Here is a 115,343-nt window from a genome sequence, read left to right on the forward strand (position 1 = left end):
TCCGCTTCCTGCGGTGGTCGCAGGGGCAAAATCTGGCCATCGGCGCCTTCGGGCTTCACCAGCCCTCCCCCGACGCCCCAGAATGCGTGCCCGACATCATCCTGACGCCGCTGGTCGGCTTCGACCGGCGCGGCAATCGGCTGGGACAGGGTGCCGGGCATTATGACCGCGCCTTCGCGGCCCATCCCGACGCCTGGCGGGTCGGCATCGCCTGGAGCGTGCAGGAGGTCGAGGGACTGACGCCCGACAGCTGGGACGTGCCGCTCCACGCCATCGCCACCGAATCGGAATGGATCGTCCCATGACTCCCAGTTGGCGCAAACCCGCCGGAATGCTGCTGATCGTCGCGATCATCATCGTCTGGGCGATGCTGGTCGCCAGCCTGTCTGGCGTGGTCGGGGGGTGGCACTGGGTGTTGCAGCTGCTTTTCTATGTCGTCGCGGGGATCGTGTGGATCACGCCGATGAAGCCGCTGCTGCGCTGGATGGAGGGGGGACGGGGCTGAGGGGGCGCCAGGGAGCCAGCCCAGCCTACTGCACCTGCCACCGCATCCTCGCTCCCCCGACCCCGCTCGCTCGGGCTGAACGAAGGGGTGGGCGCAGGAGGCGGTTTTCCGGGAAGCCATCGGCCACGAAGACCAACGCCCGTTCACGCTGAGCGAAGTCGAAGCGCATGCCCTGCGCTCACAACCAAACCGGCAATTTCTGTGCTGAAAACAAAAGCGCCATCCCGAAGGATGGCGCGAGTGACGGGGCTCGAACCCGCGACCTCCGGCGTGACAGGCCGGCGCTCTAACCAACTGAGCTACACCCGCTTGAAAGCCATGGGATGCCAACCGAAATCGGCATCGGCCCCTAGAGGGGATTTCGATATTTTCAGCCATTCTCCGAGGAGAGTGGCGCGAGTGACGGGGCTCGAACCCGCGACCTCCGGCGTGACAGGCCGGCGCTCTAACCAACTGAGCTACACCCGCTGAAAGCGTCGAGGCGCGCCAACTAGGCGAGCGTTCCCGACCTGTCAACGCATCATTTCATTTTTCTTGCGGAACGTCCGCCGGGTCGCTGTCGCGGTCGAGATGGGTGAGCGTTCCATGCTCAAACAGGAAGCCCGCAATGTCGGGCTTGCCCGCCGCCTTGAGCACGGTCTGGAGGATGATGAGCAGCGGCACCGCCAGCAACGCGCCCAGCGTCCCCCACACCCATCCCCAGAAGCTGAGCGAGACGAGGATCAGGATCGGACTGATGGTCAGGCGGTGCCCGACGATCAGCGGGGTGATCAAATTCGCCTCCACCAGATGCATGCCGTACATGATGGCAGGGGGCGCCAGCGCGACCCAGATGTCGCTGAACGTCATCAGCCCGCCCACCGCCAGCAGCAGCGCGCCGATCACCGGTCCGAAATAGGGGATATAGTTGAGCAGCGCGACGATACCGCCCCACATCAACGGATAGGGCATGCCGAACAGCGACAGCGCCCCCGCCACCGCGCCGCCCAGCGCCAGGTTGATGATGGTGATGGTGCCCAGATAGGCCGACACGTCGTCGACCACGTCCTGGATCACCCGCGCGGTGGCCATCGCGCCGTCGAAGCTCGTGCGCCCGCGAATCGTCTCGCGCCGCATCCGGGTCCAGCCCGACAGGACGAAGAAGACGACGAGGACGCCGAAGAGAAACTGGACGATCAGCCCCGGCGCGGAGGTCGCCGCCAGTTCCAGGATCGAGCTGGGCGGCGAGACGGCCGCCGTCTGCGCCTGGCGGATCGGGGTCGCGGCGACCTGCCGCAGCGCCTTGTTCACATAGCGTTCGAGGCTGGAATAGAGATCGAGCAGCGGCGCCAGATTGTCCTGGATCCGCCCGATCCGGCTGGGCAGCAGGCGGAAGAAATCCGTCGCGGGCACCACGATCGCCGCCAGCGCGATATTGGCGACCACCAGGAACAGCAGGACGCACAGCAGCGCGGCGAGTGGCGACGGCACGCGACGCCGCTCCAGCCACTCCAGGATCGGCACCAGCGCGATCGCGATGACCAGCGCGGTGGTCAGCGGCAGGAAGAACTCCGCCCCTTCCTTCAGCGCGAACGGCAGCGCGAGGATGAAGCCCGCCCCCGCCGTCAGGGTCAGCCCGGCGAGCAGCCGGTCGCGGCGCATCGCGATCCGCACCGCATCGCGCTGCCCCATGCCGACCGGCACCCCCAGGATCGAATCACCGACCGGCCGACCCGTGCCGACCCCGTCATCTTGCGCGTCACTCATCCGGTCACGTTAGCGGCTTTCCCCAAGCTGAAAAGCCGCTAACCGCGCCGTTTCATGACGTTTGTGTCACGCGACGCGCGTGGGTCCGCGCGCTGCCGCCAACCGAGGGCGGCGGCGCCGTCACCAGGCGCGGGGAATCCCGCCCGTCCGCTCCGCGACCGCATTCTCGATCGACTGGAGCTGGGTGCGGTTCAACACACCCGCATCCATCAGGTGCCGCATCAATTCGTCGGTCAACGCGGCCAGGAAGTGCAGCTCGGCACGCTCCGAGGCGCCATCTTCGTTCAAGACTTCCATCGCCATCTCCCGATCTTCTCGTCGACGCGAACTGTGTAGCGGGCACCCCAAGGGCGCGATAGTATCTTTTGCCCGCCGCTCCATTGACGTTTACGTTAGCGGAATCCATCAAGGACGGATGGACCATGCCAAGCCCTCCACCCCCTCGCCCGAAGCGCTTGCCAGGGGGCTGGTCGCCCTGCTCGACGTCGAGGAGATCGACACCGATCTGTATCGCGGCGCCCGCCGACCGGGCGGCGAAGGCCGGGTCTTTGGCGGACAGGTGATCGCGCAGGCGCTCCAGGCCGCGCAACGCTCGACCGACGCCCCGCGCGCGGCGCATTCGCTCCACGCCTATTTCATGCGCGCAGGGGACGAACGCTATCCGATCATCTACCGGGTCGAGCGGGATTTCGAGGGGCGCAGCTTCGCGACGCGGCGCGTGATCGCGATGCAGAAGGGCAAGCCGATCCTCAACCTCGCCTGCTCGTTCCAGACGCCCGAGGACGGGCTGCACCATCAGGACGCGATGCCCGATGTTCCGATGCCGGACAGTCTGGCATCTGAGCGCGACCTCCTGGCCTCGCTGGGCGACCGGGTGCCCGCACCGATCCGCGCCTTTCTCAGCCGACCGCGCCCGATCGAGCTGCGCCCGGTCGATCCGCGCCAGTTGCTCCAGCCCGAACCGCGCGAGCCCACCCAGGCGATCTGGTTCCGGCTGGTGGCGCCGATCGGCGACGATCCGACGCTGCACCGCGCGGTGCTGGCCTATGCCAGCGACTTCGCGCTGCTCGGCACCTCGACGCTGCCGCACGGGGTGAACTGGCTGATCGACAATATGCAGACCGCCAGCCTGGACCACGCGCTGTGGCTGCACGAGCCGTTCCGCGCCGACCAGTGGCTGCTCTACACCACCGACAGTCCCTGGGCGGGCCATGCGCGCGGGTTCAACCGGGGGCGCATCTTCACCGCCGAGGGCCGCCTGGTCGCCAGCGTCGCGCAGGAGGGGCTGATCCGGCTGCGCGACTGAAGGCCCGCCGGACATACCCGATCTTTGGAAACGCCGCCGTCCCTGCCCCACCTGCCCCGCTAAACGGCAAGAAGGGCGATGACCGGCGACACTTTTTCTTCTAATCGGCCATTACACGACCCCGTTACACGACCATGAGGAACTCGACGCGATGACCGCGATGCCCGTCGGCGAAGGGCTGAATACCGAACGCTATCGCCAGAAGCGCGACGCCATCCTGGCGGCGGCGGCGCAGGCGATCAACGAACAGTCGGCCAAGGGCATGACCTTCGCCGATGTCGCGCGCCGGGTCGGGCTGAACACCACCAGCGTCACCTATTATTTCCGCCGCAAGGAGGAACTGGCCGCTGCCGCGTTCGAGAACACGCTCGAGCGGCTGCTGGAGATGCTGGCGACCGCCGCCGAGGAGCCGACGCCGCAGGCGCGGGTCGCGCGCTATGTCTCGATCAACATGGCCCGGCTGGCGCGGATCGAGCGGGGCGAGGAAACGCCCTTCGCCGTGCTGTCGGACCTGCGCGCGATGGAGGAGCCCATTCGCGGCCGGCTGATGGCCGGATGGCAGAAGGTCTTCCGCGCCACGCGCAGCCTGTGGGGCACGCCCGCCAGCCGCGCGCATACCGATCTGTACGGCGCGCGGGCGCATGTCCTGCTGGAAAACACCTTCTGGCTGCCCGTATGGCTGGGCCGGTACGAACCCGACCAGTATGACCGGGTCGAGGCGCGGCTGCTCGACGTGCTGACCCATGGCGTCGCGGCACGGGGATCGGCCTGGTGCCCCACCCTGCTCGACCTGGAACAGCACCGGGCCAGCGCGTCCGAGCCGGGGCGCGAGGCTTTCCTGCTGGCGGCGACGCGGCTCATCAACCAGCTCGGCTACCGCGGCGCCAGCGTGCAGCGGATCGCGTCCGAGCTGAACGTGACCAAGGGCAGCTTCTACCATCATCTCGACGCCAAGGATGATCTGGTCGCCGCCTGTTATCGCCGCAGCTTCGACACGATCACCGGCGCGCAGCAACTGGCCGATGCGGCGGGGGGCAGCCATTGGCACCGGCTGTCGAGCGCGATCGCCACGCTGCTCGACATCCAGTTCGCCGAGCGCGGGCCGCTGCTGCGCACCTCGGCGCTGTCCAGCCTGGCGGGGGACGAGCGCGCCGCGATGGTCGAACGGTCCAACCGGATCGCCCGCCGCTATGCGGGGACGATCATGGACGGGGTGGCCGAGGGCTCGATGCGCCCGGTCGATGCGCTGATCGCCGCACAGGCGTTGATGGCGCTCCAGAACGCGGCCTTCGACATGCGCAAATGGGCCAGCACCATGGAGCGGCCGCATGCGATCGCGCTCTATGCCTCGACCATCCTCTACGGCCTGTTCGACGACCGGCTGCTGGACTGACGCCCCGCCCTCTCCGCACATTTTGCGACAATATGCCGGGCGGCGCGACATGATCCGGCGACAGGACGGCGCGACAAGGGGGCATGACCGGAGGGAATGGCCCTTCCGTCCAGAAGGAATGCTCCCGCCATGCGAAAGACCCTGATCGGCCTTTCCTTCGCCGCGCTGCTCGGCAGCACCGCCGCCTATGCGCAGGACGACATGCCGCCTCCATCGCCCGGCGGCATGATGGGGGTGCGTCCCGACGCGAACGGCAATATCACCCGCGCCGCCGCCATCGCCGACGCCGACCGGCGCTTCGCCGACATGGATGCCGATCATGACGGCACCGTCACGCCCGAGGAAATGCAGGCCTATCACGCCCGGCGTCGCGCCGAATGGCAGCAGCGCCGCCCCGAAGGGCCCCGCCCCCATGGTGAGCGCCCCGAGGGCGAGCGTCCCGGCCGGCCCGCACCGCGACCGATCACCGCCGATGCGTTCCGGGCGCGCGCGCTCGCCATGTTCGACCGGCTGGACACCAATCACGACGGCAGGATCGACGCGACGGAACGCGCCGCCGCGCCCCGTTTCGGCGGCCGCCGCTTCGGCCATGACCGTCCGGGCGACCTGCCCCCTCCCCCTCAGCCTGCGCCGCAGGACCACTGAGCCGTCAGGCGGGGCGACCGATTCTCCCAACGGTCGCCCCGCTTGCGAGCCGCGCCCGCCATGCTAGACCCAGAGATCATGTCCGATACGCCGCATTTGCTGCTCGTCGACGACGAGCGTTCGATCCGCGAGCCGCTGGCCGTTTATCTGACCAAACAGGGTTTCCGCGTGACCCAGGCGGGCGATGCCGCCTCGGCCCGGACGCGACTGGCCGCCTATGCGATCGACCTCGTCATCCTCGACATCATGATGCCCGGCGAGGACGGCCTGTCGCTGTGCCGCCATATCGCCGCGACCAGCGAGGTGCCGGTCATCCTGCTGACCGCGCGCGCCGAGGAAACCGACCGCATCGTCGGGCTGGAAATGGGCGCGGACGATTATGTCGTGAAGCCCTTCTCCCCGCGCGAACTGGCGACGCGCGCCAAGGTCGTGCTGCGCCGGACCCAGTCCGGGGGGGCGCGGCTGCATGCGCCCGACAGCGGCTCCTATGCCTTTGCGGGCTGGGTGCTGAAATCGGGCGAGCGGTCGCTGGTCGATCGCGAGGGCGTGTCGGTGATGCTGTCGACCGGCGAATACAACCTCCTCCTCGCGCTGGTCAGCCGCCCGCGCCAGGTGCTGACCCGCGACCAGCTGCTCGACCTGACGCAAGGGCGCGAGGCCGCCGCCTTCGACCGCGCGATCGACAACCAGGTCAGCCGCCTGCGCCGCAAGATCGAGACCGATCCCAAATCCCCCGAGATCATCAAGACGGTCTGGGGCGGCGGCTATACGCTGGCCGCCGAAGTCACCCGCCTGTGACCGCCCGCCGATGACCGTCCGGCTCTGGCCACGTCGGCTGGCGGGGCAGATGGCGCTGCTGCTCGCCATCGCGCTGTTCGTGGCGCAGGCGATCAGCTTCACGCTGCTGCTGCGCGAGCGGCGCAGCCTCCAGCTCGAACAGACCTCCGGTCCCGCCATCGCGCGCCTGAACGACGCCATCGAGCGCGCCGCCAACGGCAAGCCGCTTCCCCCCGATCGCGGGCGGGTGCGGGCCTCGGCGAACAATCCGATCCGCCCCGACCTGCCGCGCGTAAAGGAGGTCGAGGCGCTGATCCGCGACGGGCTCGCCGAAACCGGCCATCCCGTCGTCCGGGTGGTGACCGGCGTGCGCCCCTTCAACCCGGAGGATTTCGACTGGCCCCGCCGCCGCGGCGACCGCCGGCGCATCCCCGCCGAGGAATTGCTGATCGCGGTCGAGCGCAAGGGCGGCGGCTGGCTGGTCACGCGATCCTTCTGGCCGCATGACGGCCTGTTCCTGGTCTGGCGGCTGATCGCGCAGACGCTGATCCTCTACGGCGTCATCCTGCTGCCCGTGCTGTGGATCGGGCGTCGCATCTCGCGCCCCTTGCGCGACCTGACCCGCGCCGCAGAGGGCTTCGATCCGCGCGAGAAGGGCGAGCCCATGCCCGAACAGGGCCCGCTGGACGTGTCGGCGCTGATCGCCGCGTTCAACGCCCTTCGCCTGCGGATCGGCGCGATGCTGGAGGAGAAGGACCGGATGCTCGGCGCGATCGGCCACGACCTGCGCACCCCGCTGGCCGCGCTGCGCGTGCGGATCGAGTCGGTCGAGGACGAACAGGACCGGCTGCGCATGGCCGATACCATCGCCGAGATGAACAAGACGCTGGAGGACATCCTCTCGCTCGCGCGCGTCGGGCGGCCCAGCGAGGCGGAAACCGATGTCGACCTGAACGCGCTGGTCGATGCGGTGGTCGCCGATTTCCATGACCTGGGGCAGGATGTCAGCTTCGAGGAGCGCGGGCGGCTTCGGTTGAAGCTGCGGCCCTCGCTGATGCGGCGCGCGGTGCGCAACCTGATCGAGAATGCGGTCAAATATGGCCTTTGCGCCGATGTCCGCATCGACGCGCTGCCCGACCGGATCGCGATCATCGTCGCCGATCGCGGCCCCGGCATCGCCGTCGACCAGCTGGAGACGGTGTTCGACCCCTTCATCCGGCTGGAGCATTCGCGCAATCGCGACACCGGCGGGATCGGGCTGGGGCTGGCGCTGGCGCGGTCGATCGTGCGCGAGGCGGGGGGCGATATCCGCCTGGCCAACCGGCCCGAAGGCGGGCTGGCGGCGACGATCACCCTGCCCCGCTGATCAGGCGTCGCGCGCTACACGCAGCATTGCCGCCGCCGCCAGCGCCATGACCCCCGCCGCGATCGCCATCGCCCAGACCAGGTTGCCGGGAAAGAAATGCCCGACCACAGCGCCCATCACCGACGATACGATAAGCTGTGGCAGCACGATAAAGATGTTGAACAACCCCATGTAGATACCCAGTTTTTCGGCCGGAAGCGCAGCCGATAGGATCGCATAGGGCATGGTCAGGATCGACGCCCAGGCGATCCCCACCAGCACCATCGCGCCGAGCAGCCACCAGGGATCGCGGATCACCAGGAACGACGCGAACCCCGCCGCACCGCACAGCAACCCCAGGACATGCGTGTTGCGCCGCCCGATCGCCCGCGCCAGCCGGGGCAGGACAAAGGCCCAGAGCGTCGCCACCCCGCTATAGACCGCGAAGAGCACCCCGACCCAGTTCGCGCCCTCATTGAACGCCGCGCTGCTCGGGTCGCTGGTATGGAACACCCGATCGGCGACGATCGGGGTGGTATAGATCCACATGATGAACAGCGCCGACCAGGTGAAGAACTGGACCAGCGCCAGCCGCTTCATCGTCGCGGGCATCGCGGCGAGATCGGCGAGGATCTGGCTGAGCGCATTGCCGCCGCGCCCGCTGCGCACCAGCGCGGCGCTGACGATCTTCGCCAGGCCGAAGGCGACCAGCCCACCGCCCAGCAGATAGACCGGCTTGTCGAGCCCCAGCCAGCCGACGCCTGCGACGATCGCCAACCCGGCCGCGATCCAGAGCGGCGCCGCCCCCATGGCGGGCGACGGCGGGGCATCGCCATGGCTGGCCTGTTGCGCATCGCCATCGGCAAAGGCGGCGATTTGTTCGGGCGAATATTCGCGCGTGGTCAGGACCGTCCACATCACCGCGACGAACAGCGCCGCCGCGCCGATATAAAAGCCATAGCGCACCGAGGGGGGCAGCTCGCCCGGTCCGGCGATATTGGCGACATGGAAGACATCGGTCAGCACCATCGGCGCCAGCGATCCCAGCACCGCGCCCGCGCCGATGAACCCGGTCTGGAAGGCATAGCCCGCCGTGCGCTGCCGACCGGGCAGCATGTCGCCGACAAAGGCGCGGAACGGCTCCATCGAGACGTTGAGCGACGCGTCGAGCAGCCATAGCAGCATCGCCGCCGCGACCAGCCCACCGGCATTGGGCATGCCCACCAGCGCCAGCGTCGCCAGCACCGCCCCCGCCAGGAAATAGGGCCGCCGCCGCCCGAAACGCCCCCAGGTCCGATCGCTATAATGGCCGATCACCGGTTGGACGAGCAGCCCGGTCAGCGGGGCCGCGATCCACAGAAACGCCAAATCCTTCTCGGCGGTGCCCAGCGACTGGAAGATGCGGCTGACATTGGCATTTTGCAGGGCAAAGCCGATCTGGATGCCGAAAAAGCCGAACGAGGTGTTCCACAAGCCCCAAAAGCCCTGACGCGGCTTCTCCATATCCTGTCCCAATCATCTGTTTTGTTTGTTTTTATGGCCGGATGCTCGATCCGCGTACGACCAGCGTCGCGGGCAGCAGCGCGGTGACACGCGGCTTGCCCGCAATCTCCGCCAGCAGCGCGCGGACCAGCAATCGCCCGGCGGCGGAGGCGTCCTGCAACACGGTGGTCAGCGGCGGGTGGGCGAAGCTGGCGGCGGGAATATCGTCGAAGCCGACCACCGACACATCGGCGGGCACCCGCATCCCCGCCTCCGCCAGCACGCGCATCGCGGCGAGCGCGATCAGGTCGCTGGCCGCCATGATCCCGTCAAACGCCCGCCCCCGCGCCAGCAGCGCCCGCGCCGCGCGCTCGCCCTCCTCCTCGCTGGAGATCGCGCCGACCTGAAGCGCGGGGTCGCAAGGCAGGTCCGCCTCGGCCAGCGCGTCGCGATAGCCGCGATAGCGGTCGTGGAATTCGGGATAATGGTCGGTCGCGTCGCCGAGAAAGGCGATACGCCGTCGGCCTTGGGCGATCAGATGCCGGGTCGCGGCCAGCGCGCCCGCATGATTGTCGCATCCGATGGTCAGCCCCGGCTGGTCCGGCGTCACCGATCCCCAGCGCACGAAATGGGTGCCGCGTGCCACCAGCTGGTCCAGCTGCTCGCGATAATCGGCATAGTCGCCATAACCCAGCAGGATCAGCCCATCGGCGCGGTGGCTGTCCTCATAATCGGCCTGCCAGTTGTTCTCGACATTCTGGAACGAGACCAGCAGGTCGTAACCGACCTCGGCACAGCTCTCCATGATCGAGCCCAACATGCCGAGAAAAAAGGGATTGATCAGCGTACGGCCCGGCGAAGGATCGCGGAACAGCAACAGCGCCAGCGTCCGCGTCTGCCCGCTGCGCAAATTGGAGGCGGCCCGGTCGACGGTATAGTTCAGCGTCTTGGCGATCGCCTCGATCCGGGCGCGCGTGGCCGCGCTCACCGAAGGACTGCCGCGCAGGGCCCGGCTGACGGTCGGCTGCGACACCCCCGCCAGCTGCGCGATGTCAAACGATGTGGGCTTTCTCTGGCCGACCAAGACGCGCGGTTCCTCCTCTCCCTGCTGCATACCGGCATTGCGCACATCGGTTAAGCAGCAACCCTGTCGTAATAATGCAACAGGCCGATCTGGCCGCATTGAATACGTATGCGGCTTTGTTGGCATTTTGCGCCATCGATTTCATGGAAGCTGTAACAACCATACCCGTTCGTCGAACAGAGACGGGGTTTCCTGGAGGGGATTTTCATGACGGTTCGCCCTGTGGCGCCGGCCGATGCCGCGCGCTCGTTCCTGAAGCTCGGCGTCAGCACTTTGGCCATGGTCATCGCCGCACCGGTGTTCGCGCAGGTCGCGACCACGCCCGCCGATCCGGCCGCCAGCACCACCGCCGCCACCCCCAATGACGGGGCCGCCGCCGATCCCCAGACGCAAACGCAGGATGGTGTGGGTTCGGGCGATATCGTCGTCACCGGCTTCCGCGCCGCGCTGGAAAATGCCGTCGCCGAGAAGAAGAACCGCGACCTCGTCGTCGAGTCCGTCTCGGCGGAAGATATCGGCAAGCTGCCCGACGCCTCAATCGCGGAGTCGATCGCCCGCCTGCCCGGCGTCACGTCGCAGCGGGTCAACGGCCGCTCCAACGCCATCTCGATCCGCGGCTTCGCGCCCGATTTCTCGACCACCCTGCTCAACGGTCGCGAGCAGACCTCGACCGGTGACAACCGCGCGGTCGAATATGACCAGTACCCCGCCGAGGTCGTCAACCAGGTCCTGATCTACAAGACCGCCAATGCCGGGCTGATCGGCCAGGGCCTGTCGGGCACGGTCGACCTGAAGACCATCCGCCCGCTCGACTATGGCAAGCGTGTCTTCTCGGTCGGCGCGCGCGGCACCTATGCCGATATCGGCAAGCTGAATGCCGGATCGAAGGACTTCGGCTATCGCGCCTCGGCCACCTATGTCGACCAGTTCGCCAACGACACGATCGGCGTGGCGCTGTCCGCCAGCTATCTGAACGAGCCGTACCAGATTCAGGAAGGCAATGCCTGGGGCTATGCTCCGGTCACGGTGAACGGCGCTTCGGCCAATGTCATCGGCGGCTCCAAATCCTATGTCACCTCGACGACGCTGAAGCGGCTGGGCCTTTCGGGCACGCTTCAGTGGAAAATGAGCGACACCTTCACCAGCACGCTCGACGGCTTTTATTCCGACTTCAACGACGATCAGATCAAGCGCGGTATCGAGCTGCCGCTGGCCTGGGGCAGCGGTACGACGCTGACCAATGCGACCGTCAGCAACGGCCTCGTCACCTCGGGCACGTTCAACAATGTCGAGGGCGTCGTCCGCAACGACTCGTTCCAGCGCAAGGCCAAGCTCTATTCGTTCGGCTATAACGGCAAGTATAAGGGTGATGACGGTTGGAGCGCGTTTATCGACCTCAGCTATTCGCGCACCGATCGCGACGAGGTGACGCTGGAAACCTATAGCGGCACCGGATACGGCCAGGGTAATGGCGCAACCGATACGATCGGCTTCACCACGGGGCGCACCGGCACGGTGTTCAAGCCGACGCTGAACTATTCCGACCCCAATCTGATCCAGCTGACCGATCCGCTGGGCTGGGGCGGCACGACGCGGCAGGCGGGCTATTTCAACGACCGCAAGATCACCGACCAGATCAAACAATATCGCGTCGAGATCGAGCGCGAGGTCGAGACGCCGATCGTCCACGCCATCCGCTTCGGCCTGAACTATACCGACCACAGCAAATCGCTGGCGCCCAACGAATCCTTCGTCACGCTGCCGAACGGGGCGACCATCGCGCCGCTGCCCCAGCAATATCGCCAGACGCCGACCGACCTGACCTATCTGGGTCTGGGGCCGATGCTCAGCTATGATCCGCGTGCGCTGCTGGCGGGCGGGGTCTATACGCTGACCCCCAATACCAGCCCGGACGTGCCCGCCAAGGCGTACACCACGACCGAGCATCTGATGACCGCTTACCTCCAGACCGACCTGCGCGCGCAGATCGGCGCGGCGGAGCTGACCGGCAATATCGGCGTGCAGGCGGTGGGCACCGAGCAGAAGTCGCGCGGGCTGATCTATAACGGATCGGGCTATACCAGCATCGTCCAGGGCGACGATTACTGGGACATCCTGCCCAGCGCCAACCTGTCGCTACGCCTGCCCAGCGACTGGGTGTTCCGCGTCGCCGCCGCGCGCCAGATGATGCGACCGCGCTTCGACGACATGCGCGTCGCCCTGTCCTATGGCTTCGACACGGCGCAGGGGATCATCTCCGGCAATGGCGGCAATCCCTATCTCCGCCCGATCCGCGCCAATTCGTTCGACGTCACGGTCGAGAAGTATTTCGGCACGCGCGGCTATCTGGCGGCGCAGGGCTTTTACAAGGATCTCAAGAGCTTTGTTTACAATCTTGAGCAGCCTTATGATTATGCGGGCCTACCCCTGCCCGCCGCCGTGCCGGTCGGCACGCCGACGCTGGGCCGCATCACCCGGCCGATCAACGGCTCGGGCGGGACCATCTATGGCGTCGAGCTGGCGGGCACGCTCCCGCTCGGCCAGGTGGCGAGCTTCCTCGACGGTTTCGGCCTGACGGGTGGCGGGTCGTACACCAAGACCGAGATCGTGCCGACGCCCGGCGGCGAGCCCGAAGATATTCCCGGCTATTCGCGCTGGGTGGCGAACGGCACCGCCTTCTTCGAGAAATGGGGCCTGAACATCCGCGGGTCGGTACGCTACCGCTCGACCTTCGTGGGTGAACTGTCGGGCTTCGGCGCCAACCGCGTCCGCCGCCGTGCCATCGACGAGACGATCGTCGACGGGCAGATCGGCTATGACTTCCAGGAGGGGACGTTCAAGGGACTGTCGCTGTTCCTGCAGGGCCAGAACCTGACCGACACGCCGTTCGTCACCACCAATGGCGGACAGCGCGATCAGGTGATCGACTATCAGAGCTATGGCCGCCGGTTCCTGGCCGGGTTTACCTATCGCTTCTGATGCCCCTCGCCCCGCGCCGCTGTTCGGCTGGCGCGGGGTATCGTGAGACGCCGCATGGACGCCGCCCCCTCGACAGCCCCCATCGCGCCCGCCCCCGTCACGCAGCGGGTGGTGATCGTCGGCGGCGGTACCGCCGGATGGATGGCGGCGGCGGCGCTGGCGCGGTTCCTGCCCGCCTCCACCCGCATCTCCCTGATCGAGTCCGAGGCGATCGGCACGGTCGGGGTCGGCGAAGCGACCATTCCCGGCATCCGCCTGTTCAACCAGATGCTGGGCCTGGACGAAGCCCAATTCCTTCGCGCCACCCAAGGCAGCTTCAAGCTGGGCATCCGGTTCGAGGGCTGGTCGGGTGCGGACAGCGGCTATCTCCATGCGTTCGGCAGCATCGGACGCGCGCTGGGGCTGGTGCCCTTTCACCATTACTGGCTGCGTGGCGGCGGCGGGGCCAATCCGGCCTCGCTCTGGGGGCATATGGCCAGTGCCCAAGCCGCGATGGCGGGCCGCTTCGCCCCCGATCCCGGCCGCCCCGACCTGCCGAGCGGCCTGGCCTGGGCCTATCATTTCGACGCCAGCCTCTATGCCGCGCTGCTCCGCCGTCATGCCGAGGCGGCGGGGGTAGTGCGGATCGAGGGCAGGATCGCCTCGGTCGCGTGCGATACCGGCGGGCGGATCGATCATGTCGTGCTGGAGGACGGCCGGCGCCAGGCGGGCGATCTGTTCATCGACTGTACCGGCTTTCGCGCGCTGCTGATCGGCGAGACGCTGGCCGAGCCCTTTGATGACTGGTCCGATCTGCTTCCCTGTAACCGCGCGCTGGCGGTGGCGGGGGAGCGGACCAGCCCCCTACCCCCTTATACCCGCGCCATCGCGCATGGCGCGGGCTGGCGCTGGCGCATTCCGCTTCAGCATCGGACCGGCAACGGGCTGGTCTATGACAGCCGCCATCTCTCGGACGACGAGGCGGCCGCCCAGTTGGTCTCCGCGCTTGGCGGCGAAGCAGCGGGCGAGCCGCGCATGCTGGCCTTCACCACCGGACGGCGGCGGCGCGCCTGGGTGGGCAATTGCGTCGCGCTCGGACTGGCGGCGGGGTTTCTGGAGCCGCTGGAATCGACCAGCATCCACCTGATCCAATCGGGCATCGCCCGGCTGCTGGAGTTCTGGCCGGGGCCGACGCTCCAGCCGGTCGAGATCGACGCCTATAATCGCCTGACCGAAGTCGAATGGCGGGGTATTCGCGACTTCCTGGTCCTCCATTACCACGCCAATGCCCGGCCCGAGCCCTTCTGGACCGAGCGGCGCGCGGTGCCCTTGCCCGACGGCCTTGCCGCGCGCATCGCCCTGTTCCGCGCCAGCGGCCGCGTGCTGCGCGACGGCGAGGAGCTGTTTGCCGAACCCGCCTGGATCCAGGTCCTGATCGGTCAGGGCATCCTGCCCTCCGGCCATCATGCGCTGGCGGATATGCTGTCGGCGGACGAGCTGGACGATCTCCTCACCCTCACCCGGCGTCATGCCGCGCAGGTGGCCGCCCGGCTGCCGACGCACGACGCCTTCCTTACCGCGCATTGCGCCGCGCCCGTTCCAAAGGTCTGCCCATGAAGACGCTGCTGCTCGCCTTGCTCGCCACCGCCACGCCGCTGGCCGCACAAGATTATCGCCAGCGCCTGCCCCAGGACGAGGTGATCTATTTCGTCCTGCCCGATCGGTTCGAAAATGGCGACACCGCCAATGATCGTGGCGGGCTGAAGGGCGGGCCGCTGACCACCGGCTTCGATCCGACGCACAAGGGATTCTACCATGGCGGCGACCTGAAGGGGCTGACCCGGCGGCTCGACTATATCCAGGGGCTGGGCGCGACCGCGATCTGGCTGGGGCCGATCTTCAAGAACAAGGCCGTGCAGGGTGCCAGGGGCCAGGAGAGCGCGGGCTATCACGGATATTGGATCACCGACTTCACGACCGTCGACCCGCATCTGGGCAGCGAGGCGGACCTGCGCGCCTTCATCGCCGCCGCGCATGGCCGGGGGATGAAGGTCTATATGGACATCATCGTCAACCACACCGCCGACGTGATCCAGTATCGCGAATGCGCAGAAGGCTCGCCCTGCCCCTATCGCGACCGCGCGACCTGGCCCTATCAGCGGCGGGGCGGGGTGAACGGCCAGCCGATCAATCCGGGCTTTCTGGGCGACGACGTGCAGACCGCGGCGAACTTCGCGCATCTGACCGACCCCGCTTACGCCTATACGCCCTATGTCCCGGCAGGCGAGAAGAACGCCAAGACCCCCGCCTGGCTGAACGATCCAATCTATTATCACAATCGCGGCAATACGAGCTTCGAGGACGAGAGTTCGACGACGGGCGACTTCTCGGGGCTGGACGATCTCTACACCGAGAATCCGCGCGTCATTGCGGGGATGATCGACATTTACGGGGGCTGGATCGACCGGTTCGGGATCGACGGCTTCCGCATCGACACCGCCAAGCATGTGAACCCCGAATTCTGGCGCCGCTTCGTCCCCGCCATGCTGGCGCGCGCCAAGGCCAAGGGCATCCCGAACTTCCACATCTTCGGCGAGGTCACGGCGGGGATGGAGCCGGGCACGCTCGCGCGCTGGACCAGGATCGCCGACTATCCGGCGGTCCTCGACTTCGCCTTCATGAACGCGGTCATCCAGACGGTCGCGGAGAACAAGCCGACCCGCATATTGTCCAATCTGTTTGAGGGCGACGTCCTCTATGCCAGGGGCGAGGCGACGGCGGACATATTGCCGACCTTCCTCGGCAATCACGATCATGGCCGCTTCGCGCGCGACGTCCGGCAGGCGAACCCCGACGCCTCGGACGAGGAAGTCCTGAAACGCGTCGAACTGGGCCATGCCATGCTGCTGACGCTTCGCGGGGTGCCGACCATCTATTCGGGCGACGAACAGGGTTTCGCGGGCGACGGCAACGACCAGGGTGCGCGCGAGGACATGTTCGCCAGCAAGGTCGCCAGCTACAACGACAACCGGCTGGTCGGCACGACGAAGACGACCGCGACCGACAGCTTCGTCCCCTCCCACCCGCTCTATCGGGAGATCGCGACGCTCGCCCGGCTGCGCGTCGCCAACCCCGCCCTCACGCGCGGGCGGCAGGTGGTCCGCGCGCGCGGCGATGCGCCGGGGCTGTTCGCGGTCTCGCGCTTCGACCCCGATACGGGGCGCGAATTTGTGATCGCCTTCAACACCTCGGCCAAGCCCATCGCCCAGGCCGTGCAGGTCGAAACGGCATCGCAACGTTTCACTGCCATGGCTGGCCCCTGCGCCCCCAAGGCCGCCGCGCCCGGCAGCCTGATGTTCGACTTGCCCGCCTTCGGCTATGCCGTCTGCGCGGCGGAGACCCGTTGATGACCGAGAATGCCCGCATCGCTCCGCGCCCCTGGTGGAAGGGCGCGGTGATCTATCAGATCTACCCCCGCAGCTTTGCCGACAGCAATGGCGACGGCATCGGCGACCTGCCCGGCATCACCGCCCGGCTGGACCATGTCGCCAGCCTGGGCGTCGATGCGATCTGGCTGTCGCCCTTCTTCACCTCGCCGATGAAGGATTTCGGCTATGACGTCGCCGATTATCGCGACGTCGATCCGATCTTCGGGACGCTTCGCGATTTCGACGCGCTGGTCGCCCGCGCGCACGAACTGGGGCTGAAGGTCGTCATCGACCAGGTGTACAGCCACACCTCGGACGAGCATCCCTGGTTCACCGAAAGCCGGTCCAGCCGCACCAATCCCCGCGCCGACTGGTATGTCTGGGCCGATGCCAAGCCCGACGGCTCACCGCCGTCCAACTGGCAGTCGGTGTTCGGCGGCCCCGCCTGGACCTGGGACGCGCGGCGCGGGCAATATTATCTGCACAATTTCCTGAAGGAACAGCCGCAGCTCCACGTCCACCATCCGGACGTGCAGGCCGAATTGCTGGCGACCGCGCGTTTCTGGCTGGATCGGGGCGTGGACGGCTTCCGGCTGGATGCGATCAACTTCATGATGCATGAGCCGACCCTGCGCGATAACCCGCCCGCGCCCGACACGGGCAAGACGCGGACCCGGCCGTTCGACTTCCAGCTGAAGCTCTACAATCAGAGCCATGCCGATATCGTGCCCTTCCTGGAGCGGATCCGCGCCACGCTGGACGGCTATGGCGACCGCTTCACCGTGGCCGAGGTCGGCGGCGACGAGGCCGATCGCGAGATGAAGCTGTTCACCGCCGGGGATCACCGGCTGAACACCGCTTACGGCTTCGACTTCCTCTATGCCGACCGACTGACCCCGCGCATTGTCGCGGAAGCGGTGGCGAAATGGCCCGCCGAGCCAGGCATGGGCTGGCCGAGCTGGGCGTTCGAGAATCATGACGCGCCGCGCGCCGTGTCGCGCTGGACCACGCCGGAGCATCGCGACGCGTTCGCGCGGATGAAGATGCTGTTGCTGCTGTCCCTGCGCGGCAATGCCTTTGTCTATCAGGGCGAGGAACTGGGGCTGACCCAGGTGGATGTCCCCTTCGAGCGGCTGGTCGACCCGGAAGCCATCGCCAACTGGCCGCTGACCCTGTCGCGCGACGGGGTGCGCACGCCGATGCCGTGGAGCAGCAATGCGGCAAATGGCGGCTTCTCGGATGCCGAGCCATGGCTGCCGGTCGGGCCGGATCACGCCGCGCTGGCGGTCAACCGACAGGATGGCGATCCGGACTCGCTGCTGAACCTCACCCGCCGCCTCGTTCGCTTGCGCGCCGATACGCCTGCGCTGGCGGTCGGCGACCTGACGCTGTTGCACGCCGACGACCAGCTGCTCGCCTTCCAGCGGCGCGAGGGCGACCAGCGCCTGCTCTGTCTGTTCAATCTGGGCGATACGCCTGTCCAGCTTCCCGCCGCCCTGCCACGGGGCGCGGGCGGGTGCTGGTCCAGATCAATAACGCCACCGATGAACGCCTGGGCGCGTTCGGGGCGGCGATCCGGGAGATGACTGCATGAAGACGACTATCGCCATCGGGCTGGGCCTTATGGCCTCTGTCGCCCAGGCCCAGAACGGCCCCGCCGATCCGGCGGTCAACGAGACGTTCAAATTCGCCAAACCCGCCGGACAGCCCGACGCGATCGAAACCTCGCCCGACGGCCGGATCACCGTGCAGGTCTCGACCGACAATGACGGCCGCGCGGTCTATATGATCGCCAGGGGCGGCAAGACGATCGTCGCGCCCTCGCGCCTGGGCATGATGTTCACCGACGCGCCCAAGATCGAGCGCGGCATGAAGATCGAGTCGGTCGCCCACGCAAAGTCCGACACCAGCTGGACCCAGCCCTGGGGCGAATGGCGCACCATCCACGACAATCACCGCGAGATGCGCGTCCGCCTGATGGAATCGAGTGCGCTGCATCGCCGCTATGACGTGGTGTTCCGGGTGCAGGACGACGGTGTCGGCTTCCGCTACGAATTTCCCGAGCAACAGGCTTTGCCCAAGGCGAACATCGCCGAGGAACTGACCGAGTTCAACATCGCGCAGGGCGGCACCGCCTGGTGGAAGCCTGCTTTCCTGTGGAACCGCGAGGAATATCTCTACAACCGCACGGCCATCGGCGCGGTCGGCACGGCGGCGACGCCGATCACCATGAAGCTGGACGACGGTACCCATATCGCCATCCATGAGGCGGCGCTGGTCGACTATGCCAGCATGGGCGTCATGAAGACCGAGGGGAACGGCTTCAAGGCGGTCCTGACCCCCGGCTCGGGCGCGCCCAAGGTGGTGAAGACGGGCGCGTGGACGACGCCGTGGCGGACCTTCCTGATCGCACCCGATGCGGGCGGCCTCTATATGAGCCACCTGATGCTCAACCTGAACGAGCCCAACAGGCTGGGCGACGTATCCTGGGTGAAGCCGGGCAAGTTCGTCGGCGTCTGGTGGAAGATGATCAAGGGCGAATGGAGCTGGGCACGCGGGCCCCGCCACGGCGCGACGACTGCTAATGTGAAGACCTATATCGACTTCGCATCCAAATACGGCATCCCCGGCGTGCTGGTCGAGGGGTGGAATATCGGCTGGGACGGCGACTGGGCGGGCAATGGCTCGGCGATGCAGTTCGCGACCCCGGCGGAGGATTTCGACGCGGACGCGCTGGCGAAATATGCGAAATCCAAGGGCGTCTCGCTGATCGGCCATCACGAGACCGGCGGCGCGGTCAGCCATTATGAGAGCCAGTTCGACCCCGCCTTCAAATTCGCCGCCGATCATGGCGAGCATGTCGTCAAGACCGGCTATGTCGCCGATGCCGGGCAGATCGAGCGCATGAACCCGGACGGCTCGGTCAGCCGCGAATGGCATGAGGGCCAGTGGATGGTGAACCACCATCTCCGCGTGCTTCAGGCCGCCGCCAAGTATAAGGTGTCGATCGACAGCCACGAACCGGTCAAGGACACGGGTCTGCGCCGCACCTATCCCAACTGGCTGGCGCGCGAGGGCTCGCGGGGCATGGAATATAACGCCTGGCCCGGCAAGAACCCGCCCGAGCATGAGGCGAACCTGGCCTTCACCCGGATGCTGGAAGGGCCGATGGACTTCACGCCCGGCGTGCTGAGCCTGACGGGCAGCGACAACAGCCCGATCCAGTCGACCATCGCCAAGCAGCTGGCGCTCTATGTCGTGCTCTACTCGCCGGTGCAGATGGCGGCCGACACGCCGGAGAATTATGCGAAATACCCGGAAGCCTTCCGCTTCATCGCGGATGTGCCGGTGGACTGGGAGGATAGCCGCGTGCTGAACGGCGAGGTCGGCGATTACGTCACCTTCGCACGGCGCGACCGGAAGAGCCGCGACTGGTATATCGGGTCGATCACCGACGAGAATTCGCGGGAGCTGACCGTGACGCTCGACTTCCTCGATCCGGGCAAGTCCTATGAGGCACAGGTCTATAAGGACGGCCCCGGCGCGACCTATGCGACCGAGGCGCGGCACGCGATCGCATTCGAGACGAAGCGGGTGAAGAAGGGCGACACGCTGACGCTCTCCCTCGCCCCCGGCGGCGGCCAGGCGATCCGGTTGAAGGCGCTGTAAGCCCAATCCTCCCCAAGCTCGCTTGGGGAGGGGGACCATCGCGTCAGCGATGGTGGAGGGGCGGACGGACCGGCCATGCCCCTCCACCACGCCCTTCGGGCGCGGTCCCCCTCCCCATCTGACGATGGGGAGGATTAGGTCGTTACTTCGTCGGGAAACCCCGCTGCTTGAGCAGCGCGTTTACATCCGGGTCGCGGCCCCGGAACGCGCGATAGGCCTCCGCACGATCCGTCTCGTTCCCCGTCGACAACAGCACTCGCGCGAAGCGGTCCGCCGTAGCCTTGTCCCACGGACTCCCCGCTTCCTCGAACGCCGCGAAGGTGTCGGCGTCCATCGTCTCCGACCACAGATAGCTGTAATAGCCCGCCGAATAGCTGTCCGACGAGAACAGGTGATTGAACTGCGGCAGGCGGTGCCGCATCACCAGCTCCCGGGGCATCCCGATCTCGCGCAGCGTCGTCGCCTCGAACGCCGCCGGGTCGACCACGCCGTCGGGCACGGTGTGCAGCTTCATGTCGACGATCGCCGAGGACAGATATTCGGTCGTCGCAAAGCCCTGGTTGAAGGTCTCCGACGCCTTGATCTTGTCGAGCAACGCCTGCGGCATGGGCTGGCCGGTCTTGTAGTGGCGGGCATATTTGTCGAGCACGTCGCGGGTCAGCAGCCAATGCTCGTTCACCTGGCTGGGATATTCCACGAAGTCGCGCGGCGTGCCCGCCAGCCCCGGATAGGTGACGTTCTGGAGCATCGCATGGATCGCGTGGCCGAATTCGTGGAACAGCGTCTCGGCATCGTCCAGGCTGATGAGGACCGGCTCGCCGGGCGCGCCCTTGGCGAAGTTGTTGTTGTTGGACGACAGGACATTCTGCACCGGCGGCAGGTTGCGCTGTCCGCGATAGGTGTTCGCCCAGGCGCCCGAACGCTTGCCGGTCCGCGCGAAATCATCGCGGTAGAACAGGCCGACCTCCTTGCCGTTGCGCGTCACATGCCAGACGCGCATGTTCGGCTCGAAGACGGGCACCGTGCCGGTGATCTCCTTGAACTCCAGCCCATAGAGCCGGTTCGCGGCATAGAGCGAACCCTGGATGATGTTGTTCAGCTCGAAATAGGGCTTCAGCTCGGCCTGATCGAGATCGTAGCGGCTCTTGCGGACCTTCTCCTGATAGAAGCGATAATCCCAGGGCTCGATGGTGATCTTCGCGCCATCCTTATCCGCGATCGCCTGCATGTCGCGGACCTCTTCCGCCACGCGCGCCTTGGCGGCGGGCCAGACGCGCATCATCAGGTCCATCGCGGCGGCCGGAGTCTTGGCCATGGTGTCCTGCATCCGCCAGTCGGCATGCGTCTTGAAGCCCAGCAGGTGCGCCCGGTTCGCGCGCAGCCGGACGATACGCGCGATCGTCGCCTTGGTATCGTTGATGTCGCCATTGTCGCCGCGCTTGGTGAAGGCGCGCCACACCTGCTCACGCAGCGCCCGGTCGGTGGCGAAGGTCAGCACCGGATCGACCGCCGAGCGGGTGTTGACGATCGCCCAGCCCTGCTGCCCGCGCTCGGCCGCCGCCGCCTTGGCGACCGCCTTCACGCTGTCGGGCAGGCCCGCAAGGCGCGCCTCGTCGGTGACGATGATCGCGGTGCCTTCGTCCGCCAGCAGCCGCTGCGAGAACTCGCTGAAATTGATCGCCAGATTCTGGTTGAAGGCGGACAGCTCGGCCTTCTGCGCCGGGGTCAGCTTGGCCCCCTGCCGCACGAAGCTGTCATAGGTGCGCGTGACCAGCCGCTTCTGCTGCGCGTCGAGGCCGCTCGTGTCGCGTGCCTTATAGATCGCCTCGATCCGCGCGAACAGCTTGGGATTGAAGGTGATCTCGTCCGATGCCTTGGACAATTTGGGCGACCATTCGCGGTCCAGCGCCTGATAGGCCGGATTGTTCATATTGCCCGTCATCACCCCGAACAGCGTCATCACGCGGTTCAGCGTCTGTCCGGCATTCTGCATCGGCACGAAGGTATTGGCGAAGCTCGGCTTGGCCGGATCGTTGGCGATCCGGTCATACTCCTGCCTGCGCTCGGCCAGCGCCGCTTCGAACGCGGCGGGGAACAGCTCGGGCTTCACCTTGTCCCAGGGCGGCACGCCGCCATAGGGGCCGGTCCAAGGGGAAAGCAGCGGATTGGTGGCGGGCGCCTGCGCCGCCTGCGGGGGAGCAGCCATGGCGGTTTGGCTCATCAGCGTGGACAGGACAAGGGCAAGGGACAGGTGACGCAATGGGAACTCCCGGACATGACACGGAAGTCATCACCATAAGCGCCTGAACAGAGGGGTAAAGTCCCGATCCCTCCGCGCGGGATCACCCTTGCCGCCGATTCTGCTCCTCCGCCACCCCGGCAGCGGCGATCAACGCCTCGCCCGTCCGGCGCGCGGCTCCGGCCGTCATCGTGACCGCGACACCATCGGGGCCGTCGAGCATGACCAGCCCCTCCTCCGCGGTCGCCCGTCCGGCATCGGATCGGATTCCGGAATGGCCGGGGGACGCGCTCATATATCCTTACCCATCATGTTAGGGCCGCCGCCATAGAGATAGCCGGGATCGAAATCGGCAAGCGCCGCCAGCGCATCGATGTTGAGCATCCGCACCTCCCCGCTGCGAAAGGTCATCAGCCCGCGCTCGCGCAGCGACCGCAGCACGCGGTTCAGATGCACCGGCGTGACCCCCGCCGCCTCGGCCAGATCGATCTGCGTCACCGGAAAGCGGAACGTGCCGTCGCGCACCAGATCGACCATGGCGAGCCGCGCATGAAGTTCGCAGAACAGATGCGCGACGCGCCCGTCCGCCTCCAGCCGGCCTAGCCGGAACACCCATTCGCGGTGCATCGCCGCGTCGAGCAGCGTCGAGAACCACAGGAGCCGCGTCAGGCGTGGTCGATGCGTGACGATCTCGTCCAGCCGGTCATGGCCCGCCAGCGCCACCTTGGCGCGGGTCAGCGTCGCCACCTCATGGTCGAGATAGCGCATCGCGAAGCCATGGAGGTCGACGAAATCGCCCGGCACGTGAAAGGCGACGATCTGCCGGTTGCCGTGCCGGTCGTCCATATACCGGCACATCACCCCTTCGAGCAGCAGGCTGCTGTGCCGGACCCGTTCGTCCCGGCGGATGACGATCCGGCGCGCGGGCAGGTCGACCACCTCGTCGATCGTGGACTCCAGCGCGGCGACGTCGTCCGCCGTCATCACGTCGCGCCCGCGCTCCTTCAGGAACAGGCCGGTCAGGGGCGGACGGTCGGCCGTGGCCTTGTCCAGATGCAGGGCATCGATCGCAGTTGCCGCCATGCCGTGATCCCTCGCTCCAACCGTTCACAAAGGAAATCCTTCGCGGTGCGAAACGGTTCCCCTGCGCGACGACGGCGCGCGATCAGTGGCCGGGCGAGCGTCCGGTGCCCTTGACCGGATCGGCGGAGGCCAATGCCTGTTCGGGATGCTTGCGGTTGCTGCGCACCGACGCCCAGAAGGACAGGCCGATGACCGTCGCGCCGATCAGGCCGGTGATCGTCTCCGGGATATGGAACCGCACCGACAACAGCATGATCGCCGCCAGCGCCAGGATCGCATAGAAGGCGCCATGCTCCAGATAGCGATACTGGGTCAGCGTGCCGTGATCGACCAGCATGATCGTCATCGACCGGACGAACATCGCCCCGATCCCCAGCCCCAGTGCGATGATGAACAGATTGTTCGACAGGGCGAAGGCGCCGATCACCCCGTCGAACGAGAAGCTGGCGTCCAGCACCTCCAGATACAGGAAGGCGGCAAAGCCCGACTTGGCCGCCGCGCCCGTCGCCGCATCGCCATCGCCCTCCAGCAGCACGCCGACCGCATGGACCGCGATATAGGTCAGCAGGCCGAAGATCCCGGCGGTCAGGAAGGTCATCGCCTCCTCGGCCGGAATGAACCGGCCGATGACATAGAGCGCGAGCAGCACGATCCCCATCGCCAGCCCCGAAATGTCGCGCAGCGCCGCCAGCGGCCGTTCGATCGCGGGGAGCCAATGGTCCTCCTTCTCGTCATCGAGGAAGAAGTTCAGCCCGACCATCGCCAGGAAGCTGCCGCCGAACCCCGAAATCCCGACATGGGCCGAGGTGATGATCTGTTCGTAGCGGACCGGATCGCCCGCGGCGAGCTTCACCGCCTCGATCGGCCCCATATGCGCGGCGATCGCGACGATGGCGAGCGGGAAGACGATCCGCATCCCGAACACCGCAATCAGGATACCCCAGGTCAGGAAGCGCCGCCGCCATTTGTCGTCCATGTCGCGCAGCACCGTGGCATTGACCACCGCATTGTCGAACGACAGCGACACCTCCAGCACGCCGAGCACGAGCACGATCCACAATATGCCCAGCGTTCCCGCCAGCGTGCCCGTGCTCTCAAAGCCCAGCCAGGCCGCGATCGCCAGACAGATCGCGGTGAAGAGGAACGATCCCTTATAATATTTCAGCAGCACCTATTCCCCCTGTACGCGGCCGACCGACAAGCTCCGCAGCCCGGTAAAGCCCGGCTCCATGCTTTTGTTCAATCGGGCACCGGCTCTATCGCCGCCGGGCCCGGTCGCGACAAGCGGCTTTGCACGCCAAGATACGCGGGAGGGGACCCAGGCGCGGGTCAGATGCGCGCGTCGTTGCCGATCAGCTGATTCGTGATGCGGTCGGCGGTCGCGCGCAGATGATGCAGCGCGGCGGCCTCGTCGACGGGCGCGTCGGTGATGCGGATGAACGGGACCGCCAGGACCGCCATGGCCTGATCGCCGCGCATGATCGGGGCCGCCAGTTCGACCATGCCGACCAGATCTGGGCTGTCGACCCGGACGAAACCCTGTTCGCGCACCGCATCCGCCTGCGCCACCAGCCGGGCGCGTGCCTCTTCCGACAGCGGCGGGTCGAACAGCGCCTCCCATTCGCGTCGGGTCTGTTCGGGCTGCATGGCATAGAGGAGGACGCCCGACGGGGTGTCGTAGAGCGGCCGGCGATAGCCGACGCGGACCGAGAAGCCGACCGCCGTACACGCCTCCATCCGCGCGATGACCGAGGATGCCGCGCCCGACGGGACGGAGAGATAGCAGGACTGGCCGATCGTGTCGGCCAGCAGCCGCATTTCGGGAAGCGACTGTTCCATCAGGCTGCGCACCGGCGGACGCTTCAACCCCAGATGGAACAGCCGCGAGGTCATGACATAGCCGTCCGGCCCCTGCGACACATAACCGCGATGCTCCAGCACCTGGATCATCCGGAACAGCTCGCCCGTCGACCGGCCCAGCCGATTGACGATCCCGCTCATGGTCAGCGGATGTTCCTCGGCCGCCAGCAGCTCCAGAATGTCGAGCCCCTTTTCGAGCGCGGGGGCGCGGTAGAGCCGCTTATCGTCCAAGCTGCCCTCTGTTAACGTAACCAAGCACACTCTCCACCGCAACCCGACCGAAAGATCCGACAGATTCGCCATGACATCAGAGTGTTCGCATCTACATCCTTTGGTCAGGCCGCAGCAATATCATTAACGTTCAATTCACCTGCCGGTCAGTCGACTAGAAGGTGAACGACATTCCCCTCGACATGGGCGATGGCCCGCACCGGCGCGACCGGGGCCGAGGCGACGAGCGTCGGATCGGCCAGTTCGACACGCCACCGTCCCGCATGATGGCTGGCGGCACGGACATTGCCCGCCCCGCCCAGCAGGCCGAGCAGCGCGTCGGGCAGGCTCGCCACAGGGGCCGCCGCCGGGGCGGCGGGGCTCGGCGCGACGGCAACCGGCGCAACCGCGACCGGTGCGGCGACCGGCTGGCCATGGCCCGCCTGGATGGCAGCGCGCATCTCCATCGCGACCGTGTCCGCGACCGGCCCCAGCACCACCTGAACGCCATTGGCGGAGGGGCGCAGGATGCCGCGCGCACCCAGCCGCTTCAGCGCGGGCTCGTCGACCCGTGCGGGGTCGTTGACGACCAGCCGGAGCCGGGTGGTGCAGGCCGCGACCTCGCTGAGATTGGCGCCGCCGCCCATCGCTGCGACGAAGGACGCGCCGCGTCCGCCCTCGACCACCGGCTGATCGGCCGCCGCCTCACCGCTCTCGACCATCGGCTCGGCCTCGCGGCCCGGCGTCTGGAGGTTCCAGCGGCGGATCGCGAAGCGGAAGACCGCGTAATAGAGCAGCGCATAGACCGCGCCGACCGGGATCAGCATCAGCGGCTTGGTCGCCTTGCCGAAATTGATGACATAGTCGAACAGGCCCGCCGAGAAAGTATAGCCCAGCCGCACGCCCAGCGCGTTCATCAGCGCCTCCGACACGCCGGTCAGGATCGCGTGGAAGGCATAGAGGACCGGCGCCAGGAACATGAAGCTGAACTCGATCGGCTCGGTCACGCCGGTCAGGAACGACATCAGCGCCAGGCTGAACAACATGCCGCCGACCGCCTTCTTCCGCTCGGGCAGCGCCTCGTGATACATGGCGAGGCAGGCGGCGGGCAGGCCGAACATCATCACCGGGAAGAACCCGCTCATGAACGCGCCCGCAGTCGGATCACCCGCGAAGAAGCGGGTCAGGTCGCCGGTCTTGCCCTGATAGTCGCCGACCACGAAATAGGCGACGGTGTTCAGGATATGGTGCAGCCCGGTGACGACGAGCAGCCGGTTCAGCACGCCGAACGCGAACAGCCCCAGCCCGCCCGCCTGGACGATGCCCTGGCTCATCGCATCGATGCCCGTATTGACCGGCCCGAACGCCACGCCCAGAAGCGCCGCCAGCCCCAGGCCGACAATGCCCGAAATGATCGGCACGAACCGGCGGCCACCGAAAAAGGCCAGATATTCCGGCATCTTGATCGTCGCAAAACGGTTGTAGAAGCTGCCGCCGATCAACCCAGCGACGATCCCCACCGGCACATCGAAGCGATGGACCGACTTGGTCCGCCAGGCCGCCTCGACGGTGGCCGCGATGTCCTTGGCCAGCCCCGCGCCGGTCCCGGCGGGCGGGACGATCAGCGTCTCGGCCCCCTTGATCGTCACGAGATAGCAGGTGATCCCCGCCAGCGCCGCCGCGCCATTGCCGTCGCGGGCAAAGGCGGTGGCGACGCCGACCGCGAAGAGCAGCCCCAGATTGTCGAAGATCGCATTGCCCGCGTTCGCCATGAAGGCGATGTTCAGCATGTCCGGCTGGCCCAGGCGGAGCAGCAGCCCCGCCACCGGCAGGACCGCGATGGGCAACATCAGCGCCCGCCCGAGCGACTGAAGCGAGGCCATGGGCGAGCTCATGCGCCGATCTCCTGAAGCATGGTGGTGATATGCGCGCGAACCGCCGCGGCCGAGGGCAAGGCGGTCGCCTGAAGCGCGGCGGCGCGGCAGCGGACCATGTCCAGCTTGCCGACCAGCGCCTTGATCGCGGCGACCCGCGCGGGGGGCACCGACAATTCGGTGACGCCCAGCCCCAGCAGGATCGGCACGGCCAGACGATCGGCGGCCAGCGAGCCGCAGACGCCGACCGGCGTGTCGTGCTTGGCCGCGCCTTCGCAGGTGGTGCCGATCAGCCGCAGCACGGCCGGATGAAGCCCGTCGACCCCCGCCGCCACCGCCGCGTTGCCGCGATCCATCGCCAGGGTATATTGGGTCAGGTCGTTGGTGCCGATCGAGAAGAAATCGGCCTTGCGCGCGAGGATATCGGCGGAAATGGCGGCGGCGGGCGTCTCGATCATGACGCCGACCTCGGCCTTCCCCCCCTGGCGTTCGACGACGGCGCGGACCGCCTCCAGCTCGGCCAGGCTGGCGACCATCGGCGCCATGATCCGGCAGGGCTGGCGCACCGCCAAGATCGCGCCGACCTGATCCTCCAGAAGCTGCGGATCGGCGAGCGACACGCGAATGCCGCGCAGGCCCAGCGCCGGATTCTCCTCGACGGGCAGGTCCATATAGGGTGCGGGCTTGTCGCCGCCGACATCGAGCAGCCGGACGATCATCGGCCGGTCGCCCAGCGCATCGGCGATCGCCTGGTAATCGCGGGCCTGTTCGTCGCGGGTCGGCGCGGTCGCGCGTTCCAGGAACAGGAATTCGGTGCGGAGCAGGCCGCAGCCCTCCGCCCCTTCGGCCACCGCCGCCTCGGCATCGGCGACCGAGCCCAGATTGGCGAACATCTCGATCCGGGTGCCGTCCGCCATGCGGCACGGCCCCTGTGCGGCGCGTGCCGCCTCCATCTCGGCCTTGCGGCGCGCGATGGTGTCGCGGGCCTGGCCCTGCGCGTCGGCATCGGGTTCGGGATCGATCAGCCCGCGATCGGCGTCGAGCACGATCACCCGGCCATCCCCCAGCGCGGCGAGCGGATCGCCGAACGCCACCGCCATGGGCAGGCCCATGCCCGCCGCCAGGATCGCGGCGTGCGAGGTCGGACCGCCCTTGACCAGCGCGATCCCCGCGACGACGCCCGCATCCAGCGCGGCGACCTGGCTGGGCAACAAATCCTCGGCGACCAGGATCGCCCCGGCGGGAACGCTCGGCCCCTCGATCGGCAGCCCGGCCAGCGCCGCCAGGACATGACGTTCCAGATCGCGCAGATCGTCGGCGCGCTCGGCGATGCGGCGGTCGCCGCTCGACACCAGCACCTTGACCTGCTCGGCGATCGCCTCCTGCCAGGCGACGCCCGCGCTCAGGCCGCGAGCGACCCCGGCCAGCGCAGCCTCGGTCAGCGTGGGATCGGCCAGCATCGCGCCATGCGCCGCCATCACGCCGCCGCGCGCGCCGCCCGCCGCAGCCGCCAGCACCAGCCCTTCGCGGACCCGGGCCAGCGCATCGGTCAGCCTGGCGCGCTCTTCCTCGGCGCTTGCCGCGACGGTCTCGACCGGAATCGCCGCGCGGGTCAGCCGGTGGATCGGCCCGACCGCCAGGCCGGGCGCGGCGGGCACGCCGCCCAGGCCCGGTCCTTCGCCGCGTGCGGGCTCGGGCGCCTCGACCGGGGTTTCCTCGGGCGTCGCGTCGCCCAGAAAGGCGACGACCTCGGCCAGAGCGGCGGCGGCCTGCGGGCCGTTCGCCTCGATCCGTACCGTCGTGCCATGCCCCAGCCCCAGCCCCAGCAGGCCGACCGCGCTCAGCGCCGAGGCGCTGCGCTCGCCATGCGACAAGGTGACGCGCGCCTCATGCCGCCGGACCGCCTCGACCAGCCTGGCGGCGGGACGGGCATGGAGGCCGTGCGACAGCGCGACCGTCATCTCCTCGACCAGCGTCTCCCCGCTCTCCTCGGCGACCAGGGCCTCGGCGGCGAGCGGCACGACACGCAGCAGCGGATCGCCGACCGCGACCAGCCCCGTGGCGATCGGCTCGACTCCGTAGCGGGTGGCGTCCGCGACGATGACCGGCGTCACCACGGCGGGTGCGTGGCGGACGAGATAATCGAGGTCGAAGCGGATCAGCGGCTGCCCCGCCAGCACCTTGGCGCCCGCCTGCACCTGCGGGGTCAGACCCTGGCCGCCCAGCGACACGGTGTCGATGCCGATATGGCAGATCAGCTCGAAGCCCTCGGTGCTGCGCAGCGTCACCGCATGCCCGGCGTCGTGCACGGTCAGCACCGTGGCGTCGCACGGGGCGCAGAGCGCGTCGTTCACCGGATCGATGGCGATGCCGTCGCCCAGCATCTTCTCGGCGAAAACCGGATCGGGCACCTGCGCCAGCGGCATCACCCAACCCGCCAGCGGGGCAAAAATGGTCAGGTCACTCATCGCACGTCACTCTTTGCCAAACTGCATTCCTTCCCCCGCGACGATCGCCCGCCCCCCGCATCAGCGTGGACGGATCGTCACCCGGCCCAGCAGACCGCTTTCGATATTGCCCAGTCCCGCGACGATCAGCGCGATCGTCCGCTTGCCCGACCCGGCCGGCAGCGCGGCGGTCAGCGGGCCCGGCCGGGGATCGCGCTTCTCGGCGACCAGCCGTCCGTCGACCCACAGGCTGGCCATGCCGCCCACCGAGGCGAAGCTCAACGTGCCGCCGCGCGCCGCGACGGCCCGGCGGGGCGTGAGGACGGTGCGATAGACGCGCCACCCCGCCCCCTCCGCCGGGGTCGGCGTTCCCGCCCGGACAAAGGCCCAGCCATTATTGTCGCTGGCGGCGGGCGCGAGGTCGGGCGAAGGCCTGGCGTCCAGCCGGGGCGAACGCCGCCAGTCGCGCACGTCCATGTCCCCCGCCAGCACCGGCACCTGCGCGCGCGGCGTCACGCCCAGCCGGTCGAGCCGCAGGGTGGCGGGCCTCAGCCCGTCCGCCGTGGCGCGGATGGTGATCCGCCCGCGCCCGGTGTCGGGCCGCACGATCATCTGGGCCAGCCCGTTGAACAGCGAGCGCCGATCGCCCTTTTCGGGCTCATGGCTGTTGGGATCGCCATTGCCCAGGCCGATGATCGCCCCGCCCTCAATGGTGAAGCGGGCCATCAGATTGGCGGTCGGGACATGGCGTCCATGCGCGTCGATCGCATCGATGGTGATCGCCTGCGCATCCTCGGTATCGCCCGCCATCACGGTGCGCGCGGGCGTCAGGCGCAGCGCCACCGGCACGCCGACCGTCTCATGCGCGGCCCGCGCGACCTCGCGCCCGCCGCGATAGGCGATCGCCTCGATCCGGCCCGGCGCATAGGGGATGGTCCATTCATTGCCCATCAGCCGGTCGACCGCGCCCTCGCCCACCGTCTTGCCGTTCAGGCGAAGGACGACGCGCTCGGCGTTCGACAGGACCATGACCTTGGTCGGCTTGCCCTCGCGTCCCGGCCAGCTCCAGTGCGGCGCGATCGCCACGACGGGCGCGTCATCGACCCAGGCGGCGCGGTGGATGTCGAACGCGGTCTTGGGAAAGCCGCAGAGGTCCAGGATGCCGAAGAAGCTGGCGATGGTCGGCCATTCATAGGGCGTCGGCTCGCCATGATAGTCGAAGCCGGTCCACACGAAGCCGCCCGCGACGAAGGGGCGATCGGCGATCTTCTTCCAGGCGCCGCGATGGGTGTCGCCCCAGCTCGCCGCCTCGATATCGTAGCTCGACGCGATGTGGCGCGCCGGGTCGCTCTCGAACGCGCCGCGCGTCATGAACGCGCTGGTATCCTCCGAGCTGGTCATCGGCTTGGCCGGGTTCAGCTGGTGATAGCGGTCGTAATCGCCCTGATAATAGTTGAAGCCGGTCACATCGACGACCTGCGCGACGTTGACGGGATCGAAAAAGGCCCCGTTCATCGCCGCCGTCACCGGGCGGCTGTCGTCCAGCGCGCGCACCCAATGCGCCATGCGCTTGACCATCTCGACCCCCGCCGGGGTGCCCTGCATCGGTTCCTCGTTGAAGACCGACCACAGGATGACCGAGGGATGGTTGCGGTCGCGCCGGACCAGCCATTCCAGCTGCGCGCGATATTCGGGCGCCGGATTGAACTGCCGGTTCTCGTTCATGACCAGCAGGCCCAGCCGGTCGCACCAGTCGAGCAGCTCGGGCGTGGGCGCATTGTGGCTGGAACGCACCGCGTTGCACCCCATCGCCTTCAGCCGCTCGAGCCGCCAGCCGATCAGCGCGTCGGGAAGTGCCGTACCCACGCCCGCATGATCCTGATGCAGGCAGACGCCCTTCAGCTTGACGGGCCGGTCGTTGAGGAAGAAACCCCGGTTCGCGTCGAAGCGGATCGTGCGGAACCCGATCGGCACGCGGCGTTCGTCCGCCACCTGTCCGTCGCGCAGCAGCCGCACCTCGACCGTGTACAGCGTCGGCCGTTCGACCGACCAGAGCACCGGATCGGCCACCGACAGGTCGAGCGCGGCGCGCCCTTCGTCCAGCGACGGCACGGTCGCCTGGGCCTGGCCCTGCGCCACCACCTTGCCCTGCGGATCGAGCAGCCGTGCCTCGACCGTCACGGGACTGTCGGTTTCGACAATGCTGGCCAGCGTCACCGCGACGGGGACATGCCAGCCGCCGTCGCGCTTGCGCGGGTCGCAATGGACGCCGTCGGTCGCGATCGAGACGGGCGCATAGTCGCCCAGCCAGACATGGCGATAAAGGCCCGCGCCTTCATACCACCAGCCCTCCATCGCATCGGCGTCGACGCGGACGGCCACGACATTGGCCTCGTCGCCGAACCGCGCGAACGGGGTCAGGTCGATGCGGACGGCGTTATAGCCGGAGAAATTGTGCGAGACGACGCTGCCATTGACCCAGATGGTCGCAAAGGTCGCGATCCCGCCGAATTCCAGCTCGATCCGCCGCCCGCGCAGGGCCGGGTCCAGCCGGAAGCTGCGCCGATACCAGCCGATCCCGCGCGGGCGATAGCCTTGCGCGACATTGGCGGTTTCCACGAAGGGCTGGAACGAGGCCCAGTCGTGCGGCAGGTCGACCGCCTGCCAGTCGCTGTCGTCATAATCGACCGCCGCCGCGCCGCGCGCATTGCCCGCCTTGACCGACAGATAGGTCGCATTGTGCGTATCGAGCCGCGCGGGCTCGACATCGCCCTCGTGGAACAGCCAGCCGCGATCCATCAGGACCCGGCCAGCATCCTGCACCGGCAGCGCGGGCGGCAGCCGGTCCACCGGGGCGGGCATGGGAAGCGCGCCCGCGCCGTCCGCCGGGCGGCGATCGGCGGCGAAGAGCGGGGCGGACGGAATGCCGCCCGCCAGCCCCACCACCGCGCTGCCCAGCAGAAGGTCGCGGCGCGCAACCGTCATGCGGCGATCCGCGTATCGACGGGCTTGAGCGCGGCGTCGAGCACCACCCAGTCGGCGCGCAGGCCGACGCCGAGCGCGCCCCGCTCGTCCGACAGGCCCAGGAACGCCGCCGGGTTGGTCGCCGCCATCGCGGCGGCCTGGTCGACGGTGATCCGCAGCTGCTCGACGGCATTGGCGACCGCCGAGCCCATGTCGAGATCCGATCCCGCCAGCGTGCCGTCGGTATAGGTGCACTTGCCGCCTGACACGTCGATATGACGGCCGTGCAGGACGAAGTCCTTCTCCACCGCGCCGACCGACGACATGGCGTCCGTGACCAGCATCAGTCTGTCGAACGGCCGCGCCTTCAGCGCCAGCCGCAGCATCGGCGCGGAGACGTGGAAGCCGTCGATGATCAGCCCCGAATAGGGGCGCGGATCGTCGAGCGTCGCGCCCGCCAGCCCCGGCACGCGCTGCTGCATGGCGGGCATGGCGTTGTAGAGGTGGGTGATGCCGGACAGCCCGACATCGAACGCCGCCATCGCCTGCTCATAGCTGGCCTCGGTATGCCCGGCGCTGACCAGCACGCCCGCTTCGACCAGACGGCGGATCGTGTCGACCGGCACCCGCTCGGGCGCGATGGTCAGCATGACCTTGCCACGGCGCGGGCGGGTAAGGACGGCGATCATCTCCTCGTCCAGATCGCGGAACCGCGTCGGATCGTGGATGCCCTTGCGCGCCGGGTTGAGCACCGGCCCCTCGACATGGATGCCGATGACGCCCGGCACCTTCGCCTCGATCGCCTCGTCGATCGCGTCGAGCGCGCGGGCGATCTTGTCGGGGGTTTCGCTGACCAAGGTCGGCAGCATCGCGGTGGTGCCATAGACGGCATGCGCCGCCGCCATGGTCGCGATGCCGTCCACGTCCAGCCGGTCGTTGAACAGCACGCCGCCGCCGCCATTGACCTGGGTGTCGATATAGCCGGGGACGACCCAGCCGCCGTTCAGGTCGATCGTGTCGTCCGAACCCTCGACCGCGCCGATCGACGCAATGCGATCGCCGTCCACGACGATCTCCGCACCCGGCAGGACGCCGCCGGAGGTCGCGACATGGCCGTTGACGAAACGGAAGCGGGTCATAGCGTGCGGGTCACTTTCTGCAGATGCGGCGGCGAGTCGGGGTCCATGCCACGGGCGAGCGCCAGCGCCTCGACCATGCGGTAGAAGCTGGCGAGCATCGAAATCGGCTCCAGCGCGGGGTGGCCAGCGACCATGGGCAGCGCACCGCCCTGCCCCGCGACGAACGGCTTTGCGCCGCGCGCCTGGAACTGGTCGGCGACCGCCTTCACATCCTCGCCCGCCACGTCCGAGGTGGCGAAGCCCAGCACCGAATAGCCGGGCTCGACGATGCGCATCGGACCGTGGCGAACCTCGGCGGCGCTGAACGGCTCGGCCTGGATCGAGCAGGTTTCCTTGAGCTTCAGCGCGGCTTCCTGCGCCACGCCGTAGCCATAGCCGCGACCCAGCACGAACATCTGGCTGAGTTCGCGCAGACCCTCGACCGCCGGAGACCAGTCGAGGCCCAGCGCCTGCTCGACCTGACCGGGCAGATCGGCGAGCGCCGCTTCCAGCGTCTCGTCGCCCGCCCAGGCGGCGGCCAACTGCGCCAGACCGGCCAGCGCGGTCAGGCAGGACTTGGTGGCGGCGACGGCCTTTTCGGGACCCGCCGACAGCGGCAGGAAGGTGTCGGCGCCGGTCGCCAGCGGCGATTCCTCGTCATTGACCAGCGCGACGATATGCGCGCCGCCCGCGCGATACGCCTCGACCGTCGCCAGCAAGTCCGGGCTGCGCCCCGACTGCGAGATGGCGATGACCAGCGCGCCCTGCACCTTCATCGGCGTCTCGAAGATCGACGCGACCGAGGGCGCCGCCGACGACACCGGCACGCCGGTCTTGGTTTCCAGGATATATTTGCCGTAGGTCGCGGCGTGATCCGACGATCCACGGGCGATCGTGACGATCACCGGCGGCGGGGCGGCACGCAGCCGTTCGGCCAGCGCCTTGACGGTCGGCGCATTGCGCGCGAGCAGCCGGGCGATCGCCTGCGGCGCCTCCCCCGCTTCCGCTCCCATCAGGGTGCTGGTCCCCGCACTACCGGCGGTCATCACATCAGACATCGGTTAACTCCGCGACGAAATCATAGGCATCGCCGCGATAGAAGGACTGGGTATATTCCACCGCCCGTCCATCGCGTAGAAATCCGCGGCGCTCGATCAACAGGCCCGCATGGCCCGGATCGACATCCAGCATCTTGGCATGGTCCGCCCCGAACGGCACCGCGCGCAGCCGCTGGAGCGCGCGGATCGGCCGGTTGCCGGTCCGCTCCAGCGCCGCATAGAGCGACCGGTCGACCGCCTCGACCGAGGGGAGCGCGAAACCGGCGATGGTCGAAACCTCGATCGCCATCGGCACCTCGTCGGCAAAGCGGACCCGCTGGAACCGATAGACCGGCGCGCCCGGCGACAGGCCCAGCGACAGCGCCTCCTCGGGCGTCACCGTGCCCGGTGCGCGGCTGACCCACTGACTGCTCGGCGTGCGGCCGCGCGCGATCATATCCTCGGAGAAGGAGGACAGCTTGGAGAAGCTCTTCTCCACCCGGCCCGCGACGAAGGTCCCGGCGCCGCGCCTGCGGGTCAGCAACCCCTCTTCGACTAGGCCGCCGATCGCCTTGCGCACGGTGATCCGCGACACGTCATATTCGATCGCCAGATCGCGCTCGGCGGGGATCGCGTCGTCCTCGGCTAGGACGTTGCTGGTGATGGCGTCGCGCAGCAGCTGCTGGAGCTGAAGGTATAACGGCGCGGGGTTCCCCTTTCGGAAGGAGCCGACCTGCGCCGAGAATGTCATGGCCGCGCCATCCCCCTTTGCCCGGACGTCGCTCATGCCGCGCCCCGCTTCGCACAAAGGCTTATCGCAGCAGGACCATGTGGGCAATAGGTATTATATTTGGCATACATTGGATGTTATTTCCCTCCGATAGCCTGCCGCAACGCCGCGATCTTTTCGGGGCTGGTCCGGCGCCGGTCGCCGCCCCCGAAACCCATGGCGGCGATCCGCGGGTCCCCCCAATCCTGCCGGACGCTGGCCGAGGCATGGACCGCGTCGACGCCGGTCCGCGCGATCAGGGCGGCGGCATTGTCGGACGAAACACCCGATCCGGCGATGATCGCCAACCGCCCATCCGCCGCCGCGACCATCGCCGCGATCGTCTCGGCCCCGGCCTGGGCGGTCGCTTCGCCGCCCGAGGTCAGGATATGGTCATAGCCGATGGCCGCGACGGCATGGACCGCCGCGACCGGATCGGCGACGAGATCGACGGCGCGGTGCAGCACGATGGCCACGCCATCCGCCGCGTCCCGCCAGGCCGCCAGCACGTCCAGGTCGAGCGACCGGTCGTCGGCCATCGCCCCGACCACGACACCCGCAACCCCCATGGCGATCATCCGCCGGATTTCGTCGGTCGCCATCGCGACCTCGTCGGCGTCGTAACGGAAATCGCCTTCGCGCGGTCGGACCATCGCATGGACCGGCACCCCCGACCGCACCGCCTGCGCGACCAGCGCCGCCGAGGGGGTCAGCCCGCCCAGCCCCAGCGCGCCGCACAATTCGATCCGATCCGCGCCCCCCACCACGGCCGCCGCGACGCCGTCGGCATCATCGACACAGATTTCCAGAAGCGGTCGCGGCATCGCCGTCATGGGCATCCCCTCGTCATGATAGCCATAGCCAGTCCTCCTCCCCAGGAACGACCGGAACCCTGCCATTTAAGCAGCATGTCCCACGATGTGCCAGCCCAATGGTCCCATGACGGGATCAGCCTGATTTTTTCCGTTTACGGACCAATGTCAGTTTGGTTACACGTTGGTCGTCAAGCATATAGTATAAAAAATGCTTTCGAGGGAGGACGCCATTCATCTCCCTGCGACGGTAACAGGCACAATTCGCGGGATGGCGCGAGGGAATTTGGGGGGATTTGAACATGTTGAGCTTTCGCAGCATGATCCTGACGGCGACCGCGCTCGCCGGACTTCAGGGTACCGCATTCGCACAGACCACGAATCAGGCACCGACTCAGACCGCAGTCGGAAGTGACCAGTCGTATACCGATGGCGACGTCGTGGTCACCGGCATCCGCCAGAGCCTTCGCAACGCCATCAACGTCAAGCGCGAGGCCAACGCCGTCGTCGACGTGATCACCGCCGAGGACGTGGGCAAGTTCCCCGACCGCAACGTCGCGGAATCGCTGTCGCACATTCCGGGCGTCAGCATCGACCGCCGCTTCGGCGAGGGTGAGAAGGTCGCCATCCTCGGCACCGATCCCGCGCTCAACCGCATGCTGCTCGACGGCCATGCGCTCGCCTCGGCCGACTGGGGCGGCAACGACAACGACCCGTCCAGCCGCACCTTCAACTATTCGCTGCTCGCCCCCGAACTGGTCGACCGGCTCGAAGTCTACAAGTCGCCCGAACCCCGTATCGAAGAGGGCAGCCTGGGCGGCACCGTGATCGTGCGCACCCGCCGTCCGCTCGACCTGGCGGCCAATTCGGTCTTCGCCTCGGGCGGCTACACCTATAACGACCGTTCCGAAAAGGGTAATATCCGCGGATCGGGCCTCTATAGCTGGCACAACGAAGCCAATAATTTCGGCTTCCTGGTCGCCGCCACCTATGACAAGCAGAACCTGACCCGCGCGGGCGTAGAGTTCTTCGGCTATCAGAGCGGCGCGGACTTCTTCCAGAAGAACAGCGACGGCAGCGTGCGTCGCGACGCGAGCGGCCAGGGCATCCTGCTGAACCCGAACGCCACCGTCACCGGCGGGTCGAAGGAAGACCTGATCAAGGCGGTCGCCCCCTTCGGCATCAACTATGCCTATTTCCAGCAGACCCGCGAGCGCGCCAGCGTGTCGGGCACCGTGCAGTATCGCCCGGCCGACAATCTGACGCTGACCCTGAACGGGCTGCACATCGACGGCAACTACAACAATTACAGCCAGTCGATGTACACCATCCCGGTCGCCTGGACCGGCAGCGTGCTACAGACCGCCAATGTCAGCAACGGCGTCGTCAACTCGGCCAGCTTCGCCGCTGCGCCGAACCAGTCGGCCCAGCTCGACACGCTGGTCCGCAAGACCAAGCTGAAGACCGACAACCTCAACTTCTTCGCCGACTGGGAAGGCGATGACGGCACGAAGATCAACTTCGCGGGCGGCTGGTCGAAGGCGACCGGCGGCCGCAACCCCGAATATCTGTTCAACGTGCAGACCAAGCTGCCGTTCAACTATGCCTTCACGCCCACCTCGGCGACGGTGAACTTCACGGGAGACCTGACCAACCCGGCGAATTACTTCACCAACCCGAACAACAATCCGGCCCAGATTGAGGGCCGCCCGGTCGTCATCAACGGCCAGCAGCTGAACGGCGCGCAGATCGGCGGCCTGGATTACAGCGTCACGACCGACCGCGACATCTTCGGCGGCTATGACGCGACCATCCCGGTCAGCTTCGGCCCGTTCACCCAGATCCTGCTGGGCAGCCGCGTGACCGATCACGTCAACCGCGTCGATGCGCGCGGCATCAACACCTACAAGACCAGCTCGCAGACCGTGGACCAGCTGGGCGTCACCACCCTCGTCACGCCCGATGGCGTGTTCGACGGCAGCGGCGGCATGGGCAATGCCACCAAATATCTGAACCTGCCCGACCAGGCCGTGATCGACATCCTCGCAAAGTCGATCAACAGCCCGCTGGTCAACAAGGTCGGCGCCTCGACCAAGGTGCGCGAGACGGTCATCGCCTCCTATGTCCAGGCCAATTTCGAACAGGGCGGCCTGCGCGGCAATATCGGTGGTCGTCTGGTCTATACCCGCGACAAGTCCAACTATGCGCTGACGCTGTCCAACACGGTCAATCCGGTGCCGGTGCCCACCAGCACGACCACCGATTACCTGAAGTTCCTGCCCAGCGTGAACGTCGCCTATTCGATCACGCCCGAATTCCTGGTTCGCGGTTCGGTCGCGCAGGTGATCTCGCGTCCGCGCTATCAGGATCTGGCGGCGGCGACCTCGCTCAACGACGTCACCCTCGATGGCGGCGGCGGCAATCCGAACCTGAAGCCGTATGAGTCGACCAATTACGAACTGACCGCGGAATGGTATCCGCGCGCCGGCTCGCTGATCGCGGTCGAACTCTTCCGTCGCGACATCTCGAACTACATCATCAACACGCGCACCAATGCGGTGTTCTTCAACTCGTTGCAGAACCGGTTGACGACCTATAGCGTCAACCAGCCGATCAACGGCGGCAAGGCGAAGGTCAACGGCGCGCTGGTGTCGGGTCAGACCGAGATCTGGGGCGGCTTCGGCATCCAGGCGAACTATTCGTACCAGGACAGCTCGACCTCGTCGGTCGACTCGACCGGCGCGTCGCTCAACCTGCCCTATCTGTCGCGTCACACCGTCAATGTGATCCCCTATTTCGAGAGCGGGATCTTCCAGGCGCGGCTCAGCTACAATTATCGCTCGAGCTATTTCCGCACGATCGGCCGCCTGAACTCGCGCGAAATGGTGGCGCCGTACAGCCAGCTCGACTTCTCGGCGGGTGTGAACCTGACCAAGGAGATCACGCTGACCGTCAATGCGCAGAACCTGCTCGACGAGACCTATTACCAGTATAACGCGACCCGCGACCGCCCGACCGCCTTCTACAAGAACGGCCGGACCTATGCGGCGTCGGTGGCGGTGCGCTTCTAAAAGCCGCCTCCGTCTTTACGATACGAAAAGGCCCGTCGATCCAGGATCGGCGGGCTTTTTCGCGATCGGTGACTTTAACGAGTCATCAAAATGCTGCGCGCCTGTCACCGATCTGCGACGCGCACGTCACAGATGACGGGCATGACATTCCCAACGCCTAGCGTGGGGGAACGCCGATGCCGATGACCAGCATTCCGATCGATGGCTCGCTGCACGAAGACGCCGCCATTCTCGACTTCATCCCCCGCGCGCCGGCGCCCCCCGAACCCGAAGGCCAGGCGCGCCGCCGCTATCGCACGATCTGGATTTCGGACGTCCATCTCGGCACGCGCGGCTGCAATGCGGAAATGCTGATCGACTTTCTGGACCATGTCGACAGCGAGACCATGTATCTGGTCGGCGACATGATCGACGGCTGGCGGCTGAAGAAGAAATTCTACTGGCCCGCCGCGCACAATGACGTGGTGTGGCGGCTGCTGAAGCGCGCCAAGCGCGGCACCCGGGTCGTCTATATCCCCGGCAATCACGACGAGATCTTCCGCCAGTTCACCGGCATGGATTTCGGCGGCATCGCCATCTGCCGCAAGGCGATCCACGAGACGGCGGACGGCCGCCGCCTGCTGGTGCTGCACGGCGACGAGTTCGACGCGATCACGCTGGCGCATCGCTGGCTCGCCCATGTCGGCGACTTCGCCTATACCGCGCTGATGGAGGTCAATCGCTGGGTGAACATCGTCCGGCGGTGGATGAAGCGTCCCTATTGGTCGCTGTCCAAGCACGCCAAGGCCAAGGTGAAGAACGCCGTCGCCTTCATCTCGCATTTCGAGGAAGTCGTCGCCCATGCGGCGGGTGCGCGCGGCGTCGATGGCGTGGTTTGCGGCCATATCCACACCGCCGAAATCCGAGACATCAACGGCGTCACCTATTATAATGACGGTGATTGGGTGGAGGGCTGCACCGCGCTGGTCGAGCATTTCGACGGCACGATGGAGATCCTGCACTGGGGCGACGAGATGGAGGCACGGCGCAACCAGCCGCTCGCCGCCGCCATCGCCGCCTGACCGGGGAAGGACACACCGAATGCGCATCGCGATCGTCACCGACGCCTGGAGCCCGCAGGTCAATGGTGTGGTCCGCACCCTGCAATCGGTCGCGGCCGAGCTGCGCGCGATGGGGCATGAGCTGTGCATCGTCTCGCCCGATCGCTATGTCTCGGTCCCCTGCCCGACCTATCCCGAAATCCGGCTGGCGCTGCCGGGCCCCGGCGTGGTCGGGCGGACGCTGGGCGAGTTCCTGCCCGATGCCATCCATATCGCGACCGAGGGGCCACTGGGCCTGCTGGCGCGGCGCTGGGCGCTGGCGCAGGGGCTGCCCTTCACCACCGCCTATCACACCCAGTTCCCTGAGTATGTCGCCGCGCGAATCCGCGCGATCGATCCCGAATTCGTCTGGCGCTATGTCCGCTGGTTCCACGCGCCCTCGACCGCGATCCTAGCCTCGACGCCCAGCGTGGCCGCAACGCTGACCGCGCATGACCTGCCCCAGAGCCGCCATTGGGGGCGGGGAGTCGATACCGCCTTGTTCCGGCCGGACGGCCCGCGCGATGCCTTTGTCGCAGGTCTGCCCGGCCCGGTGCAGCTCTATGCCGGGCGGGTCGCGGTCGAGAAGAATATCGCCGCCTTCCTCGCGACCGACGTGCCGGGAACCAGGGTCGTGGTCGGCGACGGCCCGGCGCGCACCGCACTGACCGCCCAATATCCCGATGTCCATTTCCTGGGCGCGAAGTTCGGCGAGGACCTGGCGGCGATCTACCGCGCGGCGGATGTGTTCGTCTTCCCCAGCCGCACCGATACCTTCGGGCTGGTCATGATCGAGGCGCTGGCCTGCGGCACGCCGGTCGCCGCCCTGCCGGTGCAGGGACCGCTCGACGTATTGAGCCCCGAGGTCGGGGTGATGGACGAGGCGCTGGAGCGGGCGATCACGCGGGCGCTGACGCTCGACCGGACGAGCTGTGCGGCATTCGGCCAGGAATTTTCCTGGCGGCGCAGCGCCGAGCAGTTCCTCGCGGCGCTGGCACGGATCGACCGCACGATGCGCAAGGCGGCCTGATCGTCCGACTTCTCCGGACGGGTCTCGCACATGGATCAGGCCGACGTCCCCGTTTAACGGGTTGAACCGGCCTTGCCCGCCATGTCATGGTCGCCACTCGCGCGATTCGGCATGGCCATCGGCCGCCGATCGCTGATCCTTCGGTCGGTCCGTCATTCGGCGCGCATCGGCCGCTCCAACCGCTGCACCCGAAAGGTCCCCGATTGGACGTCGTCACGCTCAGCCTGTTCCTTCTCCTCGCCGTCGTCATCAGCGGCGTCGTCTCGCGCATCCTGCCCTCCGCGCTGCCGCGCCCATTGGTCCAGATCGCGCTGGGCGCGGTGATCGGCGGGATCGCACAGATCCGGGTCGAGCTCGATCCCGAGATCTTCTTCCTGCTGTTCGTGCCGCCGCTGCTCTTCCTCGATGGCTGGCGCATTCCCAAGGATGAGCTGTTTCGCGATGCGGGCGCGGTGCTGGGGCTGGCCCTGGGGCTGGTGTTCCTGACGGTGCTGGGGATGGGGCTGTTCATCCACTGGATGATCCCGGCCGTGCCCTATGCGGTGGCCTTCGCGCTCGCCGCCGTCGTGTCGCCGACCGATCCGATCGCAGTGTCGGCAATCGCGCAGAAAGCGCCGATCCCCAAGCGGATGATGCACATATTGGAGGGGGAGTCGCTGCTCAACGACGCCTCGGGCCTGGTCTGCCTGCGCTTTGCGGTCGCCGCCGCGCTGACCGGCACCTTCTCGCTCGCCCATGCCGGGCTGACCTTTGCCTGGATGGCGGTGTCGGGCGTCGGGCTGGGCGTCGCCATCGCCTGGGGCACGGTCACCGCCAAGGGCGTCTTCGCGCGGCGGTTCGGCGACGATAGCGGCTCGAACATCCTGGTCAGCCTGCTGATCCCCTTCGCCGCCTATATGGTCGCCGAGCATGTCGAGAGTTCGGGCGTGCTGGCGGCGGCGGCGGCGGGCATCGCCATGTCGTTCACCAACGTCTCCTCGGGTGCCAAGGCCGCGACGCGCATCCGGCGGCAGGCGGTGTGGGACATGCTGCAATTCACGCTGAACGGCATCATCTTCGTGCTGCTCGGCGAGCAGTTGCCACAGGTCTTTGCGGGCGCGCGCGACACGGTGATGCTGACTGGCCATCTCAGCCCCTGGTGGCTGGGGCTGTACGTCGTCGCGATCGTCACCGGGCTGGCGGGGCTGCGCTTCCTGTGGACCTGGGTCGCGCTGCGCCTGACGCTGTTCCGCGAGCGGCATCTGCCCAACCGGACCAGCCCGCCGCGCCGGGTCATCACCGCCATGTCGGTCGCGGGCGCGCGCGGGGCGATCACCCTGGCGGGTGCGCTGACCCTGCCGCTGACGCTGAACGACGGCACGCCCTTTCCGGCGCGCGATCTGGTGATCTTCCTGGCATGCGGGGTCATCTTGTGTTCGCTGGTGATCGCCAGCCTGACCCTGCCGCTGCTGCTGCGCGGGCTGGCGCTGCCCAGCGAGGACGGGATCAGCGAACTCGACCGCACCCGCGTCGCCGCCGCCAAGGCCGCGATCGCCGAGCTGGAACGCTTCCAGCACGAAATGGCCGAGGGGCGCGAGGATGCCGACCAATATGTCGAGATCGCCTCGCGCCTGATGGACGGCTATCGCAGCCGGATCGACACGCTGGAGGGCGACGACGATCCCGACGCCCGCCGCCTGGAGGATGTCGAGCGGCGGATGCGGCTGGCGGCGATCCGTGCCGAGCGGCGAGTGGTGTTCGAGCTGCTCAACGCGCGCGCCATCGGGTCGGAAACGGCGCAGCGTCTGGGTCGCGAGCTGGACCTGATCGACACGCGCCTGTCGACACAGGGCTGAGGCCGCTCGGCCGGGCATCTTTGCCCTTGCGCGAGGCGGCGAATTATCGTGTCTCGTCGGCGGGGTCCGGCACCGACAGGGGGTGGAATGCACGCAGACGTCGCGAACAAGTGCCTGAATTGCGGGGCAAGCCTGGTCGGTCCTTACTGCCATGACTGCGGCCAGTCCGCGCATATCCACCGGACGCTGGGCGCCTGGTGGCATGACTTCAGCCACGGCGTCCTGCATATCGAGGGACAGGTGTGGCGCACCATGGCCAAGCTCGTCACCCGGCCCGGCGAGCTGACCCGCCGCTATATCGCGGGCGAGCGCCGTCGCTTCCTGTCGCCGCTGGCGCTGTATCTGTTCAGCGTCTTCCTGCTCTACATCGCCTATTCAGTGCTCGGCGGGTTCGCGACCTTCCACGCCCCCGGCACGCAGGAGGCCGCGACCGAGCTTCGCGCCGAGGTCGCCACGACCGAGCGTCGCATCGCGGCGATCGACCGGCAACGCGCCGGCGCCATCGCCGCGAAACGCGATACCGCGGCGCTCGACGGCGAGCGTGCGACCCTGGTCAAACGGCAGCATGATCTGGAATTCACCGCCATGGCGCTGGGCGGGGGCGGGGGCGGGGCCGCGTCGGGCCATGGCGCGCAGGAGGCCCAAGTCATCACCGGCTGGAAATCACTCGACGAAAAGATCGCCCATGCGGTTCGCGATCCCGAATTCCTCCTCTTCAAGATGGAGGCGAACGGCTATAAATTCTCCTGGGCGCTGATCCTGTTGTCGATGCCGTTCATGCGCCTGTTCTTCCTGTGGAAGCGCGGGCTGGCGATGTTCGACCATGCCGTCTTCGTCACCTATTCGCTCAGCTTCGTCAGTCTGCTGATGGTCGTCATGATCCTCTGGACGAAGCTGGCGCATCTGCCCGGCCTGGGCTTGCTGATGCTCGCCTTTCCCGTGCATCTCTTCCTCCAGATTCGCGGCGCCTATGGCCTGGGTCCGCTGGCGGGGCTGGTGATGACGCTGGTCGTCGGGGTGATGGCGGCGGCCGTTCTGCTGATCTGGATCGTCGCATTGCTGGCGCTCGGCATGGCGCATTGACCCGTCAATCGGTTGCATCACCGCCCGGTTCGCGATCCCCCCAGAAAATGGGTGGACGCCCCCTTCCCGCCTTGCCATGATACCAAAACATACCATGAGAATACCGGCACGCGACAAGCCGGTGGATTGCGGGGGTGACGGATGGCGAGAAAGAGCCTGATGCGAGCGGGGACCATGTCCGCCGCCGTCGCGCGTGCCCGCCGCCGGTCCGGCCGGGTCCGGCCTTTTGGTTCCATGTCCTTTGCCGTGCGAGGCTTCGTCCGCGCACCGATGCAGCTTCCGGGGAAATCGTCTTGAAACATCGTCTCGGCCTGATCCTGGCCGCGCTCGCCTTGCCCTTCCCCGCGCTCGCCGCGCCCAAGACGGTGGCGACGCTCGACCGCTGGCAGGTGCGGATCGATCCCAAAGACGCCGACGCCGCGCGCGCGCATCCGCAGGCGGCGAACTGGCTGGCCGCCACCGTGCCGGGCAGCGTGCAGCAGGACCTGATCGCCGCGAAGATCGTGCCCGATCCCTATAAGGGCGCGAACGAGGCCCCCATCCAGTGGGCGGGCCTGACCGGCTGGCAATATCGCACCACGCTGGACGTCACGCCCGAGATGCTGCGCCGCGATCATCTGGACCTGGTGTTCGACGGGCTCGACACCTTCGCGACCGTCACGGTCAACGGCCAGCCGCTCCTGTCCGCCGACAATGCGCATCGCCGCTGGCGGGCGGATGCCAAGCCGCTGCTGAAGGCGGGCGCGAACGAGGTGGTGGTCAGCTTCGCCTCGCCGATCAAGACGCTCCAGCCGATGGTGCTGGCCGAGAAGAACCCGCTACCCGGCGAATATGACTCCCCCTATGGCGACGAGCCCAAGGGCAAGCAGACCTCGCCCTATATCCGTAAACCCAAATACCAATATGGCTGGGACTGGGCGCCGCGCATCGTCGATGTGGGCATCTGGCGCTCGGTCCGGCTGGAGGCGTGGGACGCCGCGCGGATCGACAATCTGCGGATCGAGCAGGAGGCGCTAACCGACGCCGAGGCGCGAATCCTCGCCCGCGCCTCGGTGGTGGCCGACCGCGCGCAGACCGGCCGGATGGACGTGACCGTCACCGGCCCCGACGGCCGCCGCATCCGCGTCCGCCGCGACGTGGCGCTCCAGCCGGGCGAGAATGACGTGGTCGTCCCCGTCTCGATCGCCCGGCCGCAACGCTGGCAGCCGATCGGCTTCGGCGCGCATCCGCTCTATACCGTCAATGCCACGCTGACGGGGGCCGATGCGGTCGAGAAGCGCACCGGGCTGCGCACCGTCGAGCTGGTCCGGAAGGACGGCAGCTTCGGCCTGAAGATCAACGGCAACGTCATCTTCGCCAAGGGCAGCAACGTCATCCCCTTCGATGCCTTCCCCGCGCGCGTCGCCGCCGCGACCGAGCGCGCCATGCTGGAAAAGGCGGTCAAGGCGAACATGAACATGGTCCGCATCTGGGGCGGCGGCTATTATCCCGAGGACAGCTTCTACGACGCCGCCGACGCGCTGGGCCTGATGGTCTGGCAGGATTTCATGTTCGGCGGCAGCGTGACGCCCCCCGACGCCAAGTTCCGCGAAAATGTCCGCATCGAGGCCGAGGAACAGGTCGCCCGGCTCCAGTCGCACCCCTCGCTGGTCATCTGGGCGGGCAATAATGAGGTGCTGTCGGGCTGGGAAAACTGGTCGGATCGCAAGGCGTTCAAGAAGGCGGTCGGCCCGGACGAGCAGGAGCGGATCGGCACCGGCATGGCGGTGCTGTTCGACCGCGTGCTGCGCGATGCCGTCATCAAGAATTCGCCCGGCATCCCCTATTGGCCCGGCTCGCCCTCGACTGATTATGAGGGGCCGACCGACACCGACAAGGACGGTGACCGCCATTTCTGGGACGTCTGGTCGGGCTCCAAGCCGGTCGAGCGTTACACCGACAGCTGCCCGCGCTTCATGTCGGAATATGGCTTTCAGGCCTTCCCCGACCTGTCGACCATCGCGACCTTCGCCGACCCGGCGGACTTCCGCATCGACAGCCCGGTAATGAAGGCGCACCAGAAATTCCTGGCGGGCGAAGGCAATGACCGCATCACCTTCTACCTCAAGCAGAATCTGCGCGACCCGCGCGATTTCGCCGATCTGGTCTATCTGAGCCAGGCGATGCAGGCGCGCGCCATCGGCCTGGCGGCGCGGCATCACCGGGCGTGCCGTCCGGTGACGCTGGGTTCGCTCTACTGGCAGCTCAACGACAGCTGGCCCGCGATCAGCTGGTCCAGCATCGACTGGACCGGGCATGACAAGATGCTCCAGCACGAGGCGCGCCGCTTCTTCGCGCCCCAGACGATCGTGGCCGAGACCAAGCCCGGCGCGACCCGGATCGCGCTGGTGTCCGACGCCACGGCGCCCAAGCCGCTCGGCTGGCGCGTCACCGGCTATGGCATGGATGGCCGCAAGCTGGGCTCGCAATCGGGCAGCGTGACCATGGCCCCCGCCTCGGCCAGCGATGTCGCGACGATCCCTGATGCGACGATCTTCGCCGGTGCCGCGCCCGAGAGCAGCTATGCCGTCGCCGAACTGTTCGATGGGGACAAGGTGATCGCCCGCCAGATCGTCGAGCGGAAGGTGCCGCGCGACATGGCCTATCCGGCGCCGGGCATCACCGCGCGCTGGGCGGGCAAGCAGCTGACGCTGACCGCGCGCCATCTCGCGCGGCAGGTGCAGGTCAATTTCGGCACCACCGCCGCCGAGCCGTCCGACGATGGCTTCGACCTGTTGCCCGGCGAGAGCATCACGCTCACCATCCAAAGCGACGCGGACGCGGCCACCCTGGCGCGCGAGCTGAACATCTATACCCTCGGTCCGAAGGACGCCCAGTGATCCCGTTCCTCCTCCTCGCCGCCGCCGGTCAGGCCGCTGCCCCAGCCCCAGCCCCAGCCCCAGCCCCAGCCCCAGCCCCAGCCCCAGCCCCAGCCCCCGCCCCCGCCCTGCCCCCCGCCGCGCAGTCGCTGTCCGTCGAACGCAAGGCGGCGCAGCTGGTCAACGAGGCTCCGGCCGAACCTGCGCTCGGCCTGCCCGCCTTCGACTGGTGGAGCGAGGGGCTGCACGGCATCGCGCGCAACGGTCCGGCGACCGTCTTCCCGCAGGCGATGGGCATGGCCGCCACCTGGGACCCCGCGCTGATCCAGAAGGTCGGCGATGTCGTCGCGGTCGAGGCGCGGGCCAAGTTCAACACCAAGCCGCTGAACGCCGATCGCGGCCTGTTCGAAGGGCTGACCATCTGGTCGCCCAACATCAACATCTTCCGCGATCCGCGCTGGGGCCGGGGCCAGGAAACCTATGGCGAGGACCCGTTCCTCACCAGCCGGATCGGCATCGCCTTCGTGCGCGGCCTCCAGGGCCCCGACCTGAAGCATCCCAAGGTCATCGCGACGGTCAAGCATCTCGCGGTCCATTCGGGGCCCGAGGGCGGGCGCGACAGCTTCGACGTGATGGTGTCCCCACGCGATCTGGAGGCGACCTACCTGCCCGCCTTCCGCGCGACGGTGACGGAGGGCAAGGCGCTGTCGCTGATGTGCGCCTATAATGCGATCCACGGCACCCCGGTCTGCGCCAATCCGATGCTGCTGACCCAGCGGCTGCGCACCGACTGGGGCTTCAACGGGCTCGTCGTGTCGGACTGCGACGCGGTCGGCAATATCTGGATGTTCCACCATGCCCAGCCCGACGCGCCCGCGGCGGCGGCGGCGGCGCTGCGCGCGGGGACCGACCTGAATTGCGGCGCCACCTATCGCGCGCTGCCCGAGGCGGTGAAGCGCGGGCTGATCACCGAAAGCGAGATCGACACCGCGCTCGCCCGCGCGCTGGCGGTGCGGCGGATGCTGACGGTCGATTCGCCGTGGAACGCGATCAAGCCCAACCAGCTCGGCACCCCCGCGCACCGCGCGCTGGCGCTGGAGACGGCGCGCAAGGGCATCATCCTGCTCGACAATCCGGGCAACCTGCTGCCGCTCAAGGGCAAGCGGCTGGCGGTGTTCGGGGCCAATGCCGACGATCTGGGCGTGCTGGAGGGCAATTATCACGGGTCGGCGATCGATCCGGTGACGCCGCTGGAGGGAATTCGCCGCAAGTTCGGCCGTGACATCCGCTATGCGCAAGGATCGGTGCTGGCCGAGGGGGCGTTCGTCAACGTGCCCGAGACCGCCTTGTCGGCGAACGGCAAGCCGGGTCTGGCCGTGGAGACGATGGGCGCGAACGGCCAGTGGAGCACCGCCGGACAGGATTCCCGCATCGACTTCAACTATACCAAGACGGCCCCCTTCCGCCGCCGCTGGACCGGCACGCTGACCCCGCCGGGGCCGGGCCAGTACAAGCTCCAGCTCAACGGCCCCGCCTGCTGGCACGCCTGCCCGCCGCATGATCCGGTCAAGCTGTGGATCGACGACCGGCTGGTCATCGACGGCGTGATCGGGGCCAAGGGCCTGGAGACCATGATCGACGGCACCGCGCCCCGGCGCATCCGGGTCGAGATCGACCATAAGGGCGGCGACGAGGGCTTCCGCCTGCAATGGCTGCCCCCCGCCGAGGCGCTTCAGGCCGAGGCGCTGAAGGTCGCCGGGACCGCCGACGTGCTGGTCGCGGTCATCGGCCTGTCGCCCGATCTGGAGGGCGAGGCGCTGGGCGTCTCGGTACCCGGCTTTGCGGGTGGCGACCGCACCGAGATCGTCCTGCCCGAGCCGCAGCGCAACCTGCTCGCCGCGCTCCAGGCGACCGGCAAGCCCGTCGTCGCGGTCATCGTCTCGGGATCGGCCGTCTCGCTGGGCGACATCAAGCCCGCCGCCACGCTGGCGGCCTTCTATCCGGGCACCGAGGGCGGCACCGCGCTGGCCGAGATCCTGGCGGGCGACGTGAACCCGTCGGGCCGCCTGCCGGTCACCATCTATCGCTCGACCGCCGACCTGCCCGCCTTTGCCGATTACGGGATGAAGGAGCGCACCTATCGCTACTTCACCGGCACCCCCGCCTGGGGCTTCGGCCATGGCCTGAGCTATACCCGGTTCGATTATGGCCAGCCGACCGTCACCGCCAGCGTCGCGGCGGGCCAGCCGGTCGAGGTCGCGGTGCAGCTGCGCAATGTCGGCCAGCGCAGCGGCGAAGAGGTGGCGCAGGCCTATCTCGTCCCGCCCGCCACCGACGAAAAGCTCGTCCTGACCGATCCCGTGCTCCAGCGGCAACTGGTCGGCTTCACCCGCATACCGCTCAAGCCCGGCCAGGCGGGCACGGCGCGCTTCACCATCGACCCGCGCCTGATGAGCCAGGTGTGGCGCGACGGCAGCCGCCGCATCCTGCCGGGCACGTACAAGCTCTATATCGGCGGCGGTCAGCCGGGTGACGGCGCGGGCCAGTGGACCCAGTTCACCGTGACCGGCGCGGCGCAGGACCTGCCGAAATGACCCCGAACCGTCGCGAACTGATCGCGGGGGCCGCCGCCCTCGCCGCCACCTCCGCCGCCCCCGCTTTCGCCGCCACGCCCGGCTTCGTCAGCAAGCGTCCCCCGGTCGCCGAGCGCCGCTTCGTATCGAAGGCGGTCGAGGCGGAGATCACCCGTATCTCGAAGATGATCGCCGATCCCGAACTTCGCTGGATGTTCGGGAACTGCTATCCCAACACGCTCGACACCACCGTCCTGTCGCTGGGCGAGGTGAACGGCAAGCCGGACGCCTTCGTCATCACCGGCGACATTCCCTGTCTGTGGCTGCGGGATTCGGCGGCGCAGCTGCGGCCCTATCTGCATCTGGTGAAGCGCGATCCCGCGCTCGGGCGGCTGTTCCGCGGGCTGATCGGGCGGCAGGCGCGGTCGATCCTGATCGACCCCTATGCCAATGCCTTCATGCAGGACCCGAACGCCAGGACGAACCTGAGCTGGGCGCTGCACGACGATACCGAGATGAAGCCCGGCGTCGCCGAGCGGAAGTGGGAGATCGACTCGCTCTGCTACGCGATCCGGCTGGCATATGGCTATTGGCGCGAGACGGGCGACACCGCGCCGTTCGATGCGGAATGGAAGGCCTCGGCCCGGTCGATCGTGAAGACCTTTCGCGAGCAGCAGCGCAAAGACGGCCTGGGCCCCTATCGCTTCCGCCGTTCCGCGCCCGAGCCGACCGAGACGCTCTATCGCGGCTATGGCCTGCCGACCCGTCCCAACGGCATGATCCATTCGGGCTTCCGCCCTTCGGACGATGCGTGCCTGTACGAACAGTTCGTGCCCGCCAATCTGTTCGCGATGACGACGCTGCGCGAACTCGCCGCGCTGTCGAACGCGGTCGGCGAGCCCGCTCTGGCGCAGGATGCGACCACGCTGGCCGCCGAGGTCGAGGCCGCGCTCCGGCAGCATGGCACAATGACGCTGCCCAACGGGCAGCGGGTCTGGGCCTATGAGGTCGATGGCTATGGCAATGCCGTCTTCATGGACGATGCCAATGTCCCCTCGCTCTCGGGCCTCGCCTATCTCGGCTGCGTCGATCCGGCCGATCCGCTGTGGCAACGGACGCTCGCGGCCTGCTGGAGCACGGACAATCCCTGGTATTTCGAGGGCTCCGCGATCAGCGGCATCGGCGGCCCGCATACCGGGCCGGGCCAGGTCTGGCCGATGTCCGTCATCACCCGTGCGCTGACCTCGACCGATCCGACCTTGCTGCGCGACAGCCTGGCGATGATCCGCCGGTCGCACGGCCATACCGGCTTCATTCACGAGGGGGTCGATATCAACGATCCCACCAAGTTCACGCGCGACTGGTTCGCCTGGGCCAATGGCCTGTTCGGCGAGCTGATCGTCCATGTCGCGGCCACCCGGCCCGAAGTTTTGCGGGAGACGTTCGCATGATTTTGACCCGCCGCTCGCTCCTCGCCGGGACCGCGCTCGCCACCTTGCCGCTCGATACGCTGGCCGCCCGCGTCGACACCCCGCCCGTTCTGCCGAACCTGTTCATCGGGACGGGCGGCGACGGCCATACCTATCCGGGTGCGGTCCTGCCCTTCGGCATGGTGCAGCTGAGCCCCGACACCGATGTCGAGCGGTGGGACACCTGCTCGGGCTATCACCATGGCGACAGCTCGATCATGGGGTTCAGCCACACCCATTTGTCGGGCACCGGGATCGGCGACATGCTCGACGTGCTGGTCGTGCCGACGCGCGGCGAGCTGAAGCTGGTGCCGGGGCCGCTGTCGGACCCCGATGCGGGCTATCGCCAGCGTTATTCGGACGAACAGGCGCAAGCCGGTTACTACCGCGTGAAGCTGGAGTCCGGCGTGCTCGCCGAGCTGACCGTGACGGAGCGGACCGGCTGGCACCGCTACACCTATCCCAAGGGGCCGGGCCATGTCCTGGTCGACCTTTCGCACCTCGTCCTCGACAAGAGCGACGAGAAGCCGCTGATCACCGATGCCGAGATCACCGTCGAGCCCGACGGCACGATCACCGGCACGCGCCGCGTGTTCCGCTGGGCCAAGGGGCGGCGCATCTTCTTTGCGATGCAGTTGTCGAAGAAGCCCAGCCGAATCCAGCTTTACGGCGATGGCGACGCGCCCGCGAACGGCACCGCCGTCAAGGGCAACCGCCTGAAGGCCGCCTTATTCTTCGACGAACTGGGTGATGCGCCGCTCCTCATCCGGTGCGGCATTTCGGCGGTCGATGTGGCCGGGGCCAAGGCGAACCTGGCGGCCGAGGCCAACCACTGGGATTTCGAGCGCACCCGCAAGGCCGCCGTGGCGCGCTGGTGGGAGAAGAATTCCGGCATCCATGTCGAAGGCGGCACCAGCGACCAGCAGGTCATCATGGCCTCCGCCAATTACCACACGCTGATCGCGCCGACGCTCTTCTCCGACGTGGACGGCCGCTATGTCGGACTGGACGGACAGGTCCATACCCTGCCCGCCGGGCAGTCCGCCTACAGCACCTACTCCACCTGGGACACGTACCGCGCGCTGCACCCCTGGCTGATCCTGACCCAGCCCGCCCAGGCCAAGAAGCTGATCGACGACGTCATCCGCCAGACCCAGCAAAGCGCCTATGGCCCGCCGGTCTGGACGCTACAGGGCAAGGAGACGGGGATCATGATCGGCTGGCACGGCACGCCGATCATGGCCGAGGCGATGGTGAAGGGCATTCCCGCCGACTATGCCGCCGCCTGGCCCGGCATCGCCAAGCGCAGCTTCGACTTCGCGGCGCCCGACATGGACAATAGCAAGGGCCGCGACCTGTACGACGCCAAGGGCTATGTCCCCGCCGACATCTGGTGGGAAAGCGTCAGCCGGACGCAGGAATATGCCTATGACGACTGGGCCGCGTCGCATATCGCGCGGCACGCGGGCAAGACCGCCGAGGCCCAGCGGCTGCTCAAGCGTTCGGGCAACTGGCGCAACGTCATCGATAGCTCGATCGGTTTTGCCCGACCGCGCTTCAACGACGGCAGCTGGTGGAAGGATTACGACCCGATCCAGCTCGGCCACATGCCCAAGCCCTGGTGGCGCGACTATACCGAGGCCAATGGCTGGCAGGCGACGTTCCTGAACCAGCATGACGTGTACGGCCTGATCCGCCACATGGGCGGGGACGCCAAGTTCGAGGCCAAGCTGGACGGCCTGTTCAACGCGCCCTCGACCCTGCCCAAGAACGCGCCGCCCGATATTTCGGGTCTGGTCGGCCAATATGCCCATGGCAACGAGCCCGACCAGCACGCGGCCTATCTCTATGCCTATGTCGGCGCGCCGTGGAAGACGCAGGCGATGGTTCGCCGCCTGCTGACCGAGATGTACAAGAACGCGCCCGACGGCATCATCGGCAATGACGATTGCGGCCAGATGAGCGCGTGGTTCCTGTTCTCGGCGCTCGGCTTCTATCCGGTCGATCCGGTCAGCGGCGCCTATGTCCTGGGCAGTCCGCTGTTCGAGCGGGTGCGGCTGTCGCTGGGCGGGACCAGGACGCTGACCGTCGAGGCGAAGGGCAACCGCCCCGACACGCCCTATGTCCAGTCGGTGACCTGGAACGGCCGCCCCTGGACGAAGAGCTGGATCGACCATGCCACCCTGTCGAAGGGCGGCACCCTGTCCTTCACCATGGGCGCGCGGCCGAACCGCGCCTTCGGCCGCGATCCGAAGGACCGGCCGCCGTCCTTCGACCACAAGCCCGCCTGATCCCTCCCGGAGATACGTTGAAGATGATCGATTTCTCCCGCCGCGCCGTCCTTGCCTCCGGCCTGGTCGCGTCCGCCACGCCCGCCTTTGCCAAGGCGCGGGCCGGTGCCCCCGCCCCCTACGGCGCGGTCCCCTCGGCGCGTCAGTGGCGCTGGCACCAGCGCGAGCAATATGCCTTCGTCCACTTCGCCATGAACACCTTCACCGACAAGGAATGGGGGTACGGCGACGAAGACCCCAGGATGTTCAACCCGTCCGACTTCAGCGCGGACCAGATCGTCGCGGCGGCCAAGGCGGGGAACCTCAAGGGCATCATCCTGACCGCGAAGCATCATGACGGCTTCTGCCTGTGGCCGACCAGACTGACCGAGCATTGCATCCGCAACTCGCCCTACAAGGACGGCAAGGGCGATATCGTCCGCGAGATGTCGGATGCGTGCAAGCGCGGCGGGATCGCGTTCGGCATCTATCTCTCGCCCTGGGACCGCAACCGTGCCGATTATGGCACCCCCGCCTATATCGACTATTATCGCAAGCAGGTGGTCGAGCTCTGCACCGGTTATGGCGAGCTGTTCGAATTCTGGTTCGACGGCGCGAATGGCGGCGACGGCTATTATGGCGGCGCGCGCGAGACGCGGCAGATCGATGCGCCCAAATATTACAACTGGCCCTCGATCATCGCGCTGGTCCATCAATATCAGCCCATGGCGTGCACCTTCGACCCGCTGGGCGCGGACATTCGCTGGGTCGGCAATGAGGACGGCATTGCGGGCGATCCCTGCTGGCCGACCATGCCCAACCACCCTTACGTCCAGTCGGAGGGCAATTCGGGCGTGCGCGGCGGCGCGCTGTGGTGGCCCGCCGAGACCAACACCTCGATCCGGCCCGGCTGGTTCTATCATGCCGACGAGGATTCCAAGGTCCGGTCGCCCGAGAATCTCGTCGGCTATTTCGACACCTCGGTCGCGCGCGGCACCAATATGAACCTGAACCTGCCGCCCGACCGGCGCGGCCGCATTCCCGATCAGGACGTGAAGATCCTGAAGAGCTTCGGCGATGCGATCCGCGCCAGCTTCGCGACCGACCTCGCGCAAGGGTCGGTGGCGAGCGCCAGCCATGTGCGGGGCAAGGGGTTCGAGGCGGCCCGCGTCCTCGACGGCGACCGCGAGACCTATTGGTCGGCCCCCGATGGCGTGACCACGCCCAGCCTGACGCTCGACCTGCCGCCCGGCCGCAGCTTCGACCTCATCCGCATCCGCGAATATCTGCCCCTCGGCGTCCGGGTCACGCGCTTCGCGGTCGATGCCGAGGTGAACGGCCAGTGGCAGCAGCTTGCCGAGCATGAGTGCATCAGCGCGCAGCGGATCATCCGCCTGCCCGCCCCGATCACCGCCAAGCGGGTCCGCCTGCGCATCGTCGACGCGCCGGTCTGCCCGGCGATCAGCGAGGTGTCGCTGTTCCGGAGCGTCGCGCCGGTCCCCGTCCCCGCCATAGTGTCGAGCGATCCCACGGTGCTGGCGACCACCGACTGGACGATCGTCTCGGCAAGTGCGCCGGGCGCGGAGAAGCTGCTCGACAATGACGCCAAGACCATCTGGATCCAGCCTGCGCCGACGCCGGGCAAGCCCGCCAGCGTCACCGTCGACATGGGCCAGGTCCGCGATGTAGCGGGCTTCAGCCTGACGCCGTCGCGCCAGGTGATGGTCGATGCCGCCCCGCCGCGCGGCTATGTCGCGGAGACGAGCGTCGACGGCAAGAACTGGACCCCGGCGGGCTCGGGCGAATTCTCCAACATCGCCTATGCGCTTTCCACCCAGCGCCTGCCCTTCACCAGCGTCCGGCCGGTCCGCTATCTGCGGCTGAGCTTTGCCGAAATGTCCAAGCCCGCCGCCAATCTGGCGATTGCGGGGATCGGCGCCTTCACCAAGCGCTGAGCCTCCCTGCGCCCCGTCGCGGCCGGACCGTCCGGCGCGGCGGGGCGTCCTCCTGTCCCGTCATGCGGAACAGTGCGGGGTCCGGGCGGTTGAGCCGGGCCTGAGCACAGGACAGGAGATGCGGCCATGGCCCGTTTCGACGGCAAGATCGTGATCGTCACCGGCGCGGCCTCGGGCATCGGCGAAGGCGCCGCGCGCCGCTTCGCGCAAGAGGGTGCGACCCTCGTCCTCGGCGACACGGACCAGGACGGCCTGGCGACGCTGGCCGAGGTGCTGGCCCCCGCGACTGTCGCGACGCGGCCGACCGACGTGTCCAGAATGGCCGATTGCGAGGCGCTGGTCGCGCTGGCGATCGAGCGGTTCGGGCGTGTCGACATCCTGGTCAGCAACGCCGGGATCGATCATCTCGGCAAGCTCGACGAGGGCGATTTCTCGGCCTTCACCAAGGTCATTGAAACCGACCTGTACGGCGTCGTGCAGATGGCGCGTGCCGCGATCGCACCATTGCGCGCGGCGAAGGGGTGCATCATCAACATGTCCTCCGTCTCCGGTCTGGGCGGCGACTGGAACCACAGCTTCTATTGCGCCGCCAAGGGGGCGGTCACCAACTTCACCCGCGCGCTGGCGATGGACGAGGCGGCGAATGGCGTGCGCGTCAATGCGGTCAATCCGTCGCTGACCTACACCGCGCTGACCGAGGGCATGAAGGAACAACCCGAGCTGATCGCCAAGTTCGAGGCGCGCATCCCGATGGGCCGGGGGGCCGAGCCCGACGATATCGCCGGGGCCATCGCCTTTCTGGCCAGCGAGGATGCCCGGTTCATCACCGGCATCAACCTGCCCGTGGATGGCGGCCTGAGCGCCTCCAATGGCCAGCCACCGCTCAGCTGACGACCCTAATATAGATATATATCAAGATCGAGACCGGGCCACATTGCCCCGTGAAAATTAGCTTATGTTTCCATCATCGTTCTGGGAGCCAAACAAAATATCCGACGTTGTCCCTCTATAACGAAAGGGGCGAGCTTGATCATTGTTCATCTGGCGCTTGGCGGCTGCCTGAAATCGCCACCTGTCCATTATGGTATCACCGCCGATACGGGCGGCCATATTGCCTATATTCTTGATGCCGCCGCCGCGCAGGCCGACAATATTGATACGCATCAAGTTTCGATCGTCACCCGGCTGTTCGAGGGCGAAGGTCTGGCCATCGAGCATGGCCTGTCGAGCGAACGCCTGTCGCCCCGCCTGACCATCGACCGGATCGCGACCGCCAATCGCGGCTATCTGGAAAAGGAAGCGCTGGCCGAGGACCTGTCCGCCTTTACCGAGGCGTTCTGCGCGCATCTGGCGCGGCTGCCCCGGCTTCCCGACGTCATCCACGCGCATTTCTCCGACGCCGCCGCCGTCGCGGCCGAAGCGCGCCGCCGCTTCGCCATTCCCTTCGTCTATACGCCGCACGCGCTGGGTATCGACAAGCAGGCGCATCAGGGCTCCTGCCCCGCGCTCGATGCCCGTATCGCCGCCGAGCGGACCGCGATCGCCCAGGCGGATGCGATCATCGTGTCGACCCGCGACGAGGCCGATCGGCAGGTCCATGCCTATGACACGCCCGTCTCGGGGCGCATCCACTGCATCCCGCCCGGCGTGCCCAGCCGCGACCCGCGGCCATCGTCGCGACCATCCCTGGCGGCGCGGCTGGATCAGTGGCTCGACGATCCGGCCAAGCCGATTGTGCTCGCCATCGCCCGGCCGGTCGCCAAGAAGAACCTCGCCGCGCTGGCCCGCGCCTATGCCGCCTCTCCCAAGCTCCAGCGGGCGGCCAATCTGGTCATCCTGGCCGGGCAGCATGACGGCCCCGGCTCGGCCGAGGAACGCGCCGTCCTCGCGGAGTTGCAGGCGCTGGTCGAGGCGCCCGGCTTGCGCGGTCATGTCGCGCTGCCGCCTGCGCATGACGGACATGACGTCGCCGCGCTGTACGACCGCGCCGCGCAAGGGGGCGTCTTCGTCAATCCCGCGCTGCACGAACCCTTCGGGCTGACCCTGATCGAGGCCGCCGCCGCCGGCGTGCCGGTGGTCGCGACCCGGCATGGCGGCCCGAGCGAGATCGTCGCCCATCTGGGCCATGGCCTGCTGGTCGATCCGCGCGACGAGGCGGCCATCGCCGAAACCTGCCTGTCGATCATCGCCTCTCCCGAGCGCCATGCCGCGATGAGCCGCGCGGGACGCGAGGGCGCGGCGCGTTATGACTGGGGCCGTTATGCGGCGGAGTCGGTCGCGCTCTATGCCCGCCTGCCGCGCGCGCCGGGGCTGCTCGCCAGCGATATCGATCACACGCTGACCGGCTGTCCGGCGGGGGCGCACGGCTTTGCCCAGTGGCGACAGGGCAGCGACCTGCCCTTCGTCGTCGCCACGGGGCGCTCCTTCGCGATGGCGCGCATGATCCTGTCGCAATGGGGCCTGCCCGAACCCGACGCCTTCATCACCGATGTCGGCACCCGCATCATGCTGAAGGGGCAGCGCGGGTGGCAGGAATGCCCGGTCTATGCCGCGCGGCTGGACGAGGGGTGGAACCGCAAGGCGGTGGCGACCGCGCTCAAGCCGCTGCGCCTGCGCCCGCAACCGCGCGACACGGCGGGGCCGCACAAGATCAGCTTCTTCGGCACCGCCGAGGATGCCGCACGGGTCCGCGCCGTCCTGTCCGAACAGGGGCTGGCCGCCAAGGTCGTCTATTCGCACGGGCGGCTGATCGACGTGCTGGCACCGTTGGGCGGCAAGGCGGCGGCGGTCGCGGCCTATGCGCGGCGGCTGGACCTGCCGGTCGGCGCCTGCATCGCGGCGGGCGACAGCGGCAACGATGTCGACATGCTGGAGGCGTGCGGCCATGCCATCGTCGTCGGCAACGCCAGCGACGAGCTGGACGGGCTGGCCCCGCGCGACGGGCTGCTGCGCGTCGCCGGGCATCATGCCAATGGCGTGCTGGAGGGGCTGGAGCGGCTGGGGCTGACCGAGCCGATGCTGATGCGTGCGAGCGCGGCGTGATGCGGCCCTTCGGTTATTTCGTGCATCATCAGGGGCGCGGCCATGCCGAACGCTGCGCCGCCATCCTGAACGCGCTGCCGCCCGAACGCCCGGTCACGATCTTCTGCGCGCGCGACGACATCTTCCCGCCGCTCCCCCCGCAGGTCGAACTGATCGTCATCCCGTCGCTGTTCGAGCCGACGGGTGCCGAGGCGGGCACGATGGACTCGGTCGCGACGCCCGAGACGCTGCATTGCGCGCCGCTCGGCTGGCCGGGCATCCGCCATGCCATGGCGGTGATCGCGGGCTGGTTCGACCGCGCCGACCCCGCGCTGATGATCTGCGACGTGTCGGCGGAGATCGCGCAGCTGTCGCGCATCTGCTCGGTGCCGCATGTGAAGATCCTCCAGCATGGCGACCGGGGCGATGCGGGGCACCGCGCGGCCTATGACGGCGCGGCGGGGCTGCTCGCGGCGTTCGACGAGGCGCTGGCCCAGCCCGAATGGGACGATGCGATGCTGTCCAAGACCTGTTTCGCGGGCGGCCTGGGCGTCGACACCCGCGTGCCCGAGCGCGAACTGGCGCGCCAGCGGATCGGCGTCGGCGCGGAGGAAGAGGTCATCCTCGTCCTCTCCGGCGGCGGCGGCGGCGGTTTCGCGCAGGCCCCGCTGGGCGTCGGCGCGCGCAGCCGTCCGGGCGCGCGCTGGATCACCATCGGCCCGGTCGTGCGCGACTGGCACGCGACCGAGCCCGGCAATATCGAGCATCGCGGCTGGGTCGACAATCCGGCCGACCATGTCGCCGCCGCCGACCTGGTCATCGCCTCGACCGGCAACACCACCTGCCAGCAGATCCTGGCCGCCGCCCGGCCGTGGCTCGCCATTCCCGAATGGCGCTATTTCGACGAACAGCACCGCAAGGCCGAGGCGCTGGCGGCGGCGGGGGCGGCATGCGTCCGCCCGCATCTGCCCTCCTCGGCCCAGGCCTGGACGGCGGCGCTGGCCGAGACGCGCGCCACCCACCGCCCCGCGCTCCAGCGCGCGATGATCGCCGACACGCCCGCCCAGGACGCCGCCGACTGGCTGGAGGCGCTCGCCGCGCGGCTCTGGCCGGTCGACCTTCCCCTTACCACCCCCACCGGAGCCCATTCATGATCTCGGTCGTCACGCTTGCCGGGGGACGCCCCGATCATCTCCGCAACGTCGTCCTCGGCCTCAGCCGCCAGACGACCATGCCCGCCGAACTGATCGTCGCGGTCATCCAGGACGCGCCCTATGACTTGCCGGAGGCGCCTTTTCCCATTCGCCAGATGATGGTGTCGGGCCCGCACCTGCCGCTCGCCTCTGCGCGCAACGCGGCGGCCAAGGCGTGTGTCGGCGACAAGATCGTCTTCCTCGACATGGACTGCATCCCGACGCCCGAACTGCTCGCCGATTACGACCGCTGTCTCGATGAGATGGACGGGCTGTTGATGGGCGAGGTGATGTATCTGCCCGGCGGCGCGACTGAGGGCGAATGGCGGTACGAGGACTTCGCCTCCGTCGCCGTCCGCCACTCCGACCGGCGAGGCCCCCCGCCCGAGGGGATCGAGCGCTGCGCCGATTATCGCTGCTTCTGGTCGCTCAACTTCGCGATGCGGCGCGCGACCTTCCTCGCGACCGGCGGCTTCGACGAACGCTATGCGGGCTATGGCGGCGAGGACACTGATTTCGGCAAGGTGGTGGACAAGGCGGGCGTGCCGATCGCCTGGATCAAGGGCGGGCTTGCCTATCACCAATATCATCCGCACCACATGCCGCCGGTCCACCATATCGACAGCGTGGTGCGCAATGCCGAGCTGTTCGAGGCGAAATGGGGCTATCGCACCATGGGGCACTGGCTGCACGCCTTTCGCCTGATGGGGCTGATCGACGACACGCCCGGCCGCCCGATCCGCATCCTGCGCCGTCCCGACAAGGACGACCTCGCCCTGACCGGGCAGCAGAGCCACCAGCCCTATGCCAATACCGCCAGCGTCATCCGCCTGCTGGAGGAGCGCGCCGCCGGGTCCCGCGTCGCGGCATGAGGATCGCGCTGCTCGCCCATGTCCGCCAGCCGATCCGCCAGCCCTTTCTCGGCGGCATGGAGGCGCATGGCTGGTATCTGGCGGAGGGGCTGGCGGCACGCGGGCATGAGGTGGTGCTGTTCGCCAGCGGCGACAGCGACCCGCGCTTCACGCTCGATCCGGTGCTGCCCGTCCATTACGAGGCGGTATTCCCCTGGGCCGAGCATCGCGGCAAGCCCGAGCTGATCGCGCATGTCGATGCCGGTTACGCCGCCGCCTGCGACCGGATCGCGCGCGGCGGGTTCGATGTGGTGCACAATAACAGCCTGCACCGCTTCCCGCTGGAGCCGCGCCGCACCGCCGCGACGCCGACCGTCACCTCGCTGCACGTTCCGCCCTATGACGCGCTCCATTATTTCGTCACCGCCAGCCCAGGCCCGACCCACAGGCTGACCGTCACCTCGGCGCGCCAGCTCGCCGCCTGGTGGCCGCAGGGGGCACCGCCCGAAGCCTCGGTCCTGCACAACGCCATCGATCCCGCCGCCTGGCCCTTCGTGGCGCAGGGCAATGGCGAGGCGGTGTGGTGCGGCCGGATCACCCCCAATAAGGGCCCGCACTTGGCCGCGCTCGCCGCGCGCAAGGCGGGCATTCCGCTCACCCTGTTCGGCGCCATCGAAGACCCGGATTATTGGGGGACGGCGGTCGAGCCCCTGCTCGGCGACGGCATCCGCTATGGCGGGCATCTCGACGGCCCCGCGCTGGCGCGGGAACTCGGGCAGGCCTCGGTCTTTCTCTTCACCCCCTGTTGGGACGAGCCCTTCGGCCTGGTCGCCATCGAGGCCATGGCCTGCGGCCTGCCCGTCGCCGCCTTTGACGAAGGCGCGGCGGCCGAAGTCGTCGGCGAGGCGGGGTGCCTGGCCCCGGCGGGGGATGTGGAGGCACTCGCCCGCGCGATCGACACGGCCAGGGCCATCCCCCGCACGGTCGCCCGCCACCGGGTCGAGACGCATTTCGCCCGCGACCGCTGGCTCGACCGGTGCGAGGCGCTCTATGCGGAGGTCTGCGCCGGCGCGCGCGTGACGCGGGCCGCATGAGCGAGGATGTCATCGCCCGGCAGCAGGCGGCGCTGCGCGACCTGTACCGCCACCATGTCGCGCCCGGCGAGCCCTATGCGCTGGTCGACTTTCCCGACCATCCCAATGTCGGCGACAGCGCGATCTGGCTGGGCGAGATCGCCATGCTCCATGCGGTCGGCGCGGGCGATCCGGCCTATAGGTCGCGCTGGGACGATTTCGATGCGGCCGCCTTCGTCGCGGCCTGCCCGATCGGGCCGATCCTGATCCATGGCGGCGGCAATCTGGGCGATATCTGGCCGCACCATCAGCATTTTCGCGAAAGCCTGATCCGCGATTTCCCCGATCGCCGCATCGTCCAGCTGCCCCAGTCGATCCACTTCCGCGATCCCGCCCATCGCGACCGCTTCGCCGCGCTGGTCGCCGGGCATGGCGACTTCCACCTTCATGTCCGCGATGCCGCAAGCCTGGAACTGGCGCGGCGGAATTTCGACTGCCCGGTCGCATTGTCCCCCGACTCCGCCTTCGGGCTCGGACCGCTGCCCCGCCCCCGCAAGCCCGACTGCCATAGCCTGATGCTGTTGCGGACCGATACCGAACGCGCCGCGCGGGACGACCGGCTGTTGCGGCAAAGCCCGGATGCGGTGGCGCTGGACTGGCTGGACGAGACGCCCCCGACCGAGGCCGACTTCACCGCACGGGCGCGGGCGCGGGTGGAGCGCGGGCTCCGTCTGTTGTCGCGCGGGGAGCAGGTGGTCACCGACCGGCTGCACGGTCATATCCTGGCGCTGCTCCTCGGGCTGCCGCATGTCGTGCTCGACAATGACTATGGCAAGGTCGCCGCCTATATCGGCGCATGGACCCATGGTTCGCCGCTGGTCCGTCAGGCCGCCACCCCGGACGAGGCGATGGCGCTGATCGGTGCGGCGATGATGGCATGATCGACGTCAGCCTGCTGATCTGCACGCGCAATCGCCGCGACAGCCTGTCCGCCACGCTCGCCTCGATCGCCAGGGCAGCGGGGTCCACGCGGCTGGAGGTGATCGTGGTCGACAACGGGTCGACCGACGACAGCACCGCGATGGTCCGCCACTGGGCCGCCGAACAGGCTTTTGCGGTCCGACTGCTGGTCGAACCCCGCGCCGGGCTCGCGCGGGCGCGCAACGTCGCGATGGCGGCCGCGCGGGGGCGGATCATCGCGATGACCGATGACGACTGCGTGCTTCATGCCGACTATTTCCGGCGGCTGGCCGACGCCTTTGCGCGCCATCCCGGCCCGGTCATCATCGGCGGGCGTATCCTGCTGGGCGATCCATCCGACCTGCCGGTCACGGTCAAGCTGGAGGATCATCCGATGATCGCGGGCCGCGATGCCTTTCCCGGCGGCTTCGTGATGGGTGCCAATCTGGCCTTCACCGCCGATATTCGCGAGAAGGTCGGCGCGTTCGACGAGCGGTTCGGCGCGGGCGCCCCCTTTCGCGCGGCCGAGGATACCGATTTCCTGTTCCGCGCGCTGGGGCGGGATATTCCGGTGCTGTACGATCCCGGTTTCGTCGTAGACCATCATCACGGCCGGAAAGCCCCGCACGAGGTGGTCGCGCTGCTGGCAGGCTATGGCTATGGCGACGGGGCGCTTTACGCCAAGCATCTGTGGCGGGATGCCCGGATCGCCCGCACGATCCGCGACGACCTGCGCAACCTGGCGACGCGGTTCGCCGGGCCCGTCCCGCAGATCCGGCATTTCCACGCCTTTCGCCTGCGCCATATCCTCGCAGGCTTTGCCCGCTATGGCCGCGAGGCGATCAGAAGTCGGCGCTCAGGCGCAACCCCATCGTCCGCGGCCTGACCGGGGTCGAGACATTGTGCCGCCCGAGCAGGATCGGGTTGCCAAAGGCGAAGCGGTTGCCGCGCTCGTCGAGCAGATTGTCGACCGTCAGCGCCAGCGCATAGCGACCATGGCGCGCGTTCAGCCCGGCATCGACGACGCCATATCCCCCCTGCCGCACGTCCAGCAGATCCCCGACCCCCAGCACGGAGGGACCGACAAAGGCCGCATCGACCCGCGCCGACAGCGTCAGCTCCGGCGCCACCCGCAGGTCGCGGATCACCCCCAGCCGCGCCGATATGCTGGGCGTCTCCGGCAGGCGCCGGTTGCGCGCGCGGCTGAGCATCGCGGTCGATCCCGTCACCCGGTTGTCGGTCAGGAACAGGGCGGCGTTGATATGCCAGTCCTGCTGCGGCACCCAGTCGGCCCAGCCCTCCAGCGCGTCGACCCGTGCATCGCCGATATTGCTGGTCGCGGGCTGGCCGCCGCGCCCGAGCAGATCGGCCTGGATCGATCGCCAATTGGCGCGCGACACGCTGACCGAGGCGGACAGGCCGGTATCGCCGCGTCGCAGATGGCGCAGGCCCAGCTCGACCATCGCGATCGAGTCGGGGTCGAAATTGGCGACCCGCCCGACCCCCGCCGCCACGGCCAGACCGCCGGTGCGGAAACCCGATTGATAGCGGCCGAACAGGGTCCAGTCGCCGCCCGGCTGCCAGGTGAAGCCCAGGGTCGGATCGACCCGCGCGGTCGACCGCCCCCGGACATATTGGCCGCTGCGCGGCGTGATCGACGGCTCGCCATCGACCCGCGCAAGGGTGACGCGCCCGCCCAGCGTCACCCAGAGCGCCTGGCTCACCGGATGCGTCGCCTCGCCGAAGATCGCGCCGCTGCGGGTGACGTTGGTCACGCCGATCACCGGCCGCACGCCCTGGCGAATGGTCAGCGAGCGGCCCATGACCGACTGGTCCGACACCAGGTTGATGCCGACCACCCAGGATCCCCCGCCGGGCAGGCGCCGCGACAAACGGCTTTCGTGCGAGAACAGCGTCTTGTCGCTCGACAGCTGATAGGATTCGACCGCCCCCACCGCGCTGGCGTCGAAATTCTCGAACGACGCGCCGTCCACCAGCCCGGTGGCGGAGACGAATTGCAGCCCGCTCGCCCAATCCTTCGACAGGAGGATACGGCCGAAGCTCATATCGCTCCAGGACGGTTGCGGAATCGCGGCACGCGTGACCAGCGAGTCCTCGTGCGTCACATATTGCGCGTCGCGCGCGACGATCGACTGGGCGCCGCCGCCCAGCTCCACCCGCCAGCCGTCGCCGGGGGCCAGGCGCAGCGTCGCGCGGCCGCCATTGGTCAGCACCCGGTTGATGTCGGTCCGTTTCGTGCGGCTATTGTCGATATAGCCGCCCGTCACCCCGCGATAGCCGACGACGCGCAGTCCCAGCGTCTGCGGGATCGCCACCAGATTGGCGACCAGCGCCATATCCGCACTGGGTGCGCCATGCGCGGTCAGGGCACCGCCGATCTCGACATGCCCGCCGTCGCGATCGAGCGACACCGGGTTGGAGGTCAGCCGGATGATGCCGCCGATCGCCCCCGAGCCGTGCAGCGCGCCTTGCGGCCCCTCGGCCACCTCGACCGTGCCGATGTCATAGAGTTTCAGTCCCGGATCGGGCCCGGCAAAGGCGATCTGGACATCGTCCAGATACAGGCTGGCGGTCGACTCGGTCGCGCCGTTGAAGCTGCTGTCGGCAATGCCCCGGATGAACAGCTTGTTGCGCCCCGGCCCCAGCGCGGTCGTCTGGAGGATCGGGGTCTGCGCCGCCACGTCGCTGAGGTTGATCGAGCCCGCGGGCAGGGTGACGCCGCGCCCGACCACCGAAACGCTGCCTGGATAGCGGGCCAGCGCCGTGCCCTGTTTGCTGGCGGTGACGATGATGTCCTGCCCGTTGGTCGCGGGGGGAGGCACGGTTTTGGGATGCGCGATCTTCGCCGGTCGGGCGGTGCGCGGCGCCCCGACGATCCGGAAACTGGTCGGATCGATCGCCACCGCGCGATAGCCGGTGCCCCGCAACAGCCGGTCGAGCGCGCGGGCGGGGGTGGCGGTGAGATGGAGCGTCGAGGTGCGGACGCGGTTCAGCCGGTCATCGGTCGCGACGATCGTGATCCCGGCCTGCCGCGCCAGTTCGCGCAGCGCGAAATCCAGCGTCGCGGGGGCCAGCACGATCCGGCGCGGAGCGGTCGCCGCGTCGCCATAGTCCTGCGGCTGCGCGCGGGCGGCGGCGGGCATGGCAAGGGCTACCAAGGCCATCAGGCCATGGTCAGCGATTCCCCTCCGACGCCCGCAAAATCCAATTCCCACCGCTTTGGCGCCACTCCGCTCCGATCAGCTTCGCCAGCCGCGGAACATCCCGATCGGCATCGCCCGTCATCCGGATCACCCCGGTGACGTTGCGATCGCTCAGGGGCCCCTCCACCGCGATGCGCACGCCATAAGCCGATTGCAATCGTCCGGCAATCGCCCCCACCGACTCGCGATCGAAATCGAATGTACCGCCGCGCCAGTCGCCGACCTGGGCCGGATCGACCCGCATCAGGCGCAGGCTATGCGCGGCTTCGTCCAGGCTGGCCCCCTGCCCGGCCGCCAGCGCGATCCGCTGCCCCTTCGGCGCCAGCGACACCGCGCCCTCGGCGACCGACACGTCCAGACGCGCGCCCGTGCGGCGGACATCGAAGACGGTCCCGACATCCTGGATCGTGACGTCGCCCGAACGCAGCTCGAAGGGGGCCGACGGATCGTGGCGGACCCGGAACAGCGCCTGCCCGGTTTCCAGCGTGGCGACGCGCGGATCGTTCCGGTCGAAGCGAAGACGCGATCCCCCCGCCATCTCCACCGTCGTTCCGTCGTTCAGCGCGATGCTGCGATGCTCGCCCGGCGCGGTCTGCTCGATCCGGATATCGGGCCGCGCGGTCATCAGCATCGGCCCCGCGACCAGCGCGACCGCCGCCGCGACGCCGCCCATCAGCCACCAGCGCCCCCAGCCCCCATTGTCGTTGGCGGCCGCCGGTGCATATTCGATCTCCACGACCGGCTCGGGCAGAACCGGCGCGGGCACGGGCGCGACCGGCTCGGCCATGGCGGGCGCGGTCAGCACATGGTCGGCCATCGCCACCGCGTCATAGGCGCGCGCATTGGCCGGGCTTTCCTCCAGCCATTGGGCAAAGGCTTCCCAATCGGCCGCGTCCATCGTGCGCTGCCGGATGTGCCAATCGATCGCCTGTTCGTCCCGCGTCACGCCCCCCTGCTCCCTTCACCATGTTGACGACACCGGACCGACCGATCCGCACCCCCGCCCTCACGATTTTCCTGCAAATAATGATAGGCCCGCCGCAGCAGCTTCTCGACCGCGCTGATCGTCACCCCCATCCGCTCGGCGATGACGCGCTGCGGCTGCTCCTCGAAGCGGAACAGGGTGAAGGCCTCGCGCATCCGGTCGGGCATGGCCGCGATCAAGGCATGGGCGCGCGCCAGTTCGTCGCGCGCGCCGACGATCCGTTCGGGATCGGCATATTCGTCCGACTGCGGCTGGACCTCTTCCCAGGCGCCGTCGCGCGATCCGCGCCGCGTGGCCGCGATCCGCCGGTCGGTCGCCAGGTTGGTCGCCATCCGGCAGAAGAAGGGAATGGGCTGAACGATCTCGGCATTATCCAGCGCCGCGACCCGCAGCCAGAGGTCCTGAAGGGCATCCTCGGCCTCCTCGACCGAGCCGAGCCGGGCGGCCAACAGGCGACGCAGCAGGGGCCGCGCCTCCAGGAATTGGCTTTCCAAAGCCTCGCTACCCAACCGGACACCCTCATATCAGGCCGCGAAGGCCAGCCCATGCTCCCTTGCCATGTCCGAAACCGAAACCGCACGCAAGACATCCGCCTCGTCGCGCCGCGCCGCCGCGATCGTATCGCCCGCCCGCTTGCCCGCCCCCGGATGACACATCACCAGATGCAGCGCCCCCGCCTTGTCGAGAAAACGCGGCAATGCCTCGGCAAAGCGGCCGTCAAAGCCGTAATGCCCCGCAAAGCCGCGATTGCAGCGCAGCCCCTCCGCCTCCGCCGCGCGCCGCAGCCCGCGCGAGTGATAGGCGCTGCCGATCGCCTTGCCGCGCCAGGGCCGCCCGAGCAGAGCGGCGACCCGATCCTCGCAGGTCCGCACCCAGGCCTGGGGCGCACGGCGGCGGGCGGTCGCCAGCACGATGGGGCGAATGCCGGGCAGCGCATGCGAATGCTGATGCCCGTCGACAAAGGCGGGCGGGCGGCCCATCGCCGTCTCGAACCGATCGAACTGCGCCTCGACCTCGCGCGCGATTTCAGCAGGGTCCAGCCTGCCGCGCGCCGCCAGCCGGGTCAGCGGATCGATCCCCGGCATCACCCCGCCTTGGGTAAAGCCATTGGGGTGGATCGGCGCTTCCTCGGTCAGCACCAGATGCAGCCCGATCTGCGCCGTGTCGGGCACGTCGTGCAGCATCGCGCTGTCCGCCATCCAGTTGGGCCGGACGGTCATGCAGCTCGTGGCGTTCAGCTTGCCCGTGCGGAGCAGTTCGGCGATGACCAGACTGTCTTCGGTGGAAAAGGCGAAATCGTCAGCGCACAGAATAAGCTGGTTCACCCACCACTCCTGCCAGATGCTGATAGGCGCGCTCGCGCATCCGTTCGGTGGTCAGCGCCCGCGCCTTCAGCCGCCGGGCGAGGAAGTCATAGAAGAACCAGTCCCCCGCAACCGGCGCCGCCGCGCTGTAGACCAGCCGTTCGACCAGCGTCCAGCGGATCGATTCCCGGTCCCGCTCGCGGTCGGAGGGGACGCACCACAGCGCATCGGCATAGCGCATCGTGCCGTGGCGCAGGACGCGGTGGATGACCTCGTGATCCTCCAGCACATAGTTCCAGCGGCGCGGATCGAACCCGCCCGCCGCCTTCAGCGCCTCGGTCCGGAAAGCCTGGCCCGCTCCGCCCGCATGGCATTGACGCGGCAGCATCCGCGCGGCGAGCCGGATATTGGCGGACTCGCGCCGACGCTCCGTCTCTCCGTCGCCTGGCGCGATGAAATAGGCCCCCGCCACGACGCAGCCCGGCCGCTCCAGCAGCCGCTGCGCCTCCGCCAGATAATGCGGCGGATACCAGGTATCGGCATCGCAGGTCGCGACGAAGCGGGTATGGACATGGTCCAGCCCCATGCGCAACGCGTTGATCTTGCCTGGCATCCCCTGATGCAGCAGGACATGATCCAGCTCCAGCCGCTCGCACGTCTCGGTCGCGATCCGCGCGCTGGCATCGACCGACCCGTTGTCGACCAGGACCAGCCGGAACCGGACCGTCTGCGCCGCCAGACTCTCCAGCGTCGCGGCCAGAACGGCCTCTTCGTTGAAGAAGGGAACGACGATGGTCCAGCAGGGCGCCGTATAGGCCACCCTGTCCTCGATCATCCCCGCATCGGCCCGGGCCCTGGCGTTCCGCCAGGCCGCGCCTTCCGCATCGAGCAGCATCAACCCACCCCACTCAAGAAATTCGAACCCACCCCCGTCGCAACCGGATCGACCGTTTCGGACCGACGCCTGGCTGCTCCATGGCTTAGGACGATGCCGGGGCCCGCCATCCGGACATGGCCCAACATAAATTTTTGATCCGGATGGGAACCGTCACGATTTCCTTTGCGCGCGCGCCTCGATCGGTGACATGCGGCGGCGGTGCAACGGCCCGGTCGGGCCATGCCCGCCTGCCCGGACAAGCCCCTGATGACGCCTTCCTTTCCCCGCCCCGCCGCCACGCCCCACGCGACCGGCATCGCGGCCTTCCTGAACCGGCCGCTCGGCGCCGCGCTCGCGCTGCTGGTCTTTGCGGTGCTGGTCCGCGCCCGCGATTTCGGCAATCCGGTCGCGCATGTCGACGAGCAATATTATCTGCTGGTCGGCGACCGCATCCTCCATGGGGCGCGGCTCTATATCGACCTGTGGGATCGCAAGCCGCCGGGGCTGTTCCTGCTGTTCGCGGGGTTCCGCCTGCTGCCCGGCGACGGGTTCCTCGCCTATCAGCTGGTCGGCACCGCCTGCGTCGCGGCGACCGGCTGGCTGATCTGGCTGGCGGCGCGGCGGATGGCGCTGGCCTGGCCCGCCGGGCTGGCGGCGGGGGCGGCCTATATCCTCTGGCTGCCGCTGCTCAGCGGCGGGAGCGGCCAGTCGCCGGTCTTCTACAATCTCGCCATGACGGCGGCGGCGGTCCTGACGCTGGACCTGCCACGCCTGGCCGAGCGTCGGGCAGTCGGCGCGATCATGGTCAGCGGGGTAATCGCCTGCCTGCTGGCCGGGATCGCCATCCAGATCAAATATACCCCGCTGGTCGAGGGCGCCTTTTTCGGCCTGGCCCATCTCTGGTATCTTTGGCGCACGCGGGCCGGCCTGGTGCCCGTCCTGATGGCGGCGCTGCTCTGGATGGCGATGGGGCTGTTGCCGACCGCGCTGGTCGTGCTGCATTTCCGGCTGAACGGCCCGACCTCGTTCGACGCCTTCTGGTTCGCCAATTTCACCTCGATCACGCTGCGCCGGGGCTATCCCGCCGCCAAGATCGTCGGGCGGCTGGCGGGGATCGGCGGGCAGCTGCTGCCGCTGGTCGCCTGTGCGGTGCTGGCGTGGCGCAAGGGGCCGGGGCCGGTCGGGCTGACGCTGACCCGGATCTGGCTGGGCTTCGCGCTCGTCGCCTTCGCGATGATCGGGGCGTTCTTCGACCATTATGCGCTGCCGCTGATCGCGCCGCTCTGCCTCGCCGCCGCCCCGGCCTTCGCGATGGGGCGCAAGCCGCTGATCGCGGTGTCCGTCATCGGCGCGGGGCTGTTCGCCTTGCACGCCGCGACCAACGATCCGTCCGAAGGCGACGGCATCCGCCGCATGGCGCGCGCGATGGCGGCGGTCGACGGGCGCGAATGCCCCTATGTCTTTGCGGGCGATTCCAGCCTCTATCACCTGTCGGGCGGATGCATGCCGACCGCCTATGCCTTCCCCTCCTCGCTGGCCTATGAAGCCGAGCGCGGCGCGATCGGGATCGACGAGACGGCCGAGGTGGCGCGCATCCTGCGCCGCCGCCCGCCCGCGATCGTGACGCTGGACGACCCCTTCTCCCCCTGGAACGCCGCGACGAATGCGCTGATCGCCGAAGCGCTGGCCCGCGATTATCGACAGGTGATGGCGGTCCCGCGCGAAGGGCGGCACGAACTGCTGTACGTCCGCCGCGACCGGCTCGTTCTCCTGCCGAAATAAACGTCACGCGGCAGTTGTTTTAACCCCACTCCCGCCCCATCTGCCGCGCCGGACCTGCAAAGGGAGCATGACGCGCATGAGTGACGACGCCTATAGCCCGCCCGCCATCTGGACCTGGGACAAGGAGAATGGCGGCCGGTTCGCCTCGATCAACCGGCCCATCGCCGGGGCGACGCACGACAAGGAGCTGCCGGTCGGCCGTCACCCGCTCCAGCTCTATTCGATGGGTACGCCCAACGGGGTGAAGGTCACCATCCTGCTCGAAGAGCTGCTGGCGGCCGGATATTCGGAGGCGGAATATGACGCCTGGCTGATCAGCATCGCGGACGGCGACCAGTTCGGCAGCGGCTTTGTCGGCATCAATCCCAATTCCAAGATCCCCGCGCTGGTCGACCGGCGCGGCGCCGAGCCGCTCGCCATCTTCGAATCGGGCGCGATCCTGACCCATCTGGCCGAGAGCTTCGGCGCCTTCCTGCCGACCGATCCGGCGGCCAGGGCGCGGGTCATGTCCTGGCTGTTCTGGCAGATGGGCAGCGCGCCGTTCCTAGGCGGGGGCTTTGGCCATTTCTACGCCTATGCACCGGTGAAGATCGAATATGCGATCAACCGCTATGCGATGGAGGCCAAGCGCCAGCTCGACGTGCTGAACCGCCAGCTTGCCGACAATGCCTATGTCGCGGGCGACAGCTACAGCATCGCCGACATGGCGATCTGGCCCTGGTACGGGCAGGTCGTGCTGGGCAGCCTCTACAATGCCGCCGAGTTCCTGCAGGTGCAGGACTATACCCATGTCCAGCGCTGGGCGCGCGAACTGGCCGAGCGACCGGCGGTCAAGCGCGGCCGGATGGTCAACCGGACCTTCGGCGAGCCGTCCGAACAGCTGCGCGAACGCCACGACGCCAGCGATTTCGAGCTGCGGACGGCGGACAAGCTGAAGGCCGAGGGCTGACCCCTTGCCGTCGCGGCAGATGACACGCGCATGTCATCTGCCGCGAACGGCTTGATCGGGGCGGCGGAACGGGCATTAGTCCCGGCCATGCTCCCCGCCCCCCGCCCCCGCTTTTCCCGTCGCATCCTGGCGCTGACGCTGGCCGCCGCCGGTCTGGGCACCGCCACCGTCTGCGCGGCCGACCCCGCACCCTTCGACCTGCCGGGCCCCGGCCTGCGCATCACGGTGACGCGCGGCGGCCGGACCCTGCCCATCGCCGAGGTGCCGAACCTGTCGACCGGCGACAAGCTGGCGATCGAGGCCGACCTGCCGGGCGACCAGCGCGCGCATTATATCCTGTTCTCGGCCTTCCTGAGCGGCGCGACCAATCCGCCGCCCAAGAACTGGGTCGATTCGGCCGAGACGTGGAAGGCCAAGGACAAGGATCGCCGCCTGACCCTGACCGTGCCCAAGGGCGCGCGGCAGATGGCGCTGTTCCTGGTGCCCGAGACCGGCGGCGCATCGGGCACCATCGTCGATGCGGTGCGCGACCGGCCGGGCGAGTTCGTCCGCGCGGTACAGGATCTCAACCAGGCCTCGCTCGACCGGTCGCGACTCAACGCCTTCGTCGCGGCGATCCGGGCGCAGGAGAACAGCCATCCCGAATTCCTGCGCACCCTGGCGCCCGCGCTGTCCAACAGCCTGGCGATCAAGCTGAACCCCGACTGCCTGGCCCGGGTGATCGAGTTGCAGGCGGCCTGTCTGCTCGAAAACCGCGACTCGCTGGTGCTGGCGGACATTCACAGCAGCTCGATGACCGACACGCTGGTCGGCGCACCGACCGACCTCGCGTTGCAGCTCAGCTACACGCGCGAGGCGGGGCTGGGCTATTATAGCCCCTATATCGGCGTCATCCGCGACATCGCCCGCGTGTTCGGCGCGTTCGGCAATCCGCAATTCGGCTATCTGCCGACGCTGGCGACGCGCGATGGCGACCGGCTATCGCTGTTGCTCAACGCCGCGCCGTCCTTCGCCAAGCCCAAATCGGTGCTGGTCGCCGCCATGCCCGCCATCGACGCGGGCAGCCCGCCGCGGCTGCGCGTGACGGGGGAGCAGCCGCTCTGCGGGGCGCGGCCGGGGCTGGTCCTGCCGGTCGAGGGTGCGCCGCTGATCTATTCGACCGGATTTGCGCGCAACATGGCGGTGTCGCTGACCATGGCGAACGGCAAGCGCTTCGACCTGCCCGTGCGTGCGCGTGCCGATCGCGGCGGCTATGTCCTGGCCGAGCCGCTGCCGCAGGGCGGCCTGTCGGGCAAGGTGACCGCGCGGCTGCATGGCGACTGGGGTTTCGATCCCTTCGAGGGGCCGTCCTTCACGCTGCAATTCCCCGATGGCGGCGACTGGCGCGCCAGTGATGCGGGGCAGAGCCTGGTCGTCGGACGCGACAATACGGTCGAGCTGACCGGATCGGCCGCCGCCTGCGTCACCGGCGTCACCATGCGGAGCGGCGGCGGCGCGGCGCAGCCGGTCGCCTTCACCCTGCGCGGCGCCGACACGATCACCGTCACCCTGCCGATGAAGGGTGCGCGCGCGGGGGACGTCACGCTGGACATCCAGCAGGTGGGCGCCGCCACGCCCCGCACCGTCGCGCTCCGGGCCTTTTCGCCCGCCAGCCGTATCGACACGGTGACCCTGGCCAAGGGGGACCGTTTCGTCACGCTGACCGGCCAGAGGCTGGACGAGATTGCCGGGGTCGAGATCGGTGACGTTCGCCTGTCACCCGACGGCCTGACCCGCGACGGCGATACCGACCGGCTGATCGCCACCGCCGCCGACGGGCGCGCGGCGGAGGGGACGAGCGCGCGGATCCGCCTGAACGACGGCCGCACCCTGTCGGTGCCGATCACCGCCGCGCCGCCGCGCCCGGCGGCCACGCTCGCCGCGCGCAGCCTCAGCCCCAGGGAGGGCACGCACGGGCTGCCGCTGGCGACGCGGGACGAGACGGTGTTGCCCGACACCGCGCGCCTGACCTTCTCGATCCGCGCGGCCGAGGGGTCGCGGCTGACCCCCGGCGACGCGATCGAGGTGGCGACGGCGGACGGCAGCGCCAGCGTCACGCTGGAGGGCGGGCACGATGTCCGCCTGTCCTCGCCCGACATCGCGGTCGCGACGCTCGATCCGGCGCGGCTGGGTCCGGCGGCGGCCGGGCCGCTGCGTTTCCGGCTGGTGCGCGGCGGCATCAAGGGCGACTGGGTGCCGCTGGCGACGCTGGTCCGCCTGCCGCAGATCGATACGGTGCGATGCCAGGCGGAGGGATGCCAGCTGGAGGGACGCGACCTGTTCCTGATCGACCGGGCGGCGACGACGCCCGACATGGCGGGCGCGGTCAGCGTCCCGGCGGGCTATACCTCGGCGCGGCTGGCCGTGCCGGTGCTGAAAGACGGATCGCTGTCGCTGATCCTGCGGGATGCGCCGGGGGTGGTCTTCACGCTGGGGGCGGCCAGCTGACGGGCGTGCCCTTCGCACGGCGCGATCCTCGCCATCCGTTCATGGCGGACGGCGCAGGATCGTAGGGGATCAAGCCTCGCCCGCGTCGCGTGCCTCCAGCGCGCGGCGGAGCGCCTGCACCTCGGCCTGAAGCGCGCGCAGATCGTCGACCGGCATTCCCGCCCGCGCGATCAGTTCCTCGCCCAGGCATCCGCATCGGTCGCGCAGATCCTGCCCGCCGGGGGTCAGGCGGACGCGGACCTGGCGTTCGTCCTGCGGATCGCGCTCGCGCGCCACCAGCCCCGCCGCCTCCAGCCGCTTGACCAGCGGGGTGACGGTGCTGGACTCCAGCGCCAGCCGCTGGGCGATCGCGCCGATCGTGCGACCGTCCTCCTCCCACAGCACATGCAGCGCCAGATATTGCGGATAGGTCAGCCCCAGCTGGTCGAGCAGCGGCTTGTAGGTCCGCTGAATCGCCATATTGGCCGCGTAAAGCGCGAAGCACAGTTGTTCGTCGAGCGGCCAGGGCGCCGACATCCGCCATCTCCCGTTTGAGCAGGAAATACATATCGCGATAAAAGAAGCGCTGGACAAGCCCGAACCGCAACGCCATATATGTATCGCGATAACGATTATCGAACCATCGGAGACCGACCGTGACGATCGACGTGAAATACGAAACCCAGGCCAGCGCCACCGGCGGTCGCGACGGCCATGCCCGGACGCAGGACGGCACGCTCGACGTGAAGCTGTCGACCCCCAGGGAACTGGGCGGCGCCGGCGGCGAGGGCACCAATCCCGAGCAGCTGTTCGCGGCGGGCTATTCGGCCTGCTTCATCGGCGCGCTGAAGGTCGCCGGACAGCAGCTGAAGGTGAAGGTGCCCGACGATGTGTCGGTGTCCGCCAAGGTCGGGATCGGGCCGCGCGCGGCGGGTGGTTTCGGCATCACCACCGACCTGACCATCGCCCTGCCCGGCCTCGACCGCGCCCAGGCCGAGAAGCTGGTCGAAGCCGCGCACCAGATCTGCCCTTACTCCAATGCCACGCGGGGCAATGTCGATGTCGGCCTGACGCTGGCCTGACATGAAGGGACCGGGGCGCAACCCTGGCCACGCCGGTCCCTTCCCATAAGCGTACTCCCATCCTGACGGTGCGGTCCGATCTCCCAGCGGACCGCACCTTTTTTCGGGTCAGGCGGAATCGCGGACGACCAGGCGCGGCGGCATCTCGACGCCGGGCACGTCCCGCCCCTCCATCCGTGCGAACAGCGCGGCGACCATCGCCTCGGCCCCGGCGCGCAGGTCCTGATGGATGGTGGTCAGGCGCGGAATGGCGCGTTCGGCCAGCGGTAGATCGTCGAACCCCGTCACCGCGACATCGCCCGGCACGCTCAGGCCGGATGACACGAGTTCCGCCATCGTCGCCATCGCGATCATGTCCGAGGCGCAGACGATGCCGTCGACCGTCTGCCCCCGTTCGCGCAGCCGCGCCAGATTGGCGGCGATCTGGTCGGGCATCAGCTCGGGCGCGAGCGCCACGTCGAATTGCAGCGGCGGCTCCAGCCCTGCCCCGGCCAGCGCATCGCACAGCCCGGCATGGCGCTGTTCCAGCTCCAGCGTGCGGACCTCGCCCATGAAGGCGATGCGACGCCGCCCGGCGGCCAGCAGATGCTCGCCCGCCATCCGGCCGCCCAGCCGGTTGTCGACCCCGACCGCGCAATGCCGCTGGCCGGGCAGGCTGCTGCCCCAGACGACCAGCGGGCGATAGGTCGCGGCCACCGCCTCGATCACCGCCAGCTGGTCCGACTGGCCGATCAGCAGCACGCCGTCGACCATGCCCGACCGGGCGATACGCGACAGCCAGTCATCGTCGTCGGGGATGATCCGCGACAGCATCACGTCATGGTCGCGCGCCGCGAGTTCGTCGGCGAGATGGCCGAGCAACGTCATGAAGAAGGGGTCGGACAGCCTTTGCCGCCGCTCGTGACCCAGCGGGATGGCGACCCCGACGACGCCGGGTTCGCTGGGCGCGCAGGCGACGGGCCATCTGGTTGATCTGGAAATTATGCTCGGCGGCCAGCGCCTCGATCCGCTGCCGCGTCTCGGCATTGACCACGCTCTTGCCTGCCAGCGCGCGGCTGACGGTACCGGGCGACACGCCTGCCAGCCGGGCGATGTCCTTCAGGGTGCGGGCGGGTGGAGCCAGATCGGTCATGGCCAGCCTCCTGAACGAAAAGCGGGGCGGATGCCAAGTGGCACCCGCCCCAGGGAGAGTCTTTGTCAGAAACGATAGCGGATCGACCCCGTCACCGTGCGCCCGTACAGCGCGGTATTGTTGAACACGCCCTGCGTCGAGGACAGGATCGGGAACAGCCCGCCGCCGCCACGGAAGCCCAGCTTGTTGAACAGGTTGTTGACGTTCAGGCCCAGTTCCAGCCGCTCGGTCGGGCGCACCGTCACGAAGCCGTTGACGAAGGTCGAACCCTTGATCGTGTACAGGTTGAAGTCGTCCGACTTGGTGCTGGTCTGGCCGTTCACGCTGACGCCGAACGCGATGGGACCGGCGTCATAGGAGGGCGACACGACGAACAGGAAGTCGGGCAGACCGCCGGGCTTCTTGCCGACCAGCGACGGCGTCGCGCTGCTGGTGATCTTGGAATTCGCATAGGTCGCATCGGCGGCCAGATGGAAATTGCCATAGCTCACCCGGCTGCTGAACTCGATACCCAGCGAGCGATAGCCGTTGGAGATGTTCGGATTGTTGTTCGGCGCCGGGTTGTTGATCCGGGTGAAGTCGTAATTGTTCTCGGTCAGCGTCGAGCGGAAGCCGGTGATCTCGACCGAATAGGACGCGCCGAAGATGCCGCCGCGCTGCTTCAGGCCGATTTCCTGCTGGTTGAGATAGTTGACCGAGGTTGCCTGCCCCTGGCTGTTGAGCGAGCCGTCGGCGTTGAAATTGCCCGACAGGACACGGCGGTCGGCGTTGAAGCGGCCGCCCCGGCTGGCGCGGGCGAAGACGCTGGTCTTGCTGTTGAACGCATAGAGCGCGCCGACTGACCAGCTGACATAGCCATCGGTATAGTTGATCTTCTCGGCGGTCGGGTTCAGCACCAGCGAGGGGATCACCGCCGAGCCCAGCGCATCCGAGACGCGGGTGTTGGGGCCAGCGATACCGCCCTGCGCGGTGCCTTCGCCATGCACGCTGTCATAGCGGATCGAGGCGTCGAGGTTCAGCCCGCCGACCTCATAGCCCGCCTGAAGGAAGGGCGCGACATCGGTATAGGTCAGGTCGACGCGGCGTGCGCAGCAGCTGCCCCAATTGTCGTTGAACCCGGCCTGGCCCGCGGCGGTCAGCTGCGTGCCGGTGGTCGAGAACAGGTCGAGCGGCGCGGCATTCTCGCCGTTCAGCTCGCTATACTGGCGGTTGACGTGCCAGTCCTGCACGATGTTCTGGCGCATCACGAACAGGCCGGCGGTCAGCCGCGCCTTGCCCGGCCCGACCTGGAACTTGCCGTTCAGGGTCAGGTTGTTGGCGAAGTTGTCCATGTTCTTCATGAACACGTTGATGTTCGGATTGTTGTTGATGTACGAACCCGTGAACAGCTGGCCGGTCTTCGGCCCCGCCGCATAGCGGATCGACCCGACCGTCTGGCCGTTGACGGTCGATCCGATCAGCCCGCCGCTGCCGGTCCGGGTCTGGACGTTGATGAACTGGGTCGTGAAGTTCCCGCTGATCCACTGATAGCGCATCGTGTCGTCGAGCGAGATATTGTCGTTGAAATCGTAATGGATCTGGCCGCTGATGCCGGTGACGCGCGGATGGATGCCCTGTACCTCGGCCGACTTCACGCCGCCATTGTCATAGTCCAGATACTGGAAGTTGCGGTTGTAGATCGTATAGGCCGAACCCGAACGCCCGTCGAAATTGGGCAGCGGGGTGAAGCCGGTCACGCGGTTGCCGTCCAGCGTCGCCAGCGTCGGCGTGGTGGTGTTGGTCGGCGCCTGCTCGTCCAGCCGCTTGAAATACAGGCGGATGAAGCCGCGATTGTCGGCCAGATCGCGGGTGATGTTCGCCTTGATCTGGTAACCGCGCAGGATGTTGAAATTCTCGTTGGTGTAGCCGCCGCCGTTGCGCGCATAGCCGCCGATGTGGAAGCGCGTATTGTCGTCGATCGGGCCGCCATAGTCGAAATCGACACGGTGTTCGCGGAAGCCCAGGCCGTTGGAATAGGCGATCTGGCCGCCCTTGGTCTCGCCGGTCTTGCTGATGAAGTTGATGACCGCGCCCGGCGCCTGGCTGGCGAAGGTCGAGGCCGAACCGCCGCGCACCGCCTCGACCGTCTTCACATTCTGGTCGAAGCGCAGCCAATAGTCGTTGTTGCCGAAGTTGATGTCGCCGAACAGGACGTCGGGCAGGCCGTCTTCCTGAAGCGAGACATATTCCGAACCGCCGGTCGACACCGGAATGCCGCGCACGCCGATATTGGCGTTACCACCAGGCCCTGCGGTGTCGCTGGGCTGAAGACCGGGGATGTTGCGCAGGATCTCGGCGGTCGAGCGCGGCGTGAAATTCTGGATCGCCTCCTGGCTGACCTGCGACACCGAGATCGAGCTGCGGAAGCGCGAACGCTCGCCGCTTGTGGCGGTGACGACGATGTCCTCGCTCGACACGCCCGCATCGGGGATGCTGCCCGCCTGGGGAGCCGGCGCGGCAGGAGCCGCCGGCGCGCTCGTCGCCTGTGCAAAGGCCGGTGCGCTGGCCAGTGCCATCGCCAGAGCCGCCATCGATCCGCAAGACCGCAGAACGCCCGTCGTCATTCACCCTCTCCTGATTCGCCCCGGTGGCCGGGATGTCGTGGAGACTGGCTATCACATGAGCAATCGTTTGCAAGTCTGACTTTGCAAACCATTGCATAAAAATCCGTTAACTGTGATCGGAAAAACACAGTGTTCGGCCGGGCATCGAGACGGTGGGATCGCAAACCTTTGCATGCTATGGCGCGGCAAAAGGGAGAGGATGGCATGATGAGCGACAGCCCCGCCGAGGCGATCCGGTCGGTCCTGATCGTCGGGGGCGGCACCGCCGGGTGGATGACCGCCGCCGCGCTGGCGCATGCGATGCCGCGCGGGCTGACCATCACGCTGGTCGAATCGGATGCGATCGGCACGGTCGGGGTCGGCGAAGCGACGATCCCGCCGATCCGGCTGTTCAACCAGACGCTGGGCATCGACGAGGCGGAGTTCCTGCGCGAGACGAAGGGCAGCTTCAAGCTGGGGATCGAGTTCGTCGGCTGGGGTCGGGAGGGGCATCGCTATTTCCACCCCTTCGGCACGCACGGCAAATCCTTCGATCTGGTCGCGGTGCATCAGCATTGGCTGGCGGCGGGCGGGGCCCAGGGGGCGACGGTGCCGTTCGACGAACTGTCGATGGCGTGGGGCGCGGCCAAACGCGGCCGGTTCGCCGCGCCGATGGCCGATCCGCGCAGCGTCGCCTCGACCTTCGACTATGCCTATCATTTCGATGCCGGGCTCTATGCCCGCTATCTGCGCCGATATGCCGAGGCGCGCGGCGTGGTGCGCGTCGAGGGGCGGATCGCGGGCCATGCGCTGGAGGGCCGGCGCGGTCATGTCGCCTCGGTCACGCTGGAGGATGGCCGCGTGCTGGCGGCGGACCTGTTCGTCGACTGCTCGGGCTTTCGCGGGCTGCTGATCGAGGAGGCGCTCGCGACCGGCTATGAGGACTGGACGCACTGGCTGCCCTGCGACCGCGCGGTGGCGGTGCCGTGCGTGACCGGCGGCGATGGCCTGACGCCCTATACCCGCTCGACCGCGCGCGCCGCCGGGTGGCAATGGCGCATCCCGCTCCAGCATCGCACCGGCAACGGCTATGTCTATTGCAGCCGCCATGTCTCGGACGATGAGGCGGCGGCGACGCTGATGGCCAATCTGGACGGCGAGCCGCTGGGCGATCCGCGACCGCTGCGCTTCACGACGGGGCGGCGCAAGCAATTCTGGAACCGCAACGTCGTCGCCATCGGCCTGTCGAGCGGGTTCATGGAGCCGCTCGAGTCGACCAGCATCCATCTGATCCAGGCGGGCATCGCCAAGCTGCTCGCCTATTTCCCGACCCGCGCCTTCGCCCCCGCCGCGATCGAGGAATATAACCGCGTCGCGATCACCGAATATGAGCGGATCCGCGACTTCATCATCCTGCACTACAAGCTGACGCAGCGGACCGATACGCCGCTATGGCGCGACTGCGCGGCCATGCCGATCCCCGACACGCTGGCGATGAAGATCGGCCATTTCCGCGAGAGCGGGCGGCTGGTTGCGCGCGACATGGACCTGTTCGGCCCGGCGAGCTGGGCGGCGGTGCATCTCGGCCAGTTCAACATCCCCGAGGGCCGCGACCCGCTGCTCAGCTATGGCGACCCCGCACAGAGCCGCGCGTTCGTCGGCAAGCTGGCCGACGCGATCGGACAGATGGCCGACTCGATGCTCAGCCATGCCGACTGGCTGAAGCGCATCGGGGCGACCGCGTAACGACGCGGCTTATCGAAGGGAAAAGGTCAAAGCCCCTCGCCGCCCACCCATTGCGCATGGGCGAGCCGGCGGGCGAGTTCCCAATTCTGCTGGCGCAGATCGGGGACCGCGACGACTTCCCACAGGCCGCCCCGCGTCATCGGGCCGATGCAATAGAGCCGGTCGTCCACCCCGCCATCGGCCGCGACGACATGGCTCTGCGCATCGACCTCCAGCCCGATCCGCAGCGCATCCGGCCGGATCATGCCGCCCGCCAGCAACTGCCGGATCAGCGGTTCGCGCGAGCGGAGCAGGTCGCCCTGCGGCCCGGTGCAGTTGACGATCCGCGCCACGCGGAGCGTCTCCACCGCCTCCGCCCCGCGGGGTCGCCAATGGACCACCGCCCCCGCGCCGTCCGGCTCGACCCGCACCAGCTTGCCGCCCGCGATCGACAGGCGCCCCGCCGCGACCAGCGCATCGACCCGGTCGGCGACCGACGGGGCGAGCCGGTGGCGGTGCACGTCCCAATAGGGGCGGACATGCCGCAGGAAGCGCGCGCGTGTCGCGCCATCGGCCGCGCCCCACATCATCTGCGTCACCGGCCGCAACGCATCCACCGCACCGCGCCAGCCCTGTTCGGCGGCGGCGCAGCGGACATGGCGGACCAACGCCGACAGGCTGGCGGCGGGGCGTTCGCGAAGCGGCGCGACCAGCGGGGTCTCGGCGTGACGGCGCGGCGCCAGCCCACGGCGCGAGATGGCGACGATACGCCCGCCAAAGCCGCTCGCGTCCAGCAGCAACGCCGCATCGATCGCGGTCAGCCCGCTGCCGACCAGCAACACCCGATCGTCCGCGCCCAGCCCCTCGGCAATGTCGCCCGCCCAGGGGTCCTCGCGATAACAGCCCTGGTCCAGCACGGCGGGATCGATCCCCGGCGGCGTATGCGGCGGCAGATTGCCCAGCGCCAGCACCACCGCATCGGCGCCGAGCGAACCGCCCTCCGCCAGATCGAGCCGATAGCCCTGCGCCGCCCGCTCCAGCGCCGTCACCTCGCCGCTCGCCAATGTCAGCCGCGCGGGGTCCGCCGCGATCGTCTCCATCAGCAGGTCGCGCAGATAGTCGCCATAGACCCGGCGCGGCACGAAGGTCTTCGCATCCCCCGCCCCGCGCGCGACCAGCCAGCGGACGAAGTGATCGGGATCGTCGCGCAGCGCGCTCATATTGCCCGCGCGGACGTTCAGCAGATGCTCGGCATGCGCCGCGCTATAGGCGACGCCGCGCGCCAGCTGGTTCGCCCGCCGCTCGATGAGCGTGGCGCGCGGGCCCCCATGGCGCACCAGATTGATCGCCAGCAGCGTGCCCGCAAAGCCGCCGCCGATGATCGCGACATGGTCGATCCCCGATGTCATGACCCGGCTGTTCCTTTCCTCGTCGCGAACCGCCTCCGTCTGTAATCGCATCGGCTGCAATCGCCACGCAGATTTCTGTATACGATTTTGGCCGACACCGTTACGCTATGCACTTTGCAAGCGAATATAGGGCGGGTCGATGCGGTCGTGCTGGCGAATTTCCGGACTTTTGGTTTCCCTTTCCCCGCTGGCCCTTTCCCTGCCCGTCGCGGCGCAGACCGCGACGACGCCCGCTGCCCCGTCGCTGTCGGTCGAAACCATTTTCGGGCCCGGCGCGGTCCGCACGCAATCGGTGCGGGAAAGCCGCTGGGGCAAGGACGGCGAAAGCTATCTCGCGCTGGAGGCGGGCCCCAAGGGCGGGCAGGACATCGTGCGCTACACGATCGCCGACGGCGCGCGGACGGTCGTAGTGCCCGCGACCGATCTGGTCCCGCCGGGCGCGACCGCACCGCTCGACATCGACAGCTATCAATGGTCGCCCGACGACCGCTGGCTGCTGATCCAGACCAATGGCCAGCGTTTCCGTAGGACCAATGCGCTGGCCGATTACTGGCTGTTCGACCGGACGACGCGCAAGCTGCACCGGGTCGGCGGCAACCTGCCCGCCTCGACCACCCTCTATGCCAGCATCTCGCCCGACAGCCGCCGCATCGCCTATGTCCACAAGAACAACCTGTATGTCGAGCCGGTCGAGGGTGGCACGGCGCTGGCGCTGACGAAGGACGGCGACGACTATATCGTCAACGGCCTGGCCGACTGGGTCTATGAGGAGGAATTCTCGGTCCACCGCGCCTTTGACTGGAGCCCGGATTCCAGGCGGATCGCCTTTTTCCGTTTCGACACGCGCGGCGTCGGCACGTTCGACATGATCAAGAATACCGGCGGCCAATATTCGCAGGTCATTCCGCTGCAATATCCCAAGGCGGGCACGACCAATTCGGCGGTAACGGTGGCGGCGGTCGACGTCGCGGACGGCCAGACCCGCTGGTTCAAGCTCGATGGCGACCCGCGCCAGAACTATGTGCCGCAGATGAGCTGGGCGGGCGGATCGGACGCGCTCTTCATCCAGCAGTCGAACCGGCTTCAGAACACGTACAAGGTGCTGCTGGGCGATCCGGCGACGGGTTCGGTCCGGCCGGTGATGACCGAGAAGGACGCCGCCTGGGTCGAGGCCAATGTCGCGCCCGAATGGCTGAACGGCGGGCGCCGCTTCACCTGGCTGTCCGAACGCGACGGGTGGCGGCATCTCTACACCATCGACCGGGCCAGCGGCCGCGCGAGCCTGCGCACGCCGGGCAAGTTCGACGTGGTCGAGCTGCTCAATGTCGACGAAAAGGCGGGCTATGCCTGGTTCATCGCCTCGCCCGACAATCCGACCCAGCGTTACCTCTATCGCACCACCTTGTCGGGCAGCCCGAAGGTCGAGCGGCTGACCCCCGCCGGTCAGCCGGGCACGCACAGCTACGACATCGCGCCGGGCGAGCATTGGGCGCTGCACACCGTGTCCCGCTTCGATGCGCCGCCGGTGACCGACATGCTCGACATGACGCGCCAGCAGCCGCTGCGCACGCTCGCCGCCAACGCGCCGCTGGCCAAGGTCGTCCGGGACAGCGGCCTGCCCGCCACCGAGTTCTTCCGCGTCGATATCGGGGGCGGCACGCAGCTCGACGGCTGGCTGATCAAGCCGCCGGGCTTCGATCCTGCCAAGCGCTATCCGATCCTGTACTTCGTATATGGCGAACCCTGGGGCCAGACGGTCGCGGACCGCTGGGCGGGGGCGCAGGGTCTGTGGCACCGGATGCTGGCGCAAAAGGGCTATCTGGTCGCCAGCCTCGATCCGCGCGGAACCGCCACCCCGCGCGGGCGCGACTGGCGCAAGAGCATCTATCGCCAGGTCGGCATCCTCGCCTCCGCCGATTATGCCGCGGGCGTGAAGACGATGTTGGCGACGCGACCCTATATCGATCCCGACCGGATCGGCATCTGGGGCTGGAGCGGCGGCGGCGCGATGACGCAGAACGCGCTGTTCCGCTATCCCGACCTCTACAAGACCGGCATCGCGGTGGCCGGGCCGACCGACATGACGCTCTATGACACCATCTATCAGGAGCGTTACATGGGGCTGCCGCAGGACAATGTGGACGGCTATAAAAATGGTTCGCCGATCACCTTCGCCGACCGGCTGAAGGGCAATCTGCTGCTGATCCACGGCACGCTGGACGACAATGTCCATTATCAGAACCAGGACCAGCTGGTGGATCGCCTGATCCACTTCAACAAGCCCTTCTCGATGATGGCCTATCCCGACCGCAGCCACGGCATCTATGAGGGCGAGAATACCAGCATCCACCTCTATTCGCTGATGACCCGCTATCTGGAGACGAACCTGCCGCCCGGCGGGCGGTGAGGCCTTCCGCGCGGGGCACGCGTGGCCGGTCGGGCGATGACGACGCCCTGATCGGTCGCAGGCCGTGCCACTTTGGGAGCGAAACATGCGCCTCCGTTCATGCAATCGTTTGTTGCAATCCCTTGCGCGGCGCGGCATGATCCCGCGCGACGCGGCAAGCCAGCGATAGACCATGGCCCATCCCCGCGTGCGAGAGGATCTCGATGACCCCGTCCACCCCCGCCGCCGGAACCATGGCCCCGATCAAACCCCGCCTTTCGCTGGTCCGCATCCTGGAGATGAATCTGGGCTTTCTGGGCCTTCAGTTCAGCTTCGGGCTGCAACAGGGCAATATGGCGCCGATCTACAGCTATCTGGGCGCGTCTGAGGCGCAGATTCCGCTGTTGCAGATGGCCGGGCCGATGACGGGCCTGCTGATCCAGCCGCTGATCGGCGCGATGAGCGACCGGACCGACAGCCGCTGGGGACGCCGCACCCCCTATTTCCTGGTCGGCGCGGTGCTGTGCGCGCTGGGGCTGTTCTTCATGCCGCTCAGCTCGTCGCTGCTGATGGCGGTGTCGCTGCTCTGGATCCTCGACGCGGGCAACAACATCACCATGGAGCCCTACCGCGCCTATGTCTCCGACCGGCTGGACGGGTCGCAGCATAATATCGGCTTCCTGACCCAGAGCGCCTTTACCGGCCTGGCGCAGATGCTCGCCTTCCTCACCCCCTCGATCCTGGTCTGGGCGGGGATGAACCCCGATTGGGTGGACGGGCATAATATCCCCTATACGGCGCGCGTGGTCTTCATGATCGGCGCGGCGCTGTCCTTCATCACCATCGTCTGGTCGATCCGGCGCGTGCCCGAATTACCGACGAGCGAGGCGGACCGTGCGCGCATCGCCGCCGCGCCCAAGGGGATCGGGCCGGTGCTCAAGGAGATCGGCGACGCGATCCGCGCCATGCCGATGCCGATGCGCAAGCTGGCGCTGATGAGCCTGTTCCAATGGTATGCGATGATGGCCTATTGGAATTACGTCATCTATGCGATCGGCCGCTCGGTCTATGGCACCGCCGATGCGACGTCCTCGGGTTTCCATGCGGCCGTGCTGACCAATGGCGAGGTCGCGGCCTTCTATAACGGCGTCGCCTTCGTCGCGGCCTTTGCGATGGTGCCGCTGGCCAAGCGCTGGGGGGCGGCGCCGCTCCACGCGCTGTGCCTGGTCATCACCGGCATCGGGATGATCGCGATGCCCCATGTCACCAGCAAGGCGATGCTGTTCCTGCCCGCCATCGGCATCGGGCTGGGCTGGGCCAGCATGATGGGCAACCCGTACGTCATCCTGGCGGGCTCGATCCCGCCCGAGCGGACGGGCGTCTATATGGGCATCTTCAACATGATGATCGTCATTCCGATGCTGATCTTCGGCGTCACCCTGCCCCTGTTCTACCAAGACTGGCTGGGCGGCGATCCGCGCAATGTGCTGACCCTGTGCGGTGTGCTGATGCTGCTGGCCGCCGTCTCCGTGTTCACGGTGCGCGCGCGGGGGCGGGACGGCCTGCCCCTGGGCGCGGTGCCGCAAGCCTGATCCCCCCTCCCCCCTTTCTGCTCCGAGGTATTATGACGATCACCCCCGCCCATTGGTCGGCCGAGGCGCTGGCCGGGATCGCCGCGCAAGACGATGCCCGCCTGCCCGTCTTCACCGCCGCCGATGTCGTGCCGATCCTGCCCGACCACGACCTGTGGGACATGTGGCAGATCGCCTATGCCGATGGCCGCACCGCCCTTCCCGGCGGGCGGAGCTGGTGGTTCTTCCTCGCCACGCCGCGCTTCGAGGACCCCGAGATGCGCCATGACGAAGCGCGCATCCGGCTGACCAGCCACGGCGCGGACGGCTGGCGCGATCACGGCGTGACCTTCCCCGACGGCTTCACGCCGGGCAGCCGCGAATGGTCGGGCTCGGCGGTGCTGGGCGAGGACGACACGACGCTCACCATGTATTTCACCGCCTCGGGACGGCGCGGCGGTCCGCGCACCTTCGAGCAGCGATTGTTCGAGACGGTCGGCCGCTTCGTTGTCGAGGGCGAGGAGGCGCGCACCGAGGGATGGAGCACACCGATCGAGAGCGTCGCGGCGGACGGGCATCACTATATCGTCGCCAACCAGGCCGAACCCGAAAATGGCGGCATCAAGGGCTTTCGCGATCCCGGCTATTTCCGCGATCTGGCAGACGGGGCGGAGTATCTGCTGTTCGTCGGATCGGCGGGCTGGGTGAAACAGGATATCGACGGCGTGGTCGGCGTGGCGAAGCGCCAGGGCGACCGCTGGGCGATCCAGCCGCCGCTGATCGAATCGCTGGGCGTCAACAGCGAGCTGGAGCGGCCGCACATCATCCTGCGCGACGGCCGTTATTACTGCTTCTGGTCGACCCAGGCCAAGCGCTTCGCCCCCGGCCTGGGCGCGCCGACCGGGCTCTATGCGATGGTCGCGGAGCGGTTCGACGGGCCGTGGCGGCCGGTCAACGGCACCGGCCTGGTCGCGGGCAATCCGGTCGAGGAACCGACCCAGGCCTATTGCTGGTGGGTGACCGGCGAAGGCGATGTCATCAGCTTCGTCGACTATTGGGGGCTGGAGGGCCGCGACGCCGGTGCCGACCCGGCGCTGCGTCGCCAGCGTTTCGGGGGCACCGCCGCACCGTGGTTCCGCCTGGCCTTTGACGGAGACCGGGTGACGATCGCGCGCGATTGAGCCCGGTCAGGCGGAATCGCGGGCAATCAGTTCGGGGGTTAGGATCACCGATCCGGCTTCCTGGCCCGCGATCCGCGCGAACAGCGCGTCGACCATCGCCTGCGCACCAGTCGCGACATCCTGGCGGATGGTGGTGATGCGCGGCACCGCCTGCGCCGATAGCGGCAGGTCGTCATAGCCGATCACCGGCAGCGCGTCGGGCACGATGATCGCGCGGTCGGTCAGCACGCGCACCGCCGTCATCGCGATCATGTCGGAGGCCGCGGCGATGCCGTCGATGGGCAGGGTGCCGCCGCCCTGTTCCAGCAACGCGTCGATATGCGCCGCGATCTCCCGTTCCATCAGGTCGGAGGCGAGATGGGTGGCGAGCTGGATCAGCTGAGCATCCACTCCCGCCGCCGCGATCGCCTCGGCCACGCCGTCATGGCGCTGGCGGATTTCGGGCGCGCTGGCGTCGCCCAGAAACGCGATGCGACGGCATCCGCGCGCGATCAGCCGTTCGCCGACCAGCCGCCCGCCCGCGCGATTGTCGGTGCCGACCGCGACATGCACCTGATCGGGCAGCGTCACGCCCCAGGCGACCAGCGGGCGATAGCGCCGCGCCACCCGCTCGATCGCGTCATACTGGTTGGACTGGCCGATCAGCAGGACGCCGTCGACCATCCCCGAATCGACCACCCGGTCCAGCCAGTCCTCGGCATCGGGGATGATGCGCGAGAGCATCACGTCATAGCCGCTCTCGGTCAGCGCATCGGCCAGATAGCCCAGCATGGTCATGAAGAACGGGTCGGACAGATGCTGGCGACGCTCATGCCCCAGCGGCACGACGATCCCGATCACCCCGGTCCGGCGGGTGCGCAACCGGCTGGCCATCTGGTTGGGGCGAAAGCCATGCTCGTCGGCCAGCGACTGGATGCGCCGCCGCGTCTCTTCGTTGACCAGCGCCTTGCCGGCCAGCGCACGCGACACGGTGCCCGGCGACACCCCCGCCAGCTGCGCCAGATCCGCGATCGTGCGCACGCGCCGCTCGCTTCCTCCCATCATATTCTCATTCATCTGCTAACGCTAACCGGACCGGCGTGGCGGGAACAAGCAGGCAACGGGATTTCCTGCGCATTTCTCACATAAATCAACGATATTGGGATGCGCCGCCCCCGCCGGTAACGGCGCATCCCGGCCGACACCGGGATGCGCCTGTCCTCAGACCTTGTCGGTCAGTTCCGGGACGATGGCGAAGAGGTCACCGACCAGGCCGATGTCCGCCACCTGGAAGATCGGCGCATCCTCGTCCTTGTTGATCGCGACGATGACCTTGGAGTCCTTCATCCCCGCCAGATGCTGGATCGCGCCCGAGATGCCGACCGCGACATAGACTTCGGGTGCGACGATCTTGCCGGTCTGGCCGACCTGATAGTCGTTGGGGGCATAGCCCGCATCGACCGCCGCGCGGGATGCGCCGACGGCGGCACCCAGCTTGTCGGCAAGCGGGTCGATCAGCGCGTGGAACTGTTCCTCCGAGCCCAGCGCGCGGCCGCCCGAGACGATGACCTTGGCGCTGGTGAGCTCGGGCCGGGCATTCTCGGCCTTCTCCGCGCCCACGAAGCGGGACTTGGCCGCATCGCCGGTCGAGCCGACCGCCTCGATAGTGCCCGAACCACCCTCGGCCGCCGCCTTTTCGAAAGCGGTGGTGCGGACGGTCAGGACCAGCTTGGTGTCGCTGGTCTTCACGGTCGCAATCGCATTGCCCGCATAGATGGGCCGGGTGAAGCTGTCCGGCCCCTCGACCGACAGGATGTCCGAAATCTGCATCACGTCGATGAGGGCGGCGACGCGCGGGGCGATATTCTTGCCCGTCGTGGTCGACGGCGCGAGGAAGGCGTCGTGATGCCCCATCAACTCGGCCACCAGCGGCGCGACATTCTCGGCGAGCGCGTTGGCGTATGCCGCATCGTCGGCGACATGGACCTTGCCGACGCCCACGATCTTCGCGGCGGCCTGCGCGACGCCGTCCACACCCTGCCCTGCGACGATCAAGTGCACCTCGCCCAGCTTGGCGGCCGCCGTGACGGTTGCCAGCGTGGCATCCTTGACGGTCCCGCCGTCATGCTCGACCCAAACCAGCGTCTTCACTTGGCCACTCCCAGTGCTTTCAGTTTCTCGACCAACTCATCGACCGAGCCGACCTTGACGCCCGCCTGGCGCTTGCCGGGCTCCGCGACATGGGTGATCGTCAGCCGGGGCGCGATGTCGACGCCGTAATCGGCCGCAGTCTTGGTCGCCATCGGCTTGGACTTGGCCTTCATGATATTGGGCAGTGAGGCATAGCGCGGCTCGTTGAGGCGCAGGTCGGTGGTGACGATCGCAGGCAGCGTCAGCGCCACCGTCTCCAGACCGCCATCGACCTCGCGGGTGACGTTGGCGCTGTCACCCTCGATCTCGACCTTCGACGCGAACGTCCCCTGCGCCCAGCCGAGCAGGCCCGCCAACATCTGCCCGGTCTGGTTGTTGTCGCCGTCGATCGCCTGCTTGCCCAGGATCACGAGGCCGGGCTGTTCCTCCTCGACCACCTTGGCGAGCAGCTTGGCGACGCCCAGCGGCTCGGGCGCCTGGTCGGCGGTAATCAGGATCGCCCGGTCCGCGCCCATGGCGAGCGCGGTGCGCAGCGTGTCCGCCGCCTTGGGCTCGCCGATCGAGACGACGACCACTTCGGTCGCCGCCCCCTTCTCCTTCAGCCGGATCGCCTCTTCCACCGCGATCTCGTCGAACGGGTTCATGCTCATCTTCACGTTCGCCAGATCGACGCCCGTCCCGTCTGCCTTCACACGCGGCTTCACGTTATAATCCAACACCCGCTTCACGGGCACGACGATCTTCATAACCACTCTCTCAATCAGAAGCTGAAGCGGCCGCCGATCGACGCCACGAACGCACGCGCATTCTGCACCTGGCCCGAGGTCAGGATCGGCGTCTGCACCGCCGTGCCCGCATAGGCGGCGGTACGGCGATCGATGGTCGCGTTGGCGAAGTCGATATAGCTGCCCGCCGCGTCCAGCGTGAAGCGCGGGGTCAGCTTGTACGACCCGCCGATCGAGTAGTTCCAGCGATTGGCGTCGGGCACGCGCGCGTCGCGATTGCCGTCCTGCGTCGGGGTGATGCCCCGCTGCACACCGGCACGCACCGTCAGGCGATCATTGGCCGCATAGTCGAAGCCGCCCGCCAGCGACCAGCTGTTGCGGTAATTTTCGGGGATCGCGGTGTTGATCGGCGCGCCCAGCCGGATCGCGTCGAAATCGGCCCAGGTGAAGCGCACGACCTGTGCGTTCAGCGTCAGCTTGTCGGTGGTGCGGAAACGGCCCGAGACGATGATCTGCGCAGGGGTATAGAATTCCGCCGTCGCGCCGTCGATCGTCCGGTTCTGCCCGGCAAGGGGGCCGAGCAGGCCGCCCACCTCCAGGCTGCCCTTCAGCTTGTGCTTGATGTTCGACTTGTAGCTGATGCCGACCGTCGCCCAGTCATTGTGCAGCTGGACACCCGCGGTCCAGCCCAGGTCCCAGCCATCGCCCTTCAGCCGCTGATACCCGTCCGCCAGCTGCGACGACAGGTTGGGCAGCGCATTGCCCAATTCGGCCTTGGTATATTCGACGTTGAGCGCGCCGCCGACGCGCAACCAGTCGAGCAGCGCGATGCCCACCGAAGGCTGGATGTCGATGGTCCGCAGCTCGGTCTTGAGCGCGCTGTACCGCGCCCAGCTGTTGCCGTCATATTCGGTCGTGAAGCTGTAGGGCGAGGTGACGGCCAGGCCGACCGCGACCCGGTCGTTCAGCGGGATGGCGACCGCGCCCGAGGGCACGACGCCGCGATTGATCGGATCGCTCGACACCCGGTTGCCGCCGACCGGCTGGAAGGTGGTCTGGCCCGGCCGACGGATCAGCGTGCCGGTATCGACCACGTCGCCCTTGGGGATGATCGCCGAGGCGCCGAGCACCGCCTCGCCGCGCTCCATCCCCGCGATCGAGGCCGGGTTCCACCACAGCGACGAGGCCCCGGTATCGGCGCCCTCGCCCGAAAAGGCGCGGCCCTGCCCCCGCGTCGACTGTTCCTGAAGATAAAAGGCCTGGCCGTGCGCCGCGCCCGCAAAGGCGAAGGAGGACGACAGGATGGCAGAGGCCAGAAGCGGAGCCCTGAAGCGCTTGGTCATGATCTTATTCCCCGAATCTTGTGTTGGATGGCGACGTGGCGGATCAGCGGATGCGGGTCCAGGTCTGCGTCTTGCACAGCGGCACGAAGACGCAGCCGCGCACCTTCAGCGTATCCGGCCCCTCGGGCGTCAGCTTCGCGCTATAGGTCTTGCCATCCTCGGCATTGTAGATGGTGCCGCCGCTCCAGGCCGCGCCGTCCTGTGAGAAGCCCTGCAGGATCAGCAGGTTCTTCAGCGGGCGATTGCGCAGCTTGGGATCGCGGTTGTTCTGGTCGGTCAGCGCCGGGTTGGTGCGCAGCTTTTCCGAGGTCAGGACGCGGCCGCAGACCGACGTTCCGCATTTCTGGATCTCGACCACGCCGCCGCGCGTCTGGGTCTGCCAACGGCCGATCACCGTATCGGCGTTCGCTCCGGCGGCGGCCAGCGCCATGGCTGTCAGGCTCAACAACATGCCTCTTCTCCTCTCCATGCCCGATGATCCGGGCCGGACGCCGCCTTTTCACGGTCGCCCAGATTTCCCTATACGTTCATCATATGACGCATAGGATAATGCCCTATGCGTATAATGCCGACGGGCCGCAATCAAGGCCCGCCGACATCATGACCATCAAAACGCCTCCAGCTCCAGCGCCATGGTCGAGCGCTTGCCCGACTTGATCGCCAGGAACGCCGCCGTCGCCTGCGGCAGGATGCGATCGAAGAAGAAACCGGCGGTGGCGAGCTTGGCGTTGTAGAAGCCCGCCTCGTCGCTGCCTTCGGCCAGTTTCGCGGTCGCGATCCGCGCCGACTTCAGGAAGCAATGCCCCATGCCGACCAGGCCGAGCAGGCGCAGATAGTCGGTCGCGGCAGCACCCGCTTCCTCGGGGTCCTTCATCCCCTTCTGCGCGATCATGCCGGTGCTGAGCTGGAGCGCGCCGAACGCCTGCTGCATCCCCGCGGCCCAGCCGGCGATTGCCTTGTCCTCGAATTTGACCAGCGCCTCGACCTGTTCGGACACCGCATGGAAGAAGGGGCGCATATAGCGGCCCATATGCGCGGGCATCTTGCGGCCGACGAGGTCGAGCGCCTGGACGCCGTTGGTGCCCTCATAGATCTGGGCGATGCGGGCGTCGCGGACGAACTGCTCGATGCCATGGTCGCGGATATAGCCGTGGCCGCCATGGACCTGCACCGCCATATTGGCCGCATCGAAGGCCAGGTCGGTGAACAGCGCCTTCACGACCGGGGTCATCAGCGCGACGAAGTCCGCCGCGCGCGACTTGTCGGCCGGGTCGACCGCATTCGCCTCGGCATCCAGCGCGCGTGCGGCCCATTGGCCCAGCGCACGGCAGCCTTCGGCATAGGCGCGCATGGTCATCAGCATCCGCCGAACATCCGGGTGGACGATGATCGGGTCGGCGGGCAGGTCGGGGCGCTTGACCCCGCCCAGCGCGCGGCCCTGCAACCGGTCCTTCGCATAGGCGACGGCCGACTGATAGGCGATCTCATTGATGCCGAGGCCCTGGATGCCGACCGAGACGCGCTCGGTGTTCATCATGGTGAACATGGCGGCCAGGCCCTTGTTCAGCTCGCCCACGACCCAGCCCTTGGAGTCGTTGAACTCCAGCTGGCAGGTGGCCGACGCCTTCAGGCCCATCTTGTGCTCGATCGCCGCGACGCTGACGCCGTTGGCCGGGCCGACCGAGCCGTCATCCTTGGGCAGATATTTCGGCACCAGGAACAGGCTGATCCCCTTCACGCCCTTGGGCGCATCTGGCGTGCGCGCGAGGACGAGGTGGATGACATTGTCGGTCAGGTCATGGTCGCCCGCCGAGATGAAGATCTTGCCGCCGGTCAGCCGGTACGACCCATCCTCTTGCGGTTCGGCGCGGGTGCGGAGCAGGCCCAGATCGGTGCCGCAATGCGCCTCGGTCAGGCACATGGTGCCCGACCATTCGCCCGAGATCATCTTGGGCAGGTAGAAGCTCTTCAGGTCCTCCGAGCCATGGCCCATCAGTGCGGTGGTGGCACCATGGGTCAGGCCGGGATAGAGGCTGAACGACAGGTTGGTCGCGCAGATCATCTCCTCGACCAGCTTGTTCACCGCCTCGGGCAGCCCCTGCCCGCCATATTCGACCGGCGAGGCAAGCGCGGCCCAGCCGCCCTCGCAAAACTGGCTATAGGCGTCCTTGAATCCGGCAGGCGTGCGAACGACGCCATTCTCCAGCTTGCACCCTTCGATGTCGCCGGTGGCGTTGAGCGGCAGCAGGACCTCCTGTGTGACGCGCGCCGCTTCCTCCAGGATGGCGTCGTACAGTTCGGGGCCGAATTCGTCCTGCCCCGCGACGGGGCCGAACTCGTCCTCCTGGAACAATTCGTGGAGGACGAAACGCATGTCGCGCAGCGGCGCGTTATAGACTTGCATGGGATTATCCTCTCCCGATCAATTGCGCAGCGGCTTACCGGTTTCGAGCATATGCTCGACCCGCGCCTGGGTCCGCGCGTCCTTGACGCTTTCCATGAAGGCGGCGCGTTCCAGCTTGAGCAGCTGATCCTCGCTCACCTCGTCGATGATGTCGGCCTCGCCGCCGGTGACGATGTTCGCCAGACGGCCCGCGACCACCACGTCGTAGGGCGTGGCGACGCCCTTCTTGGCGAAATCGGCGACCGCACCGTTGAAGGCGACCCGTCCCGCCGCACCCGGCAGGCGGAAGACCGGCTTTTCCGGCGGCTGATAGCCCTCGACCAGCGACAGCGCCTTGCTTTTGGCATCGGCCAGCAGGCGGTCGCGGTTCATGGTGATGCCATCGTCCTTGCGAAGATAGCCAAGGTCCTTGGCCAAAGCCGCCGAGCGCGACACCTGCGCGGTCGAGATGGTCTCGAATGCCTTCATCACGGCGGGCATGGGACCTTTCGGCATCTTGGGCGACTTGGCGAGGCGGTCGATCAGTTCGCCATTGCCGCCCCAGCCGGGCACCAGACCGACGCCGGTCTCGACCAACCCGATATAGCTTTCGGCATGCGCCTGGATCGCATCGGCGTGTAGCAGGATCTCGCACCCGCCGCCCAAAGCCATGCCAGCCGGAGCCGCGACCACCGGGAAGGGCGCGTATTTCAGCGCCTTATACGCCTGCTGCCCCGCGACGACCAGCTTGTCGACCTCGCCCCAGGCCGCGATGTTCACCGCGAACATGGCGAGGCCGAGATTGGCCCCGGCCGAGAAATTGCTGCCCTCATTATAGATGACCAGCGCCTTATACTGGCTCTTTACCAGCGCGATGGTCTTTTGCAGCAGCGACAGCACCTGCTCGTCGAGCGCGTTCATCTTGCCGGTGAACTCGAACGCCACGACGCCGTCGCCGACATCCCAAGCGGCCGCCGAGCCGTTCTTGAGAAGCGGTTCGGAGCGCAGCTTGATGTCTTCGAGCAGCAGCACACCCTCGGCGCGGACGACATCGGCATATTCGCCGCCGAGCGTCAGATATTGCCGCTTGCCATCGACCACGCGGTAGAAGGGGCGGTCGCCCGCCGTCTCCAGCAGCGCCGGAACCGGCTTGCCCTCGGCGCGCAGCCGCTCGGCCAGCTTGCCCGGACCCAGCCGGTCGATCAGCTCGAACGGGCCGAACTTCCAGTTATAGCCCAGCTTCATCGCGTCATCGATCGCGACCACATCGTCCGCCGCTTCACCGACCAGACCGGCAGCATAGGACAGGACCGGGCCCAGGATCGCCGAGGCATAGTCGCCGACCTTGCCCGGCGTCGCGACGAGCGCGGCCAGGTCCTTTTCGGCGCGGCCGGGCAGACGCTCGGGCTTCTTCTCGGCACAGTATTCGCCGGTCTTCAGGTCGATCGCCTGCTTGGCCTTGGTGCCGTCGGGCTTGCGGTCGAGGCGATAGAAGCCGCCCTTGCCCTTGCGGCCGGTAAAGCCCTCCGCGATCATCCTGTCGACCAGCGGTAGCGGGCGGATCGTGTCGAAATAGGCGTCGCCCTCCGGCAAGGTCGAGGACAGCGACTTGGCGAGCAGCGGCATCAGGTCGATGCCGACCAGATCGATCAGCCCGAAAATGCCGGTCTTGGGCACGCCCATCGGACGGCCGCCGATCTGGTCGGCCTCTTCGACGGTCAGCCCCTGGTCCATCGCCGCGTTGATCGCAACCGCCAGCCAATAGGTGCCGATACGGTTGGCAATGAAGCCCGGCGTATCCTTAGCGCGGACGATCCGCTTGCCCATGCGGTGATCGACGAACTGCTCGACCTTGGCCGCAACACCGGCATCGGTATGCTCGGAAGTGACGATCTCGATCAGCCGCATATAGCGCGGCGGATTGAAGAAATGGGTGATGAGGAAGTCGCGCTTGAACTGCTCCGACCGCCCCTCCACCAGATGGCCGAGCGGGATGGTCGAGGTGTTGGACGACACCGCCGTCCCCGGCCGCTTCAATTCCTCCAGCCGGGCATAGAGCGCCTGCTTGATGTCCAGCCGCTCGACCACCGCCTCGACAATCCAGTCGCATTCGGCAACCTTGTCGAGATGATCCTCGATATTGCCCGTTTCGACCAGCCTGGCGGCGGCGGGGGACATGAAGGGCGCGGGCTCGGTCTTGAGCATCTTGGCGACCGCACCCTTGGCGATGGCGTCGCGGTCGGTGCCGTCCTTAGGCACGATGTCGAGCAGCAGGACGGGCACACCGGCATTGGCGACCTGCGCCGCGATGCCAGCGCCCATCACGCCTGCGCCGATCACGCAAACCTTGTTGATCGTGTCAGTCATCATGCACGCTCCAGCACAGTCGCGATGCCCTGCCCGCCGCCGATGCACTGGGTGGCGAGCGCGTACTGGCCGCCATCGCGCGCCAGCAGAGCCGCCGCCTTGCCGACGATGCGCGCGCCGGTCGCGCCCAGCGGATGACCGATCGCGATCGCGCCACCATCCTTGTTGATCGTCTCGTCCTTCAGCCCCAGGTCGCGGATGCAGGCGATGGCCTGGCTGGCAAAGGCCTCGTTGATCTCGACCACGTCGAGGTCGCCCGCCGAGATGCCCGCACGCTCCAGCGCCTTCTTGGACGAGCCGATCGGGCCCAGGCCCATCGTCTCGGGCTCGCAGCCCGAAATGCCGACCGCCTTGATACGGGCGAGGATCTTCAGGCCGTGACGATTGGCGAACTCTTCCGACGTGACCAGCACGGCCGCCGCGCCATCGGTCAGCGGCGAGGCGGTGCCCGCCGTGACGGTGCCTTCCTTGTCGAAGGCGGGCTTCAGGCCGGACAGCACCTCTTCGGTCGTGTCGGGACGGATCAGGCCATCCTCGGTCACGTCGCCCGCCTTGGTGTGGATCGGCACGATCTCATCGGCGAGGCGCCCGGCGGCGCGCGCCTCTGCGGCCTTTTTCTGACTGGCGACCGCGAATTTTTCCTGCTCGGCGCGGGTGATCTGGTACTTGGTCGCGACATTCTCGGCGGTCTGGCCCATGCCCATATAGGCACCCGGTCGCGCGGCGGCGAGTTCGGGGTTGGGCAGCGGATTGTAACCGCCCATCGGCACCCGGCTCATCGACTCGATGCCAGCGCAGATGAACGCCTCGCCCGCGCCGATCTGGATCTGGCCCATGGCGATATGGATGGCCGACATGGACGATCCGCAGAAGCGGTTCACCGTCATGCCGCCGACCGACAGCGGCAGGTCCGCCAGCAGGCCGATGAGGCGCGCGACGTTCATGCCCTGCTCGCCTTCCGGGAAGGCGCAGCCCAGGATGATGTCCTCGATCTCCGATGCATCGACGCCGGTCCGCTCGATCAGGCCGCGAACCACCTGCGCGGTCAGGTCATCGGGACGAACCCGTGCGAGCGCGCCCTTGCCAGCCTGGGTGAAGGGAGAGCGGGCATAGCCTGCGATCACGATGTTGGTCATCCAATCCTCTCTTTATGGGCTTGCGGCCTAACGTTAAGGTGCGTTACCTACCCTATACGTCAAGACAATAAGCAACTCGACCGCAATCGACAACCGGGTATGGTCGAAAAAAGATATAGGAGAGCGACGCGATGACGGCAGGAGCCATCGGGGAAACCACGACAGGCGGTGTACCGGGTCAGGCGGCGGGACGTCCCCTGGTCTTCGAGCCGCGGCTACTGACCGACATGTTCGAGACCACGGTACGGCGGCACGGGGATCGCCCCGCCATCGACTTCATGGGCCGAATCACCCGCTATGGCGAACTGGGCGCGATGGTCGACAAGGCCGCCGCCGGGCTCCAGGCGCTGGGGGTGAAGCAGGGCACCCGTGTCGCGCTGTGCCTGCCCAACATCATCTATTATCCCGTCCTCTATTTCGCGACGCTGAAGGCGGGGGGCATCGTCGTCAACGTCAACCCGCTCTATGTCGAGCGCGAGCTGTGCCACTTGCTGGAGGATTCGGGCGCGGAGATCATCGCGACCTGCGACATTCCCGACATTTACGGCCGCGTCTCCCATGTCGCCGAGAAGCTGGGTCTGCGCCACGTCATTGCCTGCCCCGTGGCCGACGCGCTGCCGACCATCAAGGGGCTGGCCTATCGCCTGCTCAAGCGGTCGATGATCGCCGCCCCCGGCCCCTCACCCCGCCATTTGAGCTTCGCGCAGATGATGAAGCGCGGCGGCACCCTGACCCCGGTATCGGCCAGGCCCGACGATGTGGCCGTGCTGCAATATACCGGCGGCACCACCGGCAGCCCCAAGGCGGCGATGCTGTCGCACGCCAACCTGATCGCCAATGCCGATGCGATGGTCATCCATACCGGCGGCGAGGAAATGATCGGCGAGGAACGCATTTTGGGCGTCCTGCCGCTCTTCCACGTCTTTGCGCTGACCACGGTGCTCAGCTTCGCGATCCGGGTCGGTGCGGAGATGATCCTGCTCCCCCGGTTCGAGCTGGACCAAGTGCTCAAGACCATTGCCCGCAGCAAGCCGACCTATTTCCCGGCCGTCCCCACCATCTACAATGCGATTGCGGGTGTGGCTGAGGCGCGCAAGGTCGACTTGTCGGCGATCAAGGCCTGTATCTCGGGCGGCGCGCCGCTGCCCGCCGAGGTGCGCGTGGCGTTCGAGACCACGACCGGGGGCAAGCTGGTCGAGGGCTATGGCCTGTCGGAAGCGTCGCCGATCATCACCTGCAACCCGATTCTGGGTGAGAACAAGGGCGGATCGGCGGGGCTGCCCTTCCCCGGCACGATCATCGAGATCCGCGACCGCGACAATCTCGACCGGCTGATGCCGCCGGGCGAGGTCGGCGAAATCTGCGCGCGGGGCCCGCAGGTCATGTCCGGCTATTGGAACAAGCCCACCGAGAGCGAACAGGTCTTCATCCACGGCGCGCTGCGCACCGGCGATGTCGGCTATCTGGACGAGGACGGCTATCTGTTCATCGTCGACCGGATCAAAGACGTGATCCTGTGCGGCGGCTATAACGTCTATCCCCGCATGATCGAGGAGGCGCTGTACGAGCATCCCGCCGTCGCCGAGGCGGTCGTGATCGGCATCCCCGACCCCTATCGCGGCCAGTCGCCCAAGGCCTTCGTCAAGCTGGCCGCCGATCATCACGCGACGCCCGAGGAACTGCGTGTGTTCCTTCAGGACAAGGTCAGCAAGATCGAGCTTCCCCGCGAAGTCGAAATCCGCGAAAGCCTGCCCAAGACCCTGATCGGCAAATTGTCGAAAAAGGAACTGGTCGAGGAAGAATTGGCAAAGGCGGCGGCGGCGCGGCCAGTGGGGGAACAGGCGAAGTGACGGATACGGAGGAGTTGCGCGGCATCCAGGATGTCGCCAACAGCCTGGGGGTGACGACGCGCACGTTGCGCTTCTACGAGGATCGCGGGCTGATCGAGCCGCGACGGGTGGGCACCGCGCGTGTCTATTCCAAGCGGGAGACGGCGCGGATGCAACTGATCCTGCGCGGCAAGCGGCTGGGCTTCTCGCTGCGCGAGATCGAGGAGTTCCTGCGGCTGTACGATGCCGATCCCCAGCATGTCGAACAAATGCGCGCGCTGGCCGAGCGATGCCATGCGCGGATCGGCGAACTCCGCCAGCAGATGACCGCGCTGGTCCAGACGGTCGACGAACTGGAGACGATCGAACGCGAGGCACGCGAACGGATCGCGAAGGCGGGGGCGTAAACCAATCCTCCCCAAGCTCGCTTGGGGAGGGGGACCGTCGCGACAGCGATGGTGGAGGGGCGAGACGGACCGGCAAGGCCCCTCCACCACGCCCTTCGGGCGCGGTCCCCCTCCCCATCTGACGATGGGGAGGATTTAAAGCCGACCGACATTCAGCGATGCTTTTCCGTCCCTCGCCCCTCGCAGAGGGAAGAGGGGAAAAAGCTATCTTGAATATGGGCTCGCCTTAGGACGACGCCCGCCAGCCCAGGCCGAGCGCCTTTTGCAGCGCCACGTAATCGTTGGTCAGCCCGGCCACCGCCTGCGACAGCGACTGGTCGGCAGACACGCGCTGGCGCTCCGCATCCAGCGTGTCGATCAGGGTCGCGGTGCCCGCGCGGTAACGCTGCTGCATCAGCGCCGCCGAGCGATCCGCCGATGCCTTGGCCCGCGCCAGCGTCGCCACCGTGTTGCGGCGCGCGCGGAAGCGCGACAGCGCGTCCTCGGCATCGCGCAGCGCCGACAGCACTACGCCGCGATACTGCGCCTCCGCCTCGTCGCGCGCGCCTTCGGCCTGGCCGACACGGGCATTGGCGCGACCGAAGTTCAGCACATTCCATTGCAACATCGGCGCGCCCAGCGTCACCAGATTGTCGAGATCGGTCAGCGCGTCGAGCGAGGTGCCGCCGATGCCGATGATCCCCATCAGGTTGAGCCGCGGGAATTTCGCCGCCTCCGCCACGCCGATCCGCGCGGTCTGCGCCGCCAGGTTGCGCTCGGCGGCGCGGATGTCGGGGCGACGCTGGAGCAGTGCGGTCGGATCGCCCACCGCGACCTGCGCGGGCGGCAGCGGCACCTTGCCCGGCTGGCCCAGCCGCTGGTCGAGCGTGCCGGGCGCCTCGCCGATCAGGATCGCCAGCGCATTGAGATAGGTCTCGACCGAGGCCGAGAGCGGCAGGATCTGCGCATCGGTGCTCTCGACCTGGTTGCGCAGCCGCTCGACCTCCAGCTGCGAGGCGGCACCGTTGTTGAACCGCTGAAGCGTCAGGTTCAGCGTGTCGCGCTGCATCCGCGAGGCGTCGCGCGCCAGGATCAGCCGCTGCTGCGCATCGCGAAGCCCGATATAGGCCTGGGCGACATCGGCGCTCAGCGAGACCTGCGCATCGGCGACATTGGCCTCGGCCGCCGCCGCGCTGGCGCGCGCGGCCTCCACGGTCCGACGACGGCCGCCGAACAGGTCGATCTCCCAGCTGGCGTCGAAACCCAGATTGAAGAAGTCGACGCTGGTCCCGCCGCCCGAACCGCCCGACGCATTGCCGTTCGCGCCGCCCTGCTCTCCCCCGCCACCCAGGTTCAGCGCGGGCAGATCGGCGTGGAGATAGGTCGCGCTGGCATTGGCGTTGGGCGCCTGGTTGGCGCGCTCCAGCCGCAGCGCCGAACGCGCCTGCTTCAACCGCGCCTGGGCGACGGCGACATTGGGATTGGACGCCAGCGCCTGCTCTTCCAGCCAGGTCAGCATCGGATCGTTCAGCGTCGTCCACCAGTCGGCCACCGCGGGCGCGGTCGTCGCCAGCGTGGTGTCGGCGCGGACGAACCCGGCGGGCGGCGTCGCGGCGGAGCCGATGGCCTTGGGCGGCCCGGCATAGTTCGGCCCGACGGTGCAGGCCCCCAGCAGAAGAAGCGGGATCAGGGAAAGCTGCTTGCGCATCACGGGCCTCAATGCATCGCCACGGGGCCGCCCTTGGGCAGCGGACGAAGGAACAGGACAAGCGGCATCACCATCAGGATGCCGACGCACAGGATGAAGAACAGGTCGTTATAGGTCATCACCAGCGCCTGTTGCTGGATGGTGCTGCCGATCATACGATAGGCCGCCTCGCTGCTCCCGAACTGGCGGGTCAGGCCAGACAGCCAGTCCTGCACGGCTTGCGAATTGGCCGACAGCGACTCCTCCAGCCGTTGCTGGTGCAGGAAGCTGCGCTGGTCCTGCACGGTCGCGATCCCGGCGAGCGCGAACGATCCGCCCAGGTTGCGCGCCGCGCTGAACAGCCCGGCGGCGTCCCCGGCCTGCGACGGCGGCACCGACGAGATCGCCGCCTGGTTCAGGAACAACATGCCCAGGATCGTGCCGACCCCGCGCAACAGCTGCGAGTCCGTGAACGAGCCGCCGGTCGAGTCCGCCGTCAGCACGGTGTCGATCCCCGCACTGAGCGCCATGATGCCCAGCCCCAGCCCCACCGCGATGCGGATATCGACCTTCTTGATGAGGATCGGGGTGAAGGGCATCATCAACAGGCTGGGGATGCCGCTGAGCAGCACGACCTTGCCCGCCTGGAACGCGTTATATCCGGCGATCGAGGCCAGGAACTGCGGGATCACATAGGAGGTGCCGTACAGCACCATGCCCAGCACGATGCCCATGATGACCACGCTGCCGAACTGGCGGTCGAGCAGCAGCTTCAGGCGGATGACCGGCCGCGAGGCGACGAACTGGCCCGCGAACAACAGCGCGAAGCCGAAGATCGACAGGATGGTCAGCTCGATGATCTCGCGCGACTCGAACCATTGCTCGCGCTGCCCCTCTTCCAGCACGACCGTCAGCCCGCCCAGCCCCAGCGCCAGCCCCGCAATGCCCAGCCAGTCGGCCTTGGCCAGCTCGGACAGATGCGGCTTCTGGTGCGGCAGGCCGACGAGGAGCAGCGTGACGAGCACCGCACCGACCGGCAGATTCAGGAAGAAGGCATAGTGCCAGCTGATATTCTCGGTCAGCCAGCCGCCGATCAGCGGCCCCATCACGGGGCCCAGAATGGCGGTGACGCCGAAAAAGGCGGTGCCGATCGGCTGTTGCTCGCGCGGCAGGCGCGTGGCGATGATGGTCAGCGCGGTCGGGATCAGCGCGCCGCCGGTGATCCCCTGCCCTGCGCGCCCGATGATCATCATCGTCAGGTTGGTCGACAGCCCGCACACCACTGAGAAGCCGGTGAACAGGATCGAGGCGATCAGCAGGAAGGTGCGAAGCCCCAGCAACCGCTCCAGCCAGGCGGACAGCGGGATGATGATGATCTCGGCGACCAGATAGGAGGTCGCGATCCACGTCCCCTCGGTGCCGCTGGCGCCGATCTCGCCCTGGATGGTGGGCAGCGCCGAGTTGACGATCGAGATGTCGAGCGTCGCCATCAGCGCGCCGATGCTGCCCGCCGCGACGGCGAGCCAGGCGGTCAGGTCGGCCTTGGCCGGTGTGCCGCCCGGCTGGGCGACCGATCCGGCCTTGGCCCCCGTCGGGGCGGCGGCGGCGCTCACCGGCGCTGCGCCCCCTCCCGCGCCTCGTTATGCTGGTCCTGCTGCTCGGCGATGCGCTTCAGCGCGCCCTTGGCCGAACGGGTGTCGACCGTGACGTCGACCGACATGCCCGGCACCATCAGCGCGCGGGTCTGATCGTCGGCGTCGACCGCGATGCGGACCGGTACGCGCTGCACGATCTTGGTGAAGTTGCCGGTCGCGTTCTGCGGCGGCAGCAGCGAGAATTGCGCGCCGGTGCCCGGTGCCACGCTTTCGACATGGCCCTTGATCTCGACGCCCGGCAGCGCATCGACCTCGATCTTCACCGGCTGGCCGGGACGCATCAGGCCCAGCTGCGTTTCCTTGAAGTTCGCGCTGATATAAAGCTGGCTGACCGGCACGATCGACATGGTGCGCGTGCCCGCCTGGACGAACTGGCCGACCCGCACCGTCTTGTTGCCGACACGCCCCGCGATCGAGGCACGGATCATCGTCGAGCCAAGATTAACCTCGGCGGCGTCGAGCTGTGCCCGGGCGGCCTCGCCCTGCGAACGGGCCTGCTGGACCTGCGCGTTCAGCGTGCCGATGCGGCGACGCGACGCGGACAGCGCGGCATTGGCCGCCGCGACCTTGGCATTGGCCTGGCGCGCCTGGTTCTGGAGCTGCGACAGGCGCTCGCGGCTTTCCGCGCCCGATGCGGCGAGCGGGGTGTAGCGGACGACCTCGGCCTGGGCGAAGGCGGCATCGCTCTGCGCAGCGCGGAGATCGGCCTCGGAACGGTCGATCGCGGCCTGCTGCTCGCGGATCTGCGCCTGGACGCCCTGCGCATTGGCCTGGGCGACGCCGATCTGCGCCTCGATCTGCGCGGTCTGGGCGCGATAGTCGCGCGTGTCGATCTGGAGCAGCGGCTGGCCCGCCTGGACGTTCTGGTTCTCGCCGACGAACACCTTGTCGACATAGCCCGAGACCTTGGGCGCGACCGTGACGGCATCCGCCTGGATATAGGCGTCGTTGGTCGACTGCATATACTGGCCGACGCTCTTGTAATTCGCATACCAGAACACGCCGCCGATCACCGCGACCGCCGCGACGACGAGCAGGATGACACGGATGCGCCGCTTCTTGGCGGGGGAGGCCGGTGCCTTGTTTTCGTCATCGGGGGTCGTGTCGGCGGCGTTCGCGCCCTGCCCCTCATTCACTTGGTTAGCATCGGCCATGCCGGGCCCCCTGTCGATGGAATCAATGGAACTTGGCGGTGTATTTGGACGCACTTGCAGCATAAGGCAAGACCATTTATTGAGTTACCTCATAATATGGTTGACCGTGACTCTCTCATGCTTCGCTACGGCCGCATCTATATGCGGCTTCACCGGTTGCTGGACCGCCGCATGGCGGCGCAGGGCGCATCGCTCGCGCGGACCAAGATGCTGCTGTTCATCGCGAACAACGCGCCGGTACGCGCCGCCGACATCGCCGAATGCTTCAGCCTGGCACCGCGCACCGTGACCCAGGCGGTGGATACGATGGAGCGGGACGGGCTGCTCGTCCGCATCCCGGACCCGGACGACCGGCGGGCCAAGCGACTTGCCATCACCGAGAGCGGGCGTCAGGTCATCCGCCAGACCGAACCGCTGCGCCGCGAACTGACCGGCCTGGCGCTCCACAGCCTGACCGACGAGGAAGTGGGGCAGCTGAGCGTCATTCTCGACAAGCTGGACCAGGCGGTCGGGGCGGAGATCGACGCCCTGCCCACCGGGTCGTCCGCCGGGTCGTCCGCCGCGTCGCCATCGCAGGACTGAACGCCGCGTCGCCTCGACCACCCTTTCCCTCCGATGGCCTTCCTCAGCGCGGTTCGGAATAGAAGCGCAGCGCGGGCGGCGGATCGCTCGGCCGCTCCCCTTGCGCCGCACGATGCGCCGCGCGGACCGCCGCGGCCAGGCTGCCCGGCCGGAACGGCTTGGCGATGCAGCCGATCACCAGCGGATGGCCGCCGCGTTCCGGGCAGTTGCCGCTCAGGAAGATGCTGGGAATGCCACGCTCGGCCAGTAGCTGCGCGGCGGTCAGCCCGCTGTCGCCGTCCGCCAGCTTGACGTCGCACAGGACCAGGTCGGGGCGCTGCGCATCGGCCAGTTCCAGCGCCGCCGACACGGTGTCCGCGATGCCGATCACATTGTGACCATGCAGGGTCAGCGCATCCTCGACGAGCATCGCGACCAGCGCCTCGTCCTCGATGATCAGCAGGTCGAGGCCATCGGCATCGAATGCGGAATTATCGGATACCAGTCCCGTATTCGCCACCGTCATGCGGCATGACCAAGATCAGGCACCCATCATCCTCGTTCGTCAGCGTCGCGCGCAACTGATGGCAAAGCCGTGCGACCAGTCGATGACGTTCGACAAGATCGACATGGCGTCCCCATCCGGGCCCCTGAAACGCAATGCGCAGCATTTCGTTCCCGCCCGCCCGAAATGGATGCATCGCGATATGCGGGACCGCCGCCCCGCCTTCCAGCAGCGTGTCGAGCAGCAGCGCCGCCGCCACCGCCCGCTCGATCGGCACCGGCACGGGCCCTTCCGCCGCGACCGCGCCCACCGCCGCGTCGCCGCGCAACTGCGCGATCACGTCGCCGAACAAGGCCGCCAGATCGACCAGCCCCGGCTCGGCGGTGGCGTAGAGCGGGCGATGCGCGCTTGCCAGCACCTGCAACCGCTCGGCCGCGCGCGACAGGGCGGCGCGGGTCGCGGTGTCGCTGGCCGAGCGGACCTCGTGCGACACCAGCCCGATCGCGACCTGCAAGGCGTTGCGGACCCGGTGGTTCAGTTCGTCGAGCAAGCGTGCCTGGGTCTCGATCCCGTGCCGCAGCGCCTCCTCGATCCGCAAGCGGTGCTGCGCCAGCGCGACATAATGGCACAACAGCGTCAGGAGCCGCCGCTCATCCTCGCCGAACGGCCGGGCCGCGCGCCGACCGAAGCCCAGCGTGCCGAGCAGTTGATCGCCGTGGAGCAGTGGCATGCACAGATAGACATCGATCCCCAGCGAACGGACGAAGGACGTCCGCACCTCGCCGCTTTCCTGGATGTCGGTCAGGTGCAGCGCCCGGCGCTCGCGCATCGCCTGCCCGCAGGCGGACTGGGTCATGTCGAGCGTCGCCGCCTCGGTGCGTTGCGCGCGCGACAGGCCGCCCGACGCCTCCAGCCGGACGGAGCGATCGTCGCGGCGGAAATTGAAATAGACGTCGAGATCCAGCTCGTCGCGGATCAGGGCGAACAGCGCATCGATCATTGCCGCGGGATCGTCGGCGGCCATCAGGCGGTCGGTGGCGGCGGCCACCAGCGCCAGATAGCGGCGCGCCACGTCCGGATTGGCGGTTACCGATCCGATCGCGTCGTCGGGCAAGGTCAGGGACGCACGGGATGACGGGGAGAGAGCCACGTCTTTCAGATAGCCTTACCGGCCGCCGCCTCCAAGGGGCTAGGTGGCCGTGATGGGTTAAACCTCGTCCGGGAACGGGCGGAAACGCGGCACCGCCCGCTCCCGCCCGCGCCCTGGTCGGATCAGCGCGCCATCGCCGCCGACTGGTCGAGCGGCACGACCGGCAGCCAGACCCGGCTGGGATTGGCACCGCCGCGTTCCAGCGTGATCGTCGCCTTCCGGTAATCGCCCGCCTTGGCCGTGAAGATATTGGGCACGAAGGTCTGGGGATTGCGGTCGTAGAGCGGGAACAGGCTGGACTGGACCTGGATCATGATCCGGTGTCCCGGCTGGAACACATGGTTCACGGTCGGCAGGCGGAACTTATATTCCTGCACCTTGCCCGCCGGGATCGCGGTCGGGTTGGAGAAGCTGTTGCGATAGCGCCCCCGGAAGATGTCGAGGCTGATCGGCAGCTCATAGCCGCCCATCTTGGGGTCGATCGCATCCTCGGGCGGGAAGACGTCGATGACCTTCACCACGAAGTCGCCGTCGGTGCCGGTCGTGCGCGCGAACAGGTCGGCGATCGGCGCGCCCGACACCCGCACCGGCTTGGTCAGGACCGGCCCGGTATAAGTGACGACATCGGTCCGGCCATCGGCATGACGCTGGTCGCTGACCAGCCAGTCGCCCCAGCGGCCATCGTTGAAATTGACCGGCCGCGACAGATGCGGAACCGGATTGGCGGGGTCGGAGACATAGGAATCCTCCCCGCTGCCCGGCTTGTCGAAGCTCAGCCCCTTGTCGTCCGCCAGATAGAGCGGGGTCAGCGGCGCGTCGCACCCGCTCTGACAGGCCAGCGGCCAGCGGGTCAGCCTGTCCCAATGGTTTTCGCCGGTATTGTAGATGGCGGCGCTGGGCAGGTTGGCGGGCGCACCGTCCTTCAGATACTGGTTGAACAGCGGCAGGACCATATTTTCGCGGAACTGCTTGGCGGTGTCGCCATTCCACTGGAACGGGCCCAGGCTGGTGCCGGTGCGGTTGATCTGGCTGTGCCGCCACGGGCCCATCACCAGGAAGTTGTTGCCCAGCTTGCCCTTGGCCTTCAGCGCCTCCCACGAGGTGATCGCGCCGTACATGTCCTCCTGGTCCCACAACCCCTGTTCCCAGATGGTCGGCACGTTGGAGGGGTTGGCGGCCAGCAGCTTGTCGAGCGCCTGGCCCTGCCAGTAGAAGTCATAGGCGGGATGCTGGACGATCCGCTGCCAGAAGGGCAACTGGTCATAGCCCGACTTCCTGGCCCAGTCGTTCGCCGAGCCATGGCGGAAATTCTCGTAATCGTCGTAACCGCCGCTCGACGGCGCCTTGCCCTCGCCCTTGTAGCCGGTCTGCGAACCGATCCAGCCGATATTGGCGAAGCGGAAGGCCCCGTAATGGAACCAGTCGTCCCCCATCCAGCCGTCGATCATCGGGCTTTCCGGCGCGGCGACCTTCAGCGCGGGGTGCGGATGGAGCAGCGCCATGACGACGGTGAAGCCCTCGTACGAGGACCCGATCATCCCGACCCGGCCGTTGGACTGGGGCAGGTTCGCCTTGTTCACCAGCCAGTCGATCGTGTCATAGGCGTCGGTCGTGTGATCGACCTTGGTCGCGTTCAGCGGGCCGATGACCGGACGGGTCACGACATATTCGCCCTCCGAGCCATATTTGCCGCGAATGTCCTGATAGACGCGGATATAGCCCGCCTTCACGAACTCCTCGTCGGCCAGCGGCAGCGCCTCGATCATCCTGGTGCTGTCGGACCGCTTGGCGCGGCCGGCGGCGTTATAGGGGGTGCGGGTCAGCACGATCGGCGCGTTCACCGCGCCCTTGGGTATCACGATGACGGTGTAGAGCTTCACGCCGTCGCGCATCGGGATCATCACCTCGCGCTTGATGTAATCGCGCTCGGCGACGTCAGTCGGCGGGGTGAAATGGGCGGGAATGTCGCTGACCGTGGAGTCGGTCACGACCTGGACGGGCGTGGAGGCGGCGGGGGTCTGCTGGGCCGAGGCCGGGGACAGGATCGCGAGCGCGCTCGCGGCAAGCAGGCAGGTGCGGAAGGTCATGGAAAAAACGGATCCCCCTCTGGATCGGTTGATGCGCCATCGTGCCGCGACGGAAGCGTCAGGGCAACTGTCCGGCTACCTATGGTACATTATATCATTGACGTGCAAGGGCTCCGCGCGCCGCAAGCTTTCCTTTCGACGCCCCGCCCCATAGACTAGTCAGACATGTGCCGGGATCGGCGCGCGGACATCGGCCCGGAAGGAAGCAGCCAAGTGACGATATTGAAGCGACGCGGGCCCGCCCACAGCGCGCTGGCCCGCGACATCGGCGTCGCCATCGTGACCGGCCGGATCGCCGCCGGATCGACCCTGCCGGGCGAGGTCGAGATCGCCGAGCAGCGCGGCATATCGCGCTCGGTCGTGCGCGAGGCGCTGCGCATGTTGTCGGCCAAGGGGCTGGTGGTCAGCAAGCCCAAGGCGGGGACGCGGGTGCGCGAGCGGCTGGAGTGGAACCTGCTCGACCCCGAACTGCTCGCCTGGATGTTCGAGGGCGAACCGCCCGCGGGCTTCGTCCAGAGCCTGTTCCAGCTTCGCCTGATCGTCGAGCCCGCCGCCGCCGAGCTGGCCGCGCTTAAGCGCGATACCCGGCAATTGTCGCGCATGGGCGCCGCGCTGGAGGCGATGGGCGAGCATGGCCTGCACACCGAACAGGGGCGCGCCGCCGACCAGCAGTTCCACAACATCATCCTCGAGGCGACCGGCAACGAACTGCTCATCAGCCTGTCGGGCAGCATCGGCGCGGCGGTCCGCTGGACGACGCTCTACAAGCATCGCAGCGCCAAGTTGCCGCGCGACTCCATGCCCGAGCATCGCCAGCTCTTCGCCGCCATCGCGGAGTCCGACGCGGCGGCGGCCCGCGCCGCGACGATCGTGCTGGTCGAACAGGCGCGCGAGGATACCGAACGCGCGCTGGCGCGGTGACCCGCCTGTTCCACATCGAAACGCCTGACACAGCGGACCCTCGCGAAACCTTTTGAAAAGCTGTCCCCGGCTAGGCATGGCTCGGCCAGCAAATTGTAACGATGGTGATATGAAAAAGGTTCTTCTCGGCGTGATGGCGGCCATCGCCACCCTTTCTGCGGCGGCTCCTGCGTCCGCCGGGGTCAGCTCGACCTCGTATCTCGTGCCGCCCGTCTATGCGCGCGACACGACGGTGATCGATTTCACCAACGGCATTCCGTCGGGCTTCTCGCTGAACGGCGGCACGGTCCTGAACGACTCGACCAGCACGGGCGCCTATAAGGGCGCGATCCAGCCGTCCGGCGGCAGCGGCAACTATCTGGCCGTCGGCGCGACCAACGGCACGGTGGCCGAGCTGAAGGGCACCGGCTCGACCGGCTGGGGCGCGGTCAGCCTCCTGTGGGGCACGATCGACTCGTTCAACTCGCTCGACATCCTCGATACGCTGGGCAAGACGATCGCGACGATCACCGGCGCCGACATCGCCAACGGTCTCCTCAAGACAGGGACGACCAGCGACAATAATCGCTACGTCACCTATACGGTCGATCCCAGCACCGGACGCCAGATCGGCGGCCTGCGCTTCACCTCGCCGACCGATTCGTTCGAGGTCGACAATATCGCCTTCCTGAAACCGACCTCGGTTCCCGAACCCGGCACGATCGCGCTGTTCGCGCTCGCCGTTCTGGGCCTGGGCATGCTGCGCGCACGCAAGCTGAAGGCGCAGCCGCTGGCGCTGTGATCCGCGCCTGACAGGATCGAAAATGGAGGCGAGGACCATCGGGTCCTCGCCTTTTTTCGTCATTCCGCCTCGAACACGAAGGCGGTGCCGACGAAGTCGCCCTTGAGCGGCGCGCGCAGTCCCCGGTTCATCCAATAGGCGCCCGACGCGCGCGCGGGCACGCCCGCCGGGCGGTCGGCACCGTCGAGCATCCGCACCCGATAGACCCGCGCCGGGTCCAGCCCCTGCGCATGGATCGCGGCGGGATTGTCGCGCCACATCGACGAGTGGAGCATCTGGAACAGCACCGCCTGCCGCTTGTCCTGCCCGACATATAGGGTCGCGGCGGTCGCATTGTCGCCGGTCGGGGACTCCAGCCGATAGAGCGCGCCGCGCTGCACCGTCTCGCGAATCGTCTTGTACGCCGCCACCCATTTGCGCGCGGTGGCGAAGTCGCCCTCCCCCCATTTGTCGAGATTCGCGCCGATCCCCAGCCCGCCCTGCATCGACGACAGGAAGCGGTAGTCGAGGCTGGTGACGCGGGTATTCGCCCAATTGGGGCTGTCGGTGACCCAGGCCATCATCACCGCCACCGGATAGGCGCGCGTAAAGCCGTCCTGGATGGTCAGCCGGTCGGCGGGATCGGTATTGTCCGAAGGCCAGACCTCGTCGGTCAGCCCGATGATCCCCAGATCGACCCGTCCGCCGCCGCCCGAACAGGCCTCGATCTCCAGCTTCGGATGCCGCCGCCGCAGTTCGGACAGGATGAAATACAGGTTGCGGACATAGTCGACATAGACGCGCTGCTGGTCGACGACGGGCTGTTCGGGCCAGCCCGCCTCGGTCCAGTTGCGGTTATAATCCCATTTGAGGAAGGCGATGTCGTTCTCGCCGACCAACTTGTCGAGCACGGCGAGCAGGTGATCGCGCACATCGGTCCGCGCGAGGTTCAGAACCAGCTGGTTGCGCCCCTCGGTCCGCGGGCGACCGGGAAAGTTCAGCACCCAGTCGGGATGCGCGCGGTACAGGTCGCTGTCGACATTGACCATCTCGGGCTCGACCCACAGGCCGAAGTCCATCCCCAGCCCCTTGACCCGGTCGATCAGCGGTTTCAGCCCGTTCGGGAATTTGGCTGGATTGACCGTCCAGTCGCCCAGCCCCGCCTTGTCGCTGTTGCGCGCGCCGAACCAGCCGTCATCGACCACGAAACGCTCGACGCCGATCCTGGCGGCTTTCTCAGCAAGCGCCATCTGCCCCGCCTCGGTCACGTCGAAGGCGGTTGCCTCCCAGCTATTGTACAGGACGGGCCGTAGCCGTGCCTTACGCCCGTGCGGCAGGATGTTGGCGACCTCGAAGTCATGGAATGTCCGTGACGCGCCGCCCAGCCCCTTGTCCGAATAGCCCGCATAGAAGACCGGCGTGTCCAGCGACTCGCCCGGTTTCAGCGTCCACGAAAAGTCATAGGGGTTGTAACCGCCCGCGATCCGCACCCGGCCCAGATTGTCCGATGCCACGCTGATCCGAAACGACCCCGACCAGGCGAGCGCGCCATACCAGGCCGGACCATGGACCTCGCTGGTCAGTCCTTCGCGACCGATCGCGAACCAGGGATTATTGCCATGGCCGGTCGAGCCGCGACGGCTTTCCAGCACGGTCTCCGCCGCCTCGACCGGCACCGTCTTCCGCGTCCATTCGGCGGCATGACGGCCGGTCAGATAGTGAAGCCGGTAATCATCCCCCACCGGCAGCGAGAAGACCGCCGCCGCGAGCTGGTCGACCCGCACCGGGCGGGTATCGCCGTTGCGGACCCGCGCCGACCGCGCCACGATCCCCGTCTCGGGATCGATCATATAGGTCAGCGTCACGAACAGGGGGCGGCGGATATCGGCCAGCTCGACGGTCAGCGTCTCGCCGCTGGCCTTGTGGCTGCGATATTTCAGGACGAGATCGCGATTGCCATCGGCGAACAGCGCCTTGACGCCCGGTTCGCTGACCAGCCCCTCGCCCTGCCCCGGAAACTCCTGGAGCGTGACCGACCCCGCCGGGTCGAAGCCCGACAGCTCACCCGGCGCCTTCAACACGATGGGGTCGCCGGTCTTGACCGGATCGCCCGAGACCAGCGGGTCGCCGTCTGCCAGCGACGATCCCCAATAGAGCGGCTGGAGATAGCCCTTCTCGTCCACCCCCATGGCGTAGGTGACCCCGCCACCGTCGAGGCGGAACATCCTCGCCCCCGCCGGGGCGGTGACCCGTGCCGATACCGGGGCGGCGAGGGCGACCATGCCCACCCCCGCCGCCATGACGTTGCGCCAGCGCATCAGACTCTCCTGCAAACCTTTGCATTAAATCTGACATAAGGCGCGGGGTGGGCGCAAGCTGCTTGTCTTAAAAGGCGACCCTGGCCGACACGCGAACCGTGCGCGGTGCACCCGGATAGACCCAGACAGGGCTGTAGGAGCTCATCGCATAATGGACGTCGAACAGATTGTCCGCCTCCGCCCGGACGGTCAGCGCGGGCGTGACGCCGATCTCTCCGGCGATCTTGGCCTTGGTATAGGCGGGCAAACGCAGGCCGCTATTGTCCACTGCCCCCGCGCGATCGCCGACATAGGCCGCCCCCGCCGACACGGACCAGTCGGTGCCCCAGCCGGTCGGATAGCGGCCGACGACGAACAGCGTCCCCGAATGCTTGGCGACGTTCAGCACGTCGGGCGTGGCGAAGGTACGGTCGTCGGCGCGGGCGTCGACATAGGCATAGTTCGCCACCACCTGCCACCGCTTCGCCAGATCGAGCGAGGCGTCCAGCTCGACACCCCGGCTCTTGAGCGAACCGACCGGCGCCAGGAAGTTGGGATCGACCGGATCGTTGGTCAGGATGTTGCGCTTCTCGATGTCGAAGAAGGTCGCCGCGACGTTCACCCCCGGCCAGCGACCGGCGATGCCCAGTTCATACCCCTTGGCCTCTTCGGGGCCGAAGGACGGCCCCTGCGGATTGTCGGCGGTCGGTCGGCCGGTTCCCGAATTGAGCAGGAAGGACTCGCCCCAATTGCCATGGACCGCGATCGCGTCGGTGACGCGGTAGCGCGCGCCGAAGCGGAACTTGACCGGATCGCCCGTCGCCTCGGTCTCCAGCCCGGTCAGGTTGCGGCGCAGCTTCTGGCGATAGGTGTCGAAGCGGATGCCCCCGGTCAGGGTCAGCCGGTCGGTGACGTCCCACATGTCCTGCGCATACAGCGTTCCGACCGCCCGCTTCTCGCGCTGGTCGGTGAAATTGGCGACCGCCGGGCGCGGCTGGCCATAGACGGGATTGAAGACGTCGATGGCATAGGGGCGCGCGGCGGACGGGCGGAAACGGCGCAGCAGTTCGAGATAGTCGAGCGTATAGCCCTTGATCCCGATGCTGGGATGATGGACGCCCCAGGCGTTAAACCGGCCCGCCAGCTCGATCCGGGCGGAGAAGTCGGTCGCCTCATAGCCCCGCTCGCGCCGTTGCCGCCACAGCGTGCGGTTGTCCGAACGCAGGCTGGACTGGTCGCTCGAAAAGCCGCGCAAGGTTGTATAGCGCCAGTTCACCCCGCCATTGATCGACCATTCGCCGCCCAGCCCATGCTCGCCGGTCAGTTGCAGCCGGGTATTGTCGGCATGATGCAGCCCGTCGGCGGGCTCGCCGAAATAGCGGTTGGACGGAATGGCCAGCGCGTCGCCCCGGATGGCGGGCACGCCGCGATCGAAGGCGGAGGCGAACCGCGTATATTCGGCCAGCGCGGTCAGGCGGGTTCCGGCGTGCGGCTGCCAGGTCAGCGAGGGCGAGACGACGCGGCGCGACGGGTTGGTATAGTCGCGATAGCCGTCCGAATCCTCGCCCGCGACGACGATGCGCCCCGCCAGCGTGTCGGAGAACGGCCCCGTCACATCCAGCTCGGCGCGGCGCGTGTTGAACGATCCCACCATCACCGTGGCGTTGACCGCCGGGGTGAAGCGCGGCGTCTTCGACACGATGTTCACCCGGCCCGCCGGATCGATATCGCCGAACACCGCGCCCGCCGGGCCCTTCAGCACCTCGATCCGCTCCGTGGTGGCGGGGTCGCGCGGCGGGGCGAGGCCGCGATTGGCGAGGAAGCCGTCGATATAATATTCCGCGCCGCCGTCCGGCGTCCCCAGAAAGCCGCGAATGGCGAAATTGTCGATAAAGCCGCCGCGATTATTCTGCTGGCTGATGCCGCTGAACAATTCCAGCGCGTCGGACAGGCGATAGGTGCCGTTGGCGACCAGCAGGTCGCGCTCCAGCGAGCGGCTCGACTGCGACATGCGGCGGGTCAACAGGTCGGAGCCGAGCGTGGAATCGCGCTGCGACCGGGTGCCCAGCACGACGATGTCGCCATGATCGTCCGGCGCCGCCGCCTCCTTGCGGGTCTGCGCCATGGCGGGGCCGGTCGCCAGGATCAGCGCGACGAACGACAAGGATGCGCGGCCGAACCGCGTCGGCAAACGATGGATGAACATGACATTACTCCCGTGGAGGGGGCGCATATCCAAAGGTCGGTTGCGTTACAACATATCAATGTGACGTTTTTTTCACGCAACCGCCCGCGCCGCTAGGGCCGGGCCCAGAGGGCCTTGAGCGGCTGGGTCGAGTCGGCCAGCATTTCGGCGGGCAGCACCGCGCCGTCCACGACCAGCGGCTTGCCCTGGACGAAGTCGCGCATCGCGTTGACGCAGTCGAGCGCGACGACCCTCCCCTCCCGCAGATACAGGATCGAGAAGCTGCGCGTCGCCGGGTCGCCGCGCAGCACGGCCTGGTCATGCCCGGTGGACAGCCCGACCGTTTGCAGCTTCA

At 67.8% G+C, this 115,343-nt stretch carries 82 protein-coding genes, 2 tRNA genes and 2 pseudogenes (2 of these 86 only partly in view); 42 read left to right on the forward strand and 44 right to left on the reverse strand.

Translation table 11 applies throughout. The features are described 5' to 3' along the window. On the forward strand, nt 1–305 hold the 3' portion of the coding sequence (locus QE363_RS14555; protein ID WP_309696374.1) for a 5-formyltetrahydrofolate cyclo-ligase. Its footprint begins 229 nt before the window's first position; only the last 305 of its 534 coding nucleotides appear in the window; the start codon falls outside the window, past its left edge; its stop codon occupies nt 303–305. Beyond that, the gene (locus QE363_RS14560) at nt 302–505 is read left to right on the forward strand and encodes a DUF2842 domain-containing protein (RefSeq protein WP_307099744.1); all 204 of its coding nucleotides are present in this window, start codon (nt 302–304) and stop codon (nt 503–505) included. Before QE363_RS14555 ends, QE363_RS14560 begins: the two co-directional genes overlap by 4 nt. Nucleotides 506–737: 232 nt before the next feature. Here QE363_RS14560 and QE363_RS14565 read toward each other — a convergent pair. The 4 genes from QE363_RS14565 to QE363_RS14580 all read right to left on the reverse strand — a co-directional run bounded on the left by QE363_RS14565 (nt 738) and on the right by QE363_RS14580 (nt 2,548). Then, nucleotides 738–814, reverse strand: a tRNA-Asp gene (locus QE363_RS14565). An 82-nt stretch (nt 815–896) separates the two neighbouring features. Beyond that, a tRNA-Asp gene (locus QE363_RS14570) sits at nt 897–973 on the reverse strand. Nucleotides 974–1,030: 57 nt separating this feature from the next. Then, on the reverse strand, nt 1,031–2,176 hold the full coding sequence (locus tag QE363_RS14575) for an AI-2E family transporter (RefSeq protein WP_309698211.1): 1,146 nt from the start codon (nt 2,174–2,176) through the stop codon (nt 1,031–1,033). 195 nt (nt 2,177–2,371) lie between these two features. After that, nucleotides 2,372–2,548, reverse strand: coding sequence for a hypothetical protein (locus QE363_RS14580; RefSeq protein ID WP_307099746.1), 177 nt, complete (start codon nt 2,546–2,548; stop codon nt 2,372–2,374). Between the two features lie 118 nt (nt 2,549–2,666). Here QE363_RS14580 and QE363_RS14585 point away from each other — a divergent pair, with 118 nt between their 5' ends. The 5 genes from QE363_RS14585 (at nt 2,667) to QE363_RS14605 (ending at nt 7,738) form a co-directional block, all read left to right on the forward strand. After that, nucleotides 2,667–3,557 (forward strand): acyl-CoA thioesterase II, encoded by an 891-nt coding sequence (locus tag QE363_RS14585; RefSeq protein WP_309696378.1) that lies wholly within the window; start codon nt 2,667–2,669, stop codon nt 3,555–3,557. 151 nt (nt 3,558–3,708) lie between these two features. After that, nucleotides 3,709–4,950 (forward strand): TetR/AcrR family transcriptional regulator, encoded by a 1,242-nt coding sequence (locus tag QE363_RS14590; protein WP_309696380.1) that lies wholly within the window; start codon nt 3,709–3,711, stop codon nt 4,948–4,950. Between the two features lie 129 nt (nt 4,951–5,079). Then, nucleotides 5,080–5,595: a ca2+ sensor protein gene (locus QE363_RS14595; protein ID WP_309696383.1), complete on the forward strand. Its 516-nt coding sequence runs from the start codon at nt 5,080–5,082 to the stop codon at nt 5,593–5,595. 78 nt (nt 5,596–5,673) lie between these two features. Further along, nucleotides 5,674–6,393 carry a response regulator gene (locus QE363_RS14600; RefSeq protein WP_307099751.1) on the forward strand — a complete coding sequence of 240 codons (720 nt, stop codon included), beginning with the start codon at nt 5,674–5,676 and terminating at the stop codon, nt 6,391–6,393. A 10-nt stretch (nt 6,394–6,403) separates the two neighbouring features. Next, the gene (locus QE363_RS14605; protein WP_309696386.1) at nt 6,404–7,738 is read left to right on the forward strand and encodes an ATP-binding protein; all 1,335 of its coding nucleotides are present in this window, start codon (nt 6,404–6,406) and stop codon (nt 7,736–7,738) included. Here the strand turns inward: QE363_RS14605 and QE363_RS14610 are convergent, their stop codons facing one another. Together QE363_RS14610 and QE363_RS14615 are read right to left on the reverse strand one after the other, a co-directional pair. Next, nucleotides 7,739–9,220, reverse strand: coding sequence for an MFS transporter (locus QE363_RS14610; RefSeq protein ID WP_309696387.1), 1,482 nt, complete (start codon nt 9,218–9,220; stop codon nt 7,739–7,741). 31 nt (nt 9,221–9,251) lie between these two features. Next, entirely contained in the window at nt 9,252–10,283 is a 1,032-nt protein-coding gene (locus QE363_RS14615; RefSeq protein WP_307099756.1) for a LacI family DNA-binding transcriptional regulator, read from the reverse strand. 207 nt (nt 10,284–10,490) lie between these two features. On the opposite strand from QE363_RS14615, the gene QE363_RS14620 reads away from it, so the two are divergent. From QE363_RS14620 to QE363_RS14640, 5 genes and pseudogenes are all read left to right on the forward strand, one after another. Further along, nucleotides 10,491–13,262 carry a TonB-dependent receptor gene (locus QE363_RS14620; protein WP_309696389.1) on the forward strand — a complete coding sequence of 924 codons (2,772 nt, stop codon included), beginning with the start codon at nt 10,491–10,493 and terminating at the stop codon, nt 13,260–13,262. Nucleotides 13,263–13,316: 54 nt separating this feature from the next. Continuing rightward, nucleotides 13,317–14,858, forward strand: coding sequence for a tryptophan 7-halogenase (locus tag QE363_RS14625; protein ID WP_309696391.1), 1,542 nt, complete (start codon nt 13,317–13,319; stop codon nt 14,856–14,858). Then, nucleotides 14,855–16,648 (forward strand): alpha-amylase family glycosyl hydrolase, encoded by a 1,794-nt coding sequence (locus QE363_RS14630; RefSeq protein ID WP_309696393.1) that lies wholly within the window; start codon nt 14,855–14,857, stop codon nt 16,646–16,648. Before QE363_RS14625 ends, QE363_RS14630 begins: the two co-directional genes overlap by 4 nt. Beyond that, nucleotides 16,648–18,263: pseudogene (locus tag QE363_RS14635) on the forward strand (alpha-glucosidase). Before QE363_RS14630 ends, QE363_RS14635 begins: the two are co-directional and overlap by 1 nt. Then, nucleotides 18,260–20,338, forward strand: coding sequence for a glycoside hydrolase family 97 protein (locus QE363_RS14640; RefSeq protein WP_309696399.1), 2,079 nt, complete (start codon nt 18,260–18,262; stop codon nt 20,336–20,338). The pseudogene QE363_RS14635 and the gene QE363_RS14640 overlap by 4 nt, the downstream one beginning before the upstream one ends. A 142-nt stretch (nt 20,339–20,480) precedes the next feature. On the opposite strand, the gene QE363_RS14645 is transcribed toward QE363_RS14640, so the two are convergent. The 12 genes from QE363_RS14645 to QE363_RS14700 form a co-directional block, all read right to left on the reverse strand. Continuing rightward, a complete protein-coding gene (locus QE363_RS14645; protein ID WP_309696401.1) occupies nt 20,481–22,544 on the reverse strand; it encodes a M3 family metallopeptidase in 2,064 nt (687 codons plus the stop codon). 136 nt (nt 22,545–22,680) lie between these two features. Further along, the gene (locus QE363_RS14650) at nt 22,681–22,872 is read right to left on the reverse strand and encodes a hypothetical protein (protein WP_309696403.1); all 192 of its coding nucleotides are present in this window, start codon (nt 22,870–22,872) and stop codon (nt 22,681–22,683) included. Next, complete coding sequence (locus tag QE363_RS14655; RefSeq protein WP_405053188.1) at nt 22,869–23,660, reverse strand: Crp/Fnr family transcriptional regulator; 792 nt, start codon at nt 23,658–23,660, stop codon at nt 22,869–22,871. Before QE363_RS14655 ends, QE363_RS14650 begins: the two co-directional genes overlap by 4 nt. 82 nt (nt 23,661–23,742) lie before the next feature. After that, nucleotides 23,743–24,828, reverse strand: coding sequence for a DUF475 domain-containing protein (locus tag QE363_RS14660; protein WP_309698213.1), 1,086 nt, complete (start codon nt 24,826–24,828; stop codon nt 23,743–23,745). A 161-nt stretch (nt 24,829–24,989) separates the two neighbouring features. Continuing rightward, a complete protein-coding gene (locus QE363_RS14665) occupies nt 24,990–25,751 on the reverse strand; it encodes an IclR family transcriptional regulator (protein WP_309696404.1) in 762 nt (253 codons plus the stop codon). A gap of 146 nt (nt 25,752–25,897) precedes the next feature. Continuing rightward, nucleotides 25,898–27,625, reverse strand: coding sequence for an N-acetylglucosamine-specific PTS transporter subunit IIBC (gene nagE / locus QE363_RS14670; RefSeq protein ID WP_309696406.1), 1,728 nt, complete (start codon nt 27,623–27,625; stop codon nt 25,898–25,900). Next, nucleotides 27,622–30,072, reverse strand: a complete 2,451-nt coding sequence (gene ptsP, locus QE363_RS14675; protein ID WP_309696408.1) for a phosphoenolpyruvate--protein phosphotransferase — start codon at nt 30,070–30,072, stop codon at nt 27,622–27,624. The genes nagE and ptsP overlap by 4 nt, the downstream gene beginning before the upstream one ends. 60 nt (nt 30,073–30,132) lie before the next feature. After that, the gene (gene galA / locus QE363_RS14680; RefSeq protein ID WP_309696410.1) at nt 30,133–33,036 is read right to left on the reverse strand and encodes a beta-galactosidase GalA; all 2,904 of its coding nucleotides are present in this window, start codon (nt 33,034–33,036) and stop codon (nt 30,133–30,135) included. After that, nucleotides 33,033–34,154 (reverse strand): N-acetylglucosamine-6-phosphate deacetylase, encoded by a 1,122-nt coding sequence (gene nagA / locus QE363_RS14685; protein ID WP_309696412.1) that lies wholly within the window; start codon nt 34,152–34,154, stop codon nt 33,033–33,035. The genes galA and nagA overlap by 4 nt, the downstream gene beginning before the upstream one ends. Continuing rightward, entirely contained in the window at nt 34,151–35,191 is a 1,041-nt protein-coding gene (locus QE363_RS14690) for an SIS domain-containing protein (RefSeq protein WP_309696414.1), read from the reverse strand. The genes nagA and QE363_RS14690 overlap by 4 nt, the downstream gene beginning before the upstream one ends. Next, nucleotides 35,184–35,921 (reverse strand): GntR family transcriptional regulator, encoded by a 738-nt coding sequence (locus QE363_RS14695; RefSeq protein WP_307104579.1) that lies wholly within the window; start codon nt 35,919–35,921, stop codon nt 35,184–35,186. The genes QE363_RS14690 and QE363_RS14695 overlap by 8 nt, the downstream gene beginning before the upstream one ends. Before the next feature lie 116 nt (nt 35,922–36,037). Further along, on the reverse strand, nt 36,038–36,772 hold the full coding sequence (locus QE363_RS14700) for a copper homeostasis protein CutC (protein WP_309696416.1): 735 nt from the start codon (nt 36,770–36,772) through the stop codon (nt 36,038–36,040). A gap of 281 nt (nt 36,773–37,053) precedes the next feature. On the opposite strand from QE363_RS14700, the gene QE363_RS14705 reads away from it, so the two are divergent. The 17 genes from QE363_RS14705 to QE363_RS14785 all read left to right on the forward strand — a co-directional run bounded on the left by QE363_RS14705 (nt 37,054) and on the right by QE363_RS14785 (nt 63,958). After that, the gene (locus tag QE363_RS14705; protein ID WP_309696418.1) at nt 37,054–39,822 is read left to right on the forward strand and encodes a TonB-dependent receptor; all 2,769 of its coding nucleotides are present in this window, start codon (nt 37,054–37,056) and stop codon (nt 39,820–39,822) included. Between the two features lie 176 nt (nt 39,823–39,998). After that, nucleotides 39,999–40,883, forward strand: a complete 885-nt coding sequence (locus QE363_RS14710) for a UDP-2,3-diacylglucosamine diphosphatase (RefSeq protein WP_309696420.1) — start codon at nt 39,999–40,001, stop codon at nt 40,881–40,883. 19 nt (nt 40,884–40,902) lie between these two features. Further along, entirely contained in the window at nt 40,903–41,931 is a 1,029-nt protein-coding gene (locus QE363_RS14715) for a glycosyltransferase family 1 protein (protein ID WP_309696422.1), read from the forward strand. Between the two features lie 203 nt (nt 41,932–42,134). Next, nucleotides 42,135–43,766, forward strand: a complete 1,632-nt coding sequence (locus tag QE363_RS14720) for a Na+/H+ antiporter (RefSeq protein WP_307099790.1) — start codon at nt 42,135–42,137, stop codon at nt 43,764–43,766. Nucleotides 43,767–43,853: 87 nt separating this feature from the next. After that, on the forward strand, nt 43,854–44,849 hold the full coding sequence (locus QE363_RS14725) for a DUF3667 domain-containing protein (protein ID WP_309696426.1): 996 nt from the start codon (nt 43,854–43,856) through the stop codon (nt 44,847–44,849). A 293-nt stretch (nt 44,850–45,142) separates the two neighbouring features. Next, nucleotides 45,143–47,728 carry a glycosyl hydrolase 2 galactose-binding domain-containing protein gene (locus QE363_RS14730; RefSeq protein ID WP_309696428.1) on the forward strand — a complete coding sequence of 862 codons (2,586 nt, stop codon included), beginning with the start codon at nt 45,143–45,145 and terminating at the stop codon, nt 47,726–47,728. Next, a complete protein-coding gene (locus tag QE363_RS14735) occupies nt 47,725–50,301 on the forward strand; it encodes a glycoside hydrolase family 3 N-terminal domain-containing protein (protein ID WP_309696430.1) in 2,577 nt (858 codons plus the stop codon). The genes QE363_RS14730 and QE363_RS14735 overlap by 4 nt, the downstream gene beginning before the upstream one ends. Further along, nucleotides 50,298–51,731: a glycoside hydrolase family 125 protein gene (locus QE363_RS14740; RefSeq protein WP_309696432.1), complete on the forward strand. Its 1,434-nt coding sequence runs from the start codon at nt 50,298–50,300 to the stop codon at nt 51,729–51,731. Before QE363_RS14735 ends, QE363_RS14740 begins: the two co-directional genes overlap by 4 nt. Next, nucleotides 51,728–54,040 carry a GH92 family glycosyl hydrolase gene (locus tag QE363_RS14745; RefSeq protein WP_309696434.1) on the forward strand — a complete coding sequence of 771 codons (2,313 nt, stop codon included), beginning with the start codon at nt 51,728–51,730 and terminating at the stop codon, nt 54,038–54,040. Before QE363_RS14740 ends, QE363_RS14745 begins: the two co-directional genes overlap by 4 nt. Nucleotides 54,041–54,063: 23 nt before the next feature. Next, entirely contained in the window at nt 54,064–55,974 is a 1,911-nt protein-coding gene (locus QE363_RS14750; protein ID WP_309696436.1) for an alpha-L-fucosidase, read from the forward strand. 126 nt (nt 55,975–56,100) lie between these two features. Next, nucleotides 56,101–56,865: an SDR family oxidoreductase gene (locus QE363_RS14755; protein WP_309696438.1), complete on the forward strand. Its 765-nt coding sequence runs from the start codon at nt 56,101–56,103 to the stop codon at nt 56,863–56,865. Between the two features lie 135 nt (nt 56,866–57,000). Beyond that, nucleotides 57,001–59,016 (forward strand): HAD-IIB family hydrolase, encoded by a 2,016-nt coding sequence (locus QE363_RS14760; RefSeq protein ID WP_309696439.1) that lies wholly within the window; start codon nt 57,001–57,003, stop codon nt 59,014–59,016. Then, entirely contained in the window at nt 59,016–60,149 is a 1,134-nt protein-coding gene (locus QE363_RS14765; protein ID WP_309698214.1) for a glycosyltransferase, read from the forward strand. Before QE363_RS14760 ends, QE363_RS14765 begins: the two co-directional genes overlap by 1 nt. After that, the gene (locus QE363_RS14770) at nt 60,146–61,060 is read left to right on the forward strand and encodes a galactosyltransferase-related protein (RefSeq protein ID WP_309696441.1); all 915 of its coding nucleotides are present in this window, start codon (nt 60,146–60,148) and stop codon (nt 61,058–61,060) included. The genes QE363_RS14765 and QE363_RS14770 overlap by 4 nt, the downstream gene beginning before the upstream one ends. Further along, the gene (locus QE363_RS14775; RefSeq protein ID WP_309696444.1) at nt 61,057–62,133 is read left to right on the forward strand and encodes a glycosyltransferase; all 1,077 of its coding nucleotides are present in this window, start codon (nt 61,057–61,059) and stop codon (nt 62,131–62,133) included. Before QE363_RS14770 ends, QE363_RS14775 begins: the two co-directional genes overlap by 4 nt. Continuing rightward, entirely contained in the window at nt 62,130–63,053 is a 924-nt protein-coding gene (locus QE363_RS14780; RefSeq protein WP_309696445.1) for a polysaccharide pyruvyl transferase family protein, read from the forward strand. The genes QE363_RS14775 and QE363_RS14780 overlap by 4 nt, the downstream gene beginning before the upstream one ends. Continuing rightward, nucleotides 63,050–63,958, forward strand: a complete 909-nt coding sequence (locus tag QE363_RS14785) for a glycosyltransferase family A protein (RefSeq protein WP_309696447.1) — start codon at nt 63,050–63,052, stop codon at nt 63,956–63,958. Before QE363_RS14780 ends, QE363_RS14785 begins: the two co-directional genes overlap by 4 nt. Here the strand turns inward: QE363_RS14785 and QE363_RS14790 are convergent. From QE363_RS14790 to QE363_RS14810, 5 genes are read right to left on the reverse strand one after another with little or no spacing between them, the layout of a single operon-like run. Continuing rightward, nucleotides 63,915–66,257 (reverse strand): TonB-dependent receptor domain-containing protein, encoded by a 2,343-nt coding sequence (locus QE363_RS14790; protein ID WP_309696449.1) that lies wholly within the window; start codon nt 66,255–66,257, stop codon nt 63,915–63,917. The two genes, QE363_RS14785 and QE363_RS14790, sit on opposite strands and share 44 nt — an antisense overlap. Nucleotides 66,258–66,267: 10 nt before the next feature. Continuing rightward, nucleotides 66,268–67,242 carry a FecR domain-containing protein gene (locus QE363_RS14795; protein WP_309696451.1) on the reverse strand — a complete coding sequence of 325 codons (975 nt, stop codon included), beginning with the start codon at nt 67,240–67,242 and terminating at the stop codon, nt 66,268–66,270. Next, on the reverse strand, nt 67,239–67,775 hold the full coding sequence (locus tag QE363_RS14800) for an RNA polymerase sigma factor (RefSeq protein ID WP_309696453.1): 537 nt from the start codon (nt 67,773–67,775) through the stop codon (nt 67,239–67,241). Before QE363_RS14800 ends, QE363_RS14795 begins: the two co-directional genes overlap by 4 nt. A gap of 30 nt (nt 67,776–67,805) precedes the next feature. After that, nucleotides 67,806–68,606, reverse strand: coding sequence for a ChbG/HpnK family deacetylase (locus QE363_RS14805; RefSeq protein ID WP_309696455.1), 801 nt, complete (start codon nt 68,604–68,606; stop codon nt 67,806–67,808). Further along, nucleotides 68,581–69,480, reverse strand: a complete 900-nt coding sequence (locus QE363_RS14810) for a glycosyltransferase family 2 protein (RefSeq protein WP_309696457.1) — start codon at nt 69,478–69,480, stop codon at nt 68,581–68,583. The genes QE363_RS14805 and QE363_RS14810 overlap by 26 nt, the downstream gene beginning before the upstream one ends. A 249-nt stretch (nt 69,481–69,729) precedes the next feature. On the opposite strand from QE363_RS14810, the gene QE363_RS14815 reads away from it, so the two are divergent. The 3 genes from QE363_RS14815 to QE363_RS14825 all read left to right on the forward strand — a co-directional run bounded on the left by QE363_RS14815 (nt 69,730) and on the right by QE363_RS14825 (nt 74,680). Further along, complete coding sequence (locus QE363_RS14815) at nt 69,730–71,244, forward strand: hypothetical protein (RefSeq protein ID WP_309696459.1); 1,515 nt, start codon at nt 69,730–69,732, stop codon at nt 71,242–71,244. 76 nt (nt 71,245–71,320) lie between these two features. Beyond that, the gene (yghU, locus tag QE363_RS14820; protein ID WP_309696461.1) at nt 71,321–72,193 is read left to right on the forward strand and encodes a glutathione-dependent disulfide-bond oxidoreductase; all 873 of its coding nucleotides are present in this window, start codon (nt 71,321–71,323) and stop codon (nt 72,191–72,193) included. An 87-nt stretch (nt 72,194–72,280) separates the two neighbouring features. Continuing rightward, entirely contained in the window at nt 72,281–74,680 is a 2,400-nt protein-coding gene (locus tag QE363_RS14825) for a hypothetical protein (protein WP_405053222.1), read from the forward strand. A gap of 69 nt (nt 74,681–74,749) precedes the next feature. On the opposite strand, the gene QE363_RS14830 is transcribed toward QE363_RS14825, so the two are convergent. After that, on the reverse strand, nt 74,750–75,196 hold the full coding sequence (locus QE363_RS14830) for a MarR family transcriptional regulator (RefSeq protein ID WP_309696466.1): 447 nt from the start codon (nt 75,194–75,196) through the stop codon (nt 74,750–74,752). 119 nt (nt 75,197–75,315) lie between these two features. On the opposite strand from QE363_RS14830, the gene QE363_RS14835 reads away from it, so the two are divergent. Beyond that, complete coding sequence (locus QE363_RS14835; protein ID WP_309696468.1) at nt 75,316–75,741, forward strand: organic hydroperoxide resistance protein; 426 nt, start codon at nt 75,316–75,318, stop codon at nt 75,739–75,741. A 108-nt stretch (nt 75,742–75,849) separates the two neighbouring features. Here QE363_RS14835 and QE363_RS14840 read toward each other — a convergent pair. Then, nucleotides 75,850–76,873, reverse strand: a pseudogene (locus QE363_RS14840) (LacI family DNA-binding transcriptional regulator). Nucleotides 76,874–76,938: 65 nt separating this feature from the next. Continuing rightward, nucleotides 76,939–79,476: a TonB-dependent receptor domain-containing protein gene (locus QE363_RS14850; protein WP_309696473.1), complete on the reverse strand. Its 2,538-nt coding sequence runs from the start codon at nt 79,474–79,476 to the stop codon at nt 76,939–76,941. Nucleotides 79,477–79,683: 207 nt separating this feature from the next. On the opposite strand from QE363_RS14850, the gene QE363_RS14855 reads away from it, so the two are divergent. Continuing rightward, a complete protein-coding gene (locus tag QE363_RS14855) occupies nt 79,684–81,201 on the forward strand; it encodes a tryptophan 7-halogenase (protein WP_309698215.1) in 1,518 nt (505 codons plus the stop codon). A gap of 26 nt (nt 81,202–81,227) precedes the next feature. On the opposite strand, the gene QE363_RS14860 is transcribed toward QE363_RS14855, so the two are convergent. Then, nucleotides 81,228–82,589 carry an FAD/NAD(P)-binding protein gene (locus QE363_RS14860; RefSeq protein ID WP_309696475.1) on the reverse strand — a complete coding sequence of 454 codons (1,362 nt, stop codon included), beginning with the start codon at nt 82,587–82,589 and terminating at the stop codon, nt 81,228–81,230. A 169-nt stretch (nt 82,590–82,758) separates the two neighbouring features. Between QE363_RS14860 and QE363_RS14865 the strand changes: the two genes are divergently transcribed. The 3 genes from QE363_RS14865 to QE363_RS14875 all read left to right on the forward strand — a co-directional run bounded on the left by QE363_RS14865 (nt 82,759) and on the right by QE363_RS14875 (nt 87,727). Further along, nucleotides 82,759–84,996: a DPP IV N-terminal domain-containing protein gene (locus tag QE363_RS14865; protein WP_309696477.1), complete on the forward strand. Its 2,238-nt coding sequence runs from the start codon at nt 82,759–82,761 to the stop codon at nt 84,994–84,996. A 203-nt stretch (nt 84,997–85,199) separates the two neighbouring features. Beyond that, complete coding sequence (locus QE363_RS14870) at nt 85,200–86,567, forward strand: MFS transporter (protein WP_309696479.1); 1,368 nt, start codon at nt 85,200–85,202, stop codon at nt 86,565–86,567. A 32-nt stretch (nt 86,568–86,599) separates the two neighbouring features. Beyond that, nucleotides 86,600–87,727: a glycoside hydrolase family 68 protein gene (locus QE363_RS14875; RefSeq protein WP_309696481.1), complete on the forward strand. Its 1,128-nt coding sequence runs from the start codon at nt 86,600–86,602 to the stop codon at nt 87,725–87,727. A gap of 6 nt (nt 87,728–87,733) precedes the next feature. Here QE363_RS14875 and QE363_RS14880 read toward each other — a convergent pair whose 3' ends face one another. The 8 genes from QE363_RS14880 to QE363_RS14915 all read right to left on the reverse strand — a co-directional run bounded on the left by QE363_RS14880 (nt 87,734) and on the right by QE363_RS14915 (nt 97,811). Then, nucleotides 87,734–88,771, reverse strand: a complete 1,038-nt coding sequence (locus QE363_RS14880; RefSeq protein WP_405053189.1) for a LacI family DNA-binding transcriptional regulator — start codon at nt 88,769–88,771, stop codon at nt 87,734–87,736. Between the two features lie 156 nt (nt 88,772–88,927). Then, the gene (locus tag QE363_RS14885; protein ID WP_309696483.1) at nt 88,928–89,857 is read right to left on the reverse strand and encodes an electron transfer flavoprotein subunit alpha/FixB family protein; all 930 of its coding nucleotides are present in this window, start codon (nt 89,855–89,857) and stop codon (nt 88,928–88,930) included. Beyond that, nucleotides 89,854–90,603, reverse strand: a complete 750-nt coding sequence (locus tag QE363_RS14890) for an electron transfer flavoprotein subunit beta/FixA family protein (protein WP_309691274.1) — start codon at nt 90,601–90,603, stop codon at nt 89,854–89,856. The genes QE363_RS14885 and QE363_RS14890 overlap by 4 nt, the downstream gene beginning before the upstream one ends. Before the next feature lie 14 nt (nt 90,604–90,617). Further along, the gene (locus QE363_RS14895) at nt 90,618–91,925 is read right to left on the reverse strand and encodes an outer membrane protein transport protein (protein WP_309696485.1); all 1,308 of its coding nucleotides are present in this window, start codon (nt 91,923–91,925) and stop codon (nt 90,618–90,620) included. A gap of 43 nt (nt 91,926–91,968) precedes the next feature. Next, nucleotides 91,969–92,376 carry a DUF2147 domain-containing protein gene (locus tag QE363_RS14900; RefSeq protein ID WP_309696487.1) on the reverse strand — a complete coding sequence of 136 codons (408 nt, stop codon included), beginning with the start codon at nt 92,374–92,376 and terminating at the stop codon, nt 91,969–91,971. A gap of 156 nt (nt 92,377–92,532) precedes the next feature. Then, complete coding sequence (locus QE363_RS14905; protein ID WP_309696489.1) at nt 92,533–94,329, reverse strand: acyl-CoA dehydrogenase C-terminal domain-containing protein; 1,797 nt, start codon at nt 94,327–94,329, stop codon at nt 92,533–92,535. Between the two features lie 18 nt (nt 94,330–94,347). Beyond that, nucleotides 94,348–96,675 (reverse strand): 3-hydroxyacyl-CoA dehydrogenase NAD-binding domain-containing protein, encoded by a 2,328-nt coding sequence (locus tag QE363_RS14910; RefSeq protein WP_309698217.1) that lies wholly within the window; start codon nt 96,673–96,675, stop codon nt 94,348–94,350. Next, nucleotides 96,675–97,811 carry a thiolase family protein gene (locus tag QE363_RS14915; protein ID WP_309696491.1) on the reverse strand — a complete coding sequence of 379 codons (1,137 nt, stop codon included), beginning with the start codon at nt 97,809–97,811 and terminating at the stop codon, nt 96,675–96,677. The genes QE363_RS14910 and QE363_RS14915 overlap by 1 nt, the downstream gene beginning before the upstream one ends. 131 nt (nt 97,812–97,942) lie before the next feature. On the opposite strand from QE363_RS14915, the gene QE363_RS14920 reads away from it, so the two are divergent. Together QE363_RS14920 and QE363_RS14925 are read left to right on the forward strand one after the other, a co-directional pair. Continuing rightward, nucleotides 97,943–99,661 carry a long-chain-fatty-acid--CoA ligase gene (locus QE363_RS14920; RefSeq protein WP_405053190.1) on the forward strand — a complete coding sequence of 573 codons (1,719 nt, stop codon included), beginning with the start codon at nt 97,943–97,945 and terminating at the stop codon, nt 99,659–99,661. After that, nucleotides 99,658–100,047, forward strand: a complete 390-nt coding sequence (locus QE363_RS14925; RefSeq protein WP_307099869.1) for a MerR family DNA-binding transcriptional regulator — start codon at nt 99,658–99,660, stop codon at nt 100,045–100,047. Before QE363_RS14920 ends, QE363_RS14925 begins: the two co-directional genes overlap by 4 nt. Before the next feature lie 226 nt (nt 100,048–100,273). Here the strand turns inward: QE363_RS14925 and QE363_RS14930 are convergent, their stop codons facing one another. The 3 genes from QE363_RS14930 to QE363_RS14940 are packed head-to-tail and all read right to left on the reverse strand — an operon-like array spanning nt 100,274 to nt 104,522. Beyond that, complete coding sequence (locus tag QE363_RS14930) at nt 100,274–101,734, reverse strand: efflux transporter outer membrane subunit (protein WP_309696494.1); 1,461 nt, start codon at nt 101,732–101,734, stop codon at nt 100,274–100,276. Nucleotides 101,735–101,742: 8 nt separating this feature from the next. Further along, the gene (locus tag QE363_RS14935) at nt 101,743–103,326 is read right to left on the reverse strand and encodes an MDR family MFS transporter (RefSeq protein WP_405053191.1); all 1,584 of its coding nucleotides are present in this window, start codon (nt 103,324–103,326) and stop codon (nt 101,743–101,745) included. After that, complete coding sequence (locus QE363_RS14940) at nt 103,323–104,522, reverse strand: HlyD family secretion protein (protein ID WP_309696496.1); 1,200 nt, start codon at nt 104,520–104,522, stop codon at nt 103,323–103,325. Before QE363_RS14940 ends, QE363_RS14935 begins: the two co-directional genes overlap by 4 nt. Before the next feature lie 117 nt (nt 104,523–104,639). Here QE363_RS14940 and QE363_RS14945 point away from each other — a divergent pair, with 117 nt between their 5' ends. Continuing rightward, nucleotides 104,640–105,104, forward strand: coding sequence for a MarR family transcriptional regulator (locus tag QE363_RS14945; protein ID WP_309696497.1), 465 nt, complete (start codon nt 104,640–104,642; stop codon nt 105,102–105,104). A gap of 43 nt (nt 105,105–105,147) precedes the next feature. On the opposite strand, the gene QE363_RS14950 is transcribed toward QE363_RS14945, so the two are convergent. The 3 genes from QE363_RS14950 to QE363_RS14960 all read right to left on the reverse strand — a co-directional run bounded on the left by QE363_RS14950 (nt 105,148) and on the right by QE363_RS14960 (nt 108,825). Next, a complete protein-coding gene (locus tag QE363_RS14950; RefSeq protein ID WP_309696499.1) occupies nt 105,148–105,609 on the reverse strand; it encodes a response regulator in 462 nt (153 codons plus the stop codon). Next, complete coding sequence (locus QE363_RS14955) at nt 105,575–106,702, reverse strand: GAF domain-containing protein (RefSeq protein ID WP_309696501.1); 1,128 nt, start codon at nt 106,700–106,702, stop codon at nt 105,575–105,577. The genes QE363_RS14950 and QE363_RS14955 overlap by 35 nt, the downstream gene beginning before the upstream one ends. Before the next feature lie 158 nt (nt 106,703–106,860). Then, nucleotides 106,861–108,825 (reverse strand): CocE/NonD family hydrolase, encoded by a 1,965-nt coding sequence (locus QE363_RS14960; RefSeq protein WP_309696503.1) that lies wholly within the window; start codon nt 108,823–108,825, stop codon nt 106,861–106,863. Nucleotides 108,826–109,038: 213 nt separating this feature from the next. Between QE363_RS14960 and QE363_RS14965 the strand changes: the two genes are divergently transcribed. Together QE363_RS14965 and QE363_RS14970 are read left to right on the forward strand one after the other, a co-directional pair. Continuing rightward, nucleotides 109,039–109,746: an FCD domain-containing protein gene (locus tag QE363_RS14965; RefSeq protein ID WP_309696505.1), complete on the forward strand. Its 708-nt coding sequence runs from the start codon at nt 109,039–109,041 to the stop codon at nt 109,744–109,746. 109 nt (nt 109,747–109,855) lie between these two features. Continuing rightward, a complete protein-coding gene (locus tag QE363_RS14970) occupies nt 109,856–110,527 on the forward strand; it encodes a PEP-CTERM sorting domain-containing protein (RefSeq protein ID WP_309696508.1) in 672 nt (223 codons plus the stop codon). A 59-nt stretch (nt 110,528–110,586) separates the two neighbouring features. On the opposite strand, the gene QE363_RS14975 is transcribed toward QE363_RS14970, so the two are convergent. The 3 genes from QE363_RS14975 to QE363_RS14985 form a co-directional block, all read right to left on the reverse strand. Then, nucleotides 110,587–112,731: an alpha-galactosidase gene (locus tag QE363_RS14975; protein ID WP_405053223.1), complete on the reverse strand. Its 2,145-nt coding sequence runs from the start codon at nt 112,729–112,731 to the stop codon at nt 110,587–110,589. A gap of 160 nt (nt 112,732–112,891) precedes the next feature. Beyond that, nucleotides 112,892–115,009 carry a TonB-dependent siderophore receptor gene (locus QE363_RS14980; RefSeq protein WP_309696512.1) on the reverse strand — a complete coding sequence of 706 codons (2,118 nt, stop codon included), beginning with the start codon at nt 115,007–115,009 and terminating at the stop codon, nt 112,892–112,894. Between the two features lie 92 nt (nt 115,010–115,101). Further along, a protein-coding gene (locus QE363_RS14985; protein ID WP_309696514.1) for an FAD-dependent oxidoreductase crosses the window boundary here: on the reverse strand, nt 115,102–115,343 show its final stretch. 1,015 nt of this gene lie beyond the right edge of the window; the window shows 242 of its 1,257 coding nt (coding positions 1,016–1,257); its start codon lies off the right edge, out of view; it ends in the stop codon at nt 115,102–115,104.

The organism is Sphingomonas sp. SORGH_AS_0870 (assembly GCF_031453175.1).
Taxonomy (GTDB): Bacteria; Pseudomonadota; Alphaproteobacteria; order Sphingomonadales; family Sphingomonadaceae; genus Sphingomonas.

Coding starts and splice junctions, on each gene's coding strand:
- QE363_RS14560 (WP_307099744.1), top strand. CDS start 302: ATGACTCCCAGTTGGCGCAAACCCGCCGGAATGCTGCTGATCGTCGCG.
- QE363_RS14575 (WP_309698211.1), bottom strand. CDS start 2,176: ATGGGGCAGCGCGATGCGGTGCGGATCGCGATGCGCCGCGACCGGCTG.
- QE363_RS14580 (WP_307099746.1), bottom strand. CDS start 2,548: ATGGAAGTCTTGAACGAAGATGGCGCCTCGGAGCGTGCCGAGCTGCAC.
- QE363_RS14585 (WP_309696378.1), top strand. CDS start 2,667: ATGGACCATGCCAAGCCCTCCACCCCCTCGCCCGAAGCGCTTGCCAGG.
- QE363_RS14590 (WP_309696380.1), top strand. CDS start 3,709: ATGACCGCGATGCCCGTCGGCGAAGGGCTGAATACCGAACGCTATCGC.
- QE363_RS14595 (WP_309696383.1), top strand. CDS start 5,080: ATGCGAAAGACCCTGATCGGCCTTTCCTTCGCCGCGCTGCTCGGCAGC.
- QE363_RS14600 (WP_307099751.1), top strand. CDS start 5,674: ATGTCCGATACGCCGCATTTGCTGCTCGTCGACGACGAGCGTTCGATC.
- QE363_RS14605 (WP_309696386.1), top strand. CDS start 6,404: ATGACCGTCCGGCTCTGGCCACGTCGGCTGGCGGGGCAGATGGCGCTG.
- QE363_RS14610 (WP_309696387.1), bottom strand. CDS start 9,220: ATGGAGAAGCCGCGTCAGGGCTTTTGGGGCTTGTGGAACACCTCGTTC.
- QE363_RS14620 (WP_309696389.1), top strand. CDS start 10,491: ATGACGGTTCGCCCTGTGGCGCCGGCCGATGCCGCGCGCTCGTTCCTG.
- QE363_RS14625 (WP_309696391.1), top strand. CDS start 13,317: ATGGACGCCGCCCCCTCGACAGCCCCCATCGCGCCCGCCCCCGTCACG.
- QE363_RS14630 (WP_309696393.1), top strand. CDS start 14,855: ATGAAGACGCTGCTGCTCGCCTTGCTCGCCACCGCCACGCCGCTGGCC.
- QE363_RS14640 (WP_309696399.1), top strand. CDS start 18,260: ATGAAGACGACTATCGCCATCGGGCTGGGCCTTATGGCCTCTGTCGCC.
- QE363_RS14645 (WP_309696401.1), bottom strand. CDS start 22,544: ATGGCTGCTCCCCCGCAGGCGGCGCAGGCGCCCGCCACCAATCCGCTG.
- QE363_RS14650 (WP_309696403.1), bottom strand. CDS start 22,872: ATGAGCGCGTCCCCCGGCCATTCCGGAATCCGATCCGATGCCGGACGG.
- QE363_RS14655 (WP_405053188.1), bottom strand. CDS start 23,660: ATGGCGGCAACTGCGATCGATGCCCTGCATCTGGACAAGGCCACGGCC.
- nagE (WP_309696406.1), bottom strand. CDS start 27,625: ATGAGCTCGCCCATGGCCTCGCTTCAGTCGCTCGGGCGGGCGCTGATG.
- ptsP (WP_309696408.1), bottom strand. CDS start 30,072: ATGAGTGACCTGACCATTTTTGCCCCGCTGGCGGGTTGGGTGATGCCG.
- galA (WP_309696410.1), bottom strand. CDS start 33,036: ATGACGGTTGCGCGCCGCGACCTTCTGCTGGGCAGCGCGGTGGTGGGG.
- nagA (WP_309696412.1), bottom strand. CDS start 34,154: ATGACCCGCTTCCGTTTCGTCAACGGCCATGTCGCGACCTCCGGCGGC.
- QE363_RS14690 (WP_309696414.1), bottom strand. CDS start 35,191: ATGTCTGATGTGATGACCGCCGGTAGTGCGGGGACCAGCACCCTGATG.
- QE363_RS14695 (WP_307104579.1), bottom strand. CDS start 35,921: ATGACATTCTCGGCGCAGGTCGGCTCCTTCCGAAAGGGGAACCCCGCG.
- QE363_RS14700 (WP_309696416.1), bottom strand. CDS start 36,772: ATGACGGCGATGCCGCGACCGCTTCTGGAAATCTGTGTCGATGATGCC.
- QE363_RS14705 (WP_309696418.1), top strand. CDS start 37,054: ATGTTGAGCTTTCGCAGCATGATCCTGACGGCGACCGCGCTCGCCGGA.
- QE363_RS14710 (WP_309696420.1), top strand. CDS start 39,999: ATGCCGATGACCAGCATTCCGATCGATGGCTCGCTGCACGAAGACGCC.
- QE363_RS14715 (WP_309696422.1), top strand. CDS start 40,903: ATGCGCATCGCGATCGTCACCGACGCCTGGAGCCCGCAGGTCAATGGT.
- QE363_RS14725 (WP_309696426.1), top strand. CDS start 43,854: ATGCACGCAGACGTCGCGAACAAGTGCCTGAATTGCGGGGCAAGCCTG.
- QE363_RS14740 (WP_309696432.1), top strand. CDS start 50,298: ATGACCCCGAACCGTCGCGAACTGATCGCGGGGGCCGCCGCCCTCGCC.
- QE363_RS14745 (WP_309696434.1), top strand. CDS start 51,728: ATGATTTTGACCCGCCGCTCGCTCCTCGCCGGGACCGCGCTCGCCACC.
- QE363_RS14750 (WP_309696436.1), top strand. CDS start 54,064: ATGATCGATTTCTCCCGCCGCGCCGTCCTTGCCTCCGGCCTGGTCGCG.
- QE363_RS14755 (WP_309696438.1), top strand. CDS start 56,101: ATGGCCCGTTTCGACGGCAAGATCGTGATCGTCACCGGCGCGGCCTCG.
- QE363_RS14765 (WP_309698214.1), top strand. CDS start 59,016: ATGCGGCCCTTCGGTTATTTCGTGCATCATCAGGGGCGCGGCCATGCC.
- QE363_RS14770 (WP_309696441.1), top strand. CDS start 60,146: ATGATCTCGGTCGTCACGCTTGCCGGGGGACGCCCCGATCATCTCCGC.
- QE363_RS14775 (WP_309696444.1), top strand. CDS start 61,057: ATGAGGATCGCGCTGCTCGCCCATGTCCGCCAGCCGATCCGCCAGCCC.
- QE363_RS14780 (WP_309696445.1), top strand. CDS start 62,130: ATGAGCGAGGATGTCATCGCCCGGCAGCAGGCGGCGCTGCGCGACCTG.
- QE363_RS14785 (WP_309696447.1), top strand. CDS start 63,050: ATGATCGACGTCAGCCTGCTGATCTGCACGCGCAATCGCCGCGACAGC.
- QE363_RS14790 (WP_309696449.1), bottom strand. CDS start 66,257: ATGGCCTTGGTAGCCCTTGCCATGCCCGCCGCCGCCCGCGCGCAGCCG.
- QE363_RS14810 (WP_309696457.1), bottom strand. CDS start 69,480: ATGCTGCTCGATGCGGAAGGCGCGGCCTGGCGGAACGCCAGGGCCCGG.
- QE363_RS14815 (WP_309696459.1), top strand. CDS start 69,730: ATGACGCCTTCCTTTCCCCGCCCCGCCGCCACGCCCCACGCGACCGGC.
- yghU (WP_309696461.1), top strand. CDS start 71,321: ATGAGTGACGACGCCTATAGCCCGCCCGCCATCTGGACCTGGGACAAG.
- QE363_RS14825 (WP_405053222.1), top strand. CDS start 72,281: ATGCTCCCCGCCCCCCGCCCCCGCTTTTCCCGTCGCATCCTGGCGCTG.
- QE363_RS14830 (WP_309696466.1), bottom strand. CDS start 75,196: ATGTCGGCGCCCTGGCCGCTCGACGAACAACTGTGCTTCGCGCTTTAC.
- QE363_RS14850 (WP_309696473.1), bottom strand. CDS start 79,476: ATGACGACGGGCGTTCTGCGGTCTTGCGGATCGATGGCGGCTCTGGCG.
- QE363_RS14855 (WP_309698215.1), top strand. CDS start 79,684: ATGAGCGACAGCCCCGCCGAGGCGATCCGGTCGGTCCTGATCGTCGGG.
- QE363_RS14860 (WP_309696475.1), bottom strand. CDS start 82,589: ATGACATCGGGGATCGACCATGTCGCGATCATCGGCGGCGGCTTTGCG.
- QE363_RS14870 (WP_309696479.1), top strand. CDS start 85,200: ATGACCCCGTCCACCCCCGCCGCCGGAACCATGGCCCCGATCAAACCC.
- QE363_RS14875 (WP_309696481.1), top strand. CDS start 86,600: ATGACGATCACCCCCGCCCATTGGTCGGCCGAGGCGCTGGCCGGGATC.
- QE363_RS14880 (WP_405053189.1), bottom strand. CDS start 88,771: ATGATGGGAGGAAGCGAGCGGCGCGTGCGCACGATCGCGGATCTGGCG.
- QE363_RS14890 (WP_309691274.1), bottom strand. CDS start 90,603: ATGAAGATCGTCGTGCCCGTGAAGCGGGTGTTGGATTATAACGTGAAG.
- QE363_RS14895 (WP_309696485.1), bottom strand. CDS start 91,925: ATGACCAAGCGCTTCAGGGCTCCGCTTCTGGCCTCTGCCATCCTGTCG.
- QE363_RS14900 (WP_309696487.1), bottom strand. CDS start 92,376: ATGTTGTTGAGCCTGACAGCCATGGCGCTGGCCGCCGCCGGAGCGAAC.
- QE363_RS14905 (WP_309696489.1), bottom strand. CDS start 94,329: ATGCAAGTCTATAACGCGCCGCTGCGCGACATGCGTTTCGTCCTCCAC.
- QE363_RS14910 (WP_309698217.1), bottom strand. CDS start 96,675: ATGACTGACACGATCAACAAGGTTTGCGTGATCGGCGCAGGCGTGATG.
- QE363_RS14915 (WP_309696491.1), bottom strand. CDS start 97,811: ATGACCAACATCGTGATCGCAGGCTATGCCCGCTCTCCCTTCACCCAG.
- QE363_RS14920 (WP_405053190.1), top strand. CDS start 97,943: ATGACGGCAGGAGCCATCGGGGAAACCACGACAGGCGGTGTACCGGGT.
- QE363_RS14930 (WP_309696494.1), bottom strand. CDS start 101,734: ATGCGCAAGCAGCTTTCCCTGATCCCGCTTCTTCTGCTGGGGGCCTGC.
- QE363_RS14940 (WP_309696496.1), bottom strand. CDS start 104,522: ATGGCCGATGCTAACCAAGTGAATGAGGGGCAGGGCGCGAACGCCGCC.
- QE363_RS14945 (WP_309696497.1), top strand. CDS start 104,640: ATGCTTCGCTACGGCCGCATCTATATGCGGCTTCACCGGTTGCTGGAC.
- QE363_RS14950 (WP_309696499.1), bottom strand. CDS start 105,609: ATGACGGTGGCGAATACGGGACTGGTATCCGATAATTCCGCATTCGAT.
- QE363_RS14960 (WP_309696503.1), bottom strand. CDS start 108,825: ATGACCTTCCGCACCTGCCTGCTTGCCGCGAGCGCGCTCGCGATCCTG.
- QE363_RS14970 (WP_309696508.1), top strand. CDS start 109,856: ATGAAAAAGGTTCTTCTCGGCGTGATGGCGGCCATCGCCACCCTTTCT.
- QE363_RS14975 (WP_405053223.1), bottom strand. CDS start 112,731: ATGTTCCGCCTCGACGGTGGCGGGGTCACCTACGCCATGGGGGTGGAC.
- QE363_RS14980 (WP_309696512.1), bottom strand. CDS start 115,009: ATGTTCATCCATCGTTTGCCGACGCGGTTCGGCCGCGCATCCTTGTCG.